This is a genomic window from Ktedonobacteraceae bacterium, assembly GCA_035653615.1.
In the GTDB taxonomy this organism is placed as follows: domain Bacteria; phylum Chloroflexota; class Ktedonobacteria; order Ktedonobacterales; family Ktedonobacteraceae; genus DASRBN01.
In genome coordinates this window covers 1-111,520 of the sequence record DASRBN010000008.1, presented here as the reverse complement: position 1 = coordinate 111,520, position 111,520 = coordinate 1, and the positions used below count along the sequence as shown (strand labels likewise).

Below are 111,520 nucleotides of genomic sequence, written 5' to 3'. Positions count from 1 at the left end.
ATGGTGATGCCCGGCGATCACATCGACATGACGGTGGAGTTGATCCAGCCAGTGGCGATGGAAGAGGGCGTCAAGTTTGCCATTCGTGAGGGTGGTCGAACCGTGGGCGCTGGCATCTGCACCAGGGTCGAGAGCTAAGCAATCCAGGGGTGTCCCAAATGTCCCATTTGGGCGCCCCTGTATATGATCTCCCGCTACAAAGCGAGGAGATTTCCTGCATAGGAGAAAAGGATACATGGCAACAGGAAGCAAGCAGCGGATACGTATTCGCCTCAAGGCATACGATCACCGCATTCTCGATCAGTCAGCGATGCAGATTGTCGATACAGCCCAGCAGACCGGAGCGCGGGTATCAGGCCCGGTACCCCTGCCCACCGAGATCGATAAATTTACCGTCATGCGTTCTCCATTCATCGATAAGGATGCACGCGATCAATTTGAAATTCGCACGCACAAACGCTTGATCGATATTATAGATCCGACTAATAAGACTGTTGAGGCCTTGACACGTTTGAATCTGCCCGCAGGCGTGGATATCGAGATCAAACTATAGGGAGAGATAATCCAACATCTCACCCCTACAGTTGAGAGAAAAGAGGTAAGGAAATGCTCAGTGGATTGTTGGGCAGAAAAGTTGGCATGACCCAGGTATTTGGGGAAAATGGCGCCGTCATTCCGGTGACGGTCATAGAAGCCGGTCCCTGCGTCGTCACACAAATCAAAACGGTTGCCCACGACGGTTATGAAGCTGTGCAAATCGGTTTTGAGCAGAAGCGATTGAAGAGCGCCACCCGTCCTGAACTGGGGCACCTCGGACACAGCCTGCCATTATTGAAGGCACAGCGCAAACGCCTGCAGGCGTACCAGCAGGAGCATGGCTCCAAAAAGACCGACGAGGATGCCGCGGAGGAATCAGAGGCGCCTACGGCTCCTGCGAATAACGAGAAAAAAGATAAACAGATACAGAAGTTGTTGAAGGTACAGAAGAATCGCCAGCGGCGACCGGGGCCCGAATTGGGTCCGTTCAAGGTACTGCGCGAGGTGCGATTGCAGGATGGTACCAGCCCGGAAAAACTGGAACTTGGCGCAAGATTTGATGCCGGCCTGTTTAAAGTAGGTGAAGAAGTCGATATCGTCGGCACCTCCAAAGGTAAAGGGTTCCAGGGTGGAGTAAAGCGCCATGGATTCGGTGGTGGGCCAAAAACGCACGGTCAATCAGACCGCACGCGCGCTCCCGGCTCTATCGGTTCGGGTACCACCCCCGGACGTGTCCTCAAGGGCACGCGTATGGCAGGTCGCATGGGAAATGATCGTGTGACCATCAAGAGTCTGCAAGTGATTCAAGCTGATCCTGAGCGCAATCTGCTGGTGGTGAAAGGCTCAGTGCCCGGAGCTAACGGCGGCTTGCTCATGATTAAGAAGCATGTGAAGAGGTAACGACGATGCCCTCGACTACAGTTTATAACATGGCCGGAGAGGCCGTAGAAGAGCTCGAACTGAGCGAGCAGGTGTTCGGAGTTATTCCCAATGTGCCTGTCCTGCACCAGGTTGTCACCGCGCAACTGGTGAACCGCAGGCAGGGCAATGCTTCGACCAAGACTCGCAGTGAAGTATCGGGCGGAAACAAGAAGCCCTACAGGCAAAAAGGTACCGGGCGCGCGCGCCAGGGAAGCATTCGCGCGCCACAGTTCCGGCATGGTGGTGTTGTATGGGGGCCAAGGCCTCATCCCTACCATCATGATGTACCCAAGAAGATGCGCCGGCTGGCTATACGCTCAGCCCTGTCTGATAAGGTCGCGAACGAGCAACTGGTCGTCGTTGACAATTTGACGCTCGATGCTCCGCGCACCAAAGATATGCTGGCGATCCTGGAGAAGTTGCCATCAGCTGACGGCAAGAAGGTATTAATGATGCTGCCGAGGCGCGACGAGAATGTCGTCCTCTCGACTCGTAACATCCCGACCGCCAAGGTGCAGCATGTCTCTTGCATCAACGTCGTTGAACTGCTAAAGCACGATTACGTGATTATGCCGAAAATGACGGTGCGCTGGATCGAAATGGTCTTCGGCGAAGGACTGAGCGCCGACGAAGCAACTCGCAGGATTGCCGAGGAGCTCGACGCCGCGGAAAATGCCCAGGATACCGAAGATGCCGGGGAGACAACTGCTGAAGAGCCTACGGACGCAGAGGAACCAACCGCGGAGAGCGAATTGGAGCATGATGAAGCTGAGGATGACGTTGAGGATGAAGGTGACGAGGAGAGCGACGATGAAGACTCATCAGCGGCAGAAGACGAAGAGGAGTAGGCACGATGGAAATCACTGAAGTGCTGCGTCACGGGATCACCACAGAAAAATCGGTGGGCCAGCAGGAAAAATACAATAAATATACCTTCAAAGTGGCGTTAGGAGCGAATAAAATCGACGTTCGCCGCGCGGTTGAGACGATATTTAAAGTAGATGTTGTCTCGGTCAATATCATGCGCATGCCTGGCAAAAAGCGCATGATCCGGCGTAAAGGAACCGCTCCTCGACCTCAAGAGGCCCGCGAGTGGAAAAAGGCGATTGTCACCCTGCGCGAAGGGCAGTCAATCGACGTATTGAAGGCTTAATTAGGGAAGGTGTTGAGAGATGCCAATTAAACAGTACCGTCCAACATCTCCTGGGCGTCGCGGCATGTCGGTTTCGACTTTCGAGGAGATTACGAAAACAAAGCCTGAGAAGTCTCTGACGGTCAGGTTGAAAAAACACGCCGGGCGTAACAATCAGGGCAAGATCACGACGCGCCATCGTGGCGGCGGGGCCAAGCGCGCTTATCGCATCATCGATTTCAAGCGCAACAAGCTCGGCGTGCCCGCGCGGGTGGCCGCAATCGAGTACGACCCGAATCGCTCGGCTCGTATTGCCCTGCTGCATTATGTGGACGGCGAGAAACGCTATATCATAGCGCCGCTGGGATTGAAAGTAGGCGATAGGGTCGAGGCGGGGCCGGATGCCGATATTCGCACTGGCAATGCCCTGCCCTTGAAGAATATTCCGACCGGCACGACTATCCACAACATCGAGTTGACGCGGGGTCGTGGGGGCCAGCTGGCTCGCGGCGCCGGTGTCGGCGCGCAGTTGATGGCGAAAGAGGGCGATTATGCGCTGGTGCGCTTGCCATCGGGCGAGCAGCGCCGTATCCATATCCTGTGCATGGCGACCATCGGGCAGGTCGGTAACGTCGATCACGAGAACCGCAGCCTTGGCAAGGCCGGGCGTTCGCGTCACCTTGGCCGCCGCCCAACAGTGCGTGGCTCAGTCATGAATCCCCGCGACCATCCACATGGTGGTGGTGAAGGGCGCTCACCCATTGGTGGCCAACCGCAGACACCATGGGGCAAGCCCGCGCTCGGTTACAAGACGCGCAAGAATAAGAGAACGGACCGCTTCATTGTACGGCGTCGCAACGCTGGCAGGAGGAGGAAGTAAATGTCGCGCTCAAGGAAAAAAGGACCATACATTCACGAATCGCTTAGAAAGAAAGTACTGGCCGTGTTGAGGAGCGGCGACCGGCGAGTTATCAAAACCTGGTCGCGCGCCTCGACGATTTTCCCACAGATGGTGGGAATGACAATAGGCGTGCATAACGGCAAAACGCATGTGCCTATCTATATCACGGAGAACATGGTGGGCCATAAGCTCGGTGAGTTTGCACCCACCCGCCACTTCCGCGGTCACGCGGGTGGCAAGAGCGAGCGCACCACTTCGGTTCGCTAGCTCTTGATAACTTACCTCCACCGTCGGTCGTAGGCCCGATGTATCGCGCCCCGGCGGAGATTAGACAGTTGAACAAAATAACGAGTGAACCCACCCTGTAGGGACAGTGCCCTGGGCCTGTCTCCCGCGGGGGTTCTGGTGAGATGGGGCGCGACACATCGGGCCCCTACGAGAGGTACAACATGCAAGTCAGGGCTATTGCAAAAGACATAGGTATTCCGCCGCGCAAGATGCGCCTGGTCACCAACGCAGTCAAAGGCCTGCGCGTGAATGAAGCGTTAGCGTATCTTCAGTTTATGCCCAATGCAGGCGCAAAGCCGGTCAGTAAAGTTATCGCATCGGCAGCGGCAAATGCTGAGAATAATTATAATCTTGATCCTGATGATCTGTATATTCTAAATATTGTGACGGATGACTCGTTCCGGGTCAAACGCATCAAAGCGCGTCCTCATGGCCGGGCCGCCCGCATTCTACGGCGCTTCTGCCATGTGACCGTGATTGTCTCAGACGACCCAGCTGAGGCCGGCAAGAGACGCTAAGGGAGGAAGGAGTACACTATTGGGACATAAGGTACATCCCACCGGTTTCAGGCTCGGCGTCGTAAAAGGCTGGCAGTCTCGCTGGTATGCCGAGCGTGATTACAAAGAATTACTCGCCGAAGATCTGAAAATACGCAGCACCATCCAGAAAGAGCTTGCCAACGCTGCGGTTTCACATATCGAGATTGAGCGCGCCGCTGCCAATCAGGTAACGGTCACGATCCATACCGCCAAGCCGGGTATCGTCATCGGCAAAAGCGGCGAAAAGGTCGATAAGCTGCGCTCAACCCTGGAAGCACAGACCAGGAAGCGGGTACGGCTCAATATCGTCGAAATTCGCCAGCCCGAATTGGATGCTTACCTGGTAGGACGCAGTATCGCGGAACAATTGGAGAAGCGCGTTTCGTTCCGGCGAGCAATGAAGCAGGCCGTACAGAAGACGATGCGCGCCAATGCTAAGGGCATTCGCGTCGTCATCGGCGGACGTCTGGGCGGCGCGGAAATTGCGCGCACGGAGAAGGAAGTAGAGGGAAAAATCCCCCTGCATACACTGCGTGCCGATATCGATTATGGCCTGGCGGAAGCCCACACGGCCTTTGGTGTAATTGGTATCAAAGTATGGATTTATAAGGGCGATATTTTGCCCAGCAAACGCCGCGAACCAGGCGAACCGCAGGAAGCAGCGCAGCCGTCGTTTACTCCACGCGAGCGTACCGAGGGCGGCGAGCGCCGCGGCGAGCGACGTGGCCGCGGTGAGCGCGGAGGCGAGCGCGCCCCACGTGGCGAGCGACCGCAAGGTCAGGCAGGCGAGCGTGCCCCACGCGGCGAGCGCAGCGCGCGTCCGCAAGGCGAACGCCCGGCACGGCCACAGGGCGAGCGACCACAGCGACCACAGGGTGAGCGACCGCCACGCGGCGAGCGCTCGCAGGCGCAGGGAGGCGAAAGAGCCCCACGTCCGCCGCGCGCTCAGGGCGAGCGTCCGCCCAGACCACAGGGCGAGCGACCACCACGCGCTGGCCGGGCCGCAAATACCGAACAGGCTCCGCAGTCGCAGCCAACTGCGCCAGCACCGGAAGCAGCACCTGAGACACAGGCCATCTCTGATGTGCAAGAACCACAGGCTCAGGAGGTCCAGGGCACCGGGGCACAGCCCGCCGCTATGCCCCCAACGCCTCCCACAACTCCTGAAGAGGGTGCAGCCGGAAGCGGGAGCGCTGAGTGATGATTGCAAGACAGGTGGAAATGACGCCGGGCAACTCTCGCTCGACGTTCATCCACCTGTATGGAACGGATAGAGGAGAATTAAGCCATGCTATTGGCACCATCACGTTATAAATATCGCAAGCAGCATCGCGGTCGTATGAAAGGAACTGCTCAGCGCGGCAGCACCATCGCTTTCGGAGAGTTTGCCCTGCAAGCCCTGGAGCCTTGCTGGTTGGAGGCCCGTCAGATCGAAGCCGCGCGTATCGCGCTGACCCGTTTTATGAAGCGCGGCGGCAAGGTTTGGATCCGCGTCTTCCCCGATAAACCTATTACAGCAAAGCCGGCAGAGACTCGTATGGGTAGTGGTAAGGGTGCTGTCGATCACTACGTAGCGGTCATCAAGCCCGGGCGCATTATCTTTGAGATCGGCGGCGTCAGCGAAGAGGTCGCCAAAGAAGCCGTCCGCCTGGCCAGTCATAAACTGCCCGTGAAGACCCGCTTCTTAACACGAGGGGAGGCAGAGAGTGTCGAAAGCTAATGAACGTCGCAAACAGATAAACGAGTATACCTACGGTGAAGCTAACCGCGAACTGAAAGAAATGCGCCTGAAGCTGTTCAACCTCCGCCTGCAGCAGCAGCGCGGTGAAGTAAAGAATAATCGCATCTTCGCTCAGACGCGCAAAGATATCGCTCGCCTGTTGCACCGGTTGACAGAGTTGGAGGCTGAAGAATGACACAGCAGAGTAATGCTGCCACGCAAGCTCCTGTTAAGAGCCGTCGCCAGCAAAAAGTTGGGCGCGTGGTAAGCAATAAAATGGATAAGACAATTGTTGTCGCTGTAGAATCTCTGAAACGCCATCGCATCTACAAGCGCACTTACAAGCAAACCAAGCGTTTTCATGCGCATGATGAAGAGAATACCTGCCAGATCGGCGACATCGTGCGCATCGAGGAAAGCCGCCCACTGAGTAAAACCAAGCACTGGCGCCTGGTGGAAATTATTAAGCGCGGCAGCGGTATTGTGCCGGTCGAAGAAGTACTGGCTGAAGCCGACCCCGATATCATATCCGCCGCCAATGAAGCGAAAGCGGAAGAATAAGGAGAGATCACGATGATCCAGCCACAAACACGACTGAAAGTCGCCGACAATACCGGCGCAAAAGAAATCATGTGCATCCGCGTCTTGAGTGGGTCGGCGAAAAAGTACGCGGAAATAGGCGATGTGATCAAAGCCTCTGTCAAGCAGGCCGCGCCTAATGGGCAGGTGAAAAAAGGCGAGGTTGTGAATGCCGTCGTGGTGCGCGTCGCTAAAGAATATGTGCGCTCCGATGGCTCGCATATCCGCTTTGACGAGAATGCCGCGGTGATTATCGCTGCCGGCAATAACCCACGTGGCACGCGTATCTTTGGCCCCGTGGCACGCGAGTTGCGCGAACGGAACTTCATGAAGATCATTTCACTCGCGCCAGAGGTGTTGTAAGGTAGTAGTCGTGCTGGTTCGTTGAAGTTTGTCGTCCCAACAGAACGACAAAGACAAACGATAGACTTTTGAGGGAAAAATGGCAACAAAGCAGAAAGAGAAAAAGCCCCTGCACCTCGCCAAGATGAATATCAAGAAGGGCGATACCGTCTTGATCATCACCGGCAAGGATAAAGGCAAGCAAGGAACTGTATCGCGGGCAATGCCGCAGGTCGACAAGGTGATTGTCGAAGGCCTGAATATGGTCAAAAAGCATGTGCGCCCGCAGGGTCAGACCCGCCAGGGAGGCGTGATCGATAAGGCAATGCCGATTCACGTCTCGAACACCATGCTGGTCTGTACCGAGTGCGGCCAGCCCACACGCGTGGCACATGATCGCCGCCCCATGGGTGCCGATCAGAAGGTGCGTAAGGTGCGCGTATGCAAGAAATGTGGAAAGATCATCGAAGATCGCACGAGGAGTAGTTAAACACTATGGCATCAAGGCTCAAAGAAAAGTATCAAAAAGAGGTCGCGCCTGCCCTGCTCAAGGAGTTTAACTACAAGAATCCGATGCAGGTGCCTGCCATCAATAAGGTCGTCGTCAATATCGGTATGGGTGAGGCCATCCAGAATGCCAAGGCAATGGATGCAGCCGTCTCCGACCTGGCGGCAATCACGGGGCAGCGACCCGTAATCACGCGCGCGAAACGCTCGGTCGCGGCTTTCAAGCTGCGCGAAGGCATGCAGATTGGTTGCATGGTCACATTGCGCGGCGACCGCATGTATCAATTCCTGGATAAGTTGATGAACGTGGCTCTGCCGCGATTGCGTGACTTTCAAGGCGTATCGCCAGAGGCTTTTGATGGCCGCGGCAACTATACGCTTGGGTTGCGCGAACAACTGGTCTTTCCCGAAATTGACTACGATAAGGTCGATAAAGTACGGGGAATGGAAGTAAGTATTGTAACGACGGCTCGCACCGATGAAGAGGGGCGACGGCTGCTCAGGTTGATGGGCATGCCCTTTAGAAAATAACGCTGGAGAGTGCAATGGCAAAAACATCAATGATTGTGAAGTCGCAGCGCAAGCCCAAACACAAGGTGCAGCAGCATAATCGCTGTCAGATCTGCGGGCGACCGCGTGCCTATATGCGTAAGTTTGGCCTATGCCGCATTTGCTTCCGCGAGCGAGCGCTGCGCGGTGAGTTGCCCGGCGTGACGAAGTCGAGCTGGTGACGGAGGGTGTTGTTCAATGAATATGACTGATCCTATCGCGGATATGCTGACACGTATTCGCAATGCGGCAGCTGCAAAGCATACGCGCGTGCTGATCCCGGCCTCCAAAATGAAGCTGGCCATCGCGCGAGTGCTCAAAGAAGAGGGCTACATTAAGGATATCGAAATCTTAAGGGATACACCACAGGGGACGCTTCGTCTGACGCTGCGCTACGTGGATAAGCGCCCGGTATTGACGCAATTGAAGCGTGTCAGTAAGCCAGGGCTGCGCGTGTATACAAAACGGGCTAGCATCCCTCGTGTCCGTGGAGGACTGGGTGTAGCCATTCTCTCGACGCCTAAGGGACTCATGAGCGGCCAGAAAGCCTATCAGCAGGGCCTCGGCGGTGAAGTCGTTTGCTACGTCTGGTAATCAAGGCAGGAGGGTAAAAATGTCTCGTATTGGACGCGCTCCAATCACTGTTCCCCCAAAGGTGCAGGTGAGTTGGACTGAGGACAATCTGGTGACGGTCAAGGGCCCCAAGGGAGAGTTGAAATATCAGGTCGATCCCGATTTGACACTCCACCTCGAGGACGGCAAGCTAGACGTGACTCGTCCATCAGATAGTAAAGAACATAAAGCGAAGCATGGCCTGTATCGCACGCTGATCAACAATATGGTTGTCGGCGTGACGCAGGGATATACGAAGTCGCTGGAAATTCATGGCGTTGGCTATCGCGCAAACAAGGTAGGTGAAAACCTGGTCATTCAGGTGGGATATTCCCATCCCGTGGAAGTGCAGCCACCTCCAGGCATAACCTTATCCATGGACGGCGTCGATCCGGCGACCAAAGCTACTAAGGTGAGTGTCAGCGGCATCGATAAGCAACTCGTAGGCCAGGTTGCCGCTAGCATTCGCATGATTCGCAAGCCCGAACCATACAAGGGCAAGGGTATCCGTTATGCAGGTGAGGCGATTCGCCGCAAGGCCGGCAAAGCCGGAAAAGTCGGTGGTAAGAAGAAATGATAAAGCAGTTTAATGCAAATAAGGCGCGGTTAAAGCGGCACCGCCGTATGAGAAGCCACCTGGAGGGTTCGCAAGAGCGCCCTCGCTTGAGCGTCTTCCGCAGCGGGCATCATATCTATGCCCAGATCATTGACGATACGACCGGTCAGACTCTGGCCGCCGCGTCGTCTCTTGAGGCGGCGTTGCGCGATTTTAAGCCGAAGTCGAAGGAAGATAACTCGCTACAAGCAAAAGTAGGTGACGTAATCAGCGCCGTAGCGGACAAAGTCACAGATGTGGTTGAGGCGGCAACCGAAGCACTGCCAACAAAAGGTAAGGGCGCGAAGCAGGCTCCCAAAGCACCTGCGAAAGGCGCTCAACCTCAAAAGGGCGGTAAACCGGGCGCGCAGGCGAAGACCGTGCTGGCTCCTGCTCAGAAAGGCTCAACCAGGACACCGGTTGAGGCCCTCGCGGCAATCGCCGATAACCACAAGGTCGCGGTCGCTCGTGAAGTCGGCAAGCTGGTAGCGCAGCGCGCGAAGGAGAAGGGTGTCAGTCGTGTCGTCTTTGATCGTGGTGGCTACGCCTATCATGGGCGCGTGGCCGCGCTCGCGGAAGGCGCTCGTGAAGTAGGCCTGGATTTTTAGGCCGCCAGGAGAAAGAAGATGCCAAAAATAGATGCTTCAAAATTGAACCTGGAAGAAACAGTCGTGCAGGTTCGCCGCGTATCCAAGGTGGTGCAGGGCGGTCGACGCTTCAGTATCCGCGCGATTGTCGTTGTGGGCGACCACAACGGCCACGTTGGATTAGGCCTGGGCAAAGCTGCCGAGTATACAGAAGCTATTCGCAAGGGAGTAGAGGACGCCAAAAAGCACCTGATCGAGGTGCCCCTGACCGGAACCACTATTCCTTTTATGGTAAAGACACGCTTCGGCGCCTCGGAGGTCATGCTCAAACCTGCCGCCCCGGGCACCGGTGTAATCGCAGGTGGCCCGGTGCGTGCCGTGGTGGAAGCGGCCGGTATCCGTGATATCTTGACGAAATCCCTTGGAAGCACCAATCCCGGAAATACTGTGATGGCTTGCTTGCAGGGCCTGCGCGAATTGCGCTCTGCCGAAACCGAAGCTGCCCTGCGTGGCAAGACGGTCGCTGAGGTGGTTGGTAAGAAGCAGGCCGAGCGCCTGGCTCTCGCCGCCGCCAACGCCGCAGAACAAATGGCCCAGGCACGTGCCGCTCGCGAAGAAGAGGCCCGTGAAAGCAGGTCTACATCAGGAGGACGCAGGGGCGGCGGCGAGCGCGGTGAGCGGCGCGGCGACCGCGGCGACCGCCGTGGTGGTGGCGACCGCCGCAGATAGGAGTAACACATGGCAAAGCTGCGTATTAAATATGTCAAAAGCGCGATTGGTTATGCGAAGGATCAGAAAGAAACCATCCGCTCGTTAGGATTGCGTAAGCTCCAGCAGACGGTTGAACACGAGGATCAACCCGCGATTCGCGGCATGATCCGCAAGGTCAGCCACCTGGTAAAGGTAGAGGAAGTAGTCTGATGAAACTAAGCGATTTGCGACCAGCTCCTGGTTCGCACAAGCGTGAGCGGCGCGTTGGCCGTGGCCACGGCTCCGGTCGCGGCAAGACCGCGGGCCGCGGAACCAAGGGCCAGAAAGCCCGCACCGGCGGAACAATACATCGAGCATTTAATGGCGGTCAGACACGCCTGTCGAAGCGCCTCCCGTTCATGCGCGGCCTCGGCAACAGCAACACGCCTTTCCGCCACGATTATGCCATTGTGAATGTGGCCGATCTCCAGGTCTTCGAGGCCGGTACGCAGGTGACGCCTGAACAGTTGGCGGAACAAGGCTTCATGACCAAAGCCGAAAGCAAGAAACTGGTCAAGATTCTTGGCGATGGTGAAGTTGACCGCGCTTTGACCGTGCGCGCCCACAAATTTTCGGCCAGCGCGCGTGCCAAAATTGAGGCAGCAGGCGGGTCAATCGAGATCATCCCCACGAAAGTATACGAGAAGACAAAGAGACGTAAGGACGAGGGTAAAAAGGCAGCAAGTCAACAGAACACCGGAGCATAAAAACTCGTTATGCCCTGATAGAATGTCTTTTTTTCTGTGAAAGGAGCTTCCCATGTGGGAACGTCTGCGGAGCATCTGGACTATTCCTGATCTGCGCAAGAAAATACTCTTCACTATAGCGATGCTGCTGATCTTCCGCGTCCTCGCTCATATCACTGTGCCCCTATCACCCACGGAACAGAAGGCTCTGTCTGGCCTGTTCAACCAGGGCGGGGGCAACCAGAATCTGGGCCAGTTGCTTGGCCTGCTGGACGTGTTTTCTGGCGGGTCGTTGCAACAGTTCTCGATTGTAGCTCTGGGCGTCTATCCGTATATCACGGCGACGATTGTCATGCAGCTCCTGCAGCCAATTATCCCCGCCTTAGAGAACATGATGCGCGAAGGCGAAGCCGGTCGTCTCAAATTCAGCCAGATCACACGCATCATCACCGTGCCACTGGCGTTCTTACAGGCGTTAGGACAGGCCGCCATTTTCGAGCGCGCGAATGTCCTCACGAACTTCAACCTGTTCAGCAGCCAGTACTGGTTGGAGTCACTCGCCATCCTGATCACCCTGACAGCCGGGACGATGATCCTGGTATGGCTTGGTGAACTGATCACTGAAAACGGCATCGGCAACGGTATCTCGATCATCATCTTTGGTGGTATCGTCAGTCGTATTCCCAGCTTCATCCAGTCAGGTTTTACTGCCAGTTCGTCATCTTCTGGCGGCGGTATTGTCAGCCTCGGCGTCTTCTTGCTGGTCGGTCTGGTTACAATTGTTGGTATTGTGTACATCTATCAAGGGCAGCGTCGCGTACCGATTGAATATCCAACGAAGCGTATGGTTGGACGCGGCATGCTGGTGGGCACGGCGCAAAGAACCTATATTCCCATGCAGGTCAATAGCGCGGGTATGATCCCCCTGATCTTCGCGCAATCCATGCTGATCTTCCCGGCAGTACTCTCGCAGTACCTGATAGGAAGCAATACAGGATGGTTGCAGGCCCTGGCGAACTGGGTTGGGACGAATATTGCCAATACGAGCCTGTGGTATTACTGGGCCATCTACTTTGTCCTGGTCGTAGCATTCACCTACTTCTATGCCTACGTAGTGTGGCAGCAGCAAAATATCCCGGATAACTTGCAGAAGCAGGGCGCTCATATCCCTGGCTACCGTCCAGGCGAGACGACGCGCCGTTACCTGAACGAGATTTTGAATCGTATCACGCTGGCAGGAGCCTTGTTCCTGGGCATTGTAGCGATTTTGCCATTCCTCGCCCGCGTCGGTGGCAACCAGCTGCTTAGCAGCGCCGCCCTGCTGATTGTGGTCGGCGTCGTGCTGGATACGGTTCGGCAGATCGAGGCCCAGATGGTTATGCGTAACTATTCAGGGTTCCTCACATAGGATAGGGGCGTCCCCTTGTGGGCGCCCTGAAACCAGCAGACCCGAAAAGGTCAAGTGTAGATGCAGTAATTGCCGGCTCAATGTGGAGCCGTTCTTCCATCGGAGGGTAAAGAAACGTGTACATCATCCTGATCGGCGCGCAAGGCTCAGGTAAGGGAACGCAGGCGGATTTGCTATCGAAAATGCTCGGCATTCCCCATATATCCAGTGGAGACCTGCTGCGAAAAGCGCAGAGTGAGCAGACTGAACTGGGCTTGAAGGCTAAGTCCTACCTGGATCGCGGCGAACTCGTCCCCGACGAAATCACTGTGGCGATGGTGCTCGGTCGCCTGCGTGAGTCCGATGCTGCGAAAGGTGCCTTGTTGGATGGCTTCCCTCGCACAATTCCGCAGGCGCAGGTTCTGGATAAGGGATTGCAGGAATCCGGAAAACAGATAGACCTCGCAATCTACCTGGATGTTCCTCGCCAGGAACTTCTCCACAGGTTGTCCGGGCGTTACATCTGCCGTGCCAACCAGCACGTTTACAATATCAACACCAACCCGCCCAAAGTTCCGGGCGTCTGCGACATCGATGGAAGTGAATTGTACCAGCGCTCCGATGATACAGGAGATGCCGTCCAGCGCCGGCTCGACATCTTTTTCAACGAGACCATCCACCTGCTTGACTATTATGGCCAGCAGCAGAAGCTCGTGAAAGTGAATGGCAATCAGAGTATCGAGCAGGTGCAGGCTGCATTGCTGGACGTGATACGAAAATTATCTGAGCCGTCTTGAACAAGGGTAGACCATGGCAATCATTATCAAGTCGAGGGAAGAACGAGAGAAGATGCGCGAGGCAGGCCACATCGTGGCCGAAGTCCTCGCAAAGTTGCGTAGCGCCGTCCGCCCAGGCATTACTACGGCAGACCTGGATGCTATAGCTGAGGAAGAATTGAAGCGCTGGGGCGCCAAAGCTAGCTTTTTGGGCTATCACGGTTACCCGGCCTCGATCTGTACGTCAGTAAACGATGAGATTGTGCATGGTATCCCTGGCAAACGCATCCTGCGCGATGGCGATATTATCAGCATCGATTTTGGCGCCATCTATCGTGGCTGGCACGGCGACTCCGCGATCACCGTGCCTGTCGGTGAGGTTTCGTCAGAGGTGAAACGCCTGCTGAAGGTGACCGAGGACGCTCTCTATCGCGGTATTGCCGCGGCGCGAGCCGGGAATCGCGTATCAGATATCGGTCGCGCGGTGCAAACCTTTGTAGAAGCGGCGGGCTTTTCAGTAGTGAGGCAGTACGGGGGTCACGGCGTGGGTCGCAGCATGCATGAAGACCCGCAGGTGCTGAACTATATCGAAAAGGGCCAGCCCAATCCGCTGCTTCGCTCCGGTATGGTAATCGCCATCGAACCCATGGTCACCATGGGCCAGAAGGAAACAGAGGTGCTACCCGACAAGTGGACGGTCGTCACCGCCGATAAAAGCTACGCCGCCCACTTTGAGCATACCGTGGCAATTACCGAGGGAGACGCGGATATCCTGACACTGTAGTTGCGAATTTCTGGCGATTCCCATGAGGGTCGGTAGAGATTCTTCGCTTCGCTCAGAATGACATGCCTGTGGCATGCCGTGAGCATCTCATGCTGAGCGAAAGAAGCCGAAGCCCTGAGGAACGAAGGGGAAGAAGCTCGGATGCACTTATGGGTAGTAGGAAGAAATTCCCTCTCGACAATGTTATTATAATGTGCTATAATTCGTAGTTGGCTGCAGCAGTGTCAACTGCTGCCATTTTATCATGGAATCATCACCGAAAAATTGGCCGTCATTAGAGAAAGGAAGCTATGGCAAAGAAAGATGAAATCGAAGTGGAGGGTAAAGTCATTGAAGCCCTCCCCAACGCCATGTTCAAGGTAGAAATCGACGAGCAGCACCAGGTCCTTGCCGTGCTCTCAGGACGTATTCGTATGAATTTTGTGCGTATTGTGCCAGGTGATAAGGTAAGAGTTGTGCTGTCCCCTTATGATCTGACACGCGGTCGCATTACGTGGCGTGTGAAATCGTGAGGCGGAAGTAACTTCCTCTGTTTCACTTTTCCATTTCTTCTCAGCGGCTTCTTTTTGACGGCTTGAAGCAAGCAGGCAGGTAATCAGACAAACGAGAGCCTTCCTACTTTCTGATTTTTTCACTTTTTCATGTTAACTTTTTAAAATTGAACTGAATTGAGTCGAGTTGAGGAGGGCAACCATGAAAGTGCGCGCCTCGGTAAAACCGCGCTGCGAGCATTGCAAGGTAATCCGGCGCAATCGCGTGGTAATGATTATCTGTAGCAAGGATCCCAAGCATAAGCAGAGACAGGGTTAATGCAGGTTGCTGTAGAGGTGACCTGCACGGGTGACCAGGGGTAACCTGACCGGGGTCACCCCTACATAATTTGGAGGAAAAGATGGCTAGAATTGCCGGCGTTGACATTCCACGCGATAAGCGTGTGGAGATTTCGCTGTGCTACATCTACGGGATTGGCCTGACAACCAGCCGCAAAATCCTGGAGCGAACACGAATTAACCCCGATACGCGGGTAAAAGATTTGACCGAAGAAGAGGTCAACCGCTTGCGCGAGGTGATCGACCGCGAATATAAGGTCGAGGGCGATCTGCGCCGCGAAGTGGATATGAATATCAAGCGGCTGATTGAGATCGGTTGCTATCGTGGTATGCGTCATCGTCGCAACTTGCCGGTGCGCGGGCAGCGCACGCGCACGAATGCGCGCACGCGGCGTGGGCCGAAGAGAACTGTGGCAGGCAAGAAGAAAGCTACGGCAAAGAAGTAACGCTGGGAAGGTATTGCAAGTATGGCAGACAAAAAGAAAACAACGGCAGGCAAACCCAGGCGGCGTGAGCGTAAGTCGATACCGCGTGGGCAGGCGCATATTCAGGCCACATTTAATAATACAATTGTTACGCTTACAGACCCCAATGGTAATGTCATTTCCTGGGGCAGTGCCGGCGGCCAGGGCTTCAAAGGCTCCCGCAAAAGCACTCCTTATGCTGCACAGGTCACCGCAGAATCGGCAGCTCGTAAGGCGATGGAGCATGGTCTGCGGCAGATCGAGGTCTTTGTCAAGGGACCGGGTTCTGGTCGTGAAGCCGCAATCCGTTCCTTGCAATCCGCCGGTCTGAATATTACCTCGATCGTTGATGTTACACCTATTCCGCACAATGGCTGCCGGCCGCCGAAACGGCGTCGCGTGTAATTCGATCTGTGCGTGTGAGGAGGATTCGATTAGATGGCACGTTATACCGGCCCCGTCTGCAAACTCTGCAGGCGCGAGGGGGTGAAACTTTTTTTGAAGGGCGATAAGTGCATGATGAATTGCACCCTTGAGCGCCGCAATACTCGCCCGGGACAGCATGGCTCAAGTCGTGCGCGCAAACCATCAGGCTACGCGCTCCAGTTACGTGAGAAGCAGAAAGTACGCCGCACCTATGGCTTGTTGGAACGGCAGTTCCGCAGGCAATTCGATATCGCGGCCCATCGCCCCGGCAGGACCAGCGAGAACCTGATGCAGGTGCTCGAGATGCGCCTGGATAACCTGGTCTATCGACTGGGCTTCGCCGATTCGCGAGCGCAGGCTCGCCAGCTGGTCTGTCATGGACACTTTGCAGTAAATGGCCGCAAAACTGATATTCCTTCCTTTATTGCGAAACCGAATGATGTGATCTCCGTTCGTGAGCGAAGTAAGGGACTTGAGTACTTCAAGACCCGCGCGCTGCTCCTGGCTCAGAAAGGCGTTCCCGCCTGGTTAAGCCTGGATGTAGATGCCATGACCGGTCGCGTACTCTCGCTGCCGGTACGAACAGACCTTGAATTGCCTTTCGATGAGCAGAAGGTGGTTGAATTATATCAGCGCTAATCTCACGCGTTGATGTTTGCCGGCGGTTGGGTATATGCCTTTAGCATCCTACCCGCAAGGATGGAATGCTAAAGGTACAGGACTCTTGGACTACCAACTTACGCGGTTTCTCCTATGTAGAGCTAGAGGCAAGTTGGGAAACGGGCAGTAATTCATGGTAGGAAAAGAAAGGCAGGTTGAACCTTGCTAGATATTACTCTGCCTCGCATTAAAAATACTAAAACACAAGGAAACTATGCGAGCTATGATATTGAACCATTGGAGGCGGGGTATGGGATGACCCTGGGCAACGCGCTACGGCGTGTCCTGCTCTCCTCGCTGCCCGGTGCGGCGGTGACCTCTATTCGTATCGATGGTGTGCAACACGAGTTTCAGGATATTCCCAATGTGATGGAGGATGTGACCGACATCGTTTTGAATGTCAAGAAACTCCGCCTCCGCTCCTTTTCAGACCATCCCGTTTCGATGCGTCTGGAGGTCAGTGGCGAGCGCGTGGTGACTGCCACCGATATTATGGCTCCTAGCACTGTCGAGATCGTCAATCCTGATCTCTACATTGCCACATTAGACAACGAGAATGCTCGCCTCGAAATGGAACTGGTTGTTGAGACCGGCAAAGGCTATGTCCCCGCCGACTCAAAAGAAGACCAGCCCATCGGGGTGATCCCTATAGATGCCATTTACACGCCTGTGCAAAAGGTAAATTATACCGTTGAGCATACGCGCGTAGGACAAATGACAAACTACGATAAAATTGTTCTTGAAATCTGGACCGACGGCACAATTCCACCGGATGAGGCCTTGCGCCAGAGTGCCGATATTCTGGTACGCCATTTTACGCAGCTTGCCAACTACCGCGCGACTTTGACCGAGCCGGAGAAGCCGCCGCTGAGCAGCATACCGATTCCACAGAAGATCTACGATACTCCCATCGAGGAGCTTGATCTCTCGGTTCGCGCGTATAACTGCCTCAAGCGCAGTAACATTACGAAAGTTGGTCAGGTGCTTTCGATGAACGAGGAAGACCTGCTTGGCGTGCGAAACTTCGGTGAGAAGAGTCTGCAAGAGTTGCGCGAGCGATTGCTGGCACGCAACTTCCTGCCGAATCCACGTACCAGCGCGGTTGGGGCCGATTTTGACGGCGATCACGAAATGGAGGAATAAGGTGAGGCACCGAGTTGCCGGTAATCGGATGAGCATGCCTGAGCCGCGTCGGCGTTCTGCACGGCGCAATCTCATGATAGGTCTCATCCGCTATGATCGTATAAAGACCACGGAGGCACGGGCGCGTGCCATCCGCGGAGAGACGGAGAAGCTGATTTCTATTGCTATCAAGGGCTATCTTGCCGCTCGACAGCATCTGAATGAGGTCGTCGGGGACGATGAGAAGGCAGCGCAGATACTCGCTTTCGCGCGCCGCGGTCGTTTCTCACTCGACAAAAAGGTCGCTTCGAATGAGGATCGCGCCGATATGGGCAAGCCGCCTCTGACCGATAAGGGCCGCAGGTTCCTGGAAAATAAGTACCGGGACCGCCGCAATGAACTGCTCCGCATCATCTCGAATGAAGATGAGGCCGAACGGGCACTGCAGGCCGCATATGAAGCGATGGCTATCGAATTGCATGCGCGCCGCCGCATCCTGCAATCGATTCCAGACGAGCTGGTTGTCAAGAAAATCTTTGACGAACTGGCCCCGCGCTACACTGGCCGCCCCGGTGGCTATACGCGCATCACGAAACTGGGCAAGCGCCAGGGCGATGCCGCCGACATGGCACAAATCGCCCTCGTGTAGGGGCCGGTTTACCGTACACACCGCCGATTTATCGGCCTTGCGGGGTAACTTAACTGATTGCTTGCAGGGTAACTTAACCAATTGGTTGAACCCCATTATCGGCTCTGGTGAGAGACTATGAAACTCGCCTGTGGCATTGAGTATGACGGTACTGATTATCATGGTTTTCAGCGTCAACCTGAAAACCATGGACCAACGATACAGGGAACGCTGGAAGCAGCGATTGAGCGTATCAGCGGCCAGATGTCGGTAGTCTACGGGGCAGGTCGCACCGATGCCGGAGTGCATGCAAGTGGTCAGGTGATCCACTTCCGCACAAACTCTCACCTGGCGCCACAGGTCTGGATGCGGGCTTTAAATGCAGTCCTACCGGTAACAGTAGCGGTACGTTGGGCAAGAGAAGTTCCTGATAGCTTTCATGCCCGCTATAGCGCGAAAAGCCGCTCGTATCGCTATACAATCTGGAACGGCGCAGCCCGCTCGCCATTATGGGCGAGATACAGTTACTACAGCCCGCGTGAGTTAGCGGAAGACCTGATGGATGAGGCGTGCCGGCAATTGCTGGGGCGCAAAGATTTCGGAGCTTTCGGTCGCAGCCCCGATGAGACGAATCCGTTGAAGCCGGGGCCGCACTCTTGCGTTCGCACAATGCTTGCTGCAAGCTGCAAGCGGAATAATGCACTTATCTCTTGTGATTTTACCGCGGACGCCTTCCTCACGGGGATGGTTCGCAATATCATGGGAACACTGTTGCTCGTAGGGCAGAAGAGGCTGAGCCTGGATGAATTTGCCGCTATTGTGCGACAGGCAAACAGGACGCACCCTGGTTCAGCAGCTCCACCACATGGACTATGCCTGGTGCGGGTAGAATATTCTAAAGATTTGGGATTTGACGAAAAACCCCATTATTGGAGAATGAATCATGATGAAAACGTATAGCGCCAGGGCCGCCGACCTGAAGCCACAGTGGTATGTCATCGATGCTGAGGGTCAGATACTGGGCCGCCTGGCATCAGAGATTGCGCAGATTTTGCGCGGCAAACACAAACCAACCTTTACGCCGCATATGCAGAGCGGTGATTTTGTGATCGTGATCAACGCGGACAAGATCGCTGTGACGGGCAGGCGCATGGACCAGAAGGTCTATTATCGCCACAGCCAGTATCCCGGTGGATTAAAAAAGACCACCCTCCGGCAAGTTCTTGAGGGAAAGCATCCCGAGCGAGCACTGGAGCACGCTGTACGCGGTATGGTGATGCATAACCGCCTGGGCGACGAAATCATGCATCATCTGAAGATTTACGCAGGCCCCACGCATCCACACGAGGCGCAGAAGCCAATCCCCTGGATGGGGCGGCAGGCATTGTTGAAGAAACCCGCGGAGACAACAGGAACTGCGGAAGCAGAATAGAGTGAACGAAAGAAGAGGAGTAGCTACCTTGGCTGATACCACTCGAGGCGAATATTATTATGGTATGGGACGGCGCAAGACGGCTGTAGCGCGTGTTCGTCTCTTCCCCAACGGTGATGGCACCATTACCATCAATGGCAAAAGTAGTGGCGCGTATTTTGGGAACCGTGAGTCGCTCAATGCAACAATGACTGCCCCCCTGCGCGTGCTCGATCTGAACGACGCGTACACCATGACGATCCGGGTCGTAGGTGGCGGCACCAGCGGCCAGGCAGGAGCGATTCGACACGCCGTAGCGCGCGCGCTGGTGCGTGTTAATCCCGACTGGAAGCCCACATTGCGCAAAGCCGGTTTCCTCACCCGCGACCCTCGCATGAAGGAACGCAAGAAACCCGGTCTGAAGCGCGCCCGTAAGGCACCTCAGTATACGAAGCGTTAATTCAGAGTTATAGAGACTTTAAATAAAAATGAGCGAAACGATTCGAACCGTTTCGCTCATTTTTATTTAAAGTCTCTATAACTCTAATGGGATGATGTATCCAACTATCGTACTAAAATATAATTTCGAATAACAAAAATATTGATAAAAATTAAACAATCAGGTATGCTGAGAAAAGGGGAAGTAATTTTTCACGTTTCGGCGGAGTAACACCAGGGCTTATGGAGTTATCAGGATATACTCCAGGAGATGCTGCAGCTTATGAAAGCGAGTTTGGCCTCACTATGGTTCCACAGCAGGATATTTCAGTGGATGGTGGACCAACAGATCATAGCGGCGCAGGCGAGGTCGCACTCGATGTTGAAATGATGGCAGCTCTCGCTTCTTCAGTTGATCGTATAGAATTGTACGAGGCACCAAACAACGATATGGGAACAATATCGGCATACTATCAAATGGCTGAAGACGACACCGCAAATTCAATCAGTACGAGTTGGGGATCATGTGAGTCTATGGCGTCTTCACAAGTCATTATGTCCGAAGCACAATCTTTCAAGATAATGGCACTACAGGGACAAAGCATGTTCGCAGCATCAGGAGATAATGGAGCTTTTGGTTGTCTTGGATTAGATCATAGTAAAGGAAAGTTACAGGTCGATGATCCGGCGTCACAACCATATGTGACAGCCGTAGGAGGTACCTCGCTTTCCGGGGCGGACCCTGGACCCAATCCCAATCCACCGTACCCAAGTGGAAAGGAGACTGCATGGAATAACAATTGCACATCTAAAACCTGTTATTATCCGAATGGTTCTGGTGGTGGTGGGGGAAATAGTACCCTTTGGAAGCAGCCCGCATATCAGACGGGACCAGGTGTTAATGAAAAGAAATATAGCAAGAGTGGCTCCTGGTGCAAACAACCATCAGGTACTTTCTGCCGCGAGGCGCCAGATGTTTCCCTGAATGCCGATCCGGCTAGTGGCTATGCTGTCTACTGCACTGATTCAGGTGATTCAAATTGTCTTCCCAGCGGATGGCTGGTTCTTGGAGGGACAAGCGCATCTGCTCCCCTGTGGGCAGCGATAGCTGCCCTGGCCGATAGCTATCTCCTCGGGCACGGCAAACCTGCTCTAGGTTTTGCCAACCCGTACCTCTATCAACTTAACGCGACAATGGGCTATAGCTATGTTTTCCATGATATTGCTCAAGGTAAAGGAAACAATGGAATACTCTACTTTTCTGATAGCCTTTACATCTTTGCGCTTAATGCTAGTGATGGAACCTTGATCTGGTATCACCAGGAAGATTACGAGCATAGTTTAGGGACGCCAGTGGTAGTCAATGGAACAATTTATGTTTCCTCTAATGGAGACTTTACAGTATTCACACCCTTGATCCTTCAGTTGCCTCCATAGTGGACGCGCCTGTTGTCAATAATGGCATCCTCTATTGCGGTTCTAGTGATGAGTACATACACACACTCAACGCGAGCAATGGCTCATCGATTGCACAGTATTTAGTTAGCAGCAAAGCAAATGGATACTTAAGTGATCCGACTATTGCGCCCTGATGGAGAGAAGAACCGCGAATATCAGTTAGAAAGAGAAAAAGTGAGGAGACAGTCGCCTAGCCATCTCCTCACTTTTCCCAGGATTATCTTGGCCTACGTTTCTCAGGCGGGCAGTTCGTTTCCATAATCGCTAGTGCATCCTCACGCTTGAGTGAACAGGAGACAAGATCAACAAATTGCTTTGAGTTATCAAGGCATAATTGGCGGGCCATCAGGCTTACGCGGTTAGCACTAAGCGTATGTTTGGAACCTTAGAAAGACTTGTTGTAGAGACTGCAATACCTTGATTGTTAAAAACTGTATAGTACCAATCTCCGGTATCGTGACGCTCCGCTTTCATTTTACCTCTCAGCGCCCTGTCCACTTTATCCGATTCGAGTGTAGTCATAGCACTTATGCAGGTCTTATTGCGGAACGAAGGTACTGAAGCTGGTCGCGCAAATGTAAGCCGAGGCTTGCTTCCTGGGATGTAAGAATGTCCAGGTATCCTGAGAAAACGCGCCGGAATGCGGCAAGTGCTTCCATTTGGGAATAGATGAGCAAGCACAAGAGTAAAAAATAAGAGGACATGAAAAAACAGCGAAACGGCCCCGGGGCCGTTTCGCTGTTTTTTCATGTCCTCTTACGCTAATCCTTCGCCTCAGCGCTCTGATGGCTCGGTACGGCAGCGTAAACAGGGGTACACCATTGCTCGCGGTATTCGGGGATGCGACCTCGCACAATATCGTGATACAGTTTGTATAATGCGTTGGAAATCGGCCCAATCTTGCCGTCTCCAACAGGCCGGTGATCTACGCGCACCACGGGCGCAATCTGAGCGCCAGTGCCACAGAGGAAAATTTCATCGGCGATGTAGAGTTCTGTACGGTCAACCTGGCGCTCGCGGGTAATTCGGCCTAGCTCTCGCCGCGCCAGTTCAATAATTGTATCGCGGGTAATGCCGAGCAGGATATTCTCGGTAGGGGCAGGAGTGACAAGCTCGCCATTCATGACCAGGAAAATGTTTTCGGCGCTGCCCTCCGAGACATGTCCTTCGTTCGTCAGCATGATCGCTTCATCAAACCCATTTTGCATGGCCTCGCTTTTAGCGAAAGCCGAATTGACATAAGCGCCGGTTAGCTTGGCACGCGCAGGGATGGCGTTATCGTCGACACGACGCCAGGAAGACACGCCGCAGTGCAGCCCATTGGTATCGATGTAATCGCCCATGGGTGAAATGGTAATGATAAAATGGTCTTCTAACCCATGCAGGCGCACACCGATAGTCTGATCGGCCTTGTAAGCTACCGGTCGCAGGTAGAGGTTTTGTTTCAGGCCACTACGGCGCACAAGCTCTACGCTCAAATCAATGAGCTGGTCTATATTGTAGGGAAGCGAAATCTGGAGAATCTTGCACGAGTTCAAGAACCGCTTGTAGTGTTCGCGCAGGCGGAAGAGGTAAACCTGCTCATCCTTCTCATTCCAATATCCCCGGATACCCTCAAAACAGCCGGTGCCGTAGGCAAAACCATGTGTGCGTACAGAAATGACACCCTGCTCGGCGGGTACGAACTCGCCGTTCATAAAAAGTTCTTTTTCGTCCATCCTGTTCAGGATAAGTAGCTTCCTCGCTGCTTACCTGTCCCTCCTTTCCTGGTCTCTAGTCACGAACTGGAAGCTGGAAATGGAGCCTCTGTTCGTCGTTGAACAGTACGATTATCCATTCTCATTATAGACGCAGAATTACCTGTTTGTCCATGTTTTATAAGAGGCAATTCCGTGAAATCGAGCAAGCCAACTTCTGAATCTGGCTTGCCCCAGGCATTGCCGAAGTAGTACAATGGACGCCAATAGAGAAAGGTATGTTCCCATTGCAATATATCGAAACGTCTATTTATGGCTTCATTTAGATAGAAAGCGAGATGAGATGTGAAAAATCAATCTTGCTGCTGGCTTTCCCGGCGCGTGTTTATCAGATCGACCTTTTTGATCGCTCTGCTCCTTCTTGTTGCTGCTTGCAGCGGTGGAACCACCACCGCGCCCAAAGCGAATGGAACTCCTGCCCTGGCGTCCAACCAGGTGCTGATATTTCCAAATGTTGGCACCCAGGATATCAGTGTGCTTGACCCGGCACAGGGGCCGGATGCGAACTCAGCTGTCGCTGTGGGCATGATTTATAGCGGCCTGGTGCGGTTTGACAAGAATTTGAATGTTGTGTCAGACCAGGCAACCTGGACTATTTCCAGCGACGAAAAAACCTATACCTTTACCCTCAAACCTGACATCAAGTTCTCTGATGGTACTCCTGTCACTGCCCAGTCGTATGTCTATACCCTGACCCGCGCGCTGCTCCCATCCGTAGCATCGCCGATTGCTACCTTATTCGAAGGCAATATAGTCGGCGCGAATGATGTCAATACTGGCAAAACCAATGTGCTGGCAGGAGTGAAGGCCCTCAATGATACTACCCTGCAGATTACCCTGACGAAGCCGACCGCCTATTTCTTAGACGTGCTGGCGACATCGATCTCTTTTCCCTTGAATGAGAAAATTATTCATCAGTATGGACAGATGAACTGGGTGAACCACGTTGCCGGCAGTGGTGTGGGCACCGGCCCATTTATGGTCAAGGAATGGGACCATAATGTCAAAATGGTACTCGTCCCTAATCCATATTACTATGGCCCTAAGACAAAGTTGAAAGAGGTAGACATGCTCTTCGTCAATGACCCCTCTACCGCTTTCAAGACCTACCAGGCCGGACAATATGCCTTCGACTGGAATATCCTGCCCGCGGACCTGTCCATAGCGAAAAACATGTCCGGCTTTGTCTCCTCTTCGTTGTTACAGACAGACTTGCTTTTCTTCAACAATACGAAGCCGCCGTTTAATAATGTGGCTGTGCGCCAGGCTTTTGCCTATGCTACCAATAAACAGCTTCTGGCAACTGCTATCTTCAAGGGATCGGCCATTGCTGCTCCCACGATTATTCCGCCCGGTATGCCCGGCTATCAAGCAGGCTACCAGGGTATTCCCTATAATCCTTCTAAGGCAAAGGCGTTACTACAATCGGTCTATCCAGACGTGACGAAGGTGCCACAAATTACCTTCTCATATCCCAATTCACAGGTGTCTACCTCGGAAGCCGTCGCTTTACAGCAGATGTGGCAAAATGCGCTGGGCATTCAGGTGAAATTGCTGCCGGTCGAGCTGACCGCCTACAACATGGAGACCGCGAACCACGAGGTGCAATTTGGCTTTACGCAGTGGACGGCGGACTTCCCCGACCCCTATGATTGGTTGACGTTGAATTTGACCACCAATGCTCCCGACAATAGCGGTTTATGGAGCAATCCAACATTCGATTCGACGGTGATGCAGGCGGAGGAGGAAACGGGTGATGCGCGTATAGCCCTGTATAACCAGGCCGAGCAGATCGCAATTACCGATGTTGGTTGGCTGCCGCTCGATCACGAGACGCTCTCAGCAGTCATTCCTTCCTGGGTGCATGGCGTGAGCCTGAATTATACCGGCCTGTACTTCGGCGATTGGTCGGACGTGTACCTGCTGCAACATTGAGTCAGCTCACCTTGAAAGCCATACAAGCGAGATGATATACTTTAGGTAAATACACCGGTCAAGGCCCGCCTGACTTCTGGCGGGCTTTCATCTATGACCACCGGTGTTCCGTTTTTCCTGCCGGCACGGGTGACTTGCGAATGCGCATGTCCATAAGAAGTTTGCGCAGGACGTGTTATGATTAGGAAGTAATGACGCTTCATTGATGCAGTGTTGCATGTATGGCCTATGATCGGCCCAAAGTTAAGGAGGTACTTAAACCATGGCTGTTGAAGTTGAAAATCCCTATGCGGTTGCAGTGGCACAGTTTGACGAGGCTGCCGAGCGTCTCGGACTCTCGCAAGCCATGCGCGCTATTTTACGTAAACCCAAACGCGAACTGACGGTCAATTTTCCTGTGCGTATGGATAATGGTGATGTCGAGATGTTTACGGGGTATCGCGTGCAGCACAATATTAACCGCGGCCCCGCCAAGGGTGGTATTCGATTTAGCCCCGAGGTTTCTCTTGATGAGGTGCGCGCCCTGGCTATGTGGATGACCTGGAAGTGCGCCGTTGTCGGCATCCCTTTCGGTGGTGCCAAGGGTGGAGTTATCTGTGATCCTCATAAATTGTCTCGCGCAGAACTCGAACGTCTCACCCGCCGCTACGCGACCGAGATTTCTATTCTGATCGGCCCCGATAGCGACATTCCCGCCCCTGATATGAATACCAACCCGCAAATCATGGGCTGGATCATGGATACCTACTCGATGCACCAGGGCTATTCGGTTCCGGCTGTAATTACCGGCAAACCACTGGCTATTGGCGGCAGCGAGGGCAGGCTGGAGGCGACGGCGCGCGGCGTGCAGGTAGTGACGCGCGAGGCCATGAAGGATATGGGTATGAACCCGGAGGAGAGTGTCGTAGTCGTGCAGGGCTTTGGCAACGTCGGCAGCATCACTGCCCGCCTGCTGCATGAGCTCGGCTGCAAGGTCGTTGGATTGAGCGATATCAATGGCGCCGTCTATAACTCCAACGGCATCGATGTCCACCGCGCCCTGCGTTATTCGAAAGAGCACGGCACCTTGAAAGGCCTGCCGGAAACGGAGTCACTCACGAACGCCGAATTGCTGGAACTCCCCTGCGATGTACTGGTACCCGCCGCCCTGGAGAACCAGCTTACAGGCAGAAATGCCTCAAGAGTGAAGGCACGCCTGATTATCGAGGCCGCCAACGGGCCGACGACACCGGATGCGGATCACATCTTCAATGATCGTGGCATTATCGTCGTGCCGGATATCCTGGCCAATGCCGGCGGCGTCACCGTCAGCTACTTTGAATGGGTGCAGGACCTGCAGCGTTTCTTCTGGGCCGAGAACGAGATCAACAATCGCCTGGAAAGCATCATGGAACGCTCCTATCAGGCTGTACGCCTGAAGTCGCTCGAACAGGAGACGAATTTGCGCATGGGCGCGTACCTGCTGGCCGTGGCTCGCGTAGCCGAGGCGACCGAGATTCGCGGCGTGTATCCTTGATTGCATGAAAAATCCCTCATGCGCTCGAGCGCATGAGGGATTTTTCATGCAATCATTTATTGTTATCTTCAGATTCAGCCCTCTCCTCCCAGAACTCATTGATGTTCTCATAGATGTCCGGTGGAAAGCGTAGCTCATTGTAGACGTTGCAGGTGCCAGGCTCGTCGGGGGTTGGGCAGATCGGAAAATCCTGCTGCGCCTGCCATTGCAGGATGCGCTCGCGCTTCGGCGGGTTATAATCATGTGCTTTCACCGATTGAATCAGCGCCCGCGCCTCGGTTTCATTATGATCGGGCTGCTTGCTCAGTAGCTTCACCATCTCATCCTCATCCATAAAATGGCGCGCAACCATCACAAATGTCAGGCGACCATAATGTCCAATGTCTGTCCCATCCTGCAAGGCATCCAGCAGGTGGGCCATCATCGGCGAATCGCGCAGGTTCTCGCTTCTGCCACTGTCTATGGGATTTGCGTCCGCGTTTTGTGTTTGATGTGTCTGACTCACAAACCACTCCTTCTAGCTACGTGCTAAGACATAGAGATTCTTCGCTGCGCTCAGAATGACAATGCTGCGCTTAGAATGACAATGCTGCGCTTAGAATGACAAAAGATATTTCTGGTCTTGATTGTAGAACAAATGTATTAGATTAGCAAGCTGAACGGGAACATCCTGTACCGGCTGCAAGAAACGGAAGGCACCGGTGCGACGTATCATAGTCGATGGTAGATCGTTCTTCGGGTAGAGGAAACATTGTTCCGCGAGGCCTTTGGAGATCGATTGATCGAAACTTATTATCGTTCTCAAGAAGCAGGAAAGGATAGATCAGATCATGGCAGGTAAATTGAATGGCAAGGTGGCGCTTGTAACCGGGGCTTCGTCGGGCATAGGCGAGGCGACGGCACTGGCTTTGGCGGCTGAAGGAGCGTATATCGCGCTGGCGGCTCGCCGGCATGAAAGGCTGGAGGAACTGGCCAGGCAGATTGAGAAAAATGGTGGGCAGGCTATGCCGATTATCGCGGACGTGGCCGATGAAAAGCAGGCCAATGATATGGTGCATACGGCCAGCGGGCGCTGGGGTCACCTGGACATCCTGGTGAATAATGCGGGCCTGATGCTGCTGGGCCCAATCGAGGGGGCAGATACGGAGGATTGGCGGCGCATGGTGAGCGTCAACCTGCTGGGCCTGCTGTATGCGACGCACGCTGCCATACCGGTGATGAAAGCGCAAAATGGCGGGCACATTGTCAATGTCTCATCCGTGGCAGGCCGCACGGCGCGGGCGGGCAGCGGTGTCTACAACGCTACCAAGTGGGGCGTCGGCGCATTTTCAGAAGCGCTGAGGCAAGAAGTCTACCAGCATCATATCCGCGTGACGCTGATTGAACCGGGTGCGGTGGCAACGGAGTTGACCGAGCATATTACCAACCCCGAAGCAAAAAGGGAGACCCAGGAATGGGTTCACTCGATAAGACCCCTGCAGAGCGAGGACATCGCGGCAGCCATTATGTATGCGGTAACACAACCGGCGCATGTCAATGTCAATGAAATTCTCATTCGACCGACGGACCAGGAACGCTAGCCTTGCAGCCGCTCAAAAATGACCTGGCTTCCTGCCGTTCGCAAATCGCTCGCTGGTTCTATTAATGTGTTTGGACAAAGTATTACGACGATTATGGGGCGCGATGAATCGGCCCCTACGGCACAGCCGCGGCGCAAATTCATCGGCCTCGTTGCCCGGTTTTTCTGTGAAATTCCATAAATAAAAAGGTAGGACGCGATTCGTCGCGTCCTACTCCGCTCATTCATCGCGATTGCTTACGCCTGGCCGATATCGGCAGGCCCGCTTCCACTCTCACCCTGGCCGGGTGTCTGACCCTGGGATGATCCATAGATCATGTCGGTCAGTTCCTTGTGCGTGCGCTCAAGCATTGCGCGCAGTTGTGACAGGCGCTCCTTGTTCTCGAACGCGCCCCTGCTGGCGATGGCGAAGAGCCTGGCAACCTCCGCGGCCTCGGCGCGCAGCGCCAGGAGTTCCTCCGGGACATTCCAGAACCGTCCGGGTCCAAAACCAGGGCCGAATGGGCCGCGAGGACCTTGCCAGCCCCATCCACCATGCTTCCAGCCGTGGCGGTGTCCAAATGGGCCATGATGATGACCATGCCACCCGCGTGGGCCAAATGGGCCGCGAGGCCCACCAAATTGTGGTCCGGGGCCAAATGGGCCGCGAGGACCGTCCTGTCCTTCGCCAGACATCCAGGGAGGCGTCCAGCCTTGCCAGTTCGCATTCTCAGGAGCAGGTTCGGATTCTCTGTTGAATTCGTCAAACATTGTACTTCAATCTCCTTTCACGTTTTGACGTTTGCGATATATCGCATTCATCATCTGTAACATCGCGATATATCTTTCTATTCCCATTTACGATATATCGTAATGAAAAGTTGCAAAATTGCCTGTCATTCTGAGCGCAGCGAAGAATCCGTGCCCTGGTCGTCCAGACGTCTGAGTTTTTTGACACCTAACCTACTGCTGTGTAGTCATTAGAGAGTTGTATAGGCCCATTATTGAGCGGCAGTAGCGTGGTTGGCCTGTTCCGGCGATTGTAACAATTCTCCCCGCACGCGCTTGCGGGCGAAGTTCACGAGCGGTGATTGGCCGAGCGCGTCGGGGAAGAGACGGCGCAGGAGATGACCCGCACCACGTGCCATCAGAAATCCTATCTTATGCCTGATCGTCCAGCGGAAGCCGTAGGCATGTCGTATGTCTGCTGGAAGCTGTCCAACGGTGATGAGGCGTACAATAGCCCATAGTGGCTTGCGTGCCAGAGGCATTGGTGGGTAGAGGACCTTCTGGGCGATGAAATGCGCAGCCGGCCCGATGGCAATCTCACCGGAGGCGAGTACTTCACCCATGTAGCGCTGCACTTCGGCATAAGTGGCCGGAAGTGTCTCATTGGTCAACCCCAGCAGTCGCGCGTAGCGGCATGATTCCTGCCAGTACTGTTCGCATACCTCTTGCGAGAGCGGACCGACAAATGTTTTATAGGCGGTGAGCATGCTATCGACAAACACGATATGCACCCACAACAGGGCTAGAGGTTCCATGGCGCTATATGGCTCACCGGCGGGATAACGACCGATGCTTTCGGGCAGCGTACCCGTGACAGTATGGTGCAGGCGGTTGATGGAACGGGCCATGGCGTTGACCTCTTTCGTGGTGCCGAAGATCAAGACAGCCATTCCCTGAATGGTACGAAAAACGCGCCCAAACGGGTCTTCCGCAAACGCGCTGTGGTCGAGCGCGCCCTGGGCAACCTTGGGATGGGCCGCCTGCATAAGAAATGCACGAGCGCCCGCGGTAATCAACCATTGTTCTTCATGTAAGCGCCAGGATATCGAGTCTGGCCCCATCAAACCGGGATCTGGTGTCGTGTCGCTGATCGGTAATTCGCCTGGCAGCGGTGCTCCGCTGGCAATGTGGATAATGCGCATTGAATCGAGCGGTGTTCGCATAGGTTTTTGAGTTTCTATCTATAGCTGGCGTTGAAAGCGCCGGGTATGGTTATTTTTCTCTTCTGTACGTAATTATAGGACGCTCTGAGGAGAATAGCCAGGGCAACCTCTTGCGGTGGAAATCAGCTTAATCATCGGCCAAAAAACGATAACCAATCTTTGGTTCATTGCGGATGAAGCGGCGATTAGCGGGATTCTCGACCTTTTTGCGTAAGCGATTGATGTAGGTATGGACACTCTGGAGTTCAGATACCTCATCGTACCCCCAGACCTCGGAAAGCAGGATATCATAGGTTACAATTCTTCCACTATTTCTTGCCAATACTGAAAGTAATTCGTATTCTGTATAGGTCAGATCAATTTCCTGCCCATTGACCTTCACACATCTTCGTTCAAAGTCAATGCTCAGGGGGCCTATGATAAAGTTCTCGCGCCCTGTTCTTGTTTGTAAGCGATTGCTGTGGCGTAATTGCACCTTGATGCGTGCCAGCACTTCAACCATATCAAATGGTTTAGGTATATAATCATCGGCGCCCAGATTAAGCGCCTGTACAATACTTTCAACATCATGCACCACTGAGATAATAATGATGGGCAAGGAGGGGTATTCGTCTCGTATCGCTTTACAAATCTCCAGCCCTCCTATATCAGGCAATCGTAGATCGAGTAATATCAGATCAACGAGTTGCTGATCGAGAATTTCTAATGCCTGTGTCCCTCGACTGGCCGTATAGACTTCGTAGCCACCGCGTTCCAGGCCGCGTTTCAGTTGTAGGAGTGTCGGATTTTTATCGTCAACGACCAGTATTTTTTTCATATGCCCTCGCTCCTACCTGTTTCAGTGGCAGAGTGAACTGAAAAACAGCGCCTCCATCATCGCGATTTTGTACCCAGATCTGGCCGCCATGCGCTGCGACAAATCCCTTGCAAACCGCCAGACCCAGGCCTGTCCCTTGCGTCGTGGGTGCCCTTCCTTCGCTCTCATCTATTTTCTGTCCAACACGATAAAATTTATCAAAAATAAGTTCTTTATCGGTTGGTGGGATGCCTGGACCACGATCTGCCACACTGATCAGCATATGCCCGCGCCTGATCTCTGCGGTGATTTCAATTGGCGATTCGGCGGGCGTATAACGGATAGCGTTTTCGATAAGATTCGCAAATACCTGACCTATGAGTATCGGATCGACCTCTACGGCAGGTAGCTCTTCTGGCAGGCTTAACTTTATAGCGCGGTCCTGCAGCAACGGGCGCATGTGTCTTGACTCTAATGTAGTGAGAATAACCTCATAGATAGGGTAGAGTTCTTTTTTCAGTTTCAGCGCACCCTGTTCGATGCGTGACAGGTCAATCATTCTCGTGACGATACGACCTAACCAATCGGCCTCGTCAATAATGGTTTCGACAGCGCGGCGATGATCCGCATTCTCGTTATCCGGCATTTCCTCCTCAAGTAAGTTGCTCGCGGCTGCCTTAATCGCTACCAGGGGAGTGCGCAAATCGTGCGAAACTGAGGAGATAATGGCTGCCTGAAGTTCTTCAGTGCGTTTAGATAGCTCCTGGCGAAGGCTTTCCTCTTGCATCAATGCTCGTTCAATCAACGCTTCTTTAATTAATGACACGGCATAGTCTTTTAGTTTCGCGAAGAGTTCCGCGTGTATATCCGACGCGCTCTGTTCTGTTTCCAGGGCGCGCTTAATTGTCAGAAGCCGGGGATGAGCATTGTCCTCTACAAGTAGTCGCAGTACCCCAAGTACCTTTTTCCCCGACAGAAGTGGAACCAGGCAGCTATAGCCCTGAGCTATCTGCGAATTTGTCGTGCTGCTTGCGACAACTCTACGCAAGTAACTTCCCTTGGCGCGAGAAATGAGGGGAATATTCGGCAACTTCACCGATTTCCCCTGTTGCATAACCCATACAACACTCCCTTCCTCATCTGTTGTGAGAGCCGTTAAATTATTCGCCTGCGACGGTAATCGCTGCATTGCGAGCCTTCCATTATGATCTGGCACAAGAATGACGCAGCTCCTCACGCCACAGAAAGAGAATGCCTCCTCAATGGCCTGTGAAATAAGGCCAAGTTGATACTTTAAGTCCTTTTCATCTCTTGTAGCCTGCACAACGTTGTAAAAGATGCCTGCTTCATAATCGTGGCGAGTAACTTCTTCCGTCTGTTGGCGCAAACGCTCTTTATAGAGAATGCTCTCTTCATGTTCCTGCCGTCTTATCTCCTGCATCTTGGAATACAAAAATCCCAGTATAATAGCGAATAAGAGGAAAATGAAGAGGGCCAATCCGTCATCAAAGTGGTCGATGGTAAAAGAAAAAATGGGCTGGATCAGGAAGAAGTCAAATGCAAGGCAGGCAGCGAATGCCGCAAAAACGGCGATCCAGAAGCCACGTTGATGTACCAACCAGAGCACAATAAACAAATACACAAAAAGTACCGTGGAGATATAAGTATGAAGACGCAGTGCGTAGATGATAAGCGTTACCAGGATGACCGCCATGATTGCAAGTCCAACATCGATAAGCGCTCGTTTCCAGCGAGAATCTTGCTTACTGCATTTGCCCCTGGCCTGTTCGGGTTTGGCTACTATACTCCCCACAGCGAAGTGGCAGGAACTGGCTGTTTTCCCTGCTTCCCGGCGGGGATTGAAATTAGCTTGTGGCCCTGACTGTTGTTGGGTTTGCTCCATAGCCGTTTCTCCCGTGCTCTCCATTGCTACAGAAAAACTCGCAACAATAATATACTATAAGCGGCTCCACTGTCAATAGAAGAGCTTGTACTGATCTTCTATTTCTTGCTAATTCTGCAAATATTGATAGATGTCACGAAACCGCCTGCGAGCGCTGCTTATATAGGTACTCACGCTCGTTTCACCTATGCCCACGATCCTGGCTATCTCATGGTGCGGAAAGCCATCCACAACCCCTAGCAGCAAGCATTGCCGTAATTTAGGTGAGAGTTCATCTAAGGTCAGATTAATCAGTTCTGCCTCTGCTACCATGTCCTCAAGCCCGGCTACGTTTTCAACAATAGTGTCTCCGTCCAGGCTTTCCCACGATTGGGAAACCATTCTCCTACTTCTCCAATGGTCGTAAGTGAGATGCCTTCCGATGGTATAGAGCCAGGCTTTGAAGCAACATGCACTTTTGAGACTATCTAAGCTGAGCCATGCCTTGATAAATGTCTGCTGTGTGAAATCGGAAGCTTCTTCCCGGTCTCCCAGCAAGGCTGTTAAGTATCCATACACGTCACTTTGATAATACTGAACCAGGAGCGCGAACGATTCGATATCTCCCGCCTGCGCAAGCTGTACAAGGTGGGTAGTATCATCCTGAGATGCTAACATAGGGCATACATCCTTTCTACATGTGACGTAGAACCGGCCTAACTTTGAAAACAGTTGACCAATCAGGAGCGATGTTCAGTTACAGTTGCTTTCATTCGTGCCCTCCCCGGTATTGCGAGTGAGGAATGGGTCCCAGAATAGAGAACGGGTTCTTTGTTACCCAGGGGAATCTTAATAAGAGAATATCAATAAACGCTCATAAATTTGAGGTAAACTCTCAATATTTTCTTACAGGGTGAAGTAGAGGAAAGAGGAAAATTTTTATTCCACTCATAAGGCAATCACACTGCTCATAGAGAATGGCTCAGTTACTGGTGGAATATGTGGTGGTTTGCCGGAGTAGTGCTGAGACCGGGGGCGTGTCATGCTGAGTGAAGCGAAGAAGCCACGTGCCGGCACGTGGCTTCTTCGCTTCACTCAGCATGACACGCCCCCGAGGGCGCTGCTAAAAACCTCCTGAGCTGGAGTAGTGCCCCCTCAGCGCCCAATATCTTTCTGTACAAAGCGCACCGTCGCCAGTGCCAGCGCCACGATAGCAACTGCCAGCACCCCCAGCATATCTCCTAGAGGTAAGCCATGCAGCAGCGGCGTACCATAATAGTAGAGGGCGGACAGGTGCAGCACTGCATCGGGCCAGTTCAAATCCGGGCCGACAAAGCTGATGAAGAACCAGATCACCAGCAAGAAGCTCAAGATGCCGGTATCCACGGCCGCTCGCAGCCAGCCCGAGAACAGGTAGCCGATAGCGGCGACCAGCAGGCCCATCGGAATAATGCTGAGCGTAGCCGCGGCAAGATTGCCTCCATCGAGCTGCAAGCCGCTGGCTACTGCAGCCAGTGCCGAGGCGGCCAGGGTTATCGCGCCGATGATGATCGTCGCGGTGGTCAGCGCTGCAAAGCGTCCCAATAGTACCTGCAAGCGTGGTTGTGGTGTTGATAGCACCAGTTCCAGCCGTCCATCCTCTTCGTCAGCCGCCCAGCGGCTCGCCTGTGTGACCGCGAAGGCCATCAGCAGCAATGGCAGGAAGACGAAAAGAAAACTCAGCAGGGTGGCATTGGTTGCCTGGCTGCTACCTCCAACCTTTGTGACGATTTCCTTCAGAAGCGATGAACCCTGTACAAGTGAGGCCAGATTTGTCTCTACCTGCTTATCGACAATCACCATCCACGCGGCAAAACCCGCGATTCCTACCGTCCACCAGAACGTCGATACGGCTATCATCCCTAAGCTGCGCGTATAGACCGAGCGCAGTGACCAGGCATTGACCGGCAGCGCGCGTTCTAGCTGCACAGGACGCTGCGGCCGTCGCTGGAAGCCGGGTACGGCTACCGTTCCACCTATGTCGCGTCTCGCGAAGAGCCAGATAGCTGCTCCGCTCAATACGATACTCAGGCCCACCATAACCAGCAAAGCGCCGGCATTGGTGCCGTAACTTGGCACCAGGGGCTTGCTTAAATTGTAGTAATAGACTGGCGAGAGATGCGACAACCAGTCAGTACCGGGATAGACGCGATGCACCATATCCAGTACGATAAAGATCACCAGCAACCCGCCTGTCCAGCCCGCTGCTGTGCCACGCTCCACAGTGAACTGGGAGAGCAACAGGGCAATCGATCCGAAGACGCCGCAGATCAGTGCCACATTCAGGCCAAAGATCAGCGCCCCACCAAAGCCAAAGTTCGCGCCAACGCGCTGGCCGCTGGCGAATGTGAGTAATGCGATCAACAGGCCGATACCTAGCAGAGCAGCCCAGACTGCTGCCAGCTTTTCTAGCGCGACCCGCACCCGCCCGCGCGGCAGCGAGAGCAGGGCATCCAGGGAGCCACGTTCCTCCTCGCCCCGCAGGATGCGGCTGCACGCCAGCAACGGCCAGATGGCAATGATCAAGATGGTGAAGCCATATTTCCAGGTGACATAGCCGCCGGGAGTGGCGATAGCGACCGGCTCGGCCAGCCAGCTGAACGAACCGGCCAGGCTGACGAGCGAGGCACGCGCCTGGGGCGTCGCTACCAGCGAAGGGACGGTGGACATGACGGCATAGACCAGCAGACCCATGCCCAGGCCCCAACCCAGGATGGCGATGCGGAAATCGCGCAGGGTTTTGAGAAAAATGCTCTTAAACCACATGGTCGGCCTCCTTCACGGCCACGCCGTCACCCTCATAATAGCGCAGGAAGATATCTTCCAGGCTCGGCTCGTGGCTGCTCAGGGTAAGGACGGGGTATTGCGCTGCTGCCTTGATGACCGCGTCAGCTCCGCCTTGCATCACCAGGCGCAGCGTATGCCCACCAGGAAGCTGCTCCACCTGCATCACACCATCCAGCGTCTCGAACGCCTCGGCAGGAACCGCATTGGCGAATGTGATCCTGATCTCGTAGCGCTTGATGTCCTTGAGTTCGGCCACGCCACCGGTACGCACCAGCCGTCCTTCACGAATGATGCCCACGCGGGTGCAGGTCTGTTCGACCTCGCTCAAGATGTGCGAGGACAGGAAGACGGTGCGCCCGTCGTCGCGTACTTCTTTCACCATGCGGTCGAACTCTTGCTGGTTGAGCGGGTCCAGGCCGTTGGTCGGCTCATCCAGGATCAACAGTTGGGGACGGTGCATAAAGGCCTGGATCAATGCCACCTTGCGCTTATTGCCACTGGAATAGTGGCGGAACTTGCGGCTCGGGTCCAGGTCCAGGCGCTGGATCAGCTGCTTGAGGTAGGCTTGATCGACTCCTCCGCGCAGGTGCCCGAAGTACTCCAGAATCTGCCCGCCAGTCAGGTTGGGATCGAGCGAAGGTTCGCCGGGCGCGTAGCCGACCAGCCGCTTGATCTCGACCGAGCGTTCCCAGACATCCATGCCTGCGATACGCGCTGTGCCAGAATCGGCGCGTAGCAGCGCCATCAGCACGCGAATGGTGGTTGTTTTGCCCGCGCCGTTGGGGCCAAGAAAGCCAAACACTTCGCCAGCTTCCACCTGGAATGAAACATCGATAATGCCGCGCTTGCTGCCGTAGTGCTTGGTCAGTCCCTCTACTTCGATAATCGCTGTCATGTCTCTGCCCTCTTTCTTTTTTTGTTGTGAGGTTACAAAGCTTGTTCATTAAAAAAGAATTTCTTCGATCCGTGTAGAGACTGTTCTTCTGCCTGTCCGGCGCCACAAGGACAGGTACAAGGCACTGTCCCTACACAGGGGTGATTCTCTATTTATTTTTTGCGGTATGAGACTGGTGCAAAACCATTTGCTCGCCTTTCCGCTGCCGGGTCATTCCAGGAGTTCCCGCCAGCGCAAAAAGTCTTCCCGCCAGGCATGTAGCAGGTGGCCGGACTTCATTCCCAGCAGGCGCTCCATCGCATCAGCCGTCGCCTCGCCAAGACGAACCATCTGAGAAAAATCGAAACGTTCGTTTTCCTCCACAAGTAGAATCTCAGCGATGGCGTATCCGAGATCTTCAAGCAAGGCGATGATCATTCTGGCCGCCTGGTCAGGATACGGAGTGTTGAAAACGCCCTCTTCAACTCCCTCTTGAATGATTTGTGTGAGCAAGGGAGCAAGCCATTTGATTCTGGTGCTATAGAGCCGATTGCGAAAGAGGGCGTTCTCGTCCGTATACCAGACGCGCATAAACGAGAATATCAGGTCCTTGTTCGCTCTTTTATAGCGGTCGAGTACATCAAAGAAGCGTACAAGTTTATCCTGGGCCGAGAGTTCGCGATCAGAGACGATGGGAAGCACCAGTTGTTTCGCTTTCTCCCCGATACGTTCAACCAGGGCCATTAAGAGTGCCACCTTGGAGTCAAAGTAGTGATATACCGTTCCCTTGGCAATCTGCAGTTCGTCGATGATATCCTGGATTGAGACCTGCTCATAGCCCTTGCTTGCCATCAGCCGCTCAGCCGTATCAAGGATTTCGTTGCGTCTCACTTCCGGGTCTTTGACGATACGTGTCATGTTTCCTTCTTTTGCTCTGCCACTTTATTGACCGACCGTCGGTCAATAGCTGTAAGAATTATACTCGGAACAAGGTCAACTGTCAAGCCCTGGAAAATATGATAGAGTAATCATCAGAGGAAATATCGAAACAGCATTCTGAAGGAGAGCAATATGACCGGTACTGGCGCAACACAGGCTCAATCCAACATAATCGATTTACCCGCTGGTCGCTTTCATTATCTTAGCTGGGGAGCTGAACGCACCGAACTGCCCGATATGTTGTTGTTGCATGGTATTACGAGTTCCGTCCTCAGCTGGGTGCGTGTTGGGCCGGCGCTGGCGGATCGTTACCGGGTCTACGCAATTGATATGCGCGGGCATGGTGATAGCATCAAACCTTCGCGGGGAGCATACAGCCTGCGTCATACGGCGGACGATGCGCTGGCGTTTATCGAGGCCATGAATCTGAAAAGTCCTGTGGTGATGGGACATTCCTGGGGTGGCGCGACCGCCATGGTGCTGGCGAGCGGCGTATGGTCTCAAAGGGCAGTGCCTGACCTCTCACGGGTAATCCTTGAGGACCCTGCGCATCATTTTAGCAGTGGTAATGCCGGAGAGCGGCTTGCCTTCTACACAAAAGATATTGGCCGTCCATCTGCTGAACTGCGACCCGAAATCACGACCAGCAGCCCTGGCTGGACGGAGGCCGATATCGAAGGCAAGATCGACGCGCTGCAGAAGGTGACCCGCGAGGCGGTGATAGGCGTCTTTGCCGATTCGGGCGAACATGGCGAAATCCTGCCGCTGCTTGCCGAAATCAAAGCGCCAACGCTTTTGATCCGCGCCGATGCCGCTCTTGGTACGACGCTCGATGATGCCGCCTGGGAGCAGGCAAAGCAATATTTACCCGCCCATAGCAAGGCTATCGAGATTCAGGGCGCGACCCACAATGTTCATCGCAGCAAGTTCGATGAATTCATGCAGGCGGTCAACGATTTTCTGGGATAGGGAATCTTCACTTCTGATGATATTGATAGGAGGCGCTTTTTAAGGAGCATACCAGAAGCAGCGCTTCTTAATCGTTTTAAAAAATTTTAGCTCAGTAGCTCATCAGAACGTTCCCGCAGCAAGCGCTCCGCGCCATTGCCCAGGTATTGGATAACGTCTCTGGCTGATTGCTGCCGGGTTACCAGTCCCACAGCTTCGCCCGCGTAGATGTAGGCGAGATCATAGTTTTTGCTTGCAATCGCCTCTTTGAGCTGTTGGCGTGCTTCGCTAGCTTGTGGAAGCACGTCGATTTGATTGTGCCACTGATCAGTAAAGCGATTGCGCAAGGCCCGGCCAGGATACTGCGAGGGCCAGGATAGTCCTTGCGCTACATCGAACGCACGGGTTAGAATAGTATCTGTTTCCAGAGCCTGTTCGATACGTGTCCGAGCCTGTTCAGTGTTCTCGCATTCAGGTGAGGCTAGCAAGGCGGTACCGACCCAGACTCCTTCAGCACCTGCAGCAAGGGCCGCTGCCACGCCCCTGGGAGACGCGATGCCGCCCGCCACGAGCACAGGCAATCGAACTGAATCAAGTACGATTTGCAGCAAGGGCATCGTACTCACCTGCCCTGTGACATGTCCTCCAGCCTCCATCCCCTGGGCGACAATGAGATCGACTCCATCCCGTTCTGCCTGGATGGCTTCAGCTCTTGTATTGATTTGTGTGGCAAGCAAGATTCCTTGCTGATGCAGCCGCTTCACGTAAGGAGCAGGGGAACCGAACGAAATGGAGATGAGAAAAGGTCTGGCCTCTATCGCTGCCTCGAGCAGATCCGGGCGCTTTTCAATGGCCCAGCAATGCATGCCAATGCCAAAACGCATCTCATCGGTTCCGCGAGCGATGGCTGCCTCTTGCATCAGAAATTCGACCGACTCTGTGCTGCCAATGCCGATCATGCCGAGTCCTCCGGCTTCTGAGACCGCCCTTGCCAGCCGTCCTCGTCCTACATACGCCATAGGTGCGCCGATAATAGGATAGCGCAGGTGCCAGGATGTAGTGAGATAGGTGTGAAGCATGTTAGCTCTCTTTCTTCCTGCTAAAAGATCATGACAGGCTAAGTTGCTTATTCGTTCAGCATCAATTATTAACTACTGGGAGTATAGCATGCTGTTTCTTAATAAGCAGAGAGCCAATATACAAAAACATGGCTTCGCGCAATCAGCAAATGCGCGAAGCCAATCACACGAGGTTACAGGCAATCATCCCGCCATGTGCAGGATGATTCTTCCCCGACCATGACCGCGCTGGCTGAGTTCCTGGGCTTTTCCGGCTTCGCCAAGCGAGAACACAGGCCCGACAACAGGCTTTATCTTGCCTTCATCGATAAGCTGAGCGAACGTATTTAGCAGTTCAGTGTTGACCTGCGCCGAAAATCTCGCGGCATGCACACCAAGTTCGCGCAATCGGGCCTCATCGGGTTGCCCGGCGATACTGACCAGCGTGCCGCCTCGTTTGAGCGTCGGATACGTACTGGCCAACGCATCACCGCCGACTGTATCAAAAACGAGGTCTACATCATGGACTGCATCTCCAACCCGCGTTTTTGTATAATCGACGACCGTTTCTGCTCCCAGGGAACGCACGAAGTCTGCATTGCCGGTGGAGGCTGTAGCGATCACGTGCGCACCTTTCCAGCGGGCGAACTGCACCGCGAAGAGGCCGACACCGCCAGCTCCTCCCAGGATCAACACACGCTGCCCTGGCTGCAAATGACCGTGATCGAAGATGCCCTGCCAGGCAGTCGTCGCGCCAACTGGAACGGTAGCCGCCTCGTCAAAATTCAGCGTTTTTGGCTTCAGCGCCAGCCTATTGGCAGGAGCAATGGCGTACTCCGCGTATGATCCATTGGAGCTTCGACCGAAAACCTCCTGGCCGGGCTGGAATGTACTCACGCCGGGACCAACTTTTTCTACGACTCCTGCCAGGTCTGCCCCTGGAATATATGGGAAGGTAGTTGGCGAAAAGGCTTTGAAATAGCCGCTGCGAACTTTCCAATCGGCGGGATTTACGCCTGCCGCGTAGACGCGCACAAGCACTTCACCCTCCCCTGGCTCAGGTACTGGAATCTCTTCCAGCTTGAGCTGGTCCGCGTCACCGTAATCATGGACCTGTATCGCGTGCATGGTTCTTGTTGACATAAAAGTGATACTCCTTCTTTTGGAATTTCAGTGGGCACTGCGGCCCTACTGCTTGCAACACTTACAAATTGTAAGTTATTCCAAATGAAGGAATACCGGCACTCAATGCCAATCCGCCGGTCAGACCGAAAATTCGACCGGCAGGGATATCAGCCCGCGCAGCGAATAGTTCGGGCGAAATTCGGGCTTATCGACCGTCATTTTGAGGCCCGGTAAGCGTCTGAGAATGGTATCGAACGCGACCTGGCTCTCCATGCGTGCCAGCGCCGCGCCGATGCAGAAGTGAATGCCGTAGCCGAAGCCCAGCGAGCGCACCGCCGGGCGATTAATATCCAGCTTTTCAGGGTCCTGGAACTTTTCGGGGTCGCGATTGGCCGCTCCAACGCACAGATAGATGCTGCTATTTGGCGGGATGGTGACGCCGCTGATAGTGACCTCTTCCACTGTGCGGCGGGCGAGTGTATGCACCGGACTGACGTAGCGCAGGAGTTCTTCCACGGCAGCCGGGACTTTGGAGGGATCGGCTCGCAATTGCTCCATCTGCTCAGGATTTTCCAGCAGGTAGTACAGCCCGGTGGCGATCAGATTGGCGGTGGTTTCGTGGCCCGCGAAGAGCAGGAAATTGGTGGCAATGATGATCTCATCCTCGCTCAGCATATCGCCGTGTTCTTCGGCCTGCACCATTTTCGTCAGCAAATCACCGGTTGGATGCTTGCGTCGTTCCTCAATCAGGCTTCCTAGATAGATTTTAAGTTCATCGAAGACCTTCGCCAGTCTCGGCCAGACCTGTGGCCCGGTGAAGAGGATGGTAGCGACAAATTCGTTGATCGCCTCGGCGCTGGCGCGAATATACGGACGCCCACTACGGGGAATGCCCAGCAAATCAAGAATCACGTTGGAGGGCAGTGGATAAGCGAGGTCGGCTACAACATCCATCTTGCCTTCCGCGAGCTTCTGATCGATCAGCTCATCCACCAGCCTTTGCACAGTGGGTCGGAACGATTCGATCATGCGCGGGGTGAAGGTTTTCATCATCAGGGTGCGCTGGCGTGTATGGCCCGGTGGGTCCATGCCCTGCAGGTTATAGGCCAGGAAAGGAACGATCCGTTGCAGGTACTCGAGAGATTCGGTCACGCCCATTTCCGTCATGAATTCGACCGTATCCGACCAGATATCGGAGGAGAATCTGCGATGGTCGGAGAATACCATGTGAACATCATCGTAGCGGGTGAGCATGTAGCAGTTGAAGATCTGGTTCCAGTGTACCGGGTCATTTTCTCTAAGATACGTATAGACAGGGTAGGGGTCCTGGATGTTGACGAAGAAGTTGTCCAGGTCAAGGGTTGTTTCTGCTGTCATGCTGTTTCCTCCCATGTGGTGATGCGACTTACTCTTGATGATTATTATACTTTAAACGAGAGCGGGCGTGCCTGGGATTACTTTGAAGGATGACCTCTTTGCATCCCCGCCCCTCTTTCGCTACAATGAGCATATCAGGTAGCAATCCCTCAATATTTTAGAAAGGAACATAAAAACTATGGCTAATGAAACCGGTACCATGCTTACTTACGATGGAGAGGCCGGTCCCCTTCAAGCTTATCTGGTAAAACCGGCGACGGAGGAACCTCGTCCCGCAGTGATTGTCATTCACGAGATTGTGGGACTGACCGACCATATCAAAAATGTTGCCGATCGGTTTGCGGGCGAAGGATATGTCGCATTTGCCCCAAATCTGTTCTCGCGACCCGGCCTTGGCGAGGTGCTGACACCGGCAAATGTTGGCGTGACAATGCAGTTTATGTCTACTGTTTCATGGGAAAGAGCAAGGGATTCGGCCTATGTGCAGCAGGCCATGTCCCAACTGCCGCAGGAAAAAAGGGACATCGTGCAGCGCGTGTTTCCCGTGATGTTCGGTGGCATACCGAAGGATAAGCTGACCCAGGACCTCGTTAATGCGATAGCGTATTTGAAAGAGCAACCTTTTGTCCAGAAGGACAGGATTGGCAGCATTGGCTTCTGCTTCGGTGGAGGCATGTCCATCAATCTGGCCTGCCACGCGAAACTGGCGGCCAGCGTGCTATTTTACGGCGAGAATCCGAACCCCATAGAGCTGGTCGAACGTATTTCCTGTCCCGTTCTCTGTAATTACGGTGCGGAGGATATGCGGATCAATGCGCATCTCGATACACTGGTCAAAGCCATGGTTACATACAAAAAAGACTTCGAGATGCGCATCTATCCCCATGCCGGACATGCCTTCTTTAACGATACGACGCCCATGTACAATGAGACCGCCGCGAAGGATGCCTGGCAGCGGGTGCTGAGCTTTTATGAGAGAACCTTGCGAGCGTCCTGACGGAATGTCACTTCTATGTGTTCAGAAGTTTGCCTGCATAAATCCTATCATGCGAGATAGACCTCTTGATGTGAGTGAATAAGGACCAGACAGAAAGGAATGCGCATGTCCGAAATCAACAGCTCCACCCCAGGCTCATCGAACCAGGCAAAAGATGAAAGATCACAGCATCTCCCGGTAGCCGGAGATGTGTCGATGACCGAGGAGCAGCTTCAGGCTATCCATGTTGGTGGACTCACACCCCTGACCGTGCCGATCCAGGTTGTCGATTACGACCCGCAATGGCCCCAACTCTTCGCGCGCGAGGCCCGGCGCATCCAGGCCGCGCTTGGCGACCAGGCCCTGATGATTGAACATGTAGGCTCGACTTCGGTACCGGAGCTGGCGGCCAAACCAATCATCGACATCCTGCTGGTGGTAGCCGATTCATCGGATGAAGCGAGCTATGTTCCGGCCCTGGAGGCTGCCGGTTATGTATTGCGTATTCGCGAGCCAGGCTGGTACGAACATCGGGTATTCAAAGGGCCGGATACCAATGTCAACCTGCATGTCTTCTCCCAAGGATGCCCTGAAATTGATCGGATGCTGCTCTTCCGTGACTGGTTGCGTGGCAATCCTTCTGATCGCCATCTCTACGAACAGACCAAACGGACACTTGCTCGCCAGAACTGGAAATACACCCAGAACTATGCTGATGCGAAGACTACAGTGGTTGAAGAGATACTCACTCGGGCGCGGAAGAGGGCCGCAGAAGAGGCACGAAAAGGCTCTCAGAATTGAGTGCTAGAGAAACGTTAGAGTAATGTTAGAGATGTGTTAGATCTCAATTTTGAGGTCACTTTACGGAATATGTGAGATGATATGATTGTTTCTGGTTAATGGAAAGAGGAAAAAGGGATGCGTCCCAGGTCGAACCTCTCCCTCCAAACAGTTGAAAAGCAAAAACAAGTGTATTTGAACATCTCTGGGAGGTCGTAAGAGGCTAGACCGGGGAATCAGACCAGGCCTCTCCAGCAAACAAAGATTTGTTCACAAAGCAAAAGCGTAAGTCTATTGTTTCTTTAGGAGGTGACTGCGTATGACCACTTTGATGCGTTTCGATCCTTTTACCGAAGCACTTAGCCTGCGTGATGCGGTAAACAAACTCTTTGAGGAAAGCTTTGTGCGGCCCGGCTGGTTCGGCGCTCGCACGACGAATTTTGCTGCTCCAATGGATGTCTGCGAGACGGAGCATGGCTATCAGGTGTATGTGCTGATTCCCGGCATTAATCCAGAGAATATTGACCTGACTGTGCAGCAGAATACGCTGACTGTCAAGGGTCAGTACCAGCCTACGTTCAACGAAGGCGAGAAGGTCAACTGGCTGTTACAGGAGATCGGTTATGGGACCTTCGAGCGCACCATTACCTTCCCCAAACCTGTCGATGCTGACCACATCGAGACGACCTACGAGAATGGTATCCTGCACCTGGTGATACCGTTCAGCGAGGTGAGCCGCCCGAAGAAGATTAGCATCACCGGTAGCCATCAGAAACAACTGGCCGGCGCCGGCGCCTGGTGATCTTCCTCTTGAGGCCACGGCCCGGGGCGGTAGTGGTTTAGGATGGAAAGGAGGGCCGGTAGCGCTAAAGAGTGTTGCATGCTGTCATGATTGAAGGGAAGCGAGCATATCCTGGGGAAGCAGCAAGGACGTAGTGAATACGGGAACCGTTCAGGCATTTGGGGGTTCCATCCGGGCGGCTGATACAGTCAGTCGCGGCTTCCCAGGATATGCAATCTCCCTCAGCTTATTTTCGACCCTCCATCCTTTTTGGAGCAAGGGTTTCTGGAACGCGGTAGGAGGTATCGAGTTTCCGTTAGTTTTACTCGCGATTGCTGTAGTACTTGGATTGACAGGTGCTGGCACCTATTCTCTGGATACAGTCTTTAGCGTTAATCTGCCTGAACCGTTGACGTTTGTGATTGGACTGGTAGCATTGGTAGTGCTTTTGCTGGTGGCAATCCCAATCGGAACATGGATAGAGGAACATTCTCAAGTACTCCATCGTGTTCCTTCTTCTTCCTGATTCCTGAAAGGAGGGGTAGCCGGTAAGGCTACCCCTTTTTTCGTGCTTGTCCAATTTTTATCTCTAGATTTAGAAACTCACTCTGTGAGCCTCTGTTAACACGTATAGCACATCAACCATCACCCATTCATTGATGCGATCTCCTTTAGAGCGACCCAATCACCTGCAACAACTGCTCTCGCTCGTGTGCCTCGTCCGATACCGGCACCAGCATCAGCAGCAACTCATCCAGGCCGCTCGTGAGCAGCTCTCGCAGGCGTTTCTCCACCTGTGCCTGGTCTCCCGCGACCACCAACTCCTTCACCAGCTTATCCGTGCCCGTCCCATCCTCGCCAATGGGGAAGCCTGCCAGCTCAAACATGTGCCTGTAGAATGGCGCCCTGGTATAGAACGAGATGCGTGGCGTCGCTGCCACCTGTACGGCCGCCTCATCGGTACTCAGGGCCACCGGAATATGTGCGACCAGTGGTGGGGTGGGCCGGTTACTTGCCTGCGCTCCTGCCCTTAAAGCGGGTAGCGCCTTATCGAGCAGGTAGGGAACGGGGCAGACCCACGAGATCGCGCCATCGGCAATTTCACCGGCCAGGCGAAAGGCCTTCTCTCCTAGCGCCGAGATGAGCAGGGGAATCCGCGCCGGGCGTGGAATGGAGGCAGCTACATTGAAGAATTTACCGTGATGATCTACTCGCCCCTCCCACAACACCTGGCGCATCACCTCGACATATTCGCGTAAATACGCCAGCGGCGATGGCATCGAGAGGCCATAGATGTTTTCCATCACGTGACGGTGACTGGTGCCAACGCCCAATCGCAGGCGTCCCGGGGCAAGCGCTTCGATGGTTGCCGCTTGCTGGGCCATCACAAGCGGGTGGCGTGGATAGACGGGCACAATCGAGGTACCGAGGCGAATACGAGTTGTCTGCACTGCCGCGGCAGCAAAGATGGTCAGAGTGTCCAGCATGCCCGCCGATTGCGTCATCCAGACCTGCCGGATTCCGGCCTGCTCCGCCTCGCGTATCCTGTCGATGACAGTGGCAGTATCCTGTGCCTGCACGGCCAGCCCGGTGCGCTCGCGTAACGACAAATGAGAAACATCCCTGGCGGTAAGTATAGAGCGATTATTCTCTTCCTGGGACATCCTGATTTCAACCTTTCTAGCGGTTCTGAAAAGCTACATAGCATTCCTGTAGGGGCAGCGGTTCGTCCCTGTCCCGACCTTGACAAACGAATCCGGTCAAATGGCATTGTATCATTCCAGGGAGTGTGCTATCGAGGTCGCTATTTCGTATTTTCTGGCAATCTCTCGTGCCATCCTGAGACCCCGTGGGATCACCTCGTCTGGGGATTTCTGGAGAATTACTACATGAAATTGATGTAAAAACCTGCCTCCATATGGTAAAATACAGCGAGACATTTCAATTATGTCAATTTTTACAGCAACAAGGGTGAGCAAGGGGTGGGAGACCTGGTAGAGCTATTCTCGTCACAGAGCTTGATGAAAGGCTAACCCATTTATTCCTGATAAGGATCCATTTGAGGCACGCATTCTTCACGAAAACGCTCACCTCAGGAGCATCGCATGCATATTATCCATGGCGCATGGATTCCCGAAGATACACACAATTTTGAGCAGAAAGGCGCATTCTACCTGTGGGTAGAGACTGATACCCGAACGGGTGTGGCACGTAAAGGCGGGCAAAACGTTCATCCACGGCACCTGGCGCAATCAGACCTGGCCGCGTTTCTCATGGAAAAGCTCGGCCTGCAAGAAAATACACCCGGTATGCTGGCGCGCCAACTTGAGACAAAATACTTTCTGCTGCCCACAGTTGCAGGCAAACCCGCTCCCTGCTTCGAGTTGCTGCGCTATATGGATGAGGAGGAGCCAATTGAGTTCGAGATGGCTCCCTGGATGGTAACATCTTACCGGTTGCGCGACGTCATCAGCAGCCTGAACGACATCCATTTTATCGCCCTGTATGCCCCCAGTGATTTCCAGTTGGGAGCCGACCTGCTGTTCTGGCACCAGTACGCGCAGGCCCTCAAGGGCATCATCGCCAGAGACCAGTATATTCCCGCCCTCAGATACCAGGAGATCGCACCCGCGCCTGCAAAAGGCAAGAAGGCAAAAAACGCGCTTCCCAGTTTCGAACTGCATTATACCTGGGAACTGCTCTCCGAGAGCTACGAAAAGACTGTGCAGAGCTATCTAGTCGCCATGCCGGGCATCTGTGCTGCCGGGATGAACAGCCCGGATAATGCAGCGCTGTTTGACAAAGAAACCTTGCTGCGTCACTTCTCTGAAAGTCTCTTACATGATGTCGTGACAGGAACGCCTTTTATCGCGAAATTCGAACAGCAGATCGAGAACACCATCCTGTATAAATGCGTCTATCCGCATCGACCGGCCCTGGTTTACGATACACCGGAGGAGCGGCTGCAAGACTATAAGCACTGGCTGGCCTGGCGCAACAGCTTCACAAAAGCGGGTGCCGGAGCAGGCTTCAACCTCTGTTTCCGCCTGGAGGAGGCATCTCCCGATGATATGGACAACTGGCAGCTGCATTTCCTCGTCGCCTCGCGCCGGGACCCCTCGCTCAAATTAAGTCTGGATGACTTCTGGCATCTCGATGCGCAGGTACGCGCTGAGGTGATCCGTCATTTCGGGCAGGACTTCGAGAAAAACCTGTTGCTCTCCCTGGGCCATGCTGCTCGCATCTATCCCAAAATCTGGGATGGATTGGCCACAGACAAACCGCGGGGATGCACGCTGACCATGGATGAAGCGTTCGCATTTTTGAAAGAGAACGCCTGGGTGCTTGGTGATGCCGGTTATACTGTTATCGTTCCATCGTGGTGGACGCCGGAGGGCCGCAGGCGCACCAAAATTCGCCTCAAAACATCTGTGCGCTCATCGAAAGGATCATCCGGCGTCAATAGCGGCTACTTCAGCCTCAACAATATCATCGCCTATGAATACCAGCTATCGATTGGCGGCGAGGTCGTCACGCCGGAGGAATGGGAGCAGCTCGTCAACGCCAAAACGCCCCTGGTGCAGTTCCGCGGGCAGTGGATGGAACTGGACCGCGACAAAATGCAGCAACTGCTGGAGTTCTGGCAGAAGCACCAGCACGAGCAGCCAGAAATCACGCTGCTGGACATGCTGAAACTTGGCGCCGGGGCCGAGGACGACCTGGAGTGGGACCACGACGCCGTCTTGTGTGATATGCTCTCGCGGCTCCAGGACAAAAATGCCTTTGCCCCCATCAAGGACCCACGCAACCTGCACGGTTCGCTGCGCGACTACCAGCGGCGCGGCGTCTCCTGGCTCCAATACCTGGAAAATCTCGGACTGAATCCCTGCCTGGCAGACGATATGGGGCTTGGCAAAACGCTAGAGGTGATCGCGCACCTGCTCAAGGAGCGCGAGGAGTCCGGCGATGTGCCGCCAACGCTTGTCATCGCACCGACCTCAGTGCTGGGCAACTGGCGTAAAGAAATCGAGCGTTTCGCGCCACAGCTGCGCGTACTCGTGCATCAGGGCAGCACGCGGTTGAAAGATAAGCAAGCTTTTGTTGAAACATGCAAGCAATATGACGTTATCTTGACCTCTTTTGCTCTGGCCCGCCTGGATGAGAAGCTCTTGCAGACCGTGCAATGGCATCGTGTAGTAGTCGATGAGGCGCAGAACATCAAGAATCCGCAGGCCGCACAGACCCGCGCCATTGTGAAACTTCCGGCATCGCACCGCATCGCCCTGACCGGCACGCCCGTTGAGAATCGCTTGCGCGACCTGTGGTCCATCTTCAACTTCCTCAATCCTGGCTATCTCGGCAAGGAGGCGCAATTCCGCAAGTCCTTCGAACTGCCCATCCAGAAAAATAACGATGTGGCCACCTCGACAACCTTAAAGAAGCTGGTCGAGCCTTTTATCCTGCGTCGCGTCAAAACCGACAAACGCATCATCGATGACCTGCCGGATAAAATCGAGCAGAAGATGTATACGACGCTTTCGCCAGAGCAAGCCTCTCTTTACGAGGCGGTCGTCAAAGACGTTGAGGAGCAATTAAACGAGGCGGAAGGGATACAGCGCAAGGGCCTGATCCTCTCCACGTTGCTGAAGCTGAAGCAAATTTGCAACCACCCGGCGCAGTTCTTGCAGGATGGCAGCGCGTTTATTCCCGAACGCTCCCACAAGCTCCAGCGCCTGGGCGAGATGGTCGAAGAGGTGATTGATAGCGGCGAAAGCGCCTTGATCTTCACGCAGTTTACAGAGATTGGCGGCGAACTTGAGCGTTATCTCGCGCACACCCTGCACTATAATACCTACTACCTGCACGGTGGAACCAGTGTAGCACGCCGCGAACGCATGATCGCGGAGTTTCAAGACCCCGCGACCGAGCCATCGCTATTCATTCTCTCGCTGCGGGCAGGCGGCGTTGGCCTGAATCTGACGAAGGCCAACCACGTTTTCCACTTCGACCGCTGGTGGAATCCATCGGTAGAAGACCAGGCGACCGACCGCGCCTTCCGCATCGGCCAGCGTAAAAACGTCTTCGTGCATAAATTTGTCGCCATGGGGACTTTGGAAGAGCGCATTGACGCGATGATCGAGGATAAGAAACGCCTCTCCTCGCTGGTCGTCGGCACCGATGAATCGTGGCTGACGGAACTTGACAACGATACCTTTAAAGAACTGATCGCGTTGCGGCACAGCGCGGTCGTGGAGTAACGACGATGGCACAGTTCAGCCGTACCTGGTGGGGCCAGCGCTTTATCGCCGCCCTCGAACAATTTACCGATCCTGGGCGTCTTGGGCGCGGGCGCTCCTATGCCAGCAACGGGCGCATCCTCGAATACAAGCTTGCCAATGGCACAGTAACAGCGAAAGTGCGTGGTTCGATCAATCCATACTTTGGCGTCTACAAAGAGCCTATCTACAAGACGACGATCAAAATCAAACCGATCTCCGCCGCCAGCTGGACAAAAGCCATCCAGCATATCGCCTCGAGGGCCGACCTGGTGACGAAACTGCTGATGAACGAGATGCCGGACACAATTGACGATGCCTTCGCGCAATGGGGACTGCACTTGCTGCCGCACAGCGAGGCCGACTTCGATACCGACTGTTCCTGCCCCGACTGGTCGAACCCCTGCAAGCATATCGCCGGAGTCTACTACCTGCTGGCCTCAGACCTCGACCGCGATCCATTCTTGATGTTCGAGCTGCGCGGCCTATCCAGGGAAGACCTGCACGCCGAACTGGCGCGCTCCCCGCTGGGGCAAATCCTCTCATCTGCCCTCAAGTCAGAGGACACGCTGCCTGAAGTCGAGCCGGTCGAGTCGTTGCACACACGCCCTGCCCGGCAGTCTATTGCGGCGGCAGTCGGCCATAAGGAGTTCTGGACCGGTGCCAGGAGACTGCCCGCCGCCCCAACTGCGCCCTCACAGCCCACCGTTCCGGCGCTGCTGATCAAGAAGCAGGGAGATTATCCTGCTTTCTGGCACAAAGACGTGTCTTTCATCAGCGTGATGGAAGAGCTCTATGAGCGCGTGCGGGCGAAGAACAGGCAGATGAAGTAGGGACAGTGCCCTGCCCTATTCGATTGGAAAAATTCAACAGTTCATCCCCTCATCTGTTATAATAAAGTCTGATCGTCAAACGAATAAGGAGCGTCATACCCATGGTAGAGACAATCCCTTTCTCGCAGCGTCGCGTCGACATCCTGCTTGTGGCATTTTTCCTCATCAATCTGCTGTTCGTGTCGTATTTGATCGATACCGAACAACTGGTTATCGCCAATCCCTACCACTTCAGCTATCCGATCTGGCCGCCGGGGCCGGTTATCGATGCCGTCCACTGGTGGGGCTTCAACTTCGACCCGCTGTTGATCGCGCGTCCGCCCTTTTTCAAGGTGACCATCTGGCTGGATAACCTGCTGTACGGCCCATTTTATCTGATCGCCACCTATGCCTATATCAAGGGTAAAGAGTGGATTCGCATCCCCAGCATCATCTATGCCGTCTCCATGATCTCCGGCGTCATCATGATTCTTAGTGAAGAGGCTTTCGGGCAATACCGCACTCCGCACCTGGCGCTGGTCGTTGCCGCTAACGCCTCCTGGATCATCTTTCCATTGATCATCCTGGTCCGCATGGGATTAAGTGCGCATCCTTTTACCAGGCGCGTCGCAACAGCGCAGGCGAGCGAGACAGGAGTGCGGGTATGATTCGAGGATTTCTGCTCGTATTTGTTGCCTATGTGCTGGCAGGCGCGGCAGCTGTGGGCACCGGCATCTTATTTCACGCTTACCCACCAATCGTCATTGTAGGATTAGCAGACCTGGCCGCGACCATCGTCGTCTTCATCTTCAGTGTCCTCGCGAATAATTCCAGCGTCTATGATCCCTATTGGAGCGTTGCGCCGGTACCCATCGCCCTCTTCTGGCTGTTCCAACCCGGCTCTGATGGCTTTGCCAGTGCGCGCCATGTGCTGATCTTCGCGCTCGTTTGCCTGTGGGCCATTCGCCTGACCACCAACTGGGCGATTCGCTGGCATGGATTGAGCCACGAAGACTGGCGCTACCAGGACATTCATAAACAGGCGGGCGCATTTTACTGGCCTGTTAGCTTTCTTGGCATTCATCTCATGCCTACCATCCTGGTCTTTCTGGGTTGCCTGTCCTTATGGCCGGCCTTGAGCGATCACAATGTCCAGCTGTCGTGGCTGGATGTCGTCGCTGCCCTGGTAACGCTCAGCGCCATACTCATCGAGGGAACAGCGGATGTACAGATGCAGCGCTTTCGCAGGCAGCAGAAAGTGCCTGGAGAGCTGATTCCGCCTGGATTGTGGTCGGTGTCGCGCCATCCGAACTACTTTGGCGAGGTGCTTTTCTGGTGGGGGTTGTATCTCTTTGTTCCGCTGGCGCATCCCGGTTTCTGGTGGGTCATCGTTGGGCCGGTTGCTATCCTGTTGCTCTTCCTTGGCATCAGCATTCCCTTGATGGAACGTCACCTGCTTGATAAATATCCCAATTACGAGGAGTACCAGCAGCGCGTGTCGCGCTTCTTTCCCTGGTTCGCGCGCTGACATCCTCCACTCGTTTAACTTCACGCGAGAAATCCCACGCCTTGACATCCGAGGCTTCTTCATATAGCATTGAAACGAAGGCGAGTAGGGGGTGTTTGCTAGAAGGTGTATCATGCAAGACCTTGTTGGGCAGCAACTCGGCAACTACCGTATCTTACGTCTGTTAGGCCAGGGCGGTTCGGCCTCGGTCTACCTGGGGGAGCATGTTTACCTCAAAAGCTATGCCGCGCTAAAAATCCTGCGCACGCAGCTTGCCGGACAGGATGCCGAACAGTTTTTAAAGGAAGCGCAAGCACTATCGAGCCTTTCTCATCCCCATATTGTGCGCGTGCTGGACTTCGCGGTGCAAGATGATGTGCCATTTCTGGTTATGGGCTATGCGTCCGGGGGCACGCTGCGCCAGCGGCATCCGGCGGGCACAGTCTTGCCGCTGGATACCATCGTCCTGTATGTTCAGCAGCTCGCCTCGGCCCTGCAATATGCCCATGACCGGCGCCTGATTCATCGTGATATCAAGCCGGAGAACATGCTGCTCGATTCCCAGGATAACCTCTTGCTCAGCGATTTCGACCTGGCCCTCTTCACTCGTTCGAGCGCCACGTATAGCAACCATAGCCTGCTTCAACAGGTTGCGGGAACTTCGCTCTACCTGGCACCCGAACAACTTCAAGGCCAATCGCGAGCAGCGAGCGATCAATACGCGCTTGCCGTTGTCATTTATGAATGGTTGTGCGGTCAACCTCCTTTTCAGGGTACGCTGCTCGAAATTGCCATGCAGCACCTCTCCGCGCCGCCCCCACCATTGCGGAACCGGTTGCCTGATCTTTCACCTGTCGTCGAAGACGTAGTACTGCGGGCACTGGCAAAAGACCCGCGGCAGCGCTTCGCCACGATACAAGAGTTTGCCTTCGCCCTCCAGCAAGCCGCGGAAACGCCCGTAGGGGCCGATTCATCGCGCCCAGCGCCGATTGATCGGCCCCTCATAAATATAACAACAAATCCCCTTGCGCCTCCTGGGCCTGCACCCATCTGGAAGGTACCTACCGTCCTGACACCGCTGATTGGGCGCGAGCAGGACATCGCGGATATTCGCGCTCTATTGATGCGCCCAGATGTGCGCCTCCTCACCTTGCTCGGGCCAGGTGGCATCGGCAAAACACGGTTAAGCTTCCAGCTTGCTGCCGAATTGCGCGGCGCCTTCAGCGGCGGAGTTTGCTTTGTGCAACTGGCCACGATTCGTGAACCGGATCAGTTGATGCCGGCAATCGCACGCGAACTGGATATACCTGAGAGCGGGGACAGCCCTCCTTTTGATCAGGTGAGTGAGTTCCTGCATGAAAGACAACTGCTACTGATCCTGGACAACTTCGAACAGATCATCGACGCGGCTGCGCAGCTTGAGCAGTTGCTGCGCAATTGTCCGCGGCTAAAGGTGCTTGTCACCAGCCGCGCTGCTTTGCGTATCAGCAGTGAACTGCTCTTTGTAGTATCCCCGCTGGAGCTGCCGGATTTGAAACATCTGCCTGGAAAAGAGGCGCTTGCTCAATGTGCCTCCGTCGCCCTCTTCGTCCAACGCGCGCAGGCGCAGATTCCGGCCTTTGAGCTGACTACGACCAACGCCGGTGTGCTTGCCGAGATCTGTGTGCAACTGGAAGGCCTGCCACTGGCCATAGAATTGGCCGCCGCCCGTATCAAACTGCTCCCCCCGCATGCCCTGCTGCCTCGCCTCGCGCAGCGCCTTCAAGTACTCACTGCCGGCTCCCCGGCGTTGCCGTTACGACAACAGGCGCTGCGTAGTACCATCCGGTGGAGCTACGATCTGCTGGATGCCTGGGAGCAGCGTCTCTTCCGCAGGCTATCCGTCTTCAGGGATGGCTGCAGTTTAGAAGCCGCTGAAGCTCTCTGTGCCATGCTGGATGGTGAAGACGGCGAGGCCGTACCGGTCTTAGATGGTGTCGAATCGCTTATCGAAAAGAGCCTGTTACGATCACCCACCTTGCAAGAGCAAGAAGAGGAGCCTCGCCTGCGTATGTTGGAGACCATTCGAGAGTATGGACTCGAGTGCCTGGCCGCGAGCGGAGAGATGGAGCGCACCAGGCAGGCTCATGCTGATTTCTACCTGATATTTGTGGAGGAGGTAGAGCCAAAACTTGCCGGCCCAGAACAGGCCACCTGGTTAGACCGCCTGGAACACGAACATGAGAACCTGCGCCTGGCCCTTGAATGGTTGCTTGAACAGAGGGTAGATGGGGGCAATGTGGAGAAGACTTTACGCTTTGGCGGTGCGCTCCGCAGATTCTGGCTGGTGCGTGGCTACTTAAGTGAAGGTCGGAGCTTCCTGGAGCGGATTCTGGCAGGAAGTGAGGGCATCAAAACGCCTGCGCGCGCCAAGGCGCTCAATGCTGCCGCGAATATAGCGCTCAACCAGGGCGATGTTGACCGCGCGGAAGTGCTGGCGGAAGAGGCGCTTGCGCTCTATGCCAGGCAGGCGCGCACGCGACAACTGCCTATCTTACAGGCAGAGATGCAGCCACAGGCGGGGCTGGAACAGTACCATGGACTCGGAGATGCGCAGGGTATCGCGTTTGCCCTCCATCAATTGGAAAGAGTAGCCAGGGCAAGAGGCAATCTTAATGCCGCCCTTGTGTTGTCGGAAGAGGCCCTGGCACTCTTTAAGGAAGCCGATGATCAGGAGCGCGTGGCGTGGTCGCTCTACCGCCTGGCGCGCCTGCACAGGGAGTTGGGGAAATATGACAGCGCCTGTGTTCTGGCCGAAGAGAGCCTGGCGATACATAGAGGTCTGGGAAACAAGGAGGGGATTGCGAGTTCGCTCCTCCAACTGGCACAGGCGCTTTTCGCCTCTCAGAAGGATGTCGCCCGGGTACACGTTCTGCTTGAAGATGCTCTCGCTCTTTTTAAAGAATTGGGTGATCGAGAAGATATAGCCGACTGCCTGCGCCTTTCCGGCCAGCTCGCACTCAACCGGGCTGACCCAACTCTGGCCCGCCCGGTGGTTGACGAGAGTATTGCACTTTCTAAAGAAATCGGGGATCGCGAGGGCCTCGCGGGGTCTCTCCTTCTTTTGGCCAGAATATACGTCATCCAGGGTGACTATGCGGCGGCGCGCACATTGTACCAGGAGGTCCTGGACGAGGCTAGAAAGACAGGCAATAAGATGAACATCGTCATCTGCCTGGAAGGATTGGCGCAGCTGGCCGCGATACAGGCTGTCTCCGCTCCGGCCACTACCCAGCAACAATCATTCCTGTGGGCAGCACAACTCTGGGGAGCAGCCGAGTCCTTGCGCAAAGAGATTGGCGCCCCCATTCCGCCTGTTGATCGTGCCTCCTATGAGCAGGCCATAGCCGGTGCGCGCGCTTTTCTTGGCACGCCGGCTTTTGATAGGGCGTGGGCCAGAGGAAAGACGATGCCACTCGAAGATGCTCTCGCTGGTCCCACTCCGGTAAAAGATACTGCGCAGGCAGCGCCTCCCGGCCCTGTACCAGCCCGGCCATCCGCGGCGGCAAAAAAGGTTTCGCAAGCAGCATCAACCCCATCATTGAGGGTTCAGACCTACCCTGACGAACTGACCGCGCGTGAGGTCGAAGTATTGCGCCTGCTTGCGCAAGGCTACTCCGATGCGCAGATTGCCGAACGCCTCGTCATCAGCCCCCGCACCGTCAATACCCACGTGACCTCCATCTATCGTAAGATTCAGGTGACGACCCGCAGTGGGGCTACGCGCTACGCTGTTGAGCATGGGCTTATCTGATATCACCCTTGCTTTGGCCTGCTTGCAAGGTATTGATAATTACTTACAAACAGGCTCGAAACGGTTTATAATAAAGTCAATGAAACCTTCATCATCCCTATGGGCATCGTTGCCATAGCTGGTAATCGGGAAGGCCATGAATGGTGCAGGACAAAATTATCGCGTTCCCCCAAAAGCGAGACGCTGCTGAGCGAACCTCTCAATACCGGTTGCCGCTCCAACTCACGCCGTTCATTGGACGCGAACGTGAGGTGGCAGCGATTCGTGCCATGTTGCGCCGTCCGGGAGTTCGACTCCTCACGCTGACTGGAACGGGCGGCGTGGGCAAAACACGCCTGGCGCTCGAGGTCGCTTGTTCGATGGTGGACGAGTTTGCGGATGGCGTCTGCTTCGTATCACTGGCCCCGGTGAACGATCCTGCGCTCGTCATGCCGGCCATCGCTCAGGCATTTGGGCTGCGAGAAACCGCCGATCACCCACTGCAAGAACAACTACAAGCGTATCTTCAACAGCATGAGATATTGCTGGTGCTGGATAACCTGGAGCAGATTGTAGCGTTTGCTCCACGACTGGCAGAATTTTTAGCCTTCTGCCCTGACCTGCATGTCTTGCTTACCAGCCGGGCCACGCTGCGCATCCCCGGCGAGTACGAATTTCCGGTCGCTCCTCTGAGCCTGCCAGACCTCTCCAGACGACCTGGTCATGAACGTATCGCTCAAGCAGCCGCCGTACAACTCTTTATCCAACGCGCCCAGGCTGTGCAACCATCCTTTCAGCTGACGCCGGCCAATGCTCCTATCGTGGCAAACATCTGCGCTCGCCTGGATGGATTGCCGCTCGCGCTCGAGCTGGCTGCCGCTCGCATCAAACTACTGCCTCCGCAAAGCCTCCTTAAACGCCTGGAACATCCGCTGGGTATCTTGACCAGGGGAGCCAGCGGCAGTCCCTCGCGGCAGCAGACCATACGCGGTACCATACAGTGGAGCTATGACCTGCTGGACGATTGGGAGCAGCGCCTGTTCCGCCTGTGTTCGGTCTTCACCGGCGGTTTCACTTTACCGGCAGTGGAGGCGATAGGCTCAGCGCTGTACGAGGGAAATAGCCAGGCGACCGTGCCAACAGGGTCAATAGGATCAATTCTGGATGGCATAGACTCATTGGTAAATAAAAGCCTGGTACTACCACCCCGGCAGGAGGATGCGGAGGAGGAGCCTCGCCTGGGCATGCTGGAAACCATTCGCGAATACGGGCGAGAGTTGCTGGAACAAAAAGGGGAGATGGAGGATGCGCGCCGGGCGCACGCGGCATTTTATCTTCAGTTTGTCGAAGAGACTACGCGGCAAACCAACTGGATAAAGCCCCTGCAGCGCGATTATGATAATCTACGCGCCGCCATGTCATGGATGCTGGAAACTGAGGGTGAGAAGCCAGGTATGCAACGCATAGAAATGGCCCTGCGCCTGGCATCCCTGTTAGAAAATTTTTGGCGCACTCAAGGATACCTGTCTGAGGGATGGTCATTTATAGAGCGGGCGCTGGCTAAGAGTGAAGGAGCCTCGCCAGGTCTTCTGTCGCAAGCCTTAGTCACAGCCTCTATCCTGCTGGGAAACCTGGGTGACCGCAAACGGGCGCAGGCACTGTTAGAGCAAAGCCTGGCACTCAGCAGAGAACTTGGAGACACAAACCGGATCGCCTATAGCTTGCGTAATCTCGGCTGGTTGGCCTACCAGGATGGTAACTTTCCCCGCTCACACGCCCTTTACGAGGAAAGCCTTGCACTCTTCAAAGACCTGAACGACAGGCGAGGGATTGCGCTGTCGTTAAATAACCTGGCATACCTGGCACAGAACCAGGGAGATTTTGAAGGAGCGTATCGCCTCTTCTCCGAATCCCTGGCAATATGCAGAGAACTTGGAAATACGCGCCTCATAATAAGCCTCCTATTCCAACTGGCTCAGTTACAGTATGTATCTCACGAGAATCCTCCTATGAATGAGATCGTTCGTTTTCTCGATGAGTGTATAGCGCTCGCCCAGGAGTTATCTGATAAGGTTAATGCCGCACATGCTCGCTTCTTACTCGGCCTGCTGGCTTTCACCCAGGGAGACCTGGTAAAGGCTCGCCTGCTGGTAGAAGAGCACATCTCATTTTTCACCAGCATACAAGACCGCAGGTCACAAGGTGTGGCCAGCGCTATGCTTGCCAGGATCATCGCCGCTCAGGGAGATTACGCCACCGCGCGTGCTCTTCTTGAAAAGAGCCTGGCGATAGCAGACGAGGTAGGTGACAAAACAGAGATCACCACTCTAGGTCTGGAGGGCATGGCGTTGCTGGCGGCGGCTTCTGGACAGAGGGTCTGGGCCGTGCGGCTGTGGGGAGCAGCCGAGAAACTGCGCGAAGACGTTGCATTTCCTATGATCCCTGTCGAGCGTGGCCCTTACCGGCGCTCGGTAACAGAACTGCGCGCCTTCTTTGGAGAACAAATCTTTGCCGGCCTGTGGGCAGAAGGACGGGCCATGTCCCCGGAGGAGGCATTATCAGCGAATGCGGCTCTGCCTCCCAAACAAAGCTCGCAGCCAGCACAACCTGTCACTGTAGAAAAAGCTCCTGCCTTTCCCGCCGGTCTGTCAGCACGCGAGGTAGAGGTACTACGCCTGCTGGCCCAGGGCCTATCCGACGCCGAGATAGCCGACCAGCTCATCATCAGCCCTCGCACCGTCAATACCCACCTGACTTCGATTTATCGCAAGATACAGGTCACCTCACGCAGCGCGGCCACTCGCTATGCGAGCGAACACCAGCTTATTTGATTACGTATAACTACGTATTGCTCCTCTCTACCCCGCTCGAATCGCCTTTCTGGACCTCTTTTTCATTTACGTAGCCCAACACGTTATTTCACGGATGTGTTCGCACTGCCTGCCTGATACACTTTGGACATAAAGAAGTTCACTGCAGGAAGTGAACAAGGACATTTAAAAAGTAAAAAGGAGAAGAACACATGAAAACGGTCTCTCAACGTTTGGATACCTTATTCAGTAGAAAATTTCGTATTGCGAGCCTGTTAAGCCTCAGCCTCCTGGCAACGCTGCTGATACAGGCCTCAGTGGCATCGGCGAGAAGCATTTCTCAAAACTCGATCTATTATGCCTGCGTCAACTATAACACCGGCAAAATCTACATGCTCCAGCAGAGCGGCAAATGTAAGTCCGGCTATACCTTGATCCAGTGGAATCAAACGGGGCCGCAGGGTCCACAGGGACCACAAGGACCGCAGGGACCACAAGGACCACAAGGACCCGCGGGAGTTTCCCAGGGCTACTTCAGCGCCAATGGCAACGTCAATATCAGCAATGGCAACCTTACTCCTGTTGTGGTAACATCTCCCATGGCCCAGAGTAGTAGCTATATTGTCACCGCCACGGAGATGGCAGTTATCGATACGGGTGATACGGTTACTTGTTTCGTTGCATCAGTGGGTGGCTTTAGCGGCAATATATACGGGACTATCGGCCCCGTGAGCAACAAACAGTATTCAACCATTACCATCACGGATGCTACCGGTATTGGCGCGGGTGATCAGTTCGAGCTGCTTTGCACCGATTATGCACATGATTCTAATACCTATTCGTACAATGCTTCGATTTCCGTTATCCAGCTTAACGCGGTAAGTTCAGACGTGCCTCCGCACCAGAAACCCTCGCTGCCGGCATCGCTGCCACAGCACTAAACGTAGTCCGGTCACATCGTTCACAGTGCGCGGAGGGATTGCTCCTTCCGCCAGCACAAAAGCCAGGCCTCTTTCTGGTAGATACGTAGTCTGACACGTTATTTTACGGATGTATAGATGCCATGGGATGGGTAAACTTAGGACATAAAGAAGTTCACCAGGCGGGTGAGCGAAAGCCAATGAAAAAAATATGCAACAACTCGTAGGGTAGTGTGAGGATTGTTTAAAGTAACCAGCTATAGTTCAAACAGATAAAAAAGAAAGGAACAACAACAATGTTATCAATTTATTACCATGAGCAATACGCACCCATGCGCCGGCAAGAACTTGAACGTGAGGCACAACAGATTCGCCTGGCCGCCAGTGTGAGACCGCAAGGCGATCCATTTCAGGGCTTGATGAACTCTCTCGAGGGCTTGCTGATGAAGTTGGGGCTGTTGATGCGGCCGGAAGAGCAGTTCCGTCCGCGGGTCAAGCCCTTTACCGGCAGCCTTTAGTTTTTTCCCAGGACGAGTTGAGCGATCACCATGCAGGGCAACCGCGCGGTTGCCCTGCATGGTGATCGCTCAACTCGTCTTATTGAACTTGCAGGATAATCGTGTTCTGCCAGGGATCATTGACGCGAATGCTGTTTTCCTGCTCCTCAAAAGGAACGCCATACGCAACCAGCCGCTGCCTGACTTCTTGCAAGCCCTCACGTGTAGGAATGTTAATCACATAGCTTTGCAGACCGGCGGCGTTCGATGGTGTCGGTTTTGCTCCGCGCGAGTGCCAGGTGTTCAGGCCGATGTGGTGATGATAGCCACCGGCGCTGACGAAAAGCGCCCCGTGCGCCGATAAATCCGCGGTGATATCGAAACCAAGGATGGTGGAATAGAAGCGCCTCGCCTCCGCGATATCGCCGACTTGCAAATGGATATGACCAACGCGCGTCCCCGCCGGAATCACTTCCCATGGTTTAACCCCGCGCCTGCCCTCCTCGAGGATGCCACGGATATCGACCGGGTCGGTAGCCATCTGAACCATACCGTTTGTCCAGCGCCATTCGCTCCTGGGACGGTCGCGATAGAGTTCGAGGCCATTGTCATCAGGATCGGAAAGATACAGCGCCTCGCTCACCAGGTGATCTCCCTGGCCAACCTGCAAGCCCGCCTGGAAAACGCGCTCCAGTTCGCGACCGAGATCGGCACGTGTTGGAAAGAGAATAGCCACGTGATAAAGGCCCGTTGCCCTGCGCGGCTGCGGCGCAGCTCCTGGAACCTCGATCAATTCCAGCAGCGGCTGCTTATCCCTGTCACCTAGCACAACTCTTCCCGGTGCCTGCTCGACAGGCTGGAATGCCAGCACGCCCTCATAAAAACGCCGCGAGCGCTCAAGATTCGCGACGCGCAATGTTACCAGTCCAATACTCGTGCCGGGATGGATCGATCTCGCCGTTGTTGACGCTTGCTGTTCCGTTGACATAAAATTCATCTCCATTCTCGCAAACCCTGCGATGTTTCACGGGCTTTGACGCTCAACCTGTGCCCGTGGTAGAAAAGTATCTCTTATTAAACTAACAAAAAGTAAGTAGAATATCTTCCATCACTCATGATATCACCGTTTCGAGCGTATGATACTATTATATTCAGCGGATATCTCCCGTTGCGGTCATTAGCTCTGCATTGAGCTTCTTTCGGAGAAAATCTATGGCCCGGATTCAAAGCGAGATCATCATAATAGGTGGCGGAATAGCAGGTACGGCTACTGCCTGCTATCTCGCGCAGGATGGACACGAGGTGATCTTGCTAGAGCAAAATGAGCTTGCAAGTGAAGCATCCGGTCTGAATGCCGGTACGATCTGGGCCACGGGTTGGAGTAACACACCCGATCTCGTATCAACGCTCAACTTCGGCAGCCTGGAAATCTTCAAAATCTTGCAGCTTGATCTCGGCTATGACATCGAGTTTCGTCAGAGCGGCTCTCTTCAGGCCATCCAGACCGCTGAACAATACGCTTTTGCCCAACGAGAAGCCCACAATCTGGCCGCCGCCGGGCACCGGGTGGAGTTGCTTTCTGCTCGCGAGGCGCGCAGCATCGAACCCGAACTCAGCCCGCATATCCTGGGATGTCTCTACTATCCCTACGGCGGCAATGCCAATCCCGTGAAAACTGTGCAGGCGCTGGCAATGCTCGCGCAGAGACATGGCGCGAGCATCCTCACGCACCACACTGTTACCGGCATTACGCACCTGGATGAGGGCAGCTACGAGGTCATCACGCCACCGGCGACATTCAAAGCTCGAACGCTTGTCTTAGCCGCCGGTCCCTGGTGTCGCGACCTCGGCGCTATGCTTGGCCTCTCTATTCCCGTCTATCCTGTGCGCGGCCAGATGTGGGCCACAGCTCCTCAGCCACCCAGAATTTTTCACAGTATCGGCGCGCTGGAGTCGCACTTCTACTGGCATACGCATCCCTACAGCGATGAGCAAACCCCGCTCGAACTCACCCATCGCCAGGGTCAGCGGCTCACCCGTCATCTTTATGGTCGCCAGACGCGCGAGGGCGAGATCATATTCGGTGGTGACAGGCAGGTGAACGTTCCCAAAATCCCTGAACAGGCCGGTATCGAAGTCAATCACGCCCACGCGCTCGAACTCTTCCCATTCCTCAAAGACCTGCCCATCGTCCGTACCTGGGCCGGCTGGATGCCCTTTACTCGCGACCTGCATCCATTGATCGGCAAGATTCCTCGTTTCGACAATCTCTACCTGCTCACAGGCCTCAGTTCTTCTGGCTTTGAGAAAGGCATGATGGCAGGAAAGCTGCTCGCGGAGTTTATGCACGAAGGGATAGCCGACCCTATTCTCTCGGAAGCTGATCCGGGTGGCTCGATTGGGTTTTTATAACCTTATTAATTTTCAGGCTGCAATCGAGCATTCAGGTAGTCGTTGATCTGAGTCATAATGGCCTGAAGTTGGGATGGCTTAAGGCCGCTGTATTCGTGCCCTCCATCATAGGAAATATATTGAGGCGAACGTTGATCACTCAGAAGCGCCTGATAGAGTTGTTTTGACTGATCTGGTAGCACCGTCTTATCCAGGGTGCCCTGGATAATGAGCGCCGGTCCTGTTTGGGGAGCAATGTTATCGATCGGAGAGGCATCGTTAGCGAGCGGGTCTGGTTTTTTTAGCGGGTAAGGCTTTCTACCCAGAAGAGCAGGGATATCGTTTTGGACTTCCTGGTTCTTTCTGTTTTGAAAATATAATTCACGCAGATCGGTTGGCCCGAACTGATCGACGACGCATTCAACGGTGGGTGACTCGTTTGGATATTCACCGGCTACATCTGATGGGTGAATAGTTTGCAACTCGTCAAGCATCAAGGCCAGGTGCGCCCCAGCTGAATCTCCTAGCGAACAAATACGTCCAGGATCAAGACCAAGAGAAGAAGCATTCGCGCGCAGAAAGCGAACCGCCAGTTGGACATCACCGATCTGGTCTGGCCAATGATCGGTATCTTGTGAAAGATTTGGATTAGCCAGGCGATAGTCTATCGTGACGGCGATGTATCCCTCAGATGCATAGTGCTTACACATCATATCGTATTTTTCTTTCTGTCCTCCGACCCAACCACCTCCGTGTATCATAATAACGCCTGGCTCTAAGGAATGCGTGTTCACAGGTAAACATTCATCCAGGACTTCTTCCGCTATTGTCCCATCCCCATAGTTAACGTTAGGGATAAACTGTATCGAGTAAAGTGAAGCGGCGCGGGCCTGTGACGTTTGATGAAATCCGGCAAACTGTAGAAATACGAATGAAAGGATACTGATACAACAGGTGACGAAAACGAGGCTCAGCACGGGTGTACGACGGGTCATCGATTTCTCTCTTTCATTATCGGTGACTTGTACAAGATATTGTCTGTATCTTATACTGTCCCTTTCCTGTCCTGGTACATCCAATGCCTTATTCATAACATATTTATTGTAGAGTTGTCAAGGAAAAATTCGACTATAACGTGCTCTTGACGCCGGATATTAGGGTGTGCTAATATCATAGTAAAGAGGTTGGATATGAGCATATCCTAAGCCCAACTTGAGAGCAAAGGCATGGAGTTATATCCGCTGCGCCCGGTCGAAGACGCAACTCTTTTTGAACGCTGATTGGAATTGAAATGGAGAATAGAGCAATGAGTCTTTTACATACCAGGGAAAAATGCTCGCTCTGTAATAGATCGCTCGCGCGGTGGGATGCCTCGACTTGCGCGCGCTGCGGTTGCAAGCTGTGCGGCCACCATACCCATTTGTTACGTGCTCCTCACAGTTATGTTCTTGTTTCGGTCTGTGATCATTGCACGAAGAGTGTAACGGCAGTACATGTGCAGGCGCAACGACCCTCCCATCATGCCGCCCACATAAATTCGTAGGGGCCGATTTATCGCGCCCATCGCCGATTCATCGGCCCGTCCCTTTGCCGGACTAATTTGTGAAAATTCTTTTGATCGGCCCCGTCCCTTTGCCGGACTAATTTGTGAAAATCCTTCACCGGCCCTCTATACGGAACCACTATTGCCGGATTGCTTTGTTAAAACCTCATTATCGTCTCGCTTTGCCCCGGTTCATTCCTCACGCATTGCCGAATATATATGCAGCCGCGAAGACCAGCGCACCACTTCCAACCACCTGCACGACCGAGATAAGCCAGTTCGTCCCAAAGTAGCGATGACGGATGGCCGAAATCAACACCAGCTCAAAAGCTACCACGAAGTACGCGATAATCAGGGCCAGGTGTAGATCGGGGACCAGAAACGGCAGCGTATGCAACGCGCCGCCAACGAAGGTCATAATACCGGTAATCGCGCCGCGTATCACCGGGCTTCCACGTCCCGTCAGCTCGCCATTATCCGAAAGCGCCTCCGAAAACGCCATACTGATACCGGCGCCGGTCGCGGCTGCGATGCCGACCAGGAAGGCGTAAAAGGCGTGATGGGTGGCGAAAGCTGTCGCGAAGATGGGGGCTAGCGTGGAGACCGAGCCATCCATTAAGCCCGCCAATCCAGGTTGCACCACGCGCAGCAGGAAATTGCGCGATGTATCATCGCGCGTCCGAATCGCGTGAAACAATTCCGCCAGTTGTCCCTTAAGCGTATCCGGCGTCTCGGCTACCAGTTGATCTTGCTCTGACATTCTCTCAAGTTTATCGGAAACAGGTGTCTCATTCTCGACGCTACTGGCTTTATTGACATTGACAGGTGTCTGTTGTTCACCGGGCATTGCTGAACTCCTTTGTATGTGGAAGGAAGAGCATGGAAAAACGCTCCTCTATCATTTACTATTCAGTACGTGTCGCGCACGACGGGCAGAGACCATAGAGCCGAACTTCGTAGGACCCCAGTTCGATGCCTGCCGCGCGTGCCGCCTGCTCTAAAGCGTCCGCCGGTACATGGACATCGACCGGCACATCCAGCAAGGCGCCGCAGTTCGTGCAGACGGCATGGTCATGGCGCGAGGTATTGCCATCATAACGATTGCCCTCCTCGTCGCGTCCAATCTCCCGGATATAGCCCTGCTCGGCCAGGCTATGCAGGATGCGGTAAACGCTGGCCAGACCCATATTGGGCCGCACAGTCTTTACCGCCTCGTAAATCTCCAGCGCCGTCGGATGGTTGTGCGCCTCCAGTACGATATGCAGCACCGCCTGCGCATTACTATTCAGTTTTGTTTTCGTGATTGTTTCCATGTCAGGTCACCCTAATAATGATAATCATTCTCACTTTTTTTCTGGTTCTATTATGGAACATGGGGAGGGAAGATGTCAAGGCGAGCTATAAGATTGACAACCCCTACCAATCGTGATAGTCTTGCACTCAGGCAACACAGGCCACAACTCCAGTCACTTTCGTATAGAAATGCAGGATTTGCCGCATGCTTCGAGAAGACTACGAACTCTCCCGCGAGGATATTCTATTGCTTGCCAATCGCGATGCCCTGGCCGCCCTTTTTGCCAGGCTGGGCTACGATACCAACGAACGGCTCGTCCAGAACATCGCCGCCATGGGCTTCACGAACGATCTCTTGAAGTCCAATATTACCCGCATCGAACGCCTCGCCAGCCAGGATGCGCGCATGTTCGAGGTCTATCTTTTCGAACTCAAATCTGTCACCGTCGCTGCCACCCAGGCCATTGTGCGCAACTTCCGCAACCGGCCCGGCGATTACCTGCTCGTCCTCACTGACGACTACCAGCGCCTCGATTTCGTGCTGGTGGAACGCTATAATGCCGACCTCGCGAAGGGTCAGGAGACTGCTGCGCTGCCACCCGTCTCTAAACAGGTGGGAGTGCGACCTCGTGTTCTGACTGTCAATCGCCGCAATCCAGATGATGTAGCAGTGCGCGTGCTGCGCCGTTTCAGCTATACCGAAAGCGACACCATTGCCCAGTACGAAAAACTCCTCAGCGCCTACGATGTGGCCGATTGGAGCGAGCCGTTCTTCAATAACCGCGCGCTCTTCTCCGATTACTACCTGACCCGGCGCCTGCCTGATAGCCCCGAATGGAAAGATTCCGCCGCAGCCGGAGCCATGACGCGCGCCTTCCACGGCCTGCGCGAACTCTACGCCGATGTGCGCGAGACCTTTTCCAACCAGCCCGAGTCATTGACACGCGCTCAATTGCTCGAACCCGTCTTCTCCATCCTGGGCTTCGCGTTCCAATCCGTAAAAGCCAGTAATAATGGTGCGGCTGAACCGGATTACCGGCTCTATATAACAGATAGTGTCCCGCGGGCTGCCGATAAATCAGGCAAACAGAATAAACCCCTGGCGCTCTGCCTGGCCTATACCTGGGGCCGCAGCCTCGATGGTAAGGACGAGCAGCGCGACAATTCGACGCCCGACGAGAATCCCGGCGCGGTCGTCGTCACTCTGCTGGACTCCGGTGAGGCCGACTGGGCCATCGTCACTAACGGCAAGACCTGGCGCCTCTATTCCGCCAGGGCCCACAGTCGCGCCACCAACTACTATGAAATCGACCTCGAAGAGACCCTCGCGCAGCCACCTCCGCATCGCGAACTCGCCTTCCGCTACTTCTGGCACTTTTTCCGCGCCGCCGCCTTTGTTCCCGGCGAACGATTCGTGGATGGCGAACAACGCCAGGTAAGTTTCCTGGACAGCCTGATGAGCGAAAGCGAACGTTACGCCCGCGAACTGGGAGAGCGTCTGAAAGAGCGTGTCTTCTTCGAGATTTTCCCGCACTTCGCCCGCGGCTTCATCATCTACGCTCGCCGTACAGAGCAGCTTCCCGCCAACCTGGATAGCCTGGATGCCAGTACACGCGATGCCTTGCTGGAACCCTACTTCAGCGCCACGCTTACCTTCCTCTATCGCCTGCTCTTCCTGCTGTATGCCGAGAGTCGCGACCTGCTGCCCGTGCGCGAAGAGCGCGGCTACTACGAAAAGAGCCTGGAAAAGCTGAAAAGGGAGATCGCCCAGAAGGCCGGTACGATTGAAGACGAGGCTCCGCGCAAGCTGAAAGACGCCTACAACGACCTCAGCACCGCCTTCTACGACCGGCTGCAGGAGCTTTTTTCGGCTGTGGATAAGGGCAACGCTGCCCTCAACGTGCCCGTCTACAACGGTGGCCTTTTCTTGACACAGCCCGACCCGCAGGATAGCTCGCCCGAAGCCGGTGTCGCGCGTTTCCTGGCAACCTGCAAGATTCCCGACCGCGAGCTGGCGCTGGGACTCGATCTGATGGCGCGTGACCGCGATGAAAAGCGCCACGATCTCGCCTTCATCGACTACAAAAGCCTGGGCGTGCGCCAGCTTGGCAGCATCTACGAGGGTCTGCTCGAATTTAAATTGCGGGTCGCGCCCGAAGTCATGGTCGTCGTCAAGGGCAAAAAGACCGAGGAGATCGTTCCCTATGCCGAGGCGCAGCAGAAGAAGCTGCCCATCCTCAAAGAGGGGCGCGGCAAGGACGCCCGCGACAAGACGCTCCCCAAAGGCAGCGTCTATCTCGAGAACGACCGCCGCGAGCGCAAGGCCAGCGGCAGCTACTACACCCCCGATTACATCGTCAAATACATCGTCGAACACACCGTTGGACCCGTCCTGGCGGAAAAATTGGAGAGCCTGCGCCCGCTCTTCCGTGAAGCTGAAAAGACACTCAAGGTAGAGAAAGACAAGGTTCGGGCCTTGAACCGCAAGGACATCAGCGCCGAAAACGAGACCTACAAGAAGTTCCGCGAGACGCTCAACGAGGCCTTTTTCGACCTCAAAGTGCTTGACCCCGCCATGGGCAGCGGCCACTTCCTGGTCGAGGCCGTTGACTACATCACCGACCAGATGGCCAAAATCCTGACCGCCTTTCGCTGGAACCCCATCATTCACGAACTGGCCCAGACGCGCTCGGAAATCCAGCAGGAGATGGAGCGCCAGGGCGTGACCATCGACATGAGCAAGCTCACCGACCTCAACCTGCTCAAGCGCCGCGTCCTCAAAAGCTGCATCTACGGCGTCGATCTCAACCCCATGGCCGTCGAACTCGCCAAGGTCAGTCTGTGGCTCGACTGCTTCACGCTCGGAGCGCCGCTCTCCTTCCTCGACCACCACATGAAGTGCGGCAACTCGCTCATCGGCGGCAACGTACAGGAAGTGGAAGACGCGCTCAGCCACGACCTCTTCGGCCACCAGTTCGCCGGACTGCTCAGCGCCACCCAGTTGATGCGCAAAGTCGGCGAACTCTCCGACGTCACCGCCGAGGAAGTAGCCGCGTCGCGCCAGGCCTACAAAGGCGCCTACGATGCCCTCGCCCCTTTCAAACGCCTGCTCGACGTCTGGATCAGCGAATACTTCGGCAACAAAAAGGCGCGCATCACCACCAGCGTCTACGCCGGAGCCATCGTCGCCGGCAACTACAGCAAAGCCAATGCAGAAGACAGGCAAGCCATAGAAACCGCCCTGGAACTGGCAAAGACCAAACGTTTCTTCCACTGGGAGCTAGAGTTCCCCGAAGTCTTCTTCGACGAGACGAAACGCAGAGAGAACGGGGGATTTGATGCAGTGGTGGGGAATCCGCCGTATGTAAGGCAAGAAGGATTGGGGGATGACAAGGTAGCATTTAAGACGATGTATGAAGTGTTTAATAGCATAGCTGATCTGTATACCTATTTTATTGAGCGCGGCAATGTGATGCTGCGTCCAGGTGGCCGTTTTGGAATGATTACAGCTAATAAGTTTATGCGAGCGAATTATGGAGCTGCTTTGCGCTCCTTTTTGACTAACAAGATAAGGCTGGAAAAGCTGATAGACTTTGGCGATTTGCCCGTATTTGGTGATGCTACGACCTACCCTATCATCATATTGTCAAGTAACAATCCGCGTCATACTAACCCGATTGAATATGCACTACTGAAAACGCTGAACTTTAAGAGTCTTCCGCTGGCTATTCTCTCGAAAATAAGGAAAATGCCTGAGACTGCTTTTAGCGATTCTAACTGGTCTCTTGTTGCCACTTCAGAACAATCAATTCTGGATAAGCTAAAAGCAATCAGTATATCGCTAGGAGAATATGTCAACGGCACAATCAGGCGAGGCGTCCTTACTGGCTTTAACGAGGCTTTCGTCATCGATCGTGAGACTCGTGATAAATTGATTGCCGAAGACCGCAAAAGTGCTGAGATCATTAAACCTTTCGTGGTTGGAGAAGATGTGAAACGTTACAACATTGACTTTGAGGAGCGATATTTAATATTTACAAGGCGGGGTATAGATATAACGAGGTACAGAGCGATAAAGCAGTATCTGTTACAGTATAAAACTCAATTAGAGCCAAAGCCGACGAGTTGGAATGATAGAAAGCAAGGTGAATGGTTAGGCAGGAAACCAGGGCCATATAAATGGTACGAAATCCAAGATAATATTGCCTACCATGCAGAATTTGAAAAGTCAAAAATTATCTACCCAAATATTTGTATGCAGCCAGAGTTTGCCTATGATTCTGATAGATACTATAGCAATCAAAAGACTTTTATTATTCCAATGGCAGATATGTATCTATTAGCTGTTCTCAATTGTACTGTTATGAATTTCATTTTTGAGGTTACGTTGCCAAAACTACGAGGGGGATTCTTTGAACCTAGCTACGTCTTCATGAAGGATGTTCCCATTCGTCGCATCAACTTCACCCTCTCATCCGAACAACGTGCCTACTACCTCGAAAAGGCCAGAAACCTCTACGCCACCTGCCTGGACAAGAACGACCAGGCCTGTGTCCTCGGCTTCGTCGATCACCACCTCGCGCAGCAGCCCGAACAGTCGGATGTCGTACACGACCTGCTGGCATTCCTGGCCGGGGAGATGATCCGTCTGAACAAGGAGAAACGGGCCTTGCAGAAGCAGTTTTTAGACTGGTTGGTGACCACGCTTCACATTTTACCGGATAGGGAGGGGCGCAAAGGAATAGAGGTGTTAACAGGCAAGGGGAAAATAACGGATTATCCCGGCGATTATCAGAAGGGGGAGCCATACCTGGAGTTTGCCGATCTCTACGATATTTTGCTGAAGAATAAGGGGAAGCTAGGGGTGAGTTTGAGCGATACGGGGTTGGTTGAGAGGCTGAGGCGCGAGTATGAGGGGAGCCTGGAGAGGGTGTTGCCGTTGAAGGAGCGGTTGGCGAGGACGGATGCGTTGATTGATGCGGTGGTGTACCGGTTGTATGGGTTGGGGGAGGAGGAGATTGGGGTGGTGGAGGGGAGGGGGTAGAAAGTACCATAAAAATCATAGAATAATTATCACAAATATGTTATAATCCTCTTTGAGGAGGTAGTGGCCCATGCATATGAGCATAAGGAACAAAAGATGTAGAGAAAGGGTAGCCTCCTCGTGGGTTCGAGAAGTGAAACTGTATTTCGTAGGCTGGTAAACTTTAGTACAGCTCTTGATGAACTTGACACATCTGTAGCTGCATCAATCATCGCCCATATTATCCAGTTTGAGAAAGCTTGGAAAGTGAGCAAACACGACGGCGAAATACCCTCCGGATTTCACTTCGAACCGTATCTCAGGGTTGACGACCCATACCGGCTTTGTCAAATACGAGTAGGGCCGAAACATGGGTATCGTGCTTTAGCTATGTTCCTGAATAGAAGTTCAGATGCCTACTGGATTCACCTTTTCAAAAAGGTGAAGAATAGACAACCCGAAGATATGCAGCGAGCTCGTATACTTGCCCAACAGTTGTGGAACGAGCTTAAAAGGGAGCTATAACGATGAAAAGAGATGAAGATACCCAGATTTCAGGAACAATGAATGATTACCTTGTGCAGAGAATGACCGATGAACAGCACGGTCAAGAATTTACAATAGAATACCTCAAAGCTGATTTTCTTGCGTCTGCTGCCAATGCCCTCTCCTCTCTACGGCATCAAGCAGGCCTGACACAAGCGCAGCTTGCAGAGCGGCTCAACACTAAACAATCCGCTATAGCTCGCCTGGAGGCAGATTTCGATGGTGCAATATCTTTGCGTCGTTATATTGATTTCGCGCTTGCATGTGGATTCATACCGCATCATATAACCTTTGTTCCGTTAGTGACAGCAGGCAGCTTTACTTTAGCACAACCAGATAGGTCTTTGACTTTTGAGAATCAACAGAACTGGATGAATACTACTTTCCAGCTTACGCTTGAGCCTGTTGGTACAACATCTCAAATGACTTTTACTGTTTCTACATCAGTGACAACCTTGAAAGAACCGAGTCCAAAATCCAATATAGTTGCAACGCAGTTGCAACCACACCAATTACAGGAAAAGGTAGCTGCATAATATGCTTGAGCAGGTAAAAATTATCACAAGCAGAAGAGCTTATGAGTTTCAACCAGATGATTTACGTCTATCAGCCTTGAGTACCAAGCCAGTACAGGAACAAGTTCAATCGCTCTTTCGTTTCCAAACATCTGTCATGGGATCACCTATACCTACTTTTGGAGATGTTCCGGCTACTTATCCACCGGGGTTTGTCTTTGATATGGGCGTCTGGATAGCTGCTGATCAGCACTTGGTTCCAATTCGCTTTCTGCATTTTGAACAAAGGCGTATTGTGATCGATGTAGCCGGAACATCATCGGCTATCACGGATATTTATGAACGCCTTAATCAGTTTTTCGCTGAATTGCGCGCTCCTGACGGATCACCCATAATCGGTGAACCAAAAGGTATCCTGGATTATTCTGAAATTACGGCAAAATATCCTTTTTCGTTGGATATATTACTTGCAGAACCTTTCCGCGAATTACTCAAAGCAACCTTTCCAAGGGCTGTTGATAAGAAGAATGTAATGATTCCAGCATTCGGTATCCAATTTTATCCTGATGATCAGGAACTACAAGCAATGCCAATTCCTGGTGATGTTCGAGTTTTAACATTTACGCTGCGAGTAGGAACAAATCCGGATGAACATATCTATTTTAGTGGAGCTCCTCTTGACTCTGATACACATCTGCGCTATCTAAGTGATTTGGAAGCAAAGCTTACCACTTAGCTAGTGTAACATATAGCTCAATAATAAGATAAAGATATGGGTACCTGTATTGAGAGGCTAAAGAAGGTGAATAACGAAGTCGGGCAGGTTAAAGTCAGCTACTCTTTGCGAAGTTTGTAATGGATAACTCCATCTTGAATTACTCAATGACATGCAAATCGAAGCGGAAGAGCAACTCCATGAAATACAACCCTTGCTGGAGGAGGCTTTACAACACCTGGGTAATCCCGTTGCCCTTAAAACATGGCTCCTGACTCCTGTAACTTCTGGCGGTAAGAAGCCGGTAGAATATTTGTTAGCTCAGGATTACATGATATTTCGTGGTTTTCTTCTTCATATACGTACTGGCCAGGAGATGTTTCAGCCCCCTAAGCCCTTGGGACTCGTTTACCTTAAACGGCCCCGCGAGGAAGTCGAGCATGAGCTTGAACGGCTCAGACCAGGGGCGTGGCGATATGATGATGACACAGACGATAATGAGCCTTAACAATAAGCTCGGCAATCTGAGTAGTCCAGGACATATCATTCTCAGTGCAGCGAAAAACACTCTTTTTTCTTTTCAAAACACAAAAGGCACAAGCCTCCACGTATGGGCAGCATAGTCAGGGTACTCTTGCGGAAACGCGGCGGTAAGCATCATCTCTTCGGCCTGGATACGGTAGCAGTACGCGCCCGCCATCGGAGGCATGAGGATTATGGGTACGACCCAGTTGCCCGTGGATATTGCTGCGCCTGACCACATCAGCAGAGTAGCAATATAACCGGGATGACGAACTATACGGTAGGGTCCATTTGTAATCAGATGTTGTTGTTCGCTCGTTCGCAATGTGCGTGTGTAGAAGGCGCCCAGCACCCTGCTCGCCCAGACCCGTAGCACAATCCCGGCAATCATTATGATGATGCCGCCCCACGCCACCTCTTTCCTCTGGATGCGACCAATCTTCCGCTTGTTCAGCAGTGGAGCGGCGAGCAGGGCAAAGCAGCCAGAGCCAAAAGTAGCTCCAATCAGGCGTGTGCTTCCGCGATCTTGTGGTCCCGCTTGCCGACTGCTGGCGGCCTTTCCTTGCCTTAGAAGAGGTTCAGTGACAAAAAAGAGTCCTAGGAGAATAAAGGCTATAGATCGGGGACGCATCGTTCCCTCCTTCTGTTGCTGGTTTATTTTGTGACAATCCAGTATCAGGGTGCCGATTGTTTGCCTGATTACCAATGAAGCCTATCTCCACTATACACTTCAGCTTCTGATTCTTCAAGCATCCCGAAAGACGCGAACGATGCACCATGAACCCATATGGATAGGCTTTCAAGTCTAAACGCTCATATCCCTGCTCTCTCACAATTTTCCTGGCATGCTGTTCAGCATCGTCACGGTTACGAGCATAGAATGCAAACAGGATATCCATATTCTCTGACATACGGCAGGATAGTATCCATAGCGTCATCTCAATACACCCTCCTTTACGTTGATGGTATGAATTGATTCATATCATTACGATCCCCCTTATGTCAACATACCATTGTTGGTACAATCGGCTTAAAAGCAGGGAAAGGCCATGATACGACTACGAGTCAAAGAGGTTGCTAAGGAAAAAGGATTGAGCCAGGGCAGGTTATCCCGGCTTGCCAACATTGACGAGAATACCCTGAAGCGAATCTATCGCGATCCCTATGCCATCATTACTACGGAAACGCTTGATAAACTGGCCAGAGCGTTGGGGGTTCCATCCGCTGAACTCATTGAGGATGTAGCAGAGCAGTGAGGGAAGAGGAGAGAGAGGGTGATTGATGAGTTCGAAGTCACTATTTGCTATCTCTTATAGGTCACACTCCACATTTGACACATCCACTACAATCAGGACAGGAGCGAATCCGCAGGGCTTAAAGGTTATATTGCGCCGGGGATGGATCGTGACATGGTACAATACAGCAACGTATATCCAGCGATGTGCCGGTATTGATGATAGATCGCGCAAGAGGGAGTAATCGCAATGGACAACCTCATCCTGAACTCACTCGAAATTCACAATTTTCGTGCCTTTGAACATTTACAAATAGAACGTCTCGGCCGTGTCAACTTAATTGTAGGGAAAAATAATGTGGGAAAAACTTGCTTACTAGAAGCTCTACAATTATATGCCCAGCGAGGCTCTCCCCGTTTGATTCTAGAGCAATTGAGATCACACGATGAAAGTAAACAGGCGCAAGGTGGCTATTGGGATGCCGAAGAACTTCTCTCGGCCTTTAAATACATGTTCCATGGCCGTCCCGATGTGAGAACTCCAATCAAGCCAATCGAGATGGGACCCATTAATGATGTAAATTCAGCCCTCACTATTGCTCTCGACTGGTGGTATGCCGTACAGTCCAGTGAGGGAATTCATACCATGCAACTTCTGCAACCGGAAGAGTATAATCAACCTGTCAGTCGCGTACCTCGTCTTACTGTCCAGCTAGGCAAGCAAACCATCTATAATCTGTTGCTTGATTCGTCTCTCTTTACTGCTTTGCCCGTACTTTCATACCGGAACTCGAAACCATCAATGTTGTTTGGGTACCTGCAAATGGTTTGCACAAAGAGCAGATGGCGAGGTTATGGGATGATATTGCGCTTACCGATATGGAAAAGGAGGTGATCGCTGCTTTACGTCTCATTGCGCCGGGAACTGCAGGCCTGAATTTTGTGGGAAATGCTGCCTCAGTGGCGGAGCGTACCCCCATTGTAAAAATAGCAAGTATTGCAGAGCCGATCCCCTTACGCAGTATGGGGGATGGTATGCAGCGTATGCTCGGTGTTGCTCTCGCGCTTGTAAATGCCAGGGATGGGCTGCTGCTGATAGATGAAATAGAAAATGGAATTCATTATGCTGTTCAGCCGGATTTATGGAATAGTATCTTTTACCTGGCAGATCAGCTTAACGTTCAGGTTCTCGCCACCACACATAGCTGGGATTGTCTGGAAGGATTTAAGGAAGCTACTCAACGGAAGAAGAGGGAAGGACTGCTTATTCGCCTGGAAAATAGAAAAGGTAGGCTCGTTGCTACTATTTTGGATGAGCAGAGACTCAATGTTATTACTCGTGAGCGAATTGAGGTACGTTGATCATGAGTGATGAGATTCGGGAAGATAGGCGGAGAAATTACTTGCTTGTTGAGGGGAATGACGATGCCAGTGTATTTTATCATCTGCTCAGAACCCATCAACTACACGAACGCATTACTATAGTCGATAAGAAAGGTATCCACAATCTTTTAGCAACTCTTGATGAAGAACTCATACGTAGTGGGCTGGAATGCTTAGGTATCGTAATAGATGCAGATGTAGACCCTACTGCTCGCTGACAATCCTTACATGATAAATTGAGGAGAGCAGGCTATCCTACTATCCCTGCTACACCGGATGTTCATGGTACTATTATTAAGCAGGTTGAGCAGCCTACCGTAGGAATCTGGCTGATGCCTGATAATAAGGTTGCCGGTATGATTGAGGATTTTGCCAGCTTTCTTATACCGGACGGCGATAATCTCTGGGTCAGAGCTACAAATTGTGTACAACAGATACCGAAAGAGGAGCGCCGTTTTCGCGAGACATACCAAATGAAAGCTCTATTGCATACCTGGTTGGCATGGCAAGAGGAACCGGGTACGCCTATAGGATTAGCCATTACAAGACGTTATCTTGATACTAATGCTCCACATGCGCACTTACTTATGAGGTGGATTCGTAGGTTGTTCAAACTGGAGATGACAAACTCATAAGTGACCTGGCATCATACAAAAAATTGCTGTAGAAACGAGTTATAATCATGCACATCCCATTCGTCATCGACAACCAGCAGCACAAAATGGCCGATGTCCTGAATAGCCTGTTGCATCACTACAAAGGCCAGTCCCTCGACGTCGCCACCGCCTATTTCAACGTTAGCGGCTGGCAACTACTGTGCGATGGCTTGAATGGCATGGGTACTTTTCGCTTACTGCTCGGGGACGAACCCGAAGCTGGCTTTGACCTGGGATTGCGCGAGGTGGGTGCGAAACCCGTCAAGGGATTGATTCGCGACCTGGCAAAAGAAACCTTCAACGAAAAAACGTTGCGGCAGATCGAAGACCTGATCGCCTTCTTGCGCCGGGATAATGTGCAGGTGCGTCTATACACGCGCGGCTTCCTGCATGCCAAGTGCTACCTCTTTTATAGTGGCGGCGGCTTTGAACGCTTTACGCCCATCGCAGCCATCGCCGGCTCCTCCAATTTTACCCGCCCGGGCCTTGCGACCAACAAAGAACTGAACCTGGCGCATCGCGCGAACCTGCTGCCCGAAGAGGTGGAACCGCAGCGCGTCAAGGGCCTGTTAGAAAGCGATGAACGCAAGCGCCTGGGGCAGTTGGACGCGGAAGGACGCCTGGTCGCGGCCAATATTCCCGGCGTCCTCGCTATCAACGAACTCGCACAGTGGTACGAGAGACAGTGGGAAGCTGCCCGCGATTTCAAGGACGAGTTGCTGGACCTGATCGATTCCTCCAAGTTTGGGCGCAAAGAATATACCCCCTACCAGGTCTACATGAAGGCCATCTTCGAGTACTTCCGTGACGACCTGGAGGAGGCGGATAACGCTGCCAGTATGCGTTCGGCAGTTGACTTGAGCGAATTTCAGGAAGATGCCGTGAAAAAGGCGCGTAAGATACTTGCCAGCTACGATGGCGTCATGGTTGCCGATAGCGTCGGGCTTGGCAAGACCTGGATCGGCAAGAAACTGCTCGAAGACTATGCTTACCATATGCGCTATAAAGCCGTCGTCATCTGTCCCGCGGCCTTGCAGAAGATGTGGCGCGAGGAACTACTGAGCGCGGGTATCGCCGCGCACATCATTACGCAGGAAGCACTTGGACGCGATGAATTCGATATTCACGACGCGCAGGATGCCGATCTGCTGCTCGTCGATGAAAGCCATAATTTCCGCAATCGCAACGCCCAGCGTTACGAGAACCTCGAACGCATTCTGGCCGCCAACAATCGACGCGGGAAGGCCAGCGGCGAGCGCAAAAAGCTCATTTTGCTTACTGCCACTCCCATCAACAACAACGTCTTCGACCTCTACAACCAGGTCAACCTCTTCACGGGCGGAGACCGCAGTTACTTTGCATCGGCAGGCATCGGCGACCTCTATCGCTATTTTCAGGTTGCCCGCCGCGCCAATCGACAGCAGGAAAGCGGCATCGCCCTCTTCAATCTGCTGGAAGAGGTGGTCATTCGTCGCACTCGCCCCTTTATCAAAGAGGCCTATCCCAATGCCACCATCAAGGGCCAGCCGATTAGCTGGCCGGAGCGCAAACTCAAGACCATCCGCTATGACCTGGAAGCCACCTACGGCGGCATTTACGACAAGCTGGTCAATCGCATCGAGGGCCTGAAACTGGCTCCATATCGCCTGGAAACCTACAAGAAACAGGGCGTGAAGCGCGACCAGTTCGAGGAAGGACGCGAAGAAGCCCTCGTCGGCATCTTCAAAAGCCGCTACCTTAAACGTTTTGAGAGCAGCGTGGACGCCTTCCGCATCAGCATTCGTCGCGCCCTTGAGTTTCTGGAGACCTTTGAAAGCTATATCCTCGAAGGCAAGGTTCTCAACAGTACAGGCTTTCAGAAGGCTATGCGTTTCCTTGCCAGCGAGGATGAAGAAGACGATGCCACGCCCAATTCGCTTTCCGATCAACTCGACGCCAATATTCAGGCTCGTCAGTTCATTGAAACATTGCCCACGCTAAACGCCGAACTCTACGATCTCAAGCGCCTGCATAACGATCTGCGCAAAGACGTGAACGCCTTGCGCGAAGTCTGGCACGATATTGAAGCGATTACTCCCGCTCGGGATGCCAAACTGGAAAAACTCAAGTCCCTGTTAGCCGGAGAACTGCGGGGTCAAAAGGTGCTGATCTTCACCTATTACAAAGATACCGCTCGCTATCTCTACAGGCAATTGTGCGGCGATGATCCGGCAGCGATCCAATGGAGGGCCAGCGCCGGTGAGCCACGTGTTCGGCGTATGGACAGCGGAACCGATGCTCGCGAGCGCGCAAAACTGGTAGCGCAATTCGCGCCTCGTGCCAATAACAAACCCGAGATAGCAGGCAGTGACAGCGAAATAGATATCATGATCTCGACCGATGTGCTTTCGGAAGGGCAGAACCTGCAGGACTGCGGTGTCCTCGTCAACTATGATCTGCACTGGAATCCTACCCGTATGGTGCAGCGCGCGGGCCGCATTGATCGCATCGGAACCAGCTTCGACACCCTGTGGGTGCTGAACATGTTCCCTGACGATGGACTGGAAAAGCTGCTTGGCCTGGTCGAAAGCCTCTCGCAGAAGATTGCCAGTATTGACCGCAGCGGTTTCCTGGATGTTAGCGTTCTTGGAGAGATTGTCCACCCGCAGAACTTCAACACGCTGCGGCGTATCGAGGAGGAAGACGGCAAAGTGGTCGAGGAGCAGGAGCAGTTTGTCGAACTGGTGAGTAGCGAGTTTCTGCTCCAGAATCTGAAAACCCTGCTGGATGGTGGCATGCGTCAGATGCTCGAGGACCTGCCCGATGGCATTCACAGCGGCCTGGTACGCCAGGGAGCAAAAGGCATCTTTTTCTACTTCACGGCCCAGAATCAGGAACATGACCGGCCTGGCGCGAAGAGTGCCAGGCAGCACTTCTGGCGCTATATCGATCTGTCAGAGGATTGGAGAGGCGGGCGCATAGAGGACAACCGCTACGTCATCACCAACCTGATCCAGTGCCAATCCGACACGGTGCGCTTTGTGCCTGCTGATGGTGAGGTGGATATCTTCGCGTTGCAGGAAAAGGTCATTGCCTCAATTGTGCAGTCGTCGGAGGAGCAGGTGGCAGTGGAGGAGGCTCCTAAGCTGCTTGACCCCATCCAACAAACAATCGCCACGACCCTGCGTGGCTATATCAACAATCCCGCTATCAGCCGCAAAGAAGTGATCGCAGCCATCCAGCGCCTGAACGAACCCCAGCCAAACGTGTACATTCGCGCGTTGAGAAAAGCATACGAGGCCTTCACTGCTACCAATCAAATTGGTGATCTTCTGGCGGCGGTGCAAAACATCGGTTCCAGTATGGAGACTCCTGATGATAGGAATGCGGCCAGCATCGAAAGCAAAAGTCCTGTGAAGCGCGAGGATTTGAAACTGATGTGTTTCGATTACATATGGTAATAACAAGAGGATCCCATAGGCGGTATCAGCTCAGAACCGGCTACACAAACTCGTCTCAAAGGCAAAGACGCTCAACCAGCGTCTGCTCAACGCGCTGACAGGGTTACACACGGCAACAGCAAAGTGCGCCGTGTGTAACCCCCGGAGATCAACCGATCCATTGGATCCGAGCCAGCGGGATGACGAAGCCTATGGCTACTGCTCCCTGACGACCGTCCATCTCGTCTCAGAGGCAAAAACGTTCAATCAGCGTATTCTCCGCGTTATTCTGATTATTGACATAGAATCCGGCTGCCCACAAGCTATTTCCGCTTGCTCCATTCGGAGGGGGTCCCGAGATTGCCAATAGGGAGTTGCTTGCGTCGCTGACATTAAAGCTTGGAATAATGACCCATGCTGTCCCATTCCACTTTATGACAAGCGTTCCACTGACGCTACTTCCTACTGCATAGACATTCGTCGCGTTTAGAGCAAAAACACCACCCAGGAAGTTGTCTCCCCCAGGTGGATTGGGACTGGGGATCACGTTCCAACCTGAGCCATTCCAATTCTCGGTGAGCGTGTCGGTGATATCCCCTGGTGAAGCCCAATAAAATCCTACGGCCCATACGTCGTTTGTCGAAACGGTTGCGACACCACGCAAAAAGTTCGCAAAAGACCCGACCGAAGGGCTGTTGACCCAACTCCAGCTTGAGCCATTCCAATGTTCGGTCAGTGTCAGGTTGTGATCGTTCGTGTTGGAGTAGTTTCCAACGGTCCAGATGTCATTTGGAGAGACGGCCGCCACCGAGTCCAGGGCGTTTTCTGCCGCGCCCGGATCTGGGCTTGTGTAGACGGTCCACTGCGTGCCATCCCAGTGTTCAATCAGGATGTCGTCTTGCGTCTGGCTCTTATTGATCTCCTCACCAACGAACCAGACATTATAGGAAGAAATAGCATCAACTCCGTTCAGATAATTGAAACCCGTGCCAGGATTGGGATGGGGTATCAGACTCCACTGCGAACCATCCCAGTGTTCGATAATCGACTGAGTGTAGCCTGTAGAGTCGTATCCTACAGCCCAGATATCGTTTGCGGAGTCGGCCGATATACCGTAGAGATAGTTGTTTGCCGACCCGACATTAGGGCTGGATACCAGACTCCACTGCAAGCCATTCCAGTGTTCGATCAACGTGTCCGCTAAATTGGTCTGACCATTGACATAACTTCCGGCTGCCCAGACATTATTCTCGGAAACATAGGTGATTCCGCGCAAAATGTTCAATGAGCCTGGATTAGGGCTAGGCACGATACCACTCGTACAATTTGCTACGCGCAGATGAGTGGCAGATATGGCTCCGGCCGATCCTGTTCCCATAAGCAAAGCAATCAGCGCTACAGTGAAAACCCACGGTCCAAAGAACTTCTTGAAGTGTTTCATCGCTTACCTCCTTGACGAACAGGGATGCCCTCGATTCATTTTTTTCTCCATCGCACCACTCACAACATCTCAACATAGCATATCACAAAATGCTCATCTTTTAACTATCCACTATTTTCAAACTCTACAGCAGCTTTCGTACCTAAAAAGGTGCCTAACCGTTCTGCTTCTGCCTCAATATCGTGCTTGAGGGAAGCCGTGGGTGTCGAGAACATGCGCACTTTGACGGTTGTCTGTGTACGTTGGGTTTTATATTCCCAAACTCCTTTTATATAGCCGTTGAGCAGGACGACGGCGGAAATCCAACCTTGTGGACGAAAAACGAGGCTTTTATATGCGCCGGGTAAATGAGCTTCACTGTTGCGACCAGGCCCAAATGTGTATGCATCAAATAGCGGCAGCAACCTTACCTCACAGGATGTGGAAAGGTTTTGCATTGGCTCAAGCGTTGTTCGTAGAGCGAATGCATGCCAGCCTTCTACATTCACTTCTGCAAGCTCGTTTTCTAGAGAGCGGAAAAGTTTTCTCGCGGGCACGAGTCCTACCCCCCACCAGGAAGCAAAGTTTTCGGCTGTAGCGGGACCGTAGGTACGAAGATAGCGACGCGCAATCTCTTGCAGCGCGGCGTATGGCTCGAAAGACTGCCAGTTGTGAATCCACTTTTTGGGATTCACAAAGGTGACGTTTTGACCCTGGTTTGGCCCGAAACACAGGTCTCCTCGAAGCGCCGGGGGTTTTAAAGGCGAACCCCAGTTGGAGGACGTGATTAATGGACCGAGTTTTGGGATGCCTGGAGAACTGACGAGGGCGCTTGCGAGTTCTTCGCGCGTCATTGGTACGCTGCCTAAAATATGAGGAACGGCATCAATAAAAGCAGCATACTCAGCCGGCGTGATCCCATAATAGGAAAAATAATATTCCCAGTTGCGAGCTGGATAGGTGCTGCGTGCTGCTACATAGAGTGGGAATTCGCTGGCGGATAGTAGATGTAGCGTGCAGCGCATTGCCCAGGTCTTCACAAGCGAGTGATCCTGCCAGAGAGCCGCTTTCACATCTTGCGCCAGAAGTCCATCTGTTCGGGCTCACAATGCCAACTCGGCGGCAGACATCACCTGAGCCTGAATGCCACCCGTTTGCGTCACGGCCATGATGAAATCCTGGCGTTTCAAACGCTCTGATAGAGCGTGTTGCGATAGCCGCCAGCTATTCACCTGCTCCCACTTCAGGAATTTCACAGACTTTCCCTTGTTTGAAACCCTGATGTGAAAGAGATGTTACCAGGCAGGCGCCCAGACGCCAAATTCGTTGCCGTCGGGATCGGCGAACTGCGCCCATTTGCCCCAGGGTTGAGTGGCCAGCTCTTGCGTAATATTGACTCCACGCGCTTTGAGTGTCGCGAAGGTCTCTTCGATATTGTCCGTATGCAGCACGTAGCCGGTGAACCCGGTTCTGTCGGTGGCGCTCTGGCCGCGTAGTCCAAGCATGATATGGGTTTGCGCTCCTGGAGGAGCTACTTCGACCCAGCGTTCTGTTTCGCTCATGGGCTGGTCGTCGATCTTTTCAAAGCCGAGTGTGTTGACGTAGAAGTCGAGCGCCTTATCCTGGTCGCTGACACCTACGGTGACGGTGCCGATTTTTGTGAACATAGATACCTCCTATTTGTTCATCATTTCTTTCCAGCTTCAATGATAACTGATAAAGAACAAAATTTCAAGTTACCGGAGTACTTTTGTGCCAGACATCGTTATAGGCCGGACGAATCAATTGATCAATGACCCGGTGCCGGTGATGAATTTTCACCACCCCAAACTGCCATGCCCTCATGTCATTCTGAGGGCAAGAAGCCGAAGCCCTGAGGAACGAAGGGGAAGAATCTCTCGCCGGAGTCGCCCAGCCATCCCGATTTCGGTCAACTTGCCCACTTCTGGAGAATCACCAGTCAGGTTTCTCTCGCTCAGCCAGCTCTCTCCCGATTCCCGAAACCATTCGAGTGGGAATGCTGAGATTTGCGGGCAGGTAGGTTGAGGTTTGCATGGCCGCCTCAATCTCGCCACCTGCTAGCAGTATCGATTCAAATAAACGGACGGAATCGGCTTTTGTTTCTTCTCCCAGGTCGTCCCGCGAAAACACTTCCTGGGCGCAGGCGATCAGGTCTTGAATCACCCGTTCATAGCGGAAGTAGGTGAGCGCAACCCAGTCGATTTCCGTCTTCCCATATCCCTGAAAAAAAGCCATGCTGCCGGGCAGCGCCTCGCTATCGGTAGCCGATGCCTTGATGAAGAGGAAATCACGTTCTTTGGGCGCCAGCATCACCTCGTCCCAGTCAATTACATGCACATGACCGGCATGATCACGCAGCAGATTGGCCGGGTGCAGGTCCGCGTGACAGATGACATAGGGCAGCGCTCGCGACCGGAGTACTTCCGCCAGCTTTTCCAGGGCATTGACAACCATATCAATGCTGCGCTCATGGCCTATCCACAAGGAGCGAAGAGCGCGCCTGGAGGCGCTTTCCTCGCCAGAAGCAGCGAGATGTTGGACCTCGAAAGTGCGCACCCATTGGGCGTATTCTGATGGATCAAAGGTTTCCTTGCGCACGGATTCAAAGCCAGAAGGCGCTAGCTTGACCGCGTGGATGCGTTGGAACGTCCTTCCGGCCTCTTTCCATTGCTCATCTATCATCCCCGTCCAACTTGTGTCACCGTCGATGAAAGGATAGACAATTACCCTCCATTTCTCGATGTTTGCCCACAAAGCATGACTCCTGGTTGGAAGAGGAGCTACAACTGCTGAAATCCCCTGGTCCCGGAGATAGCGCGGCACAAGACAGGCCGGCTCGTAAAGATGGCGAGATGTGACTTTGAGCAGGTAAGCGATTCCCTGCTCGCTTGCAACCCGGTAGACTCCCGCCTGGTAATCCAGTCCCACAGGAAGATACTCAAGTGCGACGGCACGCAGGTTATAGCGATCCCATAAACAGGCTCGCAGGCTTTCCTCTGAAATATCTGGTTGCTCGCGCATAGTTACAACAGTTTCATCCTATCTTTTCTTTGGTTATCAGCAATGATCAGTATACCCAGGTTTTAGGGTAGAGGCAAGAAGATAGAGTAGGTTGGGTAATGGAAGCTCGAGCGGCTGCACAACTGCGGGCGAGAGATTCTTCGTTGCACTCAGAATGACATGCTCCACCATGTCATTCTGAGTGCAACGAAGAATCTCTCGCCCACTTATGGGTAATCATCAGGATAGAGGGAATCCCCGACAGGACGAATGGAGTATATTTGCAACCCCGTTCGAAATCAGGTACAATTTTGGCGGCTATGATACGACAAATTTTTAGGGAGGGAAACGATGACGACTCGTTCAGAAATTCTGGATACTCTTGCTGCCTCGCAAGAACAGGTTACTGCTTATTTCCAGGGGCTGAGCCAGGAAGACCTCGAACGCCCATGTACGGAGAGCGGAGTTCCTGGTGCGGCACCATGGCGAGCAAAAGATCACTTCGCCCACCTGGCACAGAATGAGCGCAATATTCAAGTATTACTACGCCTCACGCTCAAGGGTGAGACCAGCTTACCAGGTGGCATGGGCGGCGCGATGAGCAGAGAAGAAAGGCTGGCCGCCTCAAATCGGCGCAATCAAGACTACGTCGATGCTCACCACGACGACAGTATGGAGGCACTTTTCGCGGATGTAGCCGCGGCACGCCAGGAAACACTCGATCTCCTTGCGCAGTTCACGGATGAACAACTGGCCGCTCCTGCCTCGATCTCCTTTGTAGGTGACAGGACTGCCGGTGAGCTGTTCGCGGCGAACGCCCACCACGCGGCAGCGCATATTCGGTGGATTGAAGAGGGATTGCGGCAGGGTCTCCAGGACCATTGACCAGGAGAAAAAATGACTGATCAAAAAGACTACAATCGCCAGCTGGTTGAAGATTTTCGCGCCAACCGCGGCAATCCCGATAGTCCGTTCAAGAACAGACCACTGCTCTTGCTCACAGCCACCGGAGCCAGGAGTGGTCAGCCGCGCACAACACCAATGATGTATGTTCCTGATGGCGACCGCCTGCTTGTTATCGCCTCCAATGCCGGTGCGCCAAAACATCCTGACTGGTACTACAATCTGGTAGCTCACCCTGAAGTCACAGTCGAGGTTGGCTCCGAGACTTATGATGCTACTGCCAGCGTCGTAGAGGGTGAGGAGCGCCAGAGAGTGTGGAATCGGATCGTGGAGTCATATCCCTTTTTCGCCGATCATCAAGCGAAGGTGACACGCCAGATTCCGGTGGTTGCGCTTATACGGCGAGAAAGCTGATGATGGGGCCGGAAAGCGCTTTCCGGCCCCATCATGCTTCCTTAGACCACATAGGGTTGCGCATCTGATTAAAAATACTCTGCTGCACCTCCACCCCCTGCGATTGGCCGATGTCCGGCAAAGGTCTTGTAGCCATCTCCTTCTTTGTCTCTTCTAAATCCTTCAGCGCCATTTCGCGATTGCGCGGGATTCTGATGGCTTTGAACTCCTCTTCGGCCTTTTTGAAGTGCTCATCCGGCGTGCCTCCTGGGGCCGCCCATTGCTTTTCATACACTGCCCACGTAATATAAATCTCACCCTTTATATAATGGCCGAAATTCTGTTCTAACCTGGCCCGATTTGACACGCCCGGAGCCATAGCATTGTCTACCACTTGCAGCGCCTCCTCAAACTTTTTATTACCGCTATCGAAGTCTGATTGCATAAAGAAAATAGTGCCCCAACTGCTGGTCAGGCGTGCCAGGAAACTCGAATCATTTTTGTCGCATACCTCGGTAGCCTTTTTCGCGTAGCGATTCGCCATCTCAAATTCCCCGATATTGGCGTTAGAAGCCGCTAAGGTGTTATATTCGACAGGTGTTACCAGCCCTTCAATCTTACTGACGAGAAATGTTGCCTGACCCAGCAGAGAAACGTATTGTTGACTGAGCATGCTGCTTGCATATTTGCCTTGTGCAAAGTTACCACTACTTCCAGATCCCGGCTGTTGCGCCATTTGAACTCCGGTCGCAAATAGCTGGTTGAAAGTATCGGTCAGCTGAGACCGAATCGTGCGTTGCTCGTCAGCTTTTCCACTTCTCGCTGTCTGTACCGCAAGTACTATCGAGAGGATGAAGGCCGATAAAGCGACGAATAGCCCGCCTGAACTGGTAAAAATATCCACGTAATCTTTGAGTTGCATGGTTCCCTCTCCGTTATTGCTCTTCAAATACCACAAACATGCCTTCAGCACTCCTGTAAATCTTTACAAACAGGTAACTTGTGAAATGTTGCATATTCTCTGAAGAGATTATACTCATTGCTTCAATGAAATTCAATCTGATTTGCTTGACAGGTCAGCAGCAAGATAGGTATAGTGTTAATGTGCATTCTTTGTCGTAGCAGAAAGACCAGCCTGGAAGAGTTCCAGGAGTAAGGAAGGGCTTCCCATGTCCATCGAAGACAACAAAGCGCTCATACTTAGCCTCTATAACGCGAGACAGCAGGGAAATTTCGCCCTATTGGACCAGATCATCTCGCCGGACTTTATCACCCTCCTTCCCGGCAGTCCACAACCTCTACGCGGTTCAGAGGGAATCAAACAGATGATCATCCATTTCAACAATACTTTTCATGGCGTCAACACGGCCATTAACGATCAGATTGCCGAGGGAGACAAAGTGGTGGTTATTTACACTACCAGTGCCACAACCTCGGTACCCGTGATGGGCATGCCTCCTGGCCAGCAACTAAGGGTTGTGGGCATCGATGTCTGGCAGGTCATGAATGGCAAAGTCGTCAATTATTTCGGTCTCTCGCAGCCCATCCCTAATGCGTAGATGGCCATTGGAGTTTGCGTTTCTCCCTCATCTATACCTCTTATATGCAAAGATGAAGCGGTTCGCTCTTTACTTGAGAAGCAGCATATCATAATAATGATATCTTGTATAGCTGTGTTCGTACATGCGATACTGATCGGGTGTATTTAGCTTGCAATATTCATGACAGAAGATGTCATATAAAAGGAACTATACTCTCAAAAAGGCTCCGATCTCCACGAGCCTGCCTGAAGGAGAGAGATAATGGACAAAAAAGAGTTAGCGGCCGTCTTTGATGAGGCTGAAAAAGATCAGAGTCTCAATGGAGCCATTCTCGTTTCTCAGAATGGAGAAGTGCTATTTGAGAAAGCATACGGGTACGCGAGCTGGCAGTTGGGTGTTCCAAATACGCTTGAAACAAAATTTCATATCGCCTCTGTTACCAAAATGTTTATCGCGATGGCGGCGCTGAAGCTCTACGAACAAGGATTGATAGAGCTTCGTGCAAGGCCGGCGGACTATTTGCCTGAACTGGCTGTACTCAATAAGGATATCACGCTGCATCACCTTTTATCCCATACATCCGGCTTGCAGGATATTTATGACGTTCCACATCTCAGATTTGAAATGTACAGACTCAAGAAAGAACAGCAAAATCTCCTCTCCTATCTCGTGAAACTGCCGCTGTTGTTTCCCGTGGGAGAACGATGGAGTTACAGCAGTACCGGCTACATTTTAATGGGGTATATCATGGAGGAAGTGACAGGCTTATCATTCGCCGCATTGATGCACCAGTTAATTCTCGCGCCTCTCTCCATGACAAATACCGGCCAGGATTCTCCGCGCAGGATTAATCCAGGCCGTGCATACGGTCACACCATGTGGAATGGTGAACTGAGCAATGCCAGCAACGACAGGTTGAGCATGTTTGAGGAGGCGCCCGGCGAGCTTTACTCCACGGTGCTGGATTTAAAAAAATGGTGCGATGCGCTATTCAGCTGCCCGCTTGTTTCGTCAGAAACCTTAAAGCTGATGTTCACACCTTACGGCCAGGTCGATCAATCGCTGCATTACGGGTATGGATGCTTTCTTGCCCCTCGCTTTCGCATGCATGGTGGAGGAACGCCGGGTTTTCTCGCGCGCATCCGGCAATACCCAGAGCAGAAAGTGAGTATTATTCTGCTCTTTAACTCTGATCATATGAACGTGGAGAAGATAATCAAGGTACTTGAGCCACTGATAGTTGGATAAGGCTTGTACTTTTTGACTCCACAATTTCGGAATTTTTCTGATCCTTTGCATGCACTCCATTGATCAGATATACTTAGCATTGGGATCCATTGATCGTTTGCATATTCAGGCTCAAGTACTTGTCTGGTTGCCGTATCCAGGGTCTTTTCTTATTGTCATGTTCAGCCTATCGACCTTACAATGGAGGTTGCCATGATCAGAACCAGGATTTTGCCCAACAAACAATTCCTCGTAGCCTTTTTAATGAGCCTGCTGGCCCTTTTGCCATTGCCAGCAGCTAGAGCCAATGCTCTGGCAGTCGCGCAATCTTGTGGCCAATGGAGCATTACCCGCAGCCCCGATCCGAGTACTATGCTCAGCCTGGATGGCATTGCCGCTATTTCTCCCCAGGATGTCTGGGCGGTTGGTTATTTCATTGATTTGCAGGGTTCCAATAGAGCTCTTACTGAACACTGGAATGGAAACCGCTGGATCAATGTTTCCAACCCTGACCCCGGCACTTCCAGGAGCTATCTGGATGGGGTGGCAGGCGATTCACCTACCGACATCTGGGCGGTGGGAGGCACCGCGGCAGGGAACTGGGAACACCAAAAAACGTTGATTGAGCACTGGGATGGTAAAAGCTGGAGTATGCTTCCCAGCATACCGGGAAACCTGAATGGGGTGAGCATTCTCTCACCCAGCAACATCTGGGCGGTAGGCTATCGAACAGGTAAAACATTGATCGAGCAGTGGAATGGGTCGCAATGGCAAGTCGTCCCGAGCCCCAGCCCGGGCAAATACGGCAATAGCCTGGATTCAGTGACGGCTCTCACCTCCTCGGATATCTGGGCGGTTGGACAGTATTCTATGACACAATTCGGCTATCAAAGCTTGATTGAGCATTGGAATGGCACGCAATGGAGTGTCGTCAAGAGCCCTGATCTGGGTAGTCGTCCTTATGAGCTGCGGGCCGTCTCGGCTGTCTCTGCCAACGATATCTGGGCCGTGGGTGACTATGTGACTGCTCCGGGCGATATCTTGTTGACCCTCGCTGAGCATTGGAATGGGAAACAATGGAAGGTTGTCCCTACTCCCAGTCCAACGGGTGATGACGCGCTGCTCGGAGTTGCGGCTATTTCGACCGCGGATGTCTGGGCAGTTGGAGATTATTCCCCTGGCGGTCAGAATCTCATCGAACAATGGAATGGGACGGCCTGGAATATCTTCCCCAGCCCGTTCCGGCGTGGAGCGATCAGTGGCTTGAGCGCGGTATCTGCCGACTCCGCTACCGATGTCTGGGCGGCAGGAATCGATATTAACAAGCATAACTTCACCTATCACACGCTGATCGAGCACTATTGTTAAGCGAGGCATGTAGTGACCAGGCAACAGGTAGCGTTTCGCTGGAGCAATTACAACATGGGTCATGCTGGACATTGACGAGTAGGCCCGTCGTCCTGGTAAGGGCGCACCCTGGCTGGTCGCCCTCGAAGATCCCACTCGTCAAGGTCCAGGTTGACCGGTGCTATCCCTGTTGCTGGTATCCCATCTCATAGCCCGCCTGCGCCTGTTCTCCCCAGCGGGAATCTTTCGGTGAGGAAAAATCTGTTGCCTGGAAGTCGGGTTGCCTGTATTTTTTCTGCTCTTGTAGCTTCAGTTGCAAGCGCAGCTCCTCGTTGCGCAGTTCCTGAAGTTTCTGGCTCGCCCGGATGCGAACTTTGTAAAATTCCAGCAAAATGCCAAGGACGATGCTGACAATGCTGATGATGAAAAGCGCCAGGACGACCGTTGTCCAGAAGTTATCCGACAGTATTTTCAAGAAATCCATAAACGTTCCCTCGCAAACTTGAAATGAATGGTGCATCAGGTGATGACAGGTTCGACTCATTTCTAATACGAGAGAACGTTCTTAAAGTTGCGCTTTTCTTCGACGAGCTAGCTAACAATAGAACTCGATCAACGTCCGTTGGGCGCTGTTTGGTGGAATATAAGTACCTACTGCCCAGAAATCACCCGCCGGAGTTGCGGCTACTCCATAGAGATAGCTATAAGGCAGTGTGGGATTGGCAACGTTGCTCCAGTGCGTCCCATTCCAGTGATAGGTCGCTGCCTGTTGCAGATCGTAGAAATTACCTACCGCCCAGACGTTGTTGGTAGCAGCGGCGGCCACCCCATTCAGCTGGCCTGTCAGGTTGCCTTTTCCCTCTGGACTATGTACAGCTTTCCACTGGGTACCATTCCAATGTTCGGTCAAGGTATACGGTGGAGAATCGTAGCAATTTCCCCACTCAGAGCCTACTGCCCAGACATCGTTGCTAGAGATAGCTGTGACACCACCGAATGCTGGCAGGCAGGCGTTAGGAGGAGGCGGATTGCCGACCTGGCTCCAGCTTGTGCCATCCCAATGCTCAATTAGCGCCTCGCGAGGATCATGGTTGAGCGTATAGCCCACCGCCCAGACATCGTTGGTAGAGATGGCTGTTACCGCGGACAGGAACGTGCTGGAATTCGGGTTGGGAACGATGCTCCATTGGGTACCATTCCAGTGCTCAATGATCGGGGCATATGTTCCAATGTCTCCAACAGCCCAGATGTCATTCGCGCTTACGGCCGATACCCCTGTCAGTTGGGCCGCGCTGTTCGGGCTTTTGACCAGGCTCCATTTGTGTCCATTCCACTGCTCGATGATCGTCGTGTAGTTGGGATATTCCCCTGAGTATCCGACCGCCCAGACGTCGTTCGTCGACACGGCCGTTACGCTAAAGAGTATGGGATAAAAGTTACCAATTGATGGACTTTTGACAACACTCCATTGGGTGCCATTCCAATGTTCGGTGAGCGTAGCACTGCCAGTCGTGCCCACCGCCCAGACGTTGTTGGGCGAAATAGCTGTGATACCATACAAGCTATTCTCCCCGTTTCCCACACTTGGGCTTTTGACGACGCTCCACTGGCCGCAACTTTGTGCCATTGCGGCGGCATTGGCCCCCGTCAATTGCAGCAGGATTATGACCAGCATACCGAGAAATAAGCCTCGCCCCGCGAATTGCTTGAGAAAAATACGAATTCCTTTCATAAAGTCCTCCCGTGAATGAATTGTAACAACCAGGTGGAGCAATCCTGATTAACTTTGGCAAGCGAATCGGATCATACCCCTGTCCCTACAGGATGCGAGTTGCATTTCTACTTTGGCAAAGCAGCCCTGGTGGACGCTAACAACTACTCCCCTCAACTGCTAGTACGTGGATGGGTTACATTTCTTTTTGTATCAGATTCTCTTACACTTAATTTACATTTTCATGCGCTTTTTTTGATTATCCTGGAGTATCTTATGAATACACAAAGATCACGGAAACGTGTATGGTAATAAATCGTGTGCTTGAGCAGAAAGCAGGGGATGACAAAAATGGTTGAACAAGAAAATGAATTTTATGTGCCTTATGGATATCGCGTACCAACGCAGCCTTTAACTCCTGCGCCAGCAGAGATCATAGATAGCAACCCGCCAGCGACAGGCTGGGCAGTGCAACAATCATACCAGCCACCCAGGGATCCATGGGGGCAGATGCAGACTCCGCCGCCGGCGCCTCCACAGAAACCACCCAGGCGAGCTGGTCGAACGGCAGCAATCGTACTCCTGGCGCTTGTACTCGCTGCCATTTTCGGTGTAGGCCTGTTCGCCGGTTGGCAGTTCTCTAACTACCACAACAATACGGGCACAACTGCACCGGGGGCTACATCATCGTCAACCACACCGGCGCAATCCAATGGTTCCTCATCCAGCGCGAATTCAATTCAGGCGCAGCAAGAGGCGGCCATTGCGAAGATAGAACCGTCCGTCGTTGAGCTCGAGGTGACAACTTTCCAGGGGCAGGCCATCGGTTCCGGGGTTATTATCGATTCGAATGGCGATATCGTGACGAACAACCATGTCGTCAGCGGCGAACAGAGCATTCGGGTCGTGCTTAGTAACGGCCAGGCGGAACAGGGTCAACTTGTAGGAACGGATGCGGCGGATGATCTCGCGGTTGTACGCATCACACCATTCGCCCATATGGTGGTGGCGCAGATCGGCGATTCGTCACAACTTGCGGTTGGTCAAGAGGTGCTGGCTGTCGGCAACCCGCTCGGCATCACCGAGACAGCTACCCAGGGCATCGTAAGCGCTCTGAACCGCAGCGTCACCGAGTCGAACGGTGTTACCATCTCCAATGCCATCCAGACGGACGCGCCGATTAATCCTGGCAATAGCGGCGGCGCTCTGATCAACTTGCAGGGACAGCTCGTAGGTATCCCAACTCTGGGAGCAGTCAATACCGAGTCTAATACACCCGCGAACGGACTGGGGTTCGCGATCCCATCCAATACCGTAAAAACAGCCGTGCAGCAGATTCTCCAGAACGGCAGGTAAATACATCTGATCGCCCTGGCGCCTCCAGCGTGATCCTTTTGCTCCGCGGTGTGCCGCACACTGGAGTGCGGCCTCGCCCGGACGAGGAGAGGGAGTAGTATCCCGGGATACTACTCCCTCTCCTCGTCCGGGCGGGATCGCTGTCAAAAAAAGTTCGTTTTGCCATTGCTTTTTGGGCCAAAATATGTTATAATTACTCTGTTACTTCAAAAAGACCTCGCGTTTTAGATGCGCGAGGTTTTCTTTTACTTCGCTAACCCATTCATCGCACCTTCTAGATGTACCAACGTATGGCTACCGGTCTCATTACTTATCTATCAACAAGCGGGGCTGGTAGAAGAGAGCAGGAAACGGCACATGAATCCACCTGAACTTATCGACAAACGAATCGCAGAACTTGCCGGCTGGCGCGGCCAGATGTTTGCCCAACTGCGCAATCTTATCCACGAGGCCGACCCCAATATCATTGAGGAATGGAAATGGAATACCGCGGTATGGTCTCACAATGGGCCTGTTTGCTCTGTTGCTGCATCAATTGCTAACTTATTTACAGGTGAACTGCTGCATATTCATCTTGCCTTCCCCTCCTGATGTTTCCTTCATAAGCGAAATAGCTCTCCCTCCATTCTTCCTCACTCGTTAAAACTTTGTAACGCCACGGTATATTCATTTCTGCGAGAAATCTGTTACATGATAGAGCGCAATAGTACCATGAAAAAGAGGGCTGCACCTTTCGCTTCGATTGGAAAAATTCATTAGGGACAGGCCGCTGTCCCTATATTTGGATGTGGTCACCAGTACATGCTATCATTAAGGCTGTTAGCAGTTTTGTAGCAAGGGATATCGTCATGCGTAAGGAGATTGGGCATGTATGTAGGAGTTGTTTTTCCGCAGAATGAGATCGGCGCGGACCCGGCGGCCATTCGCGAATATGCACAGACCGTCGAGGAATTGGGTTACGACCACCTCATGGCCTATGACCACGTGCTGGGCGCTGATCCCACGAATCGACCGGGCTGGCGGGGCTATACCTATAAAGATTTATTTCACGAGCCGTTTGTGCTTTTTGGATACCTGGCAGCTTTGACAAAGCTCGAGTTAGTCACAGGCGTGATTATCCTGCCACAGCGGCAAACGGCGCTGGTTGCCAAGCAGGCGGCAGAAGTGGATGTGTTGAGTGGCGGGAAGATGCGCCTGGGCATCGGCGTTGGCTGGAATCCGGTGGAGTATGAAGCACTGGGCATGGATTTCCACAAACGCGGGCGCGTGATAGAGGAGCAAGTCGAGGTGCTGCGCCTGCTCTGGAGCCAGGAGATCGTTACCTACAAGGGCCGGTTCCATACGATCAGCGAAGCCGGGCTTAATCCGCTGCCCGTGCGCCGTTCGATTCCGATCTGGATGGGTGGAACCGCGGATGTATTGCTGCGCCGGAGCGCCCGACTCGCGGACGGCTGGTTTCCACAGGGACAGCCGGATGCGCAAATGCAAGAGGCCATTGGACGCCTGCGTAACTATCTGCGCGAGGCCGGGCGCGACCCTGAAGCGTTTGGCATCGAGCCGCGGATAAATGCCGGGGATGGAGATACCCGGCGCTGGCTGGATGAGACAAAGCGCTGGCAGGAACTGGGCGCAACGCACATTTGCATCAATACGATGGGCGCGGGTTTCACCTCGCTCCGGCAGCATCTTGAGGCTCTCCGGCGATATAAGGATGCTCTCGGTTAACTGTCCGCAGCTATGTAAAAGTCCAGCCAGGTGAGTCAATCTGGTAGGCTACTTTCACACAATTAGCTTGTTGTCGCGACTTTTACGTAGCCCTGATTTGCCGTCTAGCGCGCTTCCAGTATGCTTGTCAGTGTGTTATAATGACCGCGGTCATACGTGTAATATACATGTAGCATTACCAGGGCTGGTTTCCTTGTGTATCGTCCTCCATAGTTGATAAAGTTGAAGTGTTATAATGGGTAGAGTACCGTTAGCAGAACACATTTCGGTAAGCTCGGATTTGATTAAGTATGTCCGAGAAAGAAGGTCTATGATTCGGGAAGCGGCTGAAAGTATCTCTATTACGGAACGTGCTTTAGAGCTGCAGGTATTGCTCTATCTGCCCCGCTTAATGCGGGAGTACGGCAATCCATTTCCCGGTGATCATGCTTTCTTCGACGAGATCAGAAGATTACTTCACCTTATCAAGAGCCGCGTAAATCCCTATGCACATTGGCAGGATGAGCCTGAGACGCCGCTAAACAATCTTCATGCTACCAGATTTGTGGAAATACCGGAGAGGGAAGCGCGTATTATTCATGAATCTTTTCATTACCTGTCATCGTTTCGCCCCGATAGTAGAAGTTTTGGCCTGAGGACACTTGATGAAAACCGCCTGGCGTCGCTGATCACCATCTCACCTTTTGACCTGGAACATATAACACCGTTGCCCGAAGGAGTTAGCAGGTCGAATGTGCTGGTCGTCTCGCGTGTCTTTTGCTTTGATTGGGTGCCAATGAACACAGTTTCCTATATGATGGGCCATATGTATAGGCATCTGAGATTGATTTACCCGAACGTACAATTACTGCTTACCTATATCAATCCGAACCTTGCATTTATGGGTTCATCACTCAAAGCAGCAAACTGGGTCTTGTTCGGTTACGAGCAGGGAACCCGCTACGCTTACATCGATAAAGAATACACAACTGATCGCGAGCTGGTACGATATCATCGTACTGCGGACCCCTCACAGCTGCAAAGCATGCTGGGGGATCGGTTTGAAGTGACCCGTGTCAGGCTGGATCCCCTGCAGCTGTATGCGTACTTTTTAGATAAAGAGCTCTATGCCCGGTACTCACAAGGATTTGAATTTGTATTTGAAAGGCCGTAAGGTTGAAGTTCTCCTTTATGTCTTTCGGACAAAAACCGGTTCCTGGAGACAATGAAATCTCGCCCCAGGCAGGGCAAGAGGTTATTGTCATTGCGACTTCAACTCCTCCAGATCGTCCGGCATACAGGAGAGATCTCCTCAGTTGTCTCTGCTATCCAGATGGTACATATATACGTTTCAGCTATCGTCTGCGCTGGATAGAAGAAAGCTTGATGAAGCTGTGGATCGAGCAATATCGCTCTCAAGCGTCGCAGAGGATAAAAAGTATTCCTGCGCTCATCGTCTTCTGTGATATTCCCGAATCGTTGGATCAAGATTTTAAATTTCTTCCTCTGCGTTATGCTCATTTTGAGGGCTTTGAACCACCTGAGATTCTGGAGCGTGCTGACCTGGATGTCCAGGTTGCAGTTCGTTTCAGGCTTGATCGTTTTGTCTATTTTGTTCCATCAGACATCGAAAAGCAGCGCGAAAAATGGCAGACCTGGATGCTTAACCAGAATGGCAAGCATCCACGGCCCATCCGCCCAGAAAGTATTAAAACCAGCAGGACAAATCTTGTTTTCACTGCCAGCCGCTTCGAGGAAGGTCCGAAAGAACTGGAGGAAGTTTCATGGGTAAGACTTTCCGAGCAAATATCCGCAGCCAGAACCATGCAAGGTTGCTCGTTATTTCGACTCATCGGAATTTATGAAGCCTCTTCTCCCTCAAGAAGAAAGCATGTACGCATAAAGGAGCAATACGGCCATAGGTGTTACGTGTTTGAAGCTGGAAAATCCTATATTATCAATCTACAATTTTATCTTGATGGCGGACGAGCTCGTATTCCAAAGTCATTGACAACCCATGTTTCCACAAAAGCTATCCTCTTAAGTAGCCCATTGATTAAAAATATTGGCTTGAGTACTGAAGTCGAGATCATTGTCAATACCAGTAAGGTATATGCAGGAGAAATAGCCACGCTTGTTATCGAGGATGCTGTTGATAGGAATAAGGATATTCCACAAATGGCGCGTGCGGAATTCGTTGTCCTGCTGCGACCGGAACGATGGCTACCCCTGGTCGTTCTATTGGTTGCTTTCGGTACGTTTTTTACAAGCGTCTCGCCAGAAATGGTGGGGGATGCCCTGACCTTATTGCATGCCAGTACCGTGATAGCAAAAGATATTTCATTGATTGCGTACTTCATCAAGGGTCTGGGTTCAGTGCTTGTAGCTGTAGGAGCATATCTGGGCTTCAGGAAATTGCCCTCAGGATAGATAAGGTACAACCAATTATGAGCAGTACACTCGCGACCATTGTTTTCGGTCTTGCCGCTTCCCTGTTCTGGGGGAGCGGCGATTTTAACGGAGGGCTTGCCTCGCGCCGTGCCACAGCCTCGAGCGTTGTGGTTGCCGCCTACGCCGTTGGATTTGTGCTGCTGGTCGTGCTGGCGCTATTATGGAGAGAGCCATTTCCCAAGTCGCTCGATATTTTCTGGGGAGGATTAGCCGGATTGGCAGGAGCTATCGGGCTGGTTTCATTTTATTCGGCACTTTCTATTGGGCGCATGGGTATTGCCGCTCCCATTTCCGCCGTGCTGACCGCCGGTCTACCGGTTATCTTCAGCGTATTCACGGAAGGATTGCCAAACCTGCTCCAACTGGGCGGATTCGTCCTGGCTCTGTTAGCAATAACGCTGATCTCACGCCCGGAGCCTGCCAGGGGGCGACCAGAGGGTATCGGGCTGGCATTGCTGGCTGGAACAGGCTTTGGGTGCTTTTTTATTCTCATCAGTCGCGTCACTCATGGTGAGACCTTCTGGCCGCTTGCTGTGGCGCGTTTCACGTCCGTTCTCTTCTTGTTGATTATGGCATCCATTCGCCGGCAGCCCATGCGGCCCCAGCTTGCAGTTACTCATCTCATCCTGCTGGCCGGAGTGCTGGATGCTTTCGGCAATGTATTTTTCGTCCTTGCCTCCCATAGCGGTCGGCTCGATGTCGCTGCCGTTCTCTCTTCCCTCTATCCCGCGGCGACGGTCATCCTGGCTGCGCTCCTGCTGCGCGAGCGCGTGACGCGCATCCAGGGGATTGGGATTTTGTTGGCATTGATAGCGGTACCGATGATCTCGGTATAATCATTAAAGCTCCATTCCCCAATGCTGGCTTCATCCAGGCCAGATTCCCTGTATTGGATAGGTTGTATTTTACCCAGGGTAGAAAGACGGGTCTTTTAAACAATTGCGATCGGTCGCACGGGCGAACCTGTTGCCCCGCGCAGCTTGAGAGGCAGGCAGATAAAGGTAAATTCGTAGCATTGCTCGCGGGCCAGCTCCTCCAGGAAGAGGTTTTCTACAATGTAGATGCCGTGGCGCACCAGCAGGATCAGATGTCCGGGCAGCGTGACCTGAAGATCGGGGTCGATAACGCCGAGTTCGTCCCAGGCAATATTGTCGGCTCCAACTGCCCGCACCCTGAGACTGGCAAGCCAGGATGATGCATCTCCGCTCACGCCTCCCGCCTGCAGGTAGGTGGTCGGGTCCTGCCAGGTCGCTCCATTGCCGGTTCGAACCAGCACCACATCTCCCTCGCCTATAGCGGTTCCCTGATTCCGGGCTACTGTTTCTAATTCTGACTGCCGGATCTGGTCACCGCTCCCGATACGATCTACGCCCCGGTGACGGGCGACATCGAGCAAGACCCCGCGCGTAATGATGGGAGTGATGGTTTCCGCGCCCAGTTCTGTGAAACCCTGCGAGGTTTGAATGCTGGGATTGATCTCCCGCCTGCCGTACAGGTGTACGTCCTCGGCCTGGTGGCACAACGCATCGATATGCGTACCCGAATGCTCAGTTGTGTACATAAAGCCGGAGGCACTCGTGCGCCTCTCTGCCGTGCCCGGCTCGTGATGGCGGTGAAGCGTGTAGACGTAGCCGGGCGCGTGGCTCGCCAGAACGGGAGCGCCAAAATAGCGCGGCTGCTCTAGATCATAGACACGTGCATTGGATGGTATATTCATAATAGCCTTCCTTCTCCTGAGGTGTAGGGACCAGATAGATTTATCGCGTCCAGAGAGGAGCTATTCATGGTGCCAGGCCCAGGCTCAATTTCAATGCTGTATCAACGCGCGCCATATCTTCACTTGTAACCGAACCACGACGGCGCATGAGGCGGGATTTTTCGATGGTCATGAGTTGCTCGCACTTCACGTCCGTATAGTCGGTAAGCCCGTTTTCTGAAGTGGGTGCGATGCGTACATGCAGTGGCAACTCCCGTTCGGTGCGGCTCATCGAGGCGACAATCGTCAGTGGATAGGTGAGCGATGCATTACCACGATCATTCTGGATGATAAGGGCGGGACGTGTGCCCTGTTGTTCGGCACCACGTCCTGGAGACCAGTTGACGTCCCAAATCTCACCACGCCTCGGGCTGGGAGGCGTATGTGGTGGGGGTGAAGGTTGACTTATTTCTTGTTGTTGAGGGCTGGGCGGCGTTGATGCCCTTGCCTCACTACTCATGCAACTACCTTAAAACTTTACATAACGCTACGCAACGGTAAAGATACCTTCCTGGCTGGCATGAAAAAAGAATTGGGCGTCTTTAAGAGTTTCTGGGAGGGAACCGAGGTAGTCGTAGGCTTCATCGAGTAAGTGACTGGAGGAGGAAAGGTGCTGCTCGCGTTTCGAGATGATTGCTGCTTTCAACTGTTCGTAATTATCCTGGCGCATTAACTCCATAATGGTCTCCACTACATCTCCGAGAGAGGCTTCAAGCTCAACGGCGAGGGCTTTTAGCTCCTTATGTTGCGTTGAGGGGATCTGTATCGATTTGCGGACGAGGTTCTCATGACGATAATAGTCGGGTTGAACAACAGCCATGAACTGCCTCCTGCTAGTGCAACTAACACACGGCGTCTATCCATCTTGCCAGGCTGCTAGCGCAGCCCATGCTTTGTGTTCAGGCAAGACAATAGAAGAAACAAGCCTTTCACACTGTTCTAATTGTAAACGGAGACTTCCGAAAAGTCAATAATTGGATTTTTCCAAAATGCTAAAAATGGAAAGCACTTACTTTGAAATGTTATGGCACCTGTAATACTCGTACCGTCTGGTCGTCGCTAGCAGACGCGAAACGACTGCTATCCGGCGCCCATGCCACATCCTCTACTTCGTTGCTATGGCCGTTGTAGATGGCCAATTTATTGCCTGTATTGGGGTCCCAGACCTGGATAGAGGTATCACTGACCGCCTTCGTATGATCGCCACCACCCGAGACGATTTTCGTGCCATCGGGCGACCATGATACCGCGACAACAAAACTGCGGTGGCCGGTATAGACGAGGAAGCGGCTTCCACTCGAGGAGTCCCAGACCTGCACAGTAGAGTCATCGCTGGCCGAGACAATGCGCCGGTCATCGGGCGACCATGCCAGTGATAATACCTCGTTGGAATGACGACTATACGTGAGAATCGGCATGCCGGATAGAGCATCCCAGACCTGCGCGGTATAGTCGCCACTGCCCGAAACGATGCGAGTGCCATTATGTTCCCAGGCCACGCAGTTGATATAGTGAGTATGGCCCGTGTAGGTGATGAGGCTCGTCTGACCGGCAACGTCCCAGACCCTGGCAGTTTTATCGCCACTGCCTGAAACAAGCATAGATCTGTCAGGCGACCAGGCGACAGAATTTACATGTCCTGTATGGCCTGTGAGTCTGGAGATAAGCATTCCAGAAGAGGCATTCCATATTCTTATGATATGATCATCGTGTCCTGAAGCCAGGTAGTTGCCATCAGGTGACCATGCCACACTATCGGTCGCACTGAAACTATCGCTCAGGATCAGGGCAGTGACTCCAGAAGAGGCATTCAATATTTCTATGACCTGGCTATTGCCGGCGGAGGCCACAAATTGCCCATCGGGAGACCATGCGACGGTGTATTCTTCGGCGGGCCCGGCGTGAGAAAATAGCTCTGTTATCGCTAAAGTGGGGGAATTGGGATTTGTGGTTCCCGTTGATGAAGATTGAGCTGTGGGAGAGGATTGAGTCGTGGTCCCTGATTTCGCCGGATGTGTGGCGGCAGAGGTGGGGTGATTCGTGCTTGTAGCAGCGGATGGTACCAGGAAAAATTTAGCCAGTGCGGCCCCACTCCCCACAGCGGCCGCCACCAGGACGGCGCCGCCTATGAAGGCGCGACGCGACATTTTGCGCTTTTGTTGTATGCCAGGCTGATCAGCAGCAGTGATTGCTCCTGGCAGAACGGGTGGTAGAGGAGTTACCGGCGATGGTAGGATATGTGACTGGTACACATCCGGTATGGGAGTGGTTGGGTCAGTCTGGGATATATAGGGCGGCCCTGAATTGACCGGGGCGATGGGAGGCGCGGGTTCTCGGACGGGCGCCGCAAGAATGGTGGGTGGTACTGATGGTACAAACAGGAATGGATTGGAGCCTGGAAGCGTTGGTAACTCTTGCTGGCTGGCCTGCTCTAAGGCGAAAGCGAATGCCTCAACCCGCGCAAAACGCTGCTCCGGGTCTTTAGAGAGCGCCACCATCACCACGCGCTCGACATCAGGAGAGAGCAGCGGAGAGGCGGCACGCAACGATGGCGGAGCCGTAAACATGTGCTGCGTCGCTATTTCGGTGAAAGAGCCCTTGAATGGACATGCGCCGGCCAGCCATTCGTAGACGATAACGCCGAGTGAGTATTGATCGCTGGCCGGTCGTGGTTTCCCATTGATCTGCTCCGGCGCCATGTAGGAGATGGTACCCGAAATATCCAGCGTTGGCACGGAGCGCGAGGTCTGGGAGATGGTAGCGATGCCGAAATCGCTGAGCACTACCGCATTATTCTGTGCCACGAGCATATTTTCGGGTTTCACGTCACGGTGAATCAGCCGTTGATCATGCGCGTATTGCAGCGCGGCGGCGATCTGTTTGGTGTAGGAGACGACGGTGGACAAGGGAAGGCGTGTGCCGCGCGGGTGGCGCTGGCGCAGCGTTCCGTTGGGTGCATACTCCATCACGAGAAATGGTGTACCGCTATCTACGCCGAAGTCCAATACGCGCACAATATGCGGGTGCATCAGGCGAGCAATGGTGCGGGCCTCGGAAAGAAAGCTGCTCATCGTATCAGGAGTAAGCTGCGCGTGCAATATCTTTATCGCAGCCTGTGTCTGGAGATACACGTGCTCGCCGAGGTAAACGTCGGCAAAGCCGCCTTTTCCCAGCAGGCGAACCAGGCGATAGTTACCCAGTTGATTTCCCGTACGGTCCATATCGCGGCCCTCTTTTCTGTCGAGCGGGGCCGATTGATCGGTCCCTACATTCACTGAGACTCGCAGAATTCCTCCCCTGATGCCCACGATCCTCTTCCCCATATCTGGTATCTTCATCCTCGATCATAGATTAGAACATAAATACGCTAGCGGATAACGTTTAAATCTCTAAGCTATTTTCCACCTCATCTACAATTATGCATGAAATTGAGGTTGAAAGCAAGAAAATGAATCACGTTTTTGCGGTGAAATCACTCACATCTTTCAAACTTAGAAGGTCGAAAGCCGATTTGGCAATTTTTGTAAATCATATGGCACTTTATGTTATGGTATTGACAAATTTTGAAGAAATATGTTAAAAATAACATATAAATGGCAAAAATTACTACGTACATGATGTTATTGAATAAAAAATGAGGAGAAAACCAGCATGCTTGCCGTCTTACGACAGCGTAACTTCTCGCTACTCTGGTCTGCCGGGTTGATTTCCATGATTGGCGATTGGATGCTGTTCATCGCCTTACCGATTTACGTGTATAAGCTGACCGGCTCTGCCCTGGCTACCGGCACGATGTTCATCGCGGAAATGATTCCCAGCTTGCTGCTTGGTTCAGTGGCAGGGGTGTTTGTGGATCGCTGGGATCGCAAACGCACTATGGTGATTTCCAATCTGCTGCTGGCCCTTGGTCTGCTGCCTCTGCTCCTGGTACATTCAACCGCCTGGTTATGGGTGGTATACATAGTTGCGTTCGTCGAATCTGTGCTCACACAGTTTTTTACTCCCGCTGAAAGCGCACTTTTGCCGTTGCTTGTAGGCGAAGAGCACGTGGGGCCTGCCAATTCTCTCAATTCACTGAATAAGAACATTGCGCGACTGATTGGCCCACCCCTCGGCGGTATCGTAGCCGGTCTGTCTGGCCTGCCTGCTATAACTCTCGCGGATGCAGCCTCCTTTCTGATTGCCGGTGGTATGATCGCCCTCATCGCGGTGCAGTCGAGGGCTTCAGAAGAAGAGAGTACAGGAATATCTACTCCTGCGAATAGTCTGCATCCACTGGTAGCTGTCTGGCGCGAATGGTTGGAGGGTCTGGGACTGGTGAAGAGAGAGCGAGTGGTTTCCATTATGTTCGTGCTGTTCGCGGTAACATCGCTGGGCGAGGGTGTTTTCGGAATCTTGTTCGTGGTTTTTGTGTATAGAATACTGCATGGAGGTGCGCTGCAACTTGGCGAGCTGATGGGAGCGCAAGCGGTAGGTGGCCTGATTGGTTCAATGCTTGTGGGATATGTTATTAAGATCATAACTCCATCTCGCCTGCTGGGAATAAGTGGGATTCTGTTCGGTTTGATTGATCTTGTGATATTCAACTACCCTGCTTTCTTTCCAGGTTTTACCCTGGCCGTGATCCTTTTTGTACTGGTAGGGGTGCCGGGCGTAGGCACATTGACCAGCGCATATACGCTGCTGCAGACTGCTGTCACAGACGAGTACCGGGGGCGCATCTTCGGCGCTCTTGGCACGACTGGCGCGTTATTTATGCTGCTTGGTACGGTCCTGGCCGGCTTTTTAGGCGATCACATTGGCGTTGTGACGGTGCTTAATACGCAAGGAGCCGTCTATGTCCTGGCAGGGGGATTTGTGCTTGTAACTCTGTTCAATTTCAAAATCAGTGCTAAGACTGAGATTCTGGGAGAACAGGAGCAGTCGCAGGCTGCTGCGATGCCATAGGTTGCCAAATTTTTTCCAACGCTATTCAATCATTCCGCCTTTTTGGCGTTCAAAACGACCCCGGCTCCCGCGGCAGGCGAAAATACGTGGAACACCGGCAATTTAAACCCTCGCCGCTCGAAATGGCGCAGCGCCGTTGATTTCAGCCCTTCCACGTCGGCCTGCTTCATCAAAGCAATCGCGCTGCCGCCGAAGCCCGCTCCCGTTAGCCTCGCCCCCAGCGCGCCGGCCCGCGCTGCCAGTTCCACGAACGTATCCAGTTCCGGCGTCGAAATTTCGTAATCATCGCGCATGGAACGATGTGACTCGTACATCAATTCACCGAAGCGCGTAAAATCTTGTCGCCGCAAAGCCTCAACAGCCTGCAACACGCGTTCATTTTCGGTAACCACGTGCCGGGCGCGCCGCAACTCCTCGCCCGCGAGCCTGTCCAGGTCTGACACCTTTGCGTCTCGCAACTGTTTTACGCCCAGCGTTGATGCCGCCTGTTCAGCTACTTTGCGCCTGGCATTATATCCCGTGTCCCCCAGCTTGCGTGAAACTCGCGTATCACAGACGAGGAGCGTCAAACCGGCGCTTGCCAGGTCTAGAGGGACCTGCTGCGCTTCAAGCGAGCGGCAATCGATTAGCAGCGCCATCCCTTCCCTGCACAGCAGCGAGGCATATTGATCCATAATGCCGCTATTGACGCCCACAAAAGCATTTTCGGCTCGGCGGCAGAGTACCGCCAGGTCTTTGCGTGAAATATCGAGATGGAAGTACGCGGCGAGTGCCAGCGCGGTTGCGGCCTCTATCGCCGCGGAGGAAGAAAGCCCACTTCCCAGCGGCACATCGCCGGCAAATGCGCCCTGAAATGCCGGGATAGCATGGCCTTGCTCCTTCAATGCCCATACCACGCCGCTCGGGTAGTCGGCCCAGGATCCCACCTTTTGTTCTGTAAGCGCGCGAAGCTCCTGAAAATCCGTCGAATAGAGCCATGTCTCACCGGGCTGATGAATCGGCGCTGGGCGCGATAAATCGGCCCCTACCCGTAGGAGTCCAATGGCCACGGCTACGCGCCGGCTTACCGCGCACGGCAGCACAAACCCTTCATTATAATCGGTATGCTCTCCGATCAGATTGATCCGCCCCGGCGCGCTCGCAATCAACACCGGCTCTTCGCCAAACTGCTCGCGATATGCCTGTGCCGCTCGCTGCTCGATAGGCCGCATTGATGTTCTCCTTGTTTAGGGCAACCGCCAGGGGGCGCGCCTACCCTGGCGGTCGCCCTAAACACTATCTTGCCAGTCTTGAACTTTCTTATTTGTTTATTATGCCATGCCCTTCTTGAGCGTTGCCAGGAACTCGACGTTGTTCCTGGTTTTGGACATCTGTTGCAGGAATGCTTCCATTGCCTCCAACCCTCGTTGCTCGCTCAGCGTGGAGAACATACGACGCATGGTGATGACGGCCCGGTATGTCTGGTCGTCGTAGAGCAGCTCCTCGCGGCGCGTGCCGGAAAGCGAGATGTCGATAGCGGGGAAGATGCGCCGCTCGGCCAGTTTGCGGTTCAGCACCAGTTCCATGTTGCCGGTGCCCTTAAACTCCTCGTAGATTACATCATCCATGCGGCTGCCCGTATCTACCAGCGCGGTCGCGATAATCGTCAGGCTACCGCCCTCCTCGATCTTGCGTGCGGCGCCGAAGAAGTGTTTCGGCAATACCAGCGCGGCGGGATCAAGACCACCGGATAAACTGCGCCCGCTCGGTTCCACTGCCAGGTTATAAGCCCGGCTCAGGCGCGTCAGGCTATCCAGCAATACCACTACGTCCAGTCCTGATTCCACCAGGCGTTTGGCATGCTCCAGTACCATCTCGGCCAGGCGTGTATGCGCCTCGGTCGGCTCATCGAAAGTGGAACTGACCACCTCTCCCTGTACGGAGCGCTTCAGGTCGGTAACCTCTTCTGGCCGCTCACCGATCAGGGCTACCAGCAGGTAGACATCGGGATGATTCTGGGTGATGGAATTGGCGATGGATTTGAGCAGCATGGTTTTGCCGGCCTTAGGAGGAGAAACGATCAATCCACGCTGCCCGCGGCCAATCGGAGCAACCAGGTTGATCAGGCGGCCCGACAAATTGCCGGGAGTTGTCTCCAGATCAAACTGCTCGCGTGGAAAAATGGGCGTCAAGCTATCGAAGTGGGGGCGATTCCGCGTCACTTCAGGATCAAGCCCATTGACTGCCTCCACTCGCAGCAAGCCTGCGAATTGTTCGCGATCTTTGGGGGGTCGAATCTGGCCTGCAACCAGGTCACCCTGGCGCAAATTGAAGCGCCGGATTTGCGACGCGGAGACGTAGACATCCATTGGCCCCGGCAAGAACCGTTCCGCGCGCAGGAAGCCAAACCCATCAGATACGATGTCCAGTACGCCGGATCCAAAGAATGCATTCTGTGAATCGGGAACCGCCTGCTGCTCGCGAGCAGCAGCGTTCTGGTTTTCAAGCGTTTCAAGATCGCTTCGCTCAACATCTTGAGTACGAGTGTAAGGTTCTGTGATAGGGGCGTATCCTTGTGGTCGCCCGCCGGCGTACTCTGTGCTGGATGAATCGGCATGCTGTAGTAGTCGCCGGTTTCTTACATCTGTGTTTGTCATAAGGTATGTATCGAGGGCGAAGCAGTAGGGTTACCCATTCGCCCCGCTCCTTTCTGTAATCAGTAATCCTCTTCTGGAAAAGGGAATGCCATGAACCAGGGATTACAAAGTCAGGGTTCATGGGGGATAAGAAGATTGGAAAGTAATGTCGAATGTAGAGCTCATCGCTCTTCATTTATGTAAACAAAAGAATTCCCTATCGTATTCCCAGCTAAAATTCGAAGCGTGCAGACCGGCAACCAACGAGTAGGGCGGAGTAAACTCCCCCACCCCACGTCCACCACAACCCCCACTCCTACCGGTGCGTGTTGCCTCAAAGTGTCCATAGCCTGGCATTGCTGAAAGCTACTTCTGTCGCATGGCTGTAAACGACGGCGTAGACGCCTATTTGACCCGAATGATAGCCTGGGTCGGTTACGCTGGCTATACGCTGCTGATTCACGTAGAGCGTCATGCTGCTGCCTTGCGCGACAACTCCGAGAACGTTCACCGCGTTCAAGCCCTGGCGGATTGCCGGGCTTGTCCCTCCTTTCAAGACCGAGAATTTCGAGCCATTCACAACCTCAAATCCATAGGTTCCATTCTGTCCCACATAGAAATCGTAAAACTGGTTTGGATTCGTGTTCTCAACGCGCAGGAGGATACCACCCGCATCTCCCTGGATGATCTTCATCGAAACCTCGAAAGCGAAGTTGCTGAAGTTGGTGGCGTTGGCTGTACAGTAGTCGGAGAAGCGCGGGTCCGGCGCAATTACATGGTATGCGCCGCCTTTAAATGCGCAATTCCTATTCACGTCCCATTGCTGGCTCCCGTTGTTGGCGGCCAGCGGATCGGTAAACGCCAGCTTTCCAGTATGAGTATATGGGTTTCCTACCACCTCTGTAGGGACAGCGCCTGGTGCCTGTGCTGTTCTCGCAGTATGCTGGAGATGAACAGAGGAAGCGTTCGCATTGTAAATAAGCAGGCCCGCCCCCACCAGGACAAGTATAAGGACAGGAATCAGGATGACAAGAGCCCTTGAGAAGCGGCGAGACGATCTCTGTGCCAGAGGGTCTGTAGGGGAACCCTGCCTGGAGGACAGGTAATCCCTTGTCGTCACCTGGGGCGAAGTCTGCTCGCTTACCTCGCCGCAGTTGGGGCAAAACCTCGCGTTCGACGGGAGCAACGTTCCGCAGGAATGACAAGACATGCTCAAATCTCTCCATTCTATCGTTATGTATCGGGTTGCAATCATGGCCTCATCCATCTTCCCGACTTCTCTGATGTAATACCGGAACCGTTGCGAAAAGGTTTCAACCAGTACAACTATCTCATCTTGCCCGAAATCACATCAATATATGTTATACTGTTCTTCTGAACAGAAGAGATTCAGACTGTAAGTCCTGGAAAGGATTGAGTGTGCCTGCAAGCAGTGCCAATTTCTGGAATACCTTCAAGAGAATCCTCCTATTTGTGTGCCTTCTCATCCCAATCTTCGGCCTCCGGCTCTTGATCATGGACAGCATGACGGACCAGGTCTATCCGCTCAATGGCAGCTATCGTGCTTACGCGGATAGCGGCATCGTAGCATTACAAAGCATGTATAATGTGACCAGCGGAGGATGGTTGGATACGCTCTGGTGGCAGCAGGCGGTAGCCCTGGGGACGGTCATCGATTACTCATCGCGCGCATCCACTATCTACACAGATGATATCGCCACAACGTTCAATGCCGATAAATTTACCGGCTTTCTCAATGGCTACTATGATGACGAGGGCTGGTGGGCCATCACCTGGATCAAGGCCTATGATCTGACAGGCAACCGTGAATACCTCAACACGGCAAAGTCTATCTTCAAGGATATGGCGGGCGGATGGGACTCCAGGTGCGGGGGTGGCCTCTGGTGGGACAAGGCCAGGACCTACAAAAATGCCATCCCTAATGAACTATTCCTCACTATCGCCGCGCGCCTTCACCAGCGTACGCCGGGTGATGTGGCAGGCGGAGGACGTTACCATGCCAGCTACATTGATTGGGCAAACAGGGAATGGCAGTGGTTCAAAAGCAGCGGCCTGACCAACTCTTCGGACCTGGTCAACGACGGGTTAGCAATAGATGGCAAGAGCTGCCAGAACAATGGCGAGAATACCTGGACATATAATCAAGGCGTTATCCTCGGCGGCCTGGCCGACATGTATAAGATTAGCGGTGATGTATCCTATTTATCCCGGGCCGAAGCGATCGCCGACGCCAATATGCTCACCAACGTCGACGGCAACGGTATTCTCTACGAAAAGGGCTGCGAGCCAACCGGCGATTGTGACGATGATGGAGCTATATTTAAAGGCATCTTCATGGAAAACCTTTATTACCTCTATACGGTAGATGGAAAGACGACGTATAGAGATTTTATCCTGAAGAATGCCAGCGCCATCTGCGTGTATAACCGCGATAGCTCGAACAATTTCGGGCTGCACTGGGATGGTCCATTTGATAGATCGCAGGCCAACCGCCAGAGCTCGGCTATGGAAACCCTCAATGCCGCCATCGTCCTTACCGTCCCCAAGGGTAGAATCGCGTAATCTATCACCCTGGAGGTGCTATTCGGCGGCTTGTCCATATGCAGGCAAGGTGCTACAATGAAAACAATGAAGATTGTAGCTGTTAGAAACGTGAAATGAAAGAAACCATGGACGGACAGGCAGGAATAGGGCCTGAGATTCAGCAGGAAATTGAAGCGTTTGCGGCGCGTTACCCGTTTCCCCTCGATCCTTTTCAAATAGAGGCCATTATCCATCTCGCGGAAAACCGTTCGGTGCTGGTTGCCGCGCCCACCGGTACCGGCAAAACACTCATCGCCGAATACGCTATCTGGCGCGCGCAGCAACAGAACCAGCGTGTCATCTATACGACCCCTCTCAAGGCGCTCTCCAATCAGAAGTTTCGCGACCTGCGCGCCCAGTATGGTCAGGATGCCGTGGGCCTGGTTACCGGCGATATCGTGGAACACAGCCGCGCCTCTATCGTCATTATGACGACGGAGGTCTATCGCAACATGCTGCTGGAAGATGGCGGCGACCGTTTCGCGGAAGGGGAAGCCGGCAACTCTTCCACGCTGGGAGATGTCGGCTACATTGTCTTCGATGAACTGCACTACCTCAGCGATATCGAACGCGGCCCCGTGTGGGAGGAGGCGATCATCTGTTCGCCGCCCAACGTGCAGCTGGTCGGGCTTTCCGCCACCGTCAGCAATGCCCAGGACCTGGCCGATTGGATCAGTCGCGTACATCGTCCTGTCTCCCTCGTCGTCCATGAAGAGCGTGCCGTGCCACTGGACCACTATTACTTCCTCGATGGCAAACTGTACCTGGTGCAGGACGCCGCCGGCAATCGCGTCAATCGCTTCCCCAACGTTGGCGGTGAGGCACGCGCCGCTATGCTCATGGGTCGCAATCGACGCTACAAATTCGGCTACGATGAAGAGGATGAAGAGGATGAAGACGAATGGAACTACCGGCGGGGCCGTAGGGGCCGATTCATCGCGCCCACCGTCGATTCATCGGCCTCGCGCTCCCAGGATGCTACGAACGACGCAGATGGCAACGACATTACAGCAGAGAATCGTAACGAGGCAAAGGTAGAAGGCGAACGCAGGCCCAGACGCCCGGTAGAGCATAAGACGCCTGAGCCTGGCGAAGTCCTCACCGCCCTGCGCGACGCTGATCTCTTGCCCTGCCTCTACTTCCTGCCGGGGCGTAAGGTCGTTGAAGAAGCCGCCATGGGTGCCGCGCTGCATCTCTTTACCACGCCGGAGGAGCAGGTGCGCATCAAAGAAGAGATCGACATCTGGCTCGAGCACCTGCCCAAAGAAGACCGCACCTTGCAGCAGGTCCACGCGCTGGCCGATATTTTGCCGCGCGGCCTGGCCTTTCACCATGCTGGATTGCTGCCAGGACTCAAGGTGCTGGTGGAGACGCTTTTCGCCCGCGGCTACCTGCGCGCCGTCTTCGCCACCGATACCCTCGCTCTCGGCATCAATATGCCCGCCCGCGCGGTTGTCGTTGGCAGTCTCAGTAAATTCGATGGCCAGGAAATGCGCCTGCTGACTCCCAATGAATATCGCCAGCTGACCGGACGTGCGGGGCGGCGCGGCATGGATGTCCATGGAGCGGCCGTGATCCCTTATTCGCCGTGGGAGCCGTTCGAGGACTCGTTCCAGCGCATCACCGGCGAATTGCTGCCCGTCACCTCGTCATTCGTCATTCGCTACAACTCCGTCCTCAACCTGTGGCGTCCAGGTGATATCAAACACCTGCGCCGTATCTGCGCTTCGAGCCTGCGCGAATATCAACGCTACGTCCTGTGGGAGCAACGCGAGATGACGCGGCTTGAGCGATTGGAGGCGCGCCAGCAGAAGGGCAAGAAGGCGGGCAAAAAGAAAGGCCTCGCTTCCCAGGGCGCGATAGAAGCGCTGGAAAAAAGGCGCAAAAGGATTGGAGCTTACCCATTGAGCCGCGCCGGTGCCGCCGAGCTTGACGGCACCGTCTTCACCCTGCGCACGCTCAATTATATCGACCAGGATGACCAGCTGACAATCAAGGGGCGCTTGCTGCGCAGCATCTTCCACCAGGCCGGACTCGCCATCGTCGAAATGATTGTGGCCGGTGTGCTGGATGAACTCTCGCCGGGTGAACTGGCCGACGTGTGCAGCTGGTTCACCTTCGACAACGACCGCCGCCTCAACAATCGCAATGTCTTGAATGCCCACCTGGTGCAGGTACGCCGCGAACTCTGGCGCATCATGCAAAACATCCATGACATCGAGCAACAGGCACACATCAGCATTACCCCCAACATCATCCCCGATTTTCATGGTGTGGCCCTCTCCTGGTCGCGCGGCATGTCCCTCAACGGCCTGTTGCGCCGCATCGATCTGGCCGAAGGCGATCTCCTGATGCTGCTCAACCAGACCATCGACCTCTTGCAGCAGGTACAGGCAGCCGTGGGCCAGGTGCTGGATGCACGCGATATCTGGCAGCAAAATGAGGCGGAGATGCTTCGCTTCGCTCAGCATGACATGCCTGGGTCTGAGGCGGAGATGCTTCGCTTCGCTCAGCATGACATGCCTGGCTCAAAATCCGCCCTCAAACGCGCAAGAAGGCAGGCCGAGCAGCTGGCGCTCTACCGCGAACGCCTGGAACAGCTTCGTCCGAAGCTCGCGCAGGCTTCCCTCTCCTTGATTCGTGGCATCATCATTCAGAGCCGTACCGTTCCATCGATGGTCGCTCGCGTCGGTGACGAGGAAGTGCCACTGGATGCCGAAGAGGATACTGAGCCATCCGATGTTATCGAGGGCGTGTAGCCTATCTCTCGGACTTCTTCAAATTTCACCGATTTATTCATCATATAAAATGCTTAATTATTAGCAATATCCCTTAAATTTTTGTAACTACTCAGGTAGTCTGAAATGAAGGAAGGACAGGATGACCGCGCAACGTGGCCTCCAAAGCAGAAAGCAGATCCACGCCCTGCTTGCGCAACGTCGACAAATAACCGCGGATGCGACAAAAGGCCGTCGCTCCCG

General features: G+C 53.5%; 104 protein-coding genes and 7 pseudogenes. 77 read left to right on the top strand and 34 right to left on the bottom strand.

Annotation, left to right across the window (positions count from 1 at the left end; genetic code table 11):
• The 37 genes and pseudogenes from tuf to VFA09_05325 all read left to right on the top strand — a co-directional run.
• Nucleotides 1-138, top strand: a 138-nt coding sequence (gene tuf, locus VFA09_05505) for an elongation factor Tu (protein ID HZU66712.1), incomplete at its 5' end; no start/stop codon positions are given.
• 97 nt (nucleotides 139-235) lie between these two features.
• On the top strand, nucleotides 236-553 hold the full coding sequence (gene rpsJ / locus VFA09_05500) for a 30S ribosomal protein S10 (GenBank protein HZU66711.1): 318 nt from the start codon (nucleotides 236-238) through the stop codon (nucleotides 551-553).
• A gap of 53 nt (nucleotides 554-606) precedes the next feature.
• Nucleotides 607-1,437 carry a 50S ribosomal protein L3 gene (gene rplC, locus VFA09_05495; protein HZU66710.1) on the top strand — a complete coding sequence of 277 codons (831 nt, stop codon included), beginning with the start codon at nucleotides 607-609 and terminating at the stop codon, nucleotides 1,435-1,437.
• A gap of 5 nt (nucleotides 1,438-1,442) precedes the next feature.
• Entirely contained in the window at nucleotides 1,443-2,306 is an 864-nt protein-coding gene (gene rplD, locus VFA09_05490) for a 50S ribosomal protein L4 (GenBank protein HZU66709.1), read from the top strand.
• 5 nt (nucleotides 2,307-2,311) lie between these two features.
• Complete coding sequence (gene rplW / locus VFA09_05485; protein ID HZU66708.1) at nucleotides 2,312-2,611, top strand: 50S ribosomal protein L23; 300 nt, start codon at nucleotides 2,312-2,314, stop codon at nucleotides 2,609-2,611.
• A gap of 19 nt (nucleotides 2,612-2,630) precedes the next feature.
• Nucleotides 2,631-3,470, top strand: coding sequence for a 50S ribosomal protein L2 (gene rplB, locus VFA09_05480; GenBank protein HZU66707.1), 840 nt, complete (start codon nucleotides 2,631-2,633; stop codon nucleotides 3,468-3,470).
• Nucleotides 3,471-3,758 (top strand): 30S ribosomal protein S19, encoded by a 288-nt coding sequence (rpsS, locus tag VFA09_05475; GenBank protein ID HZU66706.1) that lies wholly within the window; start codon nucleotides 3,471-3,473, stop codon nucleotides 3,756-3,758. It begins immediately after the preceding gene.
• A 182-nt stretch (nucleotides 3,759-3,940) separates the two neighbouring features.
• Nucleotides 3,941-4,297: a 50S ribosomal protein L22 gene (gene rplV, locus VFA09_05470; protein HZU66705.1), complete on the top strand. Its 357-nt coding sequence runs from the start codon at nucleotides 3,941-3,943 to the stop codon at nucleotides 4,295-4,297.
• A gap of 19 nt (nucleotides 4,298-4,316) precedes the next feature.
• Nucleotides 4,317-4,952: pseudogene (gene rpsC, locus VFA09_05465) on the top strand (30S ribosomal protein S3).
• Nucleotides 4,953-5,606: 654 nt separating this feature from the next.
• Nucleotides 5,607-6,038, top strand: a complete 432-nt coding sequence (gene rplP, locus VFA09_05460) for a 50S ribosomal protein L16 (protein ID HZU66704.1) — start codon at nucleotides 5,607-5,609, stop codon at nucleotides 6,036-6,038.
• The gene (gene rpmC / locus VFA09_05455; protein HZU66703.1) at nucleotides 6,025-6,234 is read left to right on the top strand and encodes a 50S ribosomal protein L29; all 210 of its coding nucleotides are present in this window, start codon (nucleotides 6,025-6,027) and stop codon (nucleotides 6,232-6,234) included. The genes rplP and rpmC overlap by 14 nt, the downstream gene beginning before the upstream one ends.
• Nucleotides 6,231-6,506, top strand: a pseudogene (gene rpsQ / locus VFA09_05450) (30S ribosomal protein S17). The gene rpmC and the pseudogene rpsQ overlap by 4 nt, the downstream one beginning before the upstream one ends.
• A gap of 105 nt (nucleotides 6,507-6,611) precedes the next feature.
• Entirely contained in the window at nucleotides 6,612-6,980 is a 369-nt protein-coding gene (gene rplN / locus VFA09_05445; GenBank protein ID HZU66702.1) for a 50S ribosomal protein L14, read from the top strand.
• A 79-nt stretch (nucleotides 6,981-7,059) separates the two neighbouring features.
• Nucleotides 7,060-7,449, top strand: a complete 390-nt coding sequence (gene rplX / locus VFA09_05440; protein HZU66701.1) for a 50S ribosomal protein L24 — start codon at nucleotides 7,060-7,062, stop codon at nucleotides 7,447-7,449.
• 5 nt (nucleotides 7,450-7,454) lie between these two features.
• The gene (gene rplE / locus VFA09_05435) at nucleotides 7,455-7,997 is read left to right on the top strand and encodes a 50S ribosomal protein L5 (GenBank protein ID HZU66700.1); all 543 of its coding nucleotides are present in this window, start codon (nucleotides 7,455-7,457) and stop codon (nucleotides 7,995-7,997) included.
• A 14-nt stretch (nucleotides 7,998-8,011) separates the two neighbouring features.
• Nucleotides 8,012-8,197 carry a type Z 30S ribosomal protein S14 gene (locus tag VFA09_05430; GenBank protein HZU66699.1) on the top strand — a complete coding sequence of 62 codons (186 nt, stop codon included), beginning with the start codon at nucleotides 8,012-8,014 and terminating at the stop codon, nucleotides 8,195-8,197.
• 16 nt (nucleotides 8,198-8,213) lie between these two features.
• A complete protein-coding gene (gene rpsH / locus VFA09_05425) occupies nucleotides 8,214-8,609 on the top strand; it encodes a 30S ribosomal protein S8 (protein ID HZU66698.1) in 396 nt (131 codons plus the stop codon).
• A 19-nt stretch (nucleotides 8,610-8,628) separates the two neighbouring features.
• Nucleotides 8,629-9,204 (top strand): 50S ribosomal protein L6, encoded by a 576-nt coding sequence (gene rplF, locus VFA09_05420; GenBank protein ID HZU66697.1) that lies wholly within the window; start codon nucleotides 8,629-8,631, stop codon nucleotides 9,202-9,204.
• Nucleotides 9,201-9,470: pseudogene (locus tag VFA09_05415) on the top strand (50S ribosomal protein L18). Before rplF ends, VFA09_05415 begins: the two are co-directional and overlap by 4 nt.
• A gap of 9 nt (nucleotides 9,471-9,479) precedes the next feature.
• Nucleotides 9,480-9,830, top strand: coding sequence for a 50S ribosomal protein L18 (locus VFA09_05410; protein HZU66696.1), 351 nt, complete (start codon nucleotides 9,480-9,482; stop codon nucleotides 9,828-9,830).
• Nucleotides 9,831-9,848: 18 nt separating this feature from the next.
• A pseudogene (rpsE, locus tag VFA09_05405) lies at nucleotides 9,849-10,346 on the top strand (30S ribosomal protein S5).
• Nucleotides 10,347-10,547: 201 nt separating this feature from the next.
• On the top strand, nucleotides 10,548-10,730 hold the full coding sequence (gene rpmD, locus VFA09_05400) for a 50S ribosomal protein L30 (GenBank protein HZU66695.1): 183 nt from the start codon (nucleotides 10,548-10,550) through the stop codon (nucleotides 10,728-10,730).
• A pseudogene (gene rplO / locus VFA09_05395) lies at nucleotides 10,730-11,185 on the top strand (50S ribosomal protein L15). Before rpmD ends, rplO begins: the two are co-directional and overlap by 1 nt.
• Before the next feature lie 133 nt (nucleotides 11,186-11,318).
• Nucleotides 11,319-12,653: a preprotein translocase subunit SecY gene (gene secY / locus VFA09_05390; GenBank protein HZU66694.1), complete on the top strand. Its 1,335-nt coding sequence runs from the start codon at nucleotides 11,319-11,321 to the stop codon at nucleotides 12,651-12,653.
• 116 nt (nucleotides 12,654-12,769) lie between these two features.
• Entirely contained in the window at nucleotides 12,770-13,429 is a 660-nt protein-coding gene (locus VFA09_05385) for an adenylate kinase (GenBank protein HZU66693.1), read from the top strand.
• A gap of 13 nt (nucleotides 13,430-13,442) precedes the next feature.
• The gene (gene map, locus VFA09_05380) at nucleotides 13,443-14,192 is read left to right on the top strand and encodes a type I methionyl aminopeptidase (GenBank protein ID HZU66692.1); all 750 of its coding nucleotides are present in this window, start codon (nucleotides 13,443-13,445) and stop codon (nucleotides 14,190-14,192) included.
• 290 nt (nucleotides 14,193-14,482) lie between these two features.
• Nucleotides 14,483-14,704 carry a translation initiation factor IF-1 gene (infA, locus tag VFA09_05375; GenBank protein HZU66691.1) on the top strand — a complete coding sequence of 74 codons (222 nt, stop codon included), beginning with the start codon at nucleotides 14,483-14,485 and terminating at the stop codon, nucleotides 14,702-14,704.
• 181 nt (nucleotides 14,705-14,885) lie between these two features.
• A complete protein-coding gene (rpmJ, locus tag VFA09_05370; GenBank protein HZU66690.1) occupies nucleotides 14,886-15,002 on the top strand; it encodes a 50S ribosomal protein L36 in 117 nt (38 codons plus the stop codon).
• An 82-nt stretch (nucleotides 15,003-15,084) separates the two neighbouring features.
• Nucleotides 15,085-15,468: a 30S ribosomal protein S13 gene (rpsM, locus tag VFA09_05365; protein ID HZU66689.1), complete on the top strand. Its 384-nt coding sequence runs from the start codon at nucleotides 15,085-15,087 to the stop codon at nucleotides 15,466-15,468.
• 21 nt (nucleotides 15,469-15,489) lie between these two features.
• A complete protein-coding gene (gene rpsK / locus VFA09_05360) occupies nucleotides 15,490-15,891 on the top strand; it encodes a 30S ribosomal protein S11 (protein HZU66688.1) in 402 nt (133 codons plus the stop codon).
• A 33-nt stretch (nucleotides 15,892-15,924) separates the two neighbouring features.
• Nucleotides 15,925-16,551 carry a 30S ribosomal protein S4 gene (rpsD, locus tag VFA09_05355; protein HZU66687.1) on the top strand — a complete coding sequence of 209 codons (627 nt, stop codon included), beginning with the start codon at nucleotides 15,925-15,927 and terminating at the stop codon, nucleotides 16,549-16,551.
• 183 nt (nucleotides 16,552-16,734) lie between these two features.
• The gene (locus VFA09_05350; protein ID HZU66686.1) at nucleotides 16,735-17,715 is read left to right on the top strand and encodes a DNA-directed RNA polymerase subunit alpha; all 981 of its coding nucleotides are present in this window, start codon (nucleotides 16,735-16,737) and stop codon (nucleotides 17,713-17,715) included.
• Between the two features lie 28 nt (nucleotides 17,716-17,743).
• Entirely contained in the window at nucleotides 17,744-18,343 is a 600-nt protein-coding gene (locus tag VFA09_05345; GenBank protein HZU66685.1) for a bL17 family ribosomal protein, read from the top strand.
• A 117-nt stretch (nucleotides 18,344-18,460) separates the two neighbouring features.
• The gene (truA, locus tag VFA09_05340) at nucleotides 18,461-19,282 is read left to right on the top strand and encodes a tRNA pseudouridine(38-40) synthase TruA (GenBank protein ID HZU66684.1); all 822 of its coding nucleotides are present in this window, start codon (nucleotides 18,461-18,463) and stop codon (nucleotides 19,280-19,282) included.
• Nucleotides 19,266-19,754 (top strand): 50S ribosomal protein L13, encoded by a 489-nt coding sequence (rplM, locus tag VFA09_05335; GenBank protein HZU66683.1) that lies wholly within the window; start codon nucleotides 19,266-19,268, stop codon nucleotides 19,752-19,754. The genes truA and rplM overlap by 17 nt, the downstream gene beginning before the upstream one ends.
• A gap of 28 nt (nucleotides 19,755-19,782) precedes the next feature.
• A complete protein-coding gene (rpsI, locus tag VFA09_05330; GenBank protein HZU66682.1) occupies nucleotides 19,783-20,193 on the top strand; it encodes a 30S ribosomal protein S9 in 411 nt (136 codons plus the stop codon).
• 221 nt (nucleotides 20,194-20,414) lie between these two features.
• Nucleotides 20,415-21,608 carry a S8 family serine peptidase gene (locus tag VFA09_05325; protein ID HZU66681.1) on the top strand — a complete coding sequence of 398 codons (1,194 nt, stop codon included), beginning with the start codon at nucleotides 20,415-20,417 and terminating at the stop codon, nucleotides 21,606-21,608.
• Nucleotides 21,609-22,390: 782 nt separating this feature from the next.
• Here VFA09_05325 and VFA09_05320 read toward each other — a convergent pair.
• The gene (locus tag VFA09_05320) at nucleotides 22,391-23,347 is read right to left on the bottom strand and encodes a branched-chain amino acid transaminase (GenBank protein HZU66680.1); all 957 of its coding nucleotides are present in this window, start codon (nucleotides 23,345-23,347) and stop codon (nucleotides 22,391-22,393) included.
• Nucleotides 23,348-23,671: 324 nt separating this feature from the next.
• Between VFA09_05320 and VFA09_05315 the strand changes: the two genes are divergently transcribed.
• On the top strand, nucleotides 23,672-25,321 hold the full coding sequence (locus tag VFA09_05315; GenBank protein ID HZU66679.1) for a peptide ABC transporter substrate-binding protein: 1,650 nt from the start codon (nucleotides 23,672-23,674) through the stop codon (nucleotides 25,319-25,321).
• 262 nt (nucleotides 25,322-25,583) lie between these two features.
• A complete protein-coding gene (locus tag VFA09_05310; protein ID HZU66678.1) occupies nucleotides 25,584-26,837 on the top strand; it encodes a Glu/Leu/Phe/Val dehydrogenase in 1,254 nt (417 codons plus the stop codon).
• A 52-nt stretch (nucleotides 26,838-26,889) separates the two neighbouring features.
• On the opposite strand, the gene VFA09_05305 is transcribed toward VFA09_05310, so the two are convergent.
• The gene (locus VFA09_05305) at nucleotides 26,890-27,342 is read right to left on the bottom strand and encodes a hypothetical protein (protein HZU66677.1); all 453 of its coding nucleotides are present in this window, start codon (nucleotides 27,340-27,342) and stop codon (nucleotides 26,890-26,892) included.
• A 325-nt stretch (nucleotides 27,343-27,667) separates the two neighbouring features.
• Here VFA09_05305 and VFA09_05300 point away from each other — a divergent pair, with 325 nt between their 5' ends.
• Nucleotides 27,668-28,417 carry an SDR family NAD(P)-dependent oxidoreductase gene (locus VFA09_05300; GenBank protein ID HZU66676.1) on the top strand — a complete coding sequence of 250 codons (750 nt, stop codon included), beginning with the start codon at nucleotides 27,668-27,670 and terminating at the stop codon, nucleotides 28,415-28,417.
• A gap of 18 nt (nucleotides 28,418-28,435) precedes the next feature.
• Complete coding sequence (locus VFA09_05295) at nucleotides 28,436-28,597, top strand: hypothetical protein (GenBank protein HZU66675.1); 162 nt, start codon at nucleotides 28,436-28,438, stop codon at nucleotides 28,595-28,597.
• Between the two features lie 56 nt (nucleotides 28,598-28,653).
• Here VFA09_05295 and VFA09_05290 read toward each other — a convergent pair whose 3' ends face one another.
• The 8 genes from VFA09_05290 to VFA09_05255 all read right to left on the bottom strand — a co-directional run bounded on the left by VFA09_05290 (nucleotide 28,654) and on the right by VFA09_05255 (nucleotide 37,643).
• The gene (locus tag VFA09_05290) at nucleotides 28,654-29,166 is read right to left on the bottom strand and encodes a hypothetical protein (GenBank protein HZU66674.1); all 513 of its coding nucleotides are present in this window, start codon (nucleotides 29,164-29,166) and stop codon (nucleotides 28,654-28,656) included.
• Between the two features lie 230 nt (nucleotides 29,167-29,396).
• Nucleotides 29,397-30,347 (bottom strand): oxygenase MpaB family protein, encoded by a 951-nt coding sequence (locus tag VFA09_05285; GenBank protein HZU66673.1) that lies wholly within the window; start codon nucleotides 30,345-30,347, stop codon nucleotides 29,397-29,399.
• 127 nt (nucleotides 30,348-30,474) lie between these two features.
• Complete coding sequence (locus VFA09_05280; GenBank protein ID HZU66672.1) at nucleotides 30,475-31,164, bottom strand: response regulator transcription factor; 690 nt, start codon at nucleotides 31,162-31,164, stop codon at nucleotides 30,475-30,477.
• Nucleotides 31,142-33,046 carry an ATP-binding protein gene (locus VFA09_05275; protein ID HZU66671.1) on the bottom strand — a complete coding sequence of 635 codons (1,905 nt, stop codon included), beginning with the start codon at nucleotides 33,044-33,046 and terminating at the stop codon, nucleotides 31,142-31,144. Before VFA09_05275 ends, VFA09_05280 begins: the two co-directional genes overlap by 23 nt.
• Nucleotides 33,047-33,154: 108 nt before the next feature.
• Complete coding sequence (locus VFA09_05270) at nucleotides 33,155-33,703, bottom strand: RNA polymerase sigma factor (protein ID HZU66670.1); 549 nt, start codon at nucleotides 33,701-33,703, stop codon at nucleotides 33,155-33,157.
• A gap of 477 nt (nucleotides 33,704-34,180) precedes the next feature.
• Entirely contained in the window at nucleotides 34,181-35,830 is a 1,650-nt protein-coding gene (locus VFA09_05265; protein HZU66669.1) for an ABC transporter permease subunit, read from the bottom strand.
• Nucleotides 35,820-36,746 (bottom strand): ABC transporter ATP-binding protein, encoded by a 927-nt coding sequence (locus tag VFA09_05260; protein ID HZU66668.1) that lies wholly within the window; start codon nucleotides 36,744-36,746, stop codon nucleotides 35,820-35,822. The genes VFA09_05265 and VFA09_05260 overlap by 11 nt, the downstream gene beginning before the upstream one ends.
• 210 nt (nucleotides 36,747-36,956) lie before the next feature.
• Nucleotides 36,957-37,643 (bottom strand): TetR/AcrR family transcriptional regulator, encoded by a 687-nt coding sequence (locus VFA09_05255; protein HZU66667.1) that lies wholly within the window; start codon nucleotides 37,641-37,643, stop codon nucleotides 36,957-36,959.
• A gap of 153 nt (nucleotides 37,644-37,796) precedes the next feature.
• Here VFA09_05255 and VFA09_05250 point away from each other — a divergent pair, with 153 nt between their 5' ends.
• A complete protein-coding gene (locus VFA09_05250; GenBank protein ID HZU66666.1) occupies nucleotides 37,797-38,633 on the top strand; it encodes an alpha/beta hydrolase in 837 nt (278 codons plus the stop codon).
• 86 nt (nucleotides 38,634-38,719) lie between these two features.
• Here VFA09_05250 and VFA09_05245 read toward each other — a convergent pair whose 3' ends face one another.
• The 3 genes from VFA09_05245 to VFA09_05235 form a co-directional block, all read right to left on the bottom strand.
• Complete coding sequence (locus tag VFA09_05245) at nucleotides 38,720-39,691, bottom strand: nitronate monooxygenase (protein HZU66665.1); 972 nt, start codon at nucleotides 39,689-39,691, stop codon at nucleotides 38,720-38,722.
• 183 nt (nucleotides 39,692-39,874) lie between these two features.
• The gene (locus VFA09_05240; protein HZU66664.1) at nucleotides 39,875-40,813 is read right to left on the bottom strand and encodes an NADP-dependent oxidoreductase; all 939 of its coding nucleotides are present in this window, start codon (nucleotides 40,811-40,813) and stop codon (nucleotides 39,875-39,877) included.
• A gap of 120 nt (nucleotides 40,814-40,933) precedes the next feature.
• Entirely contained in the window at nucleotides 40,934-42,172 is a 1,239-nt protein-coding gene (locus VFA09_05235) for a cytochrome P450 (protein HZU66663.1), read from the bottom strand.
• Nucleotides 42,173-42,350: 178 nt separating this feature from the next.
• Here VFA09_05235 and VFA09_05230 point away from each other — a divergent pair, with 178 nt between their 5' ends.
• From VFA09_05230 to VFA09_05215, 4 genes are all read left to right on the top strand, one after another.
• A complete protein-coding gene (locus VFA09_05230; protein ID HZU66662.1) occupies nucleotides 42,351-43,169 on the top strand; it encodes a dienelactone hydrolase family protein in 819 nt (272 codons plus the stop codon).
• A 105-nt stretch (nucleotides 43,170-43,274) separates the two neighbouring features.
• Nucleotides 43,275-43,949, top strand: a complete 675-nt coding sequence (locus VFA09_05225; protein HZU66661.1) for a GrpB family protein — start codon at nucleotides 43,275-43,277, stop codon at nucleotides 43,947-43,949.
• Nucleotides 43,950-44,247: 298 nt separating this feature from the next.
• On the top strand, nucleotides 44,248-44,730 hold the full coding sequence (locus tag VFA09_05220; protein ID HZU66660.1) for an Hsp20/alpha crystallin family protein: 483 nt from the start codon (nucleotides 44,248-44,250) through the stop codon (nucleotides 44,728-44,730).
• A gap of 133 nt (nucleotides 44,731-44,863) precedes the next feature.
• Nucleotides 44,864-45,235: a hypothetical protein gene (locus tag VFA09_05215; GenBank protein HZU66659.1), complete on the top strand. Its 372-nt coding sequence runs from the start codon at nucleotides 44,864-44,866 to the stop codon at nucleotides 45,233-45,235.
• 145 nt (nucleotides 45,236-45,380) lie between these two features.
• Here VFA09_05215 and VFA09_05210 read toward each other — a convergent pair whose 3' ends face one another.
• On the bottom strand, nucleotides 45,381-46,373 hold the full coding sequence (locus tag VFA09_05210; protein HZU66658.1) for an LLM class flavin-dependent oxidoreductase: 993 nt from the start codon (nucleotides 46,371-46,373) through the stop codon (nucleotides 45,381-45,383).
• A 441-nt stretch (nucleotides 46,374-46,814) separates the two neighbouring features.
• Between VFA09_05210 and VFA09_05205 the strand changes: the two genes are divergently transcribed.
• From VFA09_05205 to VFA09_05170, 8 genes are all read left to right on the top strand, one after another.
• Nucleotides 46,815-49,967 (top strand): DEAD/DEAH box helicase, encoded by a 3,153-nt coding sequence (locus VFA09_05205; protein ID HZU66657.1) that lies wholly within the window; start codon nucleotides 46,815-46,817, stop codon nucleotides 49,965-49,967.
• Nucleotides 49,968-49,972: 5 nt separating this feature from the next.
• Complete coding sequence (locus VFA09_05200; protein ID HZU66656.1) at nucleotides 49,973-50,818, top strand: SWIM zinc finger family protein; 846 nt, start codon at nucleotides 49,973-49,975, stop codon at nucleotides 50,816-50,818.
• Between the two features lie 101 nt (nucleotides 50,819-50,919).
• On the top strand, nucleotides 50,920-51,465 hold the full coding sequence (locus VFA09_05195) for an emopamil-binding family protein (GenBank protein HZU66655.1): 546 nt from the start codon (nucleotides 50,920-50,922) through the stop codon (nucleotides 51,463-51,465).
• Nucleotides 51,462-52,325, top strand: a complete 864-nt coding sequence (locus VFA09_05190; GenBank protein ID HZU66654.1) for a DUF1295 domain-containing protein — start codon at nucleotides 51,462-51,464, stop codon at nucleotides 52,323-52,325. Before VFA09_05195 ends, VFA09_05190 begins: the two co-directional genes overlap by 4 nt.
• 112 nt (nucleotides 52,326-52,437) lie before the next feature.
• Complete coding sequence (locus tag VFA09_05185) at nucleotides 52,438-56,097, top strand: protein kinase (GenBank protein ID HZU66653.1); 3,660 nt, start codon at nucleotides 52,438-52,440, stop codon at nucleotides 56,095-56,097.
• A gap of 140 nt (nucleotides 56,098-56,237) precedes the next feature.
• Nucleotides 56,238-58,907 carry a tetratricopeptide repeat protein gene (locus VFA09_05180; GenBank protein ID HZU66652.1) on the top strand — a complete coding sequence of 890 codons (2,670 nt, stop codon included), beginning with the start codon at nucleotides 56,238-56,240 and terminating at the stop codon, nucleotides 58,905-58,907.
• A 191-nt stretch (nucleotides 58,908-59,098) separates the two neighbouring features.
• Nucleotides 59,099-59,827, top strand: a complete 729-nt coding sequence (locus VFA09_05175) for a hypothetical protein (GenBank protein ID HZU66651.1) — start codon at nucleotides 59,099-59,101, stop codon at nucleotides 59,825-59,827.
• Between the two features lie 275 nt (nucleotides 59,828-60,102).
• Nucleotides 60,103-60,324 carry a hypothetical protein gene (locus tag VFA09_05170; GenBank protein ID HZU66650.1) on the top strand — a complete coding sequence of 74 codons (222 nt, stop codon included), beginning with the start codon at nucleotides 60,103-60,105 and terminating at the stop codon, nucleotides 60,322-60,324.
• Between the two features lie 79 nt (nucleotides 60,325-60,403).
• Here VFA09_05170 and VFA09_05165 read toward each other — a convergent pair whose 3' ends face one another.
• On the bottom strand, nucleotides 60,404-61,291 hold the full coding sequence (locus tag VFA09_05165; GenBank protein HZU66649.1) for a VOC family protein: 888 nt from the start codon (nucleotides 61,289-61,291) through the stop codon (nucleotides 60,404-60,406).
• 224 nt (nucleotides 61,292-61,515) lie between these two features.
• Between VFA09_05165 and VFA09_05160 the strand changes: the two genes are divergently transcribed.
• A complete protein-coding gene (locus VFA09_05160) occupies nucleotides 61,516-62,715 on the top strand; it encodes an FAD-dependent oxidoreductase (protein HZU66648.1) in 1,200 nt (399 codons plus the stop codon).
• Between the two features lie 5 nt (nucleotides 62,716-62,720).
• On the opposite strand, the gene VFA09_05155 is transcribed toward VFA09_05160, so the two are convergent.
• The 3 genes from VFA09_05155 to VFA09_05145 form a co-directional block, all read right to left on the bottom strand.
• Nucleotides 62,721-63,689: an alpha/beta hydrolase gene (locus tag VFA09_05155; protein ID HZU66647.1), complete on the bottom strand. Its 969-nt coding sequence runs from the start codon at nucleotides 63,687-63,689 to the stop codon at nucleotides 62,721-62,723.
• Nucleotides 63,690-64,436: 747 nt separating this feature from the next.
• On the bottom strand, nucleotides 64,437-65,084 hold the full coding sequence (locus VFA09_05150) for a VIT1/CCC1 transporter family protein (GenBank protein HZU66646.1): 648 nt from the start codon (nucleotides 65,082-65,084) through the stop codon (nucleotides 64,437-64,439).
• Nucleotides 65,085-65,142: 58 nt separating this feature from the next.
• Nucleotides 65,143-65,550 carry a transcriptional repressor gene (locus tag VFA09_05145; GenBank protein HZU66645.1) on the bottom strand — a complete coding sequence of 136 codons (408 nt, stop codon included), beginning with the start codon at nucleotides 65,548-65,550 and terminating at the stop codon, nucleotides 65,143-65,145.
• A 185-nt stretch (nucleotides 65,551-65,735) separates the two neighbouring features.
• Between VFA09_05145 and VFA09_05140 the strand changes: the two genes are divergently transcribed.
• From VFA09_05140 to VFA09_05130, 3 genes are all read left to right on the top strand, one after another.
• Nucleotides 65,736-70,574, top strand: a complete 4,839-nt coding sequence (locus VFA09_05140; protein HZU66644.1) for a TaqI-like C-terminal specificity domain-containing protein — start codon at nucleotides 65,736-65,738, stop codon at nucleotides 70,572-70,574.
• A 506-nt stretch (nucleotides 70,575-71,080) separates the two neighbouring features.
• On the top strand, nucleotides 71,081-71,635 hold the full coding sequence (locus tag VFA09_05135) for a helix-turn-helix transcriptional regulator (protein ID HZU66643.1): 555 nt from the start codon (nucleotides 71,081-71,083) through the stop codon (nucleotides 71,633-71,635).
• 1 nt (nucleotide 71,636) lies between these two features.
• Nucleotides 71,637-72,350, top strand: coding sequence for a hypothetical protein (locus tag VFA09_05130; protein ID HZU66642.1), 714 nt, complete (start codon nucleotides 71,637-71,639; stop codon nucleotides 72,348-72,350).
• 559 nt (nucleotides 72,351-72,909) lie between these two features.
• Here the strand turns inward: VFA09_05130 and VFA09_05125 are convergent.
• Nucleotides 72,910-73,482 (bottom strand): isoprenylcysteine carboxylmethyltransferase family protein, encoded by a 573-nt coding sequence (locus tag VFA09_05125; protein HZU66641.1) that lies wholly within the window; start codon nucleotides 73,480-73,482, stop codon nucleotides 72,910-72,912.
• Between the two features lie 418 nt (nucleotides 73,483-73,900).
• Between VFA09_05125 and VFA09_05120 the strand changes: the two genes are divergently transcribed.
• The 5 genes and pseudogenes from VFA09_05120 (at nucleotide 73,901) to VFA09_05100 (ending at nucleotide 79,564) form a co-directional block, all read left to right on the top strand.
• On the top strand, nucleotides 73,901-74,107 hold the full coding sequence (locus VFA09_05120; GenBank protein HZU66640.1) for a helix-turn-helix transcriptional regulator: 207 nt from the start codon (nucleotides 73,901-73,903) through the stop codon (nucleotides 74,105-74,107).
• A 228-nt stretch (nucleotides 74,108-74,335) separates the two neighbouring features.
• The gene (locus VFA09_05115) at nucleotides 74,336-74,980 is read left to right on the top strand and encodes an AAA family ATPase (protein ID HZU66639.1); all 645 of its coding nucleotides are present in this window, start codon (nucleotides 74,336-74,338) and stop codon (nucleotides 74,978-74,980) included.
• Nucleotides 74,929-75,447, top strand: a complete 519-nt coding sequence (locus VFA09_05110) for an ATP-binding protein (protein ID HZU66638.1) — start codon at nucleotides 74,929-74,931, stop codon at nucleotides 75,445-75,447. Before VFA09_05115 ends, VFA09_05110 begins: the two co-directional genes overlap by 52 nt.
• 2 nt (nucleotides 75,448-75,449) lie before the next feature.
• Nucleotides 75,450-76,103: pseudogene (locus tag VFA09_05105) on the top strand (DUF3226 domain-containing protein).
• Between the two features lie 47 nt (nucleotides 76,104-76,150).
• Nucleotides 76,151-79,564: a helicase-related protein gene (locus VFA09_05100; GenBank protein ID HZU66637.1), complete on the top strand. Its 3,414-nt coding sequence runs from the start codon at nucleotides 76,151-76,153 to the stop codon at nucleotides 79,562-79,564.
• Between the two features lie 226 nt (nucleotides 79,565-79,790).
• Here VFA09_05100 and VFA09_05095 read toward each other — a convergent pair whose 3' ends face one another.
• The 5 genes and pseudogenes from VFA09_05095 to VFA09_05075 form a co-directional block, all read right to left on the bottom strand.
• Complete coding sequence (locus VFA09_05095) at nucleotides 79,791-80,984, bottom strand: hypothetical protein (GenBank protein HZU66636.1); 1,194 nt, start codon at nucleotides 80,982-80,984, stop codon at nucleotides 79,791-79,793.
• Nucleotides 80,985-81,088: 104 nt separating this feature from the next.
• Nucleotides 81,089-82,054: pseudogene (locus tag VFA09_05090) on the bottom strand (winged helix DNA-binding domain-containing protein).
• A gap of 12 nt (nucleotides 82,055-82,066) precedes the next feature.
• The gene (locus VFA09_05085) at nucleotides 82,067-82,219 is read right to left on the bottom strand and encodes a hypothetical protein (protein HZU66635.1); all 153 of its coding nucleotides are present in this window, start codon (nucleotides 82,217-82,219) and stop codon (nucleotides 82,067-82,069) included.
• Nucleotides 82,220-82,258: 39 nt separating this feature from the next.
• Complete coding sequence (locus VFA09_05080) at nucleotides 82,259-82,630, bottom strand: VOC family protein (GenBank protein HZU66634.1); 372 nt, start codon at nucleotides 82,628-82,630, stop codon at nucleotides 82,259-82,261.
• Between the two features lie 286 nt (nucleotides 82,631-82,916).
• Complete coding sequence (locus tag VFA09_05075; GenBank protein HZU66633.1) at nucleotides 82,917-84,005, bottom strand: aminoglycoside phosphotransferase family protein; 1,089 nt, start codon at nucleotides 84,003-84,005, stop codon at nucleotides 82,917-82,919.
• 330 nt (nucleotides 84,006-84,335) lie between these two features.
• Between VFA09_05075 and VFA09_05070 the strand changes: the two genes are divergently transcribed.
• Nucleotides 84,336-84,869 carry a DinB family protein gene (locus tag VFA09_05070; protein ID HZU66632.1) on the top strand — a complete coding sequence of 178 codons (534 nt, stop codon included), beginning with the start codon at nucleotides 84,336-84,338 and terminating at the stop codon, nucleotides 84,867-84,869.
• Nucleotides 84,870-84,881: 12 nt separating this feature from the next.
• On the top strand, nucleotides 84,882-85,301 hold the full coding sequence (locus tag VFA09_05065; protein HZU66631.1) for a nitroreductase family deazaflavin-dependent oxidoreductase: 420 nt from the start codon (nucleotides 84,882-84,884) through the stop codon (nucleotides 85,299-85,301).
• A 31-nt stretch (nucleotides 85,302-85,332) separates the two neighbouring features.
• On the opposite strand, the gene VFA09_05060 is transcribed toward VFA09_05065, so the two are convergent.
• Nucleotides 85,333-86,202 carry a hypothetical protein gene (locus tag VFA09_05060; GenBank protein ID HZU66630.1) on the bottom strand — a complete coding sequence of 290 codons (870 nt, stop codon included), beginning with the start codon at nucleotides 86,200-86,202 and terminating at the stop codon, nucleotides 85,333-85,335.
• 247 nt (nucleotides 86,203-86,449) lie between these two features.
• Here VFA09_05060 and VFA09_05055 point away from each other — a divergent pair, with 247 nt between their 5' ends.
• The 3 genes from VFA09_05055 (at nucleotide 86,450) to VFA09_05045 (ending at nucleotide 89,416) form a co-directional block, all read left to right on the top strand.
• Nucleotides 86,450-86,839: a nuclear transport factor 2 family protein gene (locus VFA09_05055; GenBank protein ID HZU66629.1), complete on the top strand. Its 390-nt coding sequence runs from the start codon at nucleotides 86,450-86,452 to the stop codon at nucleotides 86,837-86,839.
• 243 nt (nucleotides 86,840-87,082) lie between these two features.
• Complete coding sequence (locus tag VFA09_05050; GenBank protein HZU66628.1) at nucleotides 87,083-88,069, top strand: serine hydrolase domain-containing protein; 987 nt, start codon at nucleotides 87,083-87,085, stop codon at nucleotides 88,067-88,069.
• Nucleotides 88,070-88,261: 192 nt separating this feature from the next.
• Nucleotides 88,262-89,416, top strand: coding sequence for a hypothetical protein (locus VFA09_05045; protein HZU66627.1), 1,155 nt, complete (start codon nucleotides 88,262-88,264; stop codon nucleotides 89,414-89,416).
• A 160-nt stretch (nucleotides 89,417-89,576) separates the two neighbouring features.
• On the opposite strand, the gene VFA09_05040 is transcribed toward VFA09_05045, so the two are convergent.
• Together VFA09_05040 and VFA09_05035 are read right to left on the bottom strand one after the other, a co-directional pair.
• Complete coding sequence (locus VFA09_05040) at nucleotides 89,577-89,879, bottom strand: hypothetical protein (GenBank protein HZU66626.1); 303 nt, start codon at nucleotides 89,877-89,879, stop codon at nucleotides 89,577-89,579.
• 111 nt (nucleotides 89,880-89,990) lie between these two features.
• A complete protein-coding gene (locus VFA09_05035; GenBank protein ID HZU66625.1) occupies nucleotides 89,991-91,127 on the bottom strand; it encodes a hypothetical protein in 1,137 nt (378 codons plus the stop codon).
• A 330-nt stretch (nucleotides 91,128-91,457) separates the two neighbouring features.
• Here VFA09_05035 and VFA09_05030 point away from each other — a divergent pair, with 330 nt between their 5' ends.
• From VFA09_05030 to VFA09_05005, 6 genes are all read left to right on the top strand, one after another.
• The gene (locus VFA09_05030; GenBank protein ID HZU66624.1) at nucleotides 91,458-92,462 is read left to right on the top strand and encodes a trypsin-like peptidase domain-containing protein; all 1,005 of its coding nucleotides are present in this window, start codon (nucleotides 91,458-91,460) and stop codon (nucleotides 92,460-92,462) included.
• 357 nt (nucleotides 92,463-92,819) lie between these two features.
• Nucleotides 92,820-93,053 (top strand): DUF1801 domain-containing protein, encoded by a 234-nt coding sequence (locus tag VFA09_05025; GenBank protein HZU66623.1) that lies wholly within the window; start codon nucleotides 92,820-92,822, stop codon nucleotides 93,051-93,053.
• Between the two features lie 276 nt (nucleotides 93,054-93,329).
• Nucleotides 93,330-94,187, top strand: a complete 858-nt coding sequence (locus VFA09_05020) for an LLM class F420-dependent oxidoreductase (protein HZU66622.1) — start codon at nucleotides 93,330-93,332, stop codon at nucleotides 94,185-94,187.
• 310 nt (nucleotides 94,188-94,497) lie between these two features.
• Nucleotides 94,498-95,340, top strand: coding sequence for a hypothetical protein (locus VFA09_05015; protein ID HZU66621.1), 843 nt, complete (start codon nucleotides 94,498-94,500; stop codon nucleotides 95,338-95,340).
• A gap of 17 nt (nucleotides 95,341-95,357) precedes the next feature.
• Nucleotides 95,358-96,596, top strand: coding sequence for a hypothetical protein (locus tag VFA09_05010; protein ID HZU66620.1), 1,239 nt, complete (start codon nucleotides 95,358-95,360; stop codon nucleotides 96,594-96,596).
• 17 nt (nucleotides 96,597-96,613) lie between these two features.
• Nucleotides 96,614-97,453 (top strand): DMT family transporter, encoded by an 840-nt coding sequence (locus tag VFA09_05005; GenBank protein ID HZU66619.1) that lies wholly within the window; start codon nucleotides 96,614-96,616, stop codon nucleotides 97,451-97,453.
• 95 nt (nucleotides 97,454-97,548) lie between these two features.
• Here the strand turns inward: VFA09_05005 and VFA09_05000 are convergent, their stop codons facing one another.
• The 4 genes from VFA09_05000 to VFA09_04985 all read right to left on the bottom strand — a co-directional run bounded on the left by VFA09_05000 (nucleotide 97,549) and on the right by VFA09_04985 (nucleotide 101,594).
• Nucleotides 97,549-98,334 carry a cyclase family protein gene (locus VFA09_05000; GenBank protein ID HZU66618.1) on the bottom strand — a complete coding sequence of 262 codons (786 nt, stop codon included), beginning with the start codon at nucleotides 98,332-98,334 and terminating at the stop codon, nucleotides 97,549-97,551.
• Between the two features lie 64 nt (nucleotides 98,335-98,398).
• Nucleotides 98,399-98,833, bottom strand: a complete 435-nt coding sequence (locus VFA09_04995) for a type II toxin-antitoxin system PemK/MazF family toxin (GenBank protein HZU66617.1) — start codon at nucleotides 98,831-98,833, stop codon at nucleotides 98,399-98,401.
• Nucleotides 98,834-98,860: 27 nt separating this feature from the next.
• Nucleotides 98,861-99,193, bottom strand: coding sequence for a hypothetical protein (locus tag VFA09_04990; GenBank protein HZU66616.1), 333 nt, complete (start codon nucleotides 99,191-99,193; stop codon nucleotides 98,861-98,863).
• Between the two features lie 202 nt (nucleotides 99,194-99,395).
• Complete coding sequence (locus tag VFA09_04985) at nucleotides 99,396-101,594, bottom strand: serine/threonine-protein kinase (GenBank protein ID HZU66615.1); 2,199 nt, start codon at nucleotides 101,592-101,594, stop codon at nucleotides 99,396-99,398.
• 430 nt (nucleotides 101,595-102,024) lie between these two features.
• Here VFA09_04985 and VFA09_04980 point away from each other — a divergent pair, with 430 nt between their 5' ends.
• The gene (locus tag VFA09_04980) at nucleotides 102,025-103,320 is read left to right on the top strand and encodes an MFS transporter (protein ID HZU66614.1); all 1,296 of its coding nucleotides are present in this window, start codon (nucleotides 102,025-102,027) and stop codon (nucleotides 103,318-103,320) included.
• Nucleotides 103,321-103,349: 29 nt separating this feature from the next.
• Here VFA09_04980 and galK read toward each other — a convergent pair whose 3' ends face one another.
• The 3 genes from galK to VFA09_04965 all read right to left on the bottom strand — a co-directional run bounded on the left by galK (nucleotide 103,350) and on the right by VFA09_04965 (nucleotide 107,145).
• On the bottom strand, nucleotides 103,350-104,531 hold the full coding sequence (gene galK / locus VFA09_04975) for a galactokinase (GenBank protein HZU66613.1): 1,182 nt from the start codon (nucleotides 104,529-104,531) through the stop codon (nucleotides 103,350-103,352).
• 99 nt (nucleotides 104,532-104,630) lie between these two features.
• Nucleotides 104,631-105,956: a transcription termination factor Rho gene (rho, locus tag VFA09_04970; protein HZU66612.1), complete on the bottom strand. Its 1,326-nt coding sequence runs from the start codon at nucleotides 105,954-105,956 to the stop codon at nucleotides 104,631-104,633.
• A gap of 313 nt (nucleotides 105,957-106,269) precedes the next feature.
• Entirely contained in the window at nucleotides 106,270-107,145 is an 876-nt protein-coding gene (locus tag VFA09_04965) for a zinc-ribbon domain-containing protein (GenBank protein ID HZU66611.1), read from the bottom strand.
• A gap of 305 nt (nucleotides 107,146-107,450) precedes the next feature.
• On the opposite strand from VFA09_04965, the gene VFA09_04960 reads away from it, so the two are divergent.
• Nucleotides 107,451-108,518: a glycoside hydrolase family 76 protein gene (locus tag VFA09_04960; protein HZU66610.1), complete on the top strand. Its 1,068-nt coding sequence runs from the start codon at nucleotides 107,451-107,453 to the stop codon at nucleotides 108,516-108,518.
• Between the two features lie 95 nt (nucleotides 108,519-108,613).
• The gene (locus tag VFA09_04955) at nucleotides 108,614-111,298 is read left to right on the top strand and encodes a DEAD/DEAH box helicase (GenBank protein ID HZU66609.1); all 2,685 of its coding nucleotides are present in this window, start codon (nucleotides 108,614-108,616) and stop codon (nucleotides 111,296-111,298) included.
• The last annotated feature ends 222 nt before the right edge of the window (nucleotides 111,299-111,520 follow it).

Excerpts from the sequence above, each read along its gene's own strand:
- rpsJ (HZU66711.1), top strand. The coding sequence starts at position 236 with ATGGCAACAGGAAGCAAGCAGCGGATACGTATTCGCCTCAAGGCATAC.
- rplC (HZU66710.1), top strand. The coding sequence starts at position 607 with ATGCTCAGTGGATTGTTGGGCAGAAAAGTTGGCATGACCCAGGTATTT.
- rplD (HZU66709.1), top strand. The coding sequence starts at position 1,443 with ATGCCCTCGACTACAGTTTATAACATGGCCGGAGAGGCCGTAGAAGAG.
- rplW (HZU66708.1), top strand. The coding sequence starts at position 2,312 with ATGGAAATCACTGAAGTGCTGCGTCACGGGATCACCACAGAAAAATCG.
- rplB (HZU66707.1), top strand. The coding sequence starts at position 2,631 with ATGCCAATTAAACAGTACCGTCCAACATCTCCTGGGCGTCGCGGCATG.
- rpsS (HZU66706.1), top strand. The coding sequence starts at position 3,471 with ATGTCGCGCTCAAGGAAAAAAGGACCATACATTCACGAATCGCTTAGA.
- rplV (HZU66705.1), top strand. The coding sequence starts at position 3,941 with ATGCAAGTCAGGGCTATTGCAAAAGACATAGGTATTCCGCCGCGCAAG.
- rplP (HZU66704.1), top strand. The coding sequence starts at position 5,607 with ATGCTATTGGCACCATCACGTTATAAATATCGCAAGCAGCATCGCGGT.
- rplN (HZU66702.1), top strand. The coding sequence starts at position 6,612 with ATGATCCAGCCACAAACACGACTGAAAGTCGCCGACAATACCGGCGCA.
- rplX (HZU66701.1), top strand. The coding sequence starts at position 7,060 with ATGGCAACAAAGCAGAAAGAGAAAAAGCCCCTGCACCTCGCCAAGATG.
- rplE (HZU66700.1), top strand. The coding sequence starts at position 7,455 with ATGGCATCAAGGCTCAAAGAAAAGTATCAAAAAGAGGTCGCGCCTGCC.
- VFA09_05430 (HZU66699.1), top strand. The coding sequence starts at position 8,012 with ATGGCAAAAACATCAATGATTGTGAAGTCGCAGCGCAAGCCCAAACAC.
- rpsH (HZU66698.1), top strand. The coding sequence starts at position 8,214 with ATGAATATGACTGATCCTATCGCGGATATGCTGACACGTATTCGCAAT.
- rplF (HZU66697.1), top strand. The coding sequence starts at position 8,629 with ATGTCTCGTATTGGACGCGCTCCAATCACTGTTCCCCCAAAGGTGCAG.
- rpmD (HZU66695.1), top strand. The coding sequence starts at position 10,548 with ATGGCAAAGCTGCGTATTAAATATGTCAAAAGCGCGATTGGTTATGCG.
- secY (HZU66694.1), top strand. The coding sequence starts at position 11,319 with ATGTGGGAACGTCTGCGGAGCATCTGGACTATTCCTGATCTGCGCAAG.
- map (HZU66692.1), top strand. The coding sequence starts at position 13,443 with ATGGCAATCATTATCAAGTCGAGGGAAGAACGAGAGAAGATGCGCGAG.
- infA (HZU66691.1), top strand. The coding sequence starts at position 14,483 with ATGGCAAAGAAAGATGAAATCGAAGTGGAGGGTAAAGTCATTGAAGCC.
- rpmJ (HZU66690.1), top strand. The coding sequence starts at position 14,886 with ATGAAAGTGCGCGCCTCGGTAAAACCGCGCTGCGAGCATTGCAAGGTA.
- rpsM (HZU66689.1), top strand. The coding sequence starts at position 15,085 with ATGGCTAGAATTGCCGGCGTTGACATTCCACGCGATAAGCGTGTGGAG.
- rpsK (HZU66688.1), top strand. The coding sequence starts at position 15,490 with ATGGCAGACAAAAAGAAAACAACGGCAGGCAAACCCAGGCGGCGTGAG.
- rpsD (HZU66687.1), top strand. The coding sequence starts at position 15,925 with ATGGCACGTTATACCGGCCCCGTCTGCAAACTCTGCAGGCGCGAGGGG.
- VFA09_05345 (HZU66685.1), top strand. The coding sequence starts at position 17,744 with ATGAGCATGCCTGAGCCGCGTCGGCGTTCTGCACGGCGCAATCTCATG.
- truA (HZU66684.1), top strand. The coding sequence starts at position 18,461 with ATGAAACTCGCCTGTGGCATTGAGTATGACGGTACTGATTATCATGGT.
- rplM (HZU66683.1), top strand. The coding sequence starts at position 19,266 with ATGATGAAAACGTATAGCGCCAGGGCCGCCGACCTGAAGCCACAGTGG.
- VFA09_05325 (HZU66681.1), top strand. The coding sequence starts at position 20,415 with ATGGAGTTATCAGGATATACTCCAGGAGATGCTGCAGCTTATGAAAGC.
- VFA09_05320 (HZU66680.1), bottom strand. The coding sequence starts at position 23,347 with ATGGACGAAAAAGAACTTTTTATGAACGGCGAGTTCGTACCCGCCGAG.
- VFA09_05310 (HZU66678.1), top strand. The coding sequence starts at position 25,584 with ATGGCTGTTGAAGTTGAAAATCCCTATGCGGTTGCAGTGGCACAGTTT.
- VFA09_05300 (HZU66676.1), top strand. The coding sequence starts at position 27,668 with ATGGCAGGTAAATTGAATGGCAAGGTGGCGCTTGTAACCGGGGCTTCG.
- VFA09_05295 (HZU66675.1), top strand. The coding sequence starts at position 28,436 with ATGACCTGGCTTCCTGCCGTTCGCAAATCGCTCGCTGGTTCTATTAAT.
- VFA09_05290 (HZU66674.1), bottom strand. The coding sequence starts at position 29,166 with ATGTTTGACGAATTCAACAGAGAATCCGAACCTGCTCCTGAGAATGCG.
- VFA09_05285 (HZU66673.1), bottom strand. The coding sequence starts at position 30,347 with ATGCGAACACCGCTCGATTCAATGCGCATTATCCACATTGCCAGCGGA.
- VFA09_05280 (HZU66672.1), bottom strand. The coding sequence starts at position 31,164 with ATGAAAAAAATACTGGTCGTTGACGATAAAAATCCGACACTCCTACAA.
- VFA09_05275 (HZU66671.1), bottom strand. The coding sequence starts at position 33,046 with ATGGAGCAAACCCAACAACAGTCAGGGCCACAAGCTAATTTCAATCCC.
- VFA09_05270 (HZU66670.1), bottom strand. The coding sequence starts at position 33,703 with ATGTTAGCATCTCAGGATGATACTACCCACCTTGTACAGCTTGCGCAG.
- VFA09_05265 (HZU66669.1), bottom strand. The coding sequence starts at position 35,830 with ATGTGGTTTAAGAGCATTTTTCTCAAAACCCTGCGCGATTTCCGCATC.
- VFA09_05260 (HZU66668.1), bottom strand. The coding sequence starts at position 36,746 with ATGACAGCGATTATCGAAGTAGAGGGACTGACCAAGCACTACGGCAGC.
- VFA09_05255 (HZU66667.1), bottom strand. The coding sequence starts at position 37,643 with ATGACACGTATCGTCAAAGACCCGGAAGTGAGACGCAACGAAATCCTT.
- VFA09_05250 (HZU66666.1), top strand. The coding sequence starts at position 37,797 with ATGACCGGTACTGGCGCAACACAGGCTCAATCCAACATAATCGATTTA.
- VFA09_05245 (HZU66665.1), bottom strand. The coding sequence starts at position 39,691 with ATGCTTCACACCTATCTCACTACATCCTGGCACCTGCGCTATCCTATT.
- VFA09_05240 (HZU66664.1), bottom strand. The coding sequence starts at position 40,813 with ATGTCAACAAGAACCATGCACGCGATACAGGTCCATGATTACGGTGAC.
- VFA09_05235 (HZU66663.1), bottom strand. The coding sequence starts at position 42,172 with ATGACAGCAGAAACAACCCTTGACCTGGACAACTTCTTCGTCAACATC.
- VFA09_05230 (HZU66662.1), top strand. The coding sequence starts at position 42,351 with ATGGCTAATGAAACCGGTACCATGCTTACTTACGATGGAGAGGCCGGT.
- VFA09_05225 (HZU66661.1), top strand. The coding sequence starts at position 43,275 with ATGTCCGAAATCAACAGCTCCACCCCAGGCTCATCGAACCAGGCAAAA.
- VFA09_05220 (HZU66660.1), top strand. The coding sequence starts at position 44,248 with ATGACCACTTTGATGCGTTTCGATCCTTTTACCGAAGCACTTAGCCTG.
- VFA09_05210 (HZU66658.1), bottom strand. The coding sequence starts at position 46,373 with ATGTCCCAGGAAGAGAATAATCGCTCTATACTTACCGCCAGGGATGTT.
- VFA09_05205 (HZU66657.1), top strand. The coding sequence starts at position 46,815 with ATGCATATTATCCATGGCGCATGGATTCCCGAAGATACACACAATTTT.
- VFA09_05200 (HZU66656.1), top strand. The coding sequence starts at position 49,973 with ATGGCACAGTTCAGCCGTACCTGGTGGGGCCAGCGCTTTATCGCCGCC.
- VFA09_05195 (HZU66655.1), top strand. The coding sequence starts at position 50,920 with ATGGTAGAGACAATCCCTTTCTCGCAGCGTCGCGTCGACATCCTGCTT.
- VFA09_05190 (HZU66654.1), top strand. The coding sequence starts at position 51,462 with ATGATTCGAGGATTTCTGCTCGTATTTGTTGCCTATGTGCTGGCAGGC.
- VFA09_05185 (HZU66653.1), top strand. The coding sequence starts at position 52,438 with ATGCAAGACCTTGTTGGGCAGCAACTCGGCAACTACCGTATCTTACGT.
- VFA09_05180 (HZU66652.1), top strand. The coding sequence starts at position 56,238 with ATGGTGCAGGACAAAATTATCGCGTTCCCCCAAAAGCGAGACGCTGCT.
- VFA09_05175 (HZU66651.1), top strand. The coding sequence starts at position 59,099 with ATGAAAACGGTCTCTCAACGTTTGGATACCTTATTCAGTAGAAAATTT.
- VFA09_05170 (HZU66650.1), top strand. The coding sequence starts at position 60,103 with ATGTTATCAATTTATTACCATGAGCAATACGCACCCATGCGCCGGCAA.
- VFA09_05165 (HZU66649.1), bottom strand. The coding sequence starts at position 61,291 with ATGTCAACGGAACAGCAAGCGTCAACAACGGCGAGATCGATCCATCCC.
- VFA09_05160 (HZU66648.1), top strand. The coding sequence starts at position 61,516 with ATGGCCCGGATTCAAAGCGAGATCATCATAATAGGTGGCGGAATAGCA.
- VFA09_05155 (HZU66647.1), bottom strand. The coding sequence starts at position 63,689 with ATGACCCGTCGTACACCCGTGCTGAGCCTCGTTTTCGTCACCTGTTGT.
- VFA09_05150 (HZU66646.1), bottom strand. The coding sequence starts at position 65,084 with ATGCCCGGTGAACAACAGACACCTGTCAATGTCAATAAAGCCAGTAGC.
- VFA09_05145 (HZU66645.1), bottom strand. The coding sequence starts at position 65,550 with ATGGAAACAATCACGAAAACAAAACTGAATAGTAATGCGCAGGCGGTG.
- VFA09_05140 (HZU66644.1), top strand. The coding sequence starts at position 65,736 with ATGCTTCGAGAAGACTACGAACTCTCCCGCGAGGATATTCTATTGCTT.
- VFA09_05135 (HZU66643.1), top strand. The coding sequence starts at position 71,081 with ATGAAAAGAGATGAAGATACCCAGATTTCAGGAACAATGAATGATTAC.
- VFA09_05130 (HZU66642.1), top strand. The coding sequence starts at position 71,637 with ATGCTTGAGCAGGTAAAAATTATCACAAGCAGAAGAGCTTATGAGTTT.
- VFA09_05125 (HZU66641.1), bottom strand. The coding sequence starts at position 73,482 with ATGCGTCCCCGATCTATAGCCTTTATTCTCCTAGGACTCTTTTTTGTC.
- VFA09_05120 (HZU66640.1), top strand. The coding sequence starts at position 73,901 with ATGATACGACTACGAGTCAAAGAGGTTGCTAAGGAAAAAGGATTGAGC.
- VFA09_05115 (HZU66639.1), top strand. The coding sequence starts at position 74,336 with ATGGACAACCTCATCCTGAACTCACTCGAAATTCACAATTTTCGTGCC.
- VFA09_05110 (HZU66638.1), top strand. The coding sequence starts at position 74,929 with ATGGCGAGGTTATGGGATGATATTGCGCTTACCGATATGGAAAAGGAG.
- VFA09_05100 (HZU66637.1), top strand. The coding sequence starts at position 76,151 with ATGCACATCCCATTCGTCATCGACAACCAGCAGCACAAAATGGCCGAT.
- VFA09_05095 (HZU66636.1), bottom strand. The coding sequence starts at position 80,984 with ATGAAACACTTCAAGAAGTTCTTTGGACCGTGGGTTTTCACTGTAGCG.
- VFA09_05080 (HZU66634.1), bottom strand. The coding sequence starts at position 82,630 with ATGTTCACAAAAATCGGCACCGTCACCGTAGGTGTCAGCGACCAGGAT.
- VFA09_05075 (HZU66633.1), bottom strand. The coding sequence starts at position 84,005 with ATGCGCGAGCAACCAGATATTTCAGAGGAAAGCCTGCGAGCCTGTTTA.
- VFA09_05070 (HZU66632.1), top strand. The coding sequence starts at position 84,336 with ATGACGACTCGTTCAGAAATTCTGGATACTCTTGCTGCCTCGCAAGAA.
- VFA09_05065 (HZU66631.1), top strand. The coding sequence starts at position 84,882 with ATGACTGATCAAAAAGACTACAATCGCCAGCTGGTTGAAGATTTTCGC.
- VFA09_05060 (HZU66630.1), bottom strand. The coding sequence starts at position 86,202 with ATGCAACTCAAAGATTACGTGGATATTTTTACCAGTTCAGGCGGGCTA.
- VFA09_05055 (HZU66629.1), top strand. The coding sequence starts at position 86,450 with ATGTCCATCGAAGACAACAAAGCGCTCATACTTAGCCTCTATAACGCG.
- VFA09_05050 (HZU66628.1), top strand. The coding sequence starts at position 87,083 with ATGGACAAAAAAGAGTTAGCGGCCGTCTTTGATGAGGCTGAAAAAGAT.
- VFA09_05045 (HZU66627.1), top strand. The coding sequence starts at position 88,262 with ATGATCAGAACCAGGATTTTGCCCAACAAACAATTCCTCGTAGCCTTT.
- VFA09_05040 (HZU66626.1), bottom strand. The coding sequence starts at position 89,879 with ATGGATTTCTTGAAAATACTGTCGGATAACTTCTGGACAACGGTCGTC.
- VFA09_05035 (HZU66625.1), bottom strand. The coding sequence starts at position 91,127 with ATGAAAGGAATTCGTATTTTTCTCAAGCAATTCGCGGGGCGAGGCTTA.
- VFA09_05030 (HZU66624.1), top strand. The coding sequence starts at position 91,458 with ATGGTTGAACAAGAAAATGAATTTTATGTGCCTTATGGATATCGCGTA.
- VFA09_05025 (HZU66623.1), top strand. The coding sequence starts at position 92,820 with ATGAATCCACCTGAACTTATCGACAAACGAATCGCAGAACTTGCCGGC.
- VFA09_05020 (HZU66622.1), top strand. The coding sequence starts at position 93,330 with ATGTATGTAGGAGTTGTTTTTCCGCAGAATGAGATCGGCGCGGACCCG.
- VFA09_05015 (HZU66621.1), top strand. The coding sequence starts at position 94,498 with ATGATTCGGGAAGCGGCTGAAAGTATCTCTATTACGGAACGTGCTTTA.
- VFA09_05010 (HZU66620.1), top strand. The coding sequence starts at position 95,358 with ATGTCTTTCGGACAAAAACCGGTTCCTGGAGACAATGAAATCTCGCCC.
- VFA09_05005 (HZU66619.1), top strand. The coding sequence starts at position 96,614 with ATGAGCAGTACACTCGCGACCATTGTTTTCGGTCTTGCCGCTTCCCTG.
- VFA09_05000 (HZU66618.1), bottom strand. The coding sequence starts at position 98,334 with ATGAATATACCATCCAATGCACGTGTCTATGATCTAGAGCAGCCGCGC.
- VFA09_04995 (HZU66617.1), bottom strand. The coding sequence starts at position 98,833 with ATGAGTAGTGAGGCAAGGGCATCAACGCCGCCCAGCCCTCAACAACAA.
- VFA09_04990 (HZU66616.1), bottom strand. The coding sequence starts at position 99,193 with ATGGCTGTTGTTCAACCCGACTATTATCGTCATGAGAACCTCGTCCGC.
- VFA09_04985 (HZU66615.1), bottom strand. The coding sequence starts at position 101,594 with ATGGACCGTACGGGAAATCAACTGGGTAACTATCGCCTGGTTCGCCTG.
- VFA09_04980 (HZU66614.1), top strand. The coding sequence starts at position 102,025 with ATGCTTGCCGTCTTACGACAGCGTAACTTCTCGCTACTCTGGTCTGCC.
- galK (HZU66613.1), bottom strand. The coding sequence starts at position 104,531 with ATGCGGCCTATCGAGCAGCGAGCGGCACAGGCATATCGCGAGCAGTTT.
- rho (HZU66612.1), bottom strand. The coding sequence starts at position 105,956 with ATGACAAACACAGATGTAAGAAACCGGCGACTACTACAGCATGCCGAT.
- VFA09_04965 (HZU66611.1), bottom strand. The coding sequence starts at position 107,145 with ATGTCTTGTCATTCCTGCGGAACGTTGCTCCCGTCGAACGCGAGGTTT.
- VFA09_04960 (HZU66610.1), top strand. The coding sequence starts at position 107,451 with ATGGACAGCATGACGGACCAGGTCTATCCGCTCAATGGCAGCTATCGT.
- VFA09_04955 (HZU66609.1), top strand. The coding sequence starts at position 108,614 with ATGAAAGAAACCATGGACGGACAGGCAGGAATAGGGCCTGAGATTCAG.